Annotated in this window: 91 protein-coding genes, 1 other RNA gene, 1 pseudogene and 1 other annotated feature (1 of these 94 only partly in view); of the genes and pseudogenes, 61 read left to right on the forward strand and 32 right to left on the reverse strand. The window is 45.4% G+C overall.

All coding sequences use genetic code 11. The features are described 5' to 3' along the window. Positions 1 to 68: 68 nt before the first annotated feature. Positions 69 to 1,385 (reverse strand): multifunctional CCA addition/repair protein, encoded by a 1,317-nt coding sequence (locus tag CWO27_RS09585; RefSeq protein WP_107898909.1) that lies wholly within the window; start codon positions 1,383 to 1,385, stop codon positions 69 to 71. Positions 1,386 to 1,421: 36 nt separating this feature from the next. Here CWO27_RS09585 and CWO27_RS09590 point away from each other — a divergent pair, with 36 nt between their 5' ends. Continuing rightward, entirely contained in the window at positions 1,422 to 3,092 is a 1,671-nt protein-coding gene (locus CWO27_RS09590) for an ExeA family protein (RefSeq protein WP_181359710.1), read from the forward strand. After that, positions 3,092 to 4,039 carry a general secretion pathway protein GspB gene (locus CWO27_RS09595; protein WP_107898910.1) on the forward strand — a complete coding sequence of 316 codons (948 nt, stop codon included), beginning with the start codon at positions 3,092 to 3,094 and terminating at the stop codon, positions 4,037 to 4,039. The genes CWO27_RS09590 and CWO27_RS09595 overlap by 1 nt, the downstream gene beginning before the upstream one ends. Before the next feature lie 105 nt (positions 4,040 to 4,144). On the opposite strand, the gene CWO27_RS09600 is transcribed toward CWO27_RS09595, so the two are convergent. The 3 genes from CWO27_RS09600 to CWO27_RS09610 all read right to left on the reverse strand — a co-directional run bounded on the left by CWO27_RS09600 (position 4,145) and on the right by CWO27_RS09610 (position 7,033). Next, on the reverse strand, positions 4,145 to 4,756 hold the full coding sequence (locus CWO27_RS09600; RefSeq protein ID WP_019826861.1) for a TIGR04211 family SH3 domain-containing protein: 612 nt from the start codon (positions 4,754 to 4,756) through the stop codon (positions 4,145 to 4,147). A 205-nt stretch (positions 4,757 to 4,961) separates the two neighbouring features. Next, positions 4,962 to 6,224, reverse strand: a complete 1,263-nt coding sequence (locus CWO27_RS09605; protein ID WP_017061418.1) for an inorganic phosphate transporter — start codon at positions 6,222 to 6,224, stop codon at positions 4,962 to 4,964. Positions 6,225 to 6,352: 128 nt separating this feature from the next. After that, on the reverse strand, positions 6,353 to 7,033 hold the full coding sequence (locus CWO27_RS09610) for a TIGR00153 family protein (protein WP_010434644.1): 681 nt from the start codon (positions 7,031 to 7,033) through the stop codon (positions 6,353 to 6,355). A gap of 207 nt (positions 7,034 to 7,240) precedes the next feature. On the opposite strand from CWO27_RS09610, the gene CWO27_RS09615 reads away from it, so the two are divergent. Then, positions 7,241 to 8,758 carry a CYTH and CHAD domain-containing protein gene (locus CWO27_RS09615; RefSeq protein ID WP_107898911.1) on the forward strand — a complete coding sequence of 506 codons (1,518 nt, stop codon included), beginning with the start codon at positions 7,241 to 7,243 and terminating at the stop codon, positions 8,756 to 8,758. Between the two features lie 51 nt (positions 8,759 to 8,809). Here the strand turns inward: CWO27_RS09615 and CWO27_RS09620 are convergent, their stop codons facing one another. Next, complete coding sequence (locus CWO27_RS09620; RefSeq protein WP_048658010.1) at positions 8,810 to 9,559, reverse strand: potassium channel family protein; 750 nt, start codon at positions 9,557 to 9,559, stop codon at positions 8,810 to 8,812. A gap of 97 nt (positions 9,560 to 9,656) precedes the next feature. On the opposite strand from CWO27_RS09620, the gene CWO27_RS09625 reads away from it, so the two are divergent. From CWO27_RS09625 to hldE, 3 genes are all read left to right on the forward strand, one after another. Then, the gene (locus CWO27_RS09625; protein WP_048658011.1) at positions 9,657 to 10,913 is read left to right on the forward strand and encodes a methyl-accepting chemotaxis protein; all 1,257 of its coding nucleotides are present in this window, start codon (positions 9,657 to 9,659) and stop codon (positions 10,911 to 10,913) included. Positions 10,914 to 11,113: 200 nt separating this feature from the next. Further along, positions 11,114 to 13,963 carry a bifunctional [glutamate--ammonia ligase]-adenylyl-L-tyrosine phosphorylase/[glutamate--ammonia-ligase] adenylyltransferase gene (gene glnE, locus CWO27_RS09630; protein WP_107898912.1) on the forward strand — a complete coding sequence of 950 codons (2,850 nt, stop codon included), beginning with the start codon at positions 11,114 to 11,116 and terminating at the stop codon, positions 13,961 to 13,963. Between the two features lie 120 nt (positions 13,964 to 14,083). Beyond that, positions 14,084 to 15,514 (forward strand): bifunctional D-glycero-beta-D-manno-heptose-7-phosphate kinase/D-glycero-beta-D-manno-heptose 1-phosphate adenylyltransferase HldE, encoded by a 1,431-nt coding sequence (hldE, locus tag CWO27_RS09635; RefSeq protein WP_048658013.1) that lies wholly within the window; start codon positions 14,084 to 14,086, stop codon positions 15,512 to 15,514. A 92-nt stretch (positions 15,515 to 15,606) separates the two neighbouring features. Here hldE and tolC read toward each other — a convergent pair whose 3' ends face one another. Beyond that, positions 15,607 to 16,932, reverse strand: a complete 1,326-nt coding sequence (tolC, locus tag CWO27_RS09640) for an outer membrane channel protein TolC (RefSeq protein ID WP_048658014.1) — start codon at positions 16,930 to 16,932, stop codon at positions 15,607 to 15,609. Positions 16,933 to 17,159: 227 nt separating this feature from the next. Here tolC and nudF point away from each other — a divergent pair, with 227 nt between their 5' ends. The 6 genes from nudF to parC all read left to right on the forward strand — a co-directional run bounded on the left by nudF (position 17,160) and on the right by parC (position 24,121). Further along, on the forward strand, positions 17,160 to 17,789 hold the full coding sequence (gene nudF, locus CWO27_RS09645) for an ADP-ribose diphosphatase (protein WP_048658015.1): 630 nt from the start codon (positions 17,160 to 17,162) through the stop codon (positions 17,787 to 17,789). Positions 17,790 to 17,793: 4 nt separating this feature from the next. Continuing rightward, positions 17,794 to 18,234, forward strand: a complete 441-nt coding sequence (locus CWO27_RS09650; protein ID WP_004736016.1) for a DUF1249 family protein — start codon at positions 17,794 to 17,796, stop codon at positions 18,232 to 18,234. Positions 18,235 to 18,293: 59 nt separating this feature from the next. Then, positions 18,294 to 19,118 (forward strand): 3',5'-cyclic-AMP phosphodiesterase, encoded by an 825-nt coding sequence (gene cpdA, locus CWO27_RS09655; protein WP_102432172.1) that lies wholly within the window; start codon positions 18,294 to 18,296, stop codon positions 19,116 to 19,118. A 15-nt stretch (positions 19,119 to 19,133) separates the two neighbouring features. Next, positions 19,134 to 19,739: an esterase YqiA gene (gene yqiA, locus CWO27_RS09660; protein ID WP_048658017.1), complete on the forward strand. Its 606-nt coding sequence runs from the start codon at positions 19,134 to 19,136 to the stop codon at positions 19,737 to 19,739. 239 nt (positions 19,740 to 19,978) lie between these two features. After that, positions 19,979 to 21,859: a DNA topoisomerase IV subunit B gene (gene parE / locus CWO27_RS09665; RefSeq protein ID WP_107898913.1), complete on the forward strand. Its 1,881-nt coding sequence runs from the start codon at positions 19,979 to 19,981 to the stop codon at positions 21,857 to 21,859. 3 nt (positions 21,860 to 21,862) lie between these two features. Further along, positions 21,863 to 24,121, forward strand: a complete 2,259-nt coding sequence (parC, locus tag CWO27_RS09670; protein ID WP_048658018.1) for a DNA topoisomerase IV subunit A — start codon at positions 21,863 to 21,865, stop codon at positions 24,119 to 24,121. A 116-nt stretch (positions 24,122 to 24,237) separates the two neighbouring features. On the opposite strand, the gene degS is transcribed toward parC, so the two are convergent. The 3 genes from degS to zapG all read right to left on the reverse strand — a co-directional run bounded on the left by degS (position 24,238) and on the right by zapG (position 27,399). Beyond that, on the reverse strand, positions 24,238 to 25,302 hold the full coding sequence (degS, locus tag CWO27_RS09675) for an outer membrane-stress sensor serine endopeptidase DegS (RefSeq protein ID WP_102480615.1): 1,065 nt from the start codon (positions 25,300 to 25,302) through the stop codon (positions 24,238 to 24,240). Between the two features lie 158 nt (positions 25,303 to 25,460). After that, positions 25,461 to 26,816: a Do family serine endopeptidase gene (locus CWO27_RS09680; RefSeq protein ID WP_102480616.1), complete on the reverse strand. Its 1,356-nt coding sequence runs from the start codon at positions 26,814 to 26,816 to the stop codon at positions 25,461 to 25,463. A gap of 127 nt (positions 26,817 to 26,943) precedes the next feature. Continuing rightward, a complete protein-coding gene (gene zapG / locus CWO27_RS09685) occupies positions 26,944 to 27,399 on the reverse strand; it encodes a Z-ring associated protein ZapG (protein ID WP_017629363.1) in 456 nt (151 codons plus the stop codon). A 219-nt stretch (positions 27,400 to 27,618) separates the two neighbouring features. Here zapG and zapE point away from each other — a divergent pair, with 219 nt between their 5' ends. The 8 genes from zapE to sspB all read left to right on the forward strand — a co-directional run bounded on the left by zapE (position 27,619) and on the right by sspB (position 33,958). After that, entirely contained in the window at positions 27,619 to 28,722 is a 1,104-nt protein-coding gene (gene zapE / locus CWO27_RS09690; protein ID WP_048662655.1) for a cell division protein ZapE, read from the forward strand. A gap of 247 nt (positions 28,723 to 28,969) precedes the next feature. Next, positions 28,970 to 29,398: a 50S ribosomal protein L13 gene (gene rplM, locus CWO27_RS09695; protein ID WP_010434689.1), complete on the forward strand. Its 429-nt coding sequence runs from the start codon at positions 28,970 to 28,972 to the stop codon at positions 29,396 to 29,398. A 13-nt stretch (positions 29,399 to 29,411) separates the two neighbouring features. Further along, positions 29,412 to 29,804: a 30S ribosomal protein S9 gene (rpsI, locus tag CWO27_RS09700; RefSeq protein ID WP_004740758.1), complete on the forward strand. Its 393-nt coding sequence runs from the start codon at positions 29,412 to 29,414 to the stop codon at positions 29,802 to 29,804. A 330-nt stretch (positions 29,805 to 30,134) separates the two neighbouring features. Beyond that, positions 30,135 to 30,725 carry a ubiquinol-cytochrome c reductase iron-sulfur subunit gene (gene petA, locus CWO27_RS09705; RefSeq protein ID WP_010434692.1) on the forward strand — a complete coding sequence of 197 codons (591 nt, stop codon included), beginning with the start codon at positions 30,135 to 30,137 and terminating at the stop codon, positions 30,723 to 30,725. Next, positions 30,725 to 31,990, forward strand: a complete 1,266-nt coding sequence (locus tag CWO27_RS09710) for a cytochrome b (RefSeq protein WP_009848941.1) — start codon at positions 30,725 to 30,727, stop codon at positions 31,988 to 31,990. Before petA ends, CWO27_RS09710 begins: the two co-directional genes overlap by 1 nt. Beyond that, positions 31,987 to 32,724 (forward strand): cytochrome c1, encoded by a 738-nt coding sequence (locus CWO27_RS09715; RefSeq protein ID WP_107898914.1) that lies wholly within the window; start codon positions 31,987 to 31,989, stop codon positions 32,722 to 32,724. Before CWO27_RS09710 ends, CWO27_RS09715 begins: the two co-directional genes overlap by 4 nt. 97 nt (positions 32,725 to 32,821) lie before the next feature. Continuing rightward, positions 32,822 to 33,457, forward strand: coding sequence for a stringent starvation protein SspA (gene sspA, locus CWO27_RS09720; protein ID WP_009848943.1), 636 nt, complete (start codon positions 32,822 to 32,824; stop codon positions 33,455 to 33,457). A 6-nt stretch (positions 33,458 to 33,463) separates the two neighbouring features. Continuing rightward, a complete protein-coding gene (sspB, locus tag CWO27_RS09725) occupies positions 33,464 to 33,958 on the forward strand; it encodes a ClpXP protease specificity-enhancing factor (protein WP_017072808.1) in 495 nt (164 codons plus the stop codon). A gap of 91 nt (positions 33,959 to 34,049) precedes the next feature. On the opposite strand, the gene CWO27_RS09730 is transcribed toward sspB, so the two are convergent. From CWO27_RS09730 to CWO27_RS09745, 4 genes are read right to left on the reverse strand one after another with little or no spacing between them, the layout of a single operon-like run. Continuing rightward, on the reverse strand, positions 34,050 to 34,655 hold the full coding sequence (locus CWO27_RS09730; protein WP_048658024.1) for a BON domain-containing protein: 606 nt from the start codon (positions 34,653 to 34,655) through the stop codon (positions 34,050 to 34,052). A 16-nt stretch (positions 34,656 to 34,671) separates the two neighbouring features. Next, positions 34,672 to 35,262, reverse strand: coding sequence for a phosphoheptose isomerase (locus CWO27_RS09735; protein ID WP_004729817.1), 591 nt, complete (start codon positions 35,260 to 35,262; stop codon positions 34,672 to 34,674). A 2-nt stretch (positions 35,263 to 35,264) separates the two neighbouring features. Next, positions 35,265 to 35,663 (reverse strand): YraN family protein, encoded by a 399-nt coding sequence (locus CWO27_RS09740; RefSeq protein ID WP_102432167.1) that lies wholly within the window; start codon positions 35,661 to 35,663, stop codon positions 35,265 to 35,267. Then, positions 35,650 to 37,467, reverse strand: a complete 1,818-nt coding sequence (locus CWO27_RS09745; RefSeq protein WP_107898915.1) for a penicillin-binding protein activator — start codon at positions 37,465 to 37,467, stop codon at positions 35,650 to 35,652. Before CWO27_RS09745 ends, CWO27_RS09740 begins: the two co-directional genes overlap by 14 nt. A 61-nt stretch (positions 37,468 to 37,528) precedes the next feature. Between CWO27_RS09745 and rsmI the strand changes: the two genes are divergently transcribed. From rsmI to CWO27_RS09860, 22 genes are all read left to right on the forward strand, one after another. Beyond that, positions 37,529 to 38,395: a 16S rRNA (cytidine(1402)-2'-O)-methyltransferase gene (rsmI, locus tag CWO27_RS09750; RefSeq protein WP_048609684.1), complete on the forward strand. Its 867-nt coding sequence runs from the start codon at positions 37,529 to 37,531 to the stop codon at positions 38,393 to 38,395. A gap of 177 nt (positions 38,396 to 38,572) precedes the next feature. After that, positions 38,573 to 39,012: RNase P RNA component class A (gene rnpB, locus CWO27_RS09755), an RNA gene on the forward strand. Between the two features lie 228 nt (positions 39,013 to 39,240). Continuing rightward, on the forward strand, positions 39,241 to 40,191 hold the full coding sequence (gene rsmH / locus CWO27_RS09760) for a 16S rRNA (cytosine(1402)-N(4))-methyltransferase RsmH (RefSeq protein WP_057621974.1): 951 nt from the start codon (positions 39,241 to 39,243) through the stop codon (positions 40,189 to 40,191). A gap of 3 nt (positions 40,192 to 40,194) precedes the next feature. Then, positions 40,195 to 40,512: a cell division protein FtsL gene (ftsL, locus tag CWO27_RS09765; RefSeq protein ID WP_057621973.1), complete on the forward strand. Its 318-nt coding sequence runs from the start codon at positions 40,195 to 40,197 to the stop codon at positions 40,510 to 40,512. Then, complete coding sequence (locus CWO27_RS09770) at positions 40,509 to 42,266, forward strand: penicillin-binding transpeptidase domain-containing protein (protein WP_107898916.1); 1,758 nt, start codon at positions 40,509 to 40,511, stop codon at positions 42,264 to 42,266. The genes ftsL and CWO27_RS09770 overlap by 4 nt, the downstream gene beginning before the upstream one ends. 18 nt (positions 42,267 to 42,284) lie before the next feature. Further along, a complete protein-coding gene (gene murE, locus CWO27_RS09775) occupies positions 42,285 to 43,769 on the forward strand; it encodes a UDP-N-acetylmuramoyl-L-alanyl-D-glutamate--2,6-diaminopimelate ligase (RefSeq protein ID WP_057621972.1) in 1,485 nt (494 codons plus the stop codon). Continuing rightward, the gene (locus CWO27_RS09780; protein WP_107898917.1) at positions 43,769 to 45,142 is read left to right on the forward strand and encodes a UDP-N-acetylmuramoyl-tripeptide--D-alanyl-D-alanine ligase; all 1,374 of its coding nucleotides are present in this window, start codon (positions 43,769 to 43,771) and stop codon (positions 45,140 to 45,142) included. The genes murE and CWO27_RS09780 overlap by 1 nt, the downstream gene beginning before the upstream one ends. Next, complete coding sequence (gene mraY / locus CWO27_RS09785; protein WP_048658030.1) at positions 45,139 to 46,221, forward strand: phospho-N-acetylmuramoyl-pentapeptide-transferase; 1,083 nt, start codon at positions 45,139 to 45,141, stop codon at positions 46,219 to 46,221. Before CWO27_RS09780 ends, mraY begins: the two co-directional genes overlap by 4 nt. 58 nt (positions 46,222 to 46,279) lie before the next feature. After that, positions 46,280 to 47,596 (forward strand): UDP-N-acetylmuramoyl-L-alanine--D-glutamate ligase, encoded by a 1,317-nt coding sequence (murD, locus tag CWO27_RS09790; protein ID WP_107898918.1) that lies wholly within the window; start codon positions 46,280 to 46,282, stop codon positions 47,594 to 47,596. Positions 47,597 to 47,618: 22 nt separating this feature from the next. Beyond that, positions 47,619 to 48,815, forward strand: a complete 1,197-nt coding sequence (gene ftsW / locus CWO27_RS09795) for a cell division protein FtsW (RefSeq protein WP_102432161.1) — start codon at positions 47,619 to 47,621, stop codon at positions 48,813 to 48,815. Positions 48,816 to 48,827: 12 nt separating this feature from the next. Next, entirely contained in the window at positions 48,828 to 49,889 is a 1,062-nt protein-coding gene (murG, locus tag CWO27_RS09800) for an undecaprenyldiphospho-muramoylpentapeptide beta-N-acetylglucosaminyltransferase (RefSeq protein WP_048658033.1), read from the forward strand. Between the two features lie 13 nt (positions 49,890 to 49,902). Further along, a complete protein-coding gene (murC, locus tag CWO27_RS09805) occupies positions 49,903 to 51,363 on the forward strand; it encodes a UDP-N-acetylmuramate--L-alanine ligase (protein ID WP_102432159.1) in 1,461 nt (486 codons plus the stop codon). Positions 51,364 to 51,641: 278 nt separating this feature from the next. Next, positions 51,642 to 52,334 carry a cell division protein FtsQ/DivIB gene (locus CWO27_RS09815; protein ID WP_375111984.1) on the forward strand — a complete coding sequence of 231 codons (693 nt, stop codon included), beginning with the start codon at positions 51,642 to 51,644 and terminating at the stop codon, positions 52,332 to 52,334. Beyond that, positions 52,327 to 53,595: a cell division protein FtsA gene (gene ftsA, locus CWO27_RS09820; protein ID WP_010434747.1), complete on the forward strand. Its 1,269-nt coding sequence runs from the start codon at positions 52,327 to 52,329 to the stop codon at positions 53,593 to 53,595. The genes CWO27_RS09815 and ftsA overlap by 8 nt, the downstream gene beginning before the upstream one ends. Positions 53,596 to 53,626: 31 nt before the next feature. Then, positions 53,627 to 54,856 (forward strand): cell division protein FtsZ, encoded by a 1,230-nt coding sequence (ftsZ, locus tag CWO27_RS09825; protein WP_017059291.1) that lies wholly within the window; start codon positions 53,627 to 53,629, stop codon positions 54,854 to 54,856. A gap of 96 nt (positions 54,857 to 54,952) precedes the next feature. Further along, positions 54,953 to 55,870 (forward strand): UDP-3-O-acyl-N-acetylglucosamine deacetylase, encoded by a 918-nt coding sequence (gene lpxC / locus CWO27_RS09830; protein WP_010434751.1) that lies wholly within the window; start codon positions 54,953 to 54,955, stop codon positions 55,868 to 55,870. A 388-nt stretch (positions 55,871 to 56,258) separates the two neighbouring features. After that, on the forward strand, positions 56,259 to 58,985 hold the full coding sequence (gene secA / locus CWO27_RS09835) for a preprotein translocase subunit SecA (protein WP_048658034.1): 2,727 nt from the start codon (positions 56,259 to 56,261) through the stop codon (positions 58,983 to 58,985). A 349-nt stretch (positions 58,986 to 59,334) separates the two neighbouring features. After that, positions 59,335 to 59,733: an 8-oxo-dGTP diphosphatase MutT gene (mutT, locus tag CWO27_RS09840; protein ID WP_017098312.1), complete on the forward strand. Its 399-nt coding sequence runs from the start codon at positions 59,335 to 59,337 to the stop codon at positions 59,731 to 59,733. A gap of 92 nt (positions 59,734 to 59,825) precedes the next feature. Continuing rightward, positions 59,826 to 60,650, forward strand: coding sequence for a 4-hydroxy-tetrahydrodipicolinate reductase (gene dapB, locus CWO27_RS09845; RefSeq protein ID WP_020628676.1), 825 nt, complete (start codon positions 59,826 to 59,828; stop codon positions 60,648 to 60,650). A gap of 503 nt (positions 60,651 to 61,153) precedes the next feature. Then, positions 61,154 to 62,293 carry a glutamine-hydrolyzing carbamoyl-phosphate synthase small subunit gene (gene carA, locus CWO27_RS09850; RefSeq protein WP_048609692.1) on the forward strand — a complete coding sequence of 380 codons (1,140 nt, stop codon included), beginning with the start codon at positions 61,154 to 61,156 and terminating at the stop codon, positions 62,291 to 62,293. A 16-nt stretch (positions 62,294 to 62,309) separates the two neighbouring features. Further along, positions 62,310 to 65,540, forward strand: a complete 3,231-nt coding sequence (gene carB / locus CWO27_RS09855; RefSeq protein WP_019823635.1) for a carbamoyl-phosphate synthase large subunit — start codon at positions 62,310 to 62,312, stop codon at positions 65,538 to 65,540. A 195-nt stretch (positions 65,541 to 65,735) separates the two neighbouring features. Further along, positions 65,736 to 66,515, forward strand: coding sequence for a TSUP family transporter (locus CWO27_RS09860; RefSeq protein ID WP_102478679.1), 780 nt, complete (start codon positions 65,736 to 65,738; stop codon positions 66,513 to 66,515). On the opposite strand, the gene CWO27_RS09865 is transcribed toward CWO27_RS09860, so the two are convergent. The 11 genes from CWO27_RS09865 to gltB (CWO27_RS09915) all read right to left on the reverse strand — a co-directional run bounded on the left by CWO27_RS09865 (position 66,466) and on the right by gltB (CWO27_RS09915) (position 84,566). Next, positions 66,466 to 67,311, reverse strand: a complete 846-nt coding sequence (locus CWO27_RS09865; protein ID WP_048658036.1) for a LysR family transcriptional regulator — start codon at positions 67,309 to 67,311, stop codon at positions 66,466 to 66,468. The two genes, CWO27_RS09860 and CWO27_RS09865, sit on opposite strands and share 50 nt — an antisense overlap. Before the next feature lie 135 nt (positions 67,312 to 67,446). Continuing rightward, positions 67,447 to 68,028, reverse strand: a complete 582-nt coding sequence (locus CWO27_RS09870; protein ID WP_107898919.1) for a flavodoxin family protein — start codon at positions 68,026 to 68,028, stop codon at positions 67,447 to 67,449. A gap of 242 nt (positions 68,029 to 68,270) precedes the next feature. Then, positions 68,271 to 68,888 (reverse strand): TRIC cation channel family protein, encoded by a 618-nt coding sequence (locus tag CWO27_RS09875; protein ID WP_016789753.1) that lies wholly within the window; start codon positions 68,886 to 68,888, stop codon positions 68,271 to 68,273. A 74-nt stretch (positions 68,889 to 68,962) separates the two neighbouring features. After that, positions 68,963 to 69,832, reverse strand: a complete 870-nt coding sequence (gene btuF / locus CWO27_RS09880) for a vitamin B12 ABC transporter substrate-binding protein BtuF (RefSeq protein WP_048662665.1) — start codon at positions 69,830 to 69,832, stop codon at positions 68,963 to 68,965. A 1-nt stretch (position 69,833) separates the two neighbouring features. Then, positions 69,834 to 70,787 carry a cobalamin biosynthesis family protein gene (locus CWO27_RS09885; protein WP_019825236.1) on the reverse strand — a complete coding sequence of 318 codons (954 nt, stop codon included), beginning with the start codon at positions 70,785 to 70,787 and terminating at the stop codon, positions 69,834 to 69,836. A 10-nt stretch (positions 70,788 to 70,797) separates the two neighbouring features. Further along, the gene (gene mtnN / locus CWO27_RS09890; RefSeq protein ID WP_012603226.1) at positions 70,798 to 71,493 is read right to left on the reverse strand and encodes a 5'-methylthioadenosine/S-adenosylhomocysteine nucleosidase; all 696 of its coding nucleotides are present in this window, start codon (positions 71,491 to 71,493) and stop codon (positions 70,798 to 70,800) included. 127 nt (positions 71,494 to 71,620) lie between these two features. Then, positions 71,621 to 72,049 carry a DUF1499 domain-containing protein gene (locus tag CWO27_RS09895; RefSeq protein WP_017070085.1) on the reverse strand — a complete coding sequence of 143 codons (429 nt, stop codon included), beginning with the start codon at positions 72,047 to 72,049 and terminating at the stop codon, positions 71,621 to 71,623. Positions 72,050 to 72,228: 179 nt separating this feature from the next. Continuing rightward, positions 72,229 to 73,641 carry an FAD-dependent oxidoreductase gene (locus CWO27_RS09900; protein ID WP_107898920.1) on the reverse strand — a complete coding sequence of 471 codons (1,413 nt, stop codon included), beginning with the start codon at positions 73,639 to 73,641 and terminating at the stop codon, positions 72,229 to 72,231. A gap of 16 nt (positions 73,642 to 73,657) precedes the next feature. After that, the gene (gene gltB, locus CWO27_RS09905; RefSeq protein WP_107898921.1) at positions 73,658 to 78,121 is read right to left on the reverse strand and encodes a glutamate synthase large subunit; all 4,464 of its coding nucleotides are present in this window, start codon (positions 78,119 to 78,121) and stop codon (positions 73,658 to 73,660) included. 428 nt (positions 78,122 to 78,549) lie between these two features. Further along, positions 78,550 to 80,019, reverse strand: a complete 1,470-nt coding sequence (locus CWO27_RS09910) for a glutamate synthase subunit beta (protein WP_107898922.1) — start codon at positions 80,017 to 80,019, stop codon at positions 78,550 to 78,552. Next, on the reverse strand, positions 80,019 to 84,566 hold the full coding sequence (gene gltB, locus CWO27_RS09915; protein WP_107898923.1) for a glutamate synthase large subunit: 4,548 nt from the start codon (positions 84,564 to 84,566) through the stop codon (positions 80,019 to 80,021). The genes CWO27_RS09910 and gltB (CWO27_RS09915) overlap by 1 nt, the downstream gene beginning before the upstream one ends. 529 nt (positions 84,567 to 85,095) lie before the next feature. Here gltB (CWO27_RS09915) and CWO27_RS09920 point away from each other — a divergent pair. The 4 genes from CWO27_RS09920 to CWO27_RS09935 all read left to right on the forward strand — a co-directional run bounded on the left by CWO27_RS09920 (position 85,096) and on the right by CWO27_RS09935 (position 90,887). Further along, positions 85,096 to 86,049 (forward strand): TIGR01212 family radical SAM protein, encoded by a 954-nt coding sequence (locus CWO27_RS09920; protein WP_102432151.1) that lies wholly within the window; start codon positions 85,096 to 85,098, stop codon positions 86,047 to 86,049. Positions 86,050 to 86,140: 91 nt separating this feature from the next. After that, positions 86,141 to 87,892, forward strand: a complete 1,752-nt coding sequence (locus CWO27_RS09925) for a sensor domain-containing diguanylate cyclase (protein WP_107898924.1) — start codon at positions 86,141 to 86,143, stop codon at positions 87,890 to 87,892. A gap of 174 nt (positions 87,893 to 88,066) precedes the next feature. Beyond that, positions 88,067 to 90,436 carry an aerobic respiration two-component sensor histidine kinase ArcB gene (gene arcB, locus CWO27_RS09930; RefSeq protein WP_102432149.1) on the forward strand — a complete coding sequence of 790 codons (2,370 nt, stop codon included), beginning with the start codon at positions 88,067 to 88,069 and terminating at the stop codon, positions 90,434 to 90,436. 7 nt (positions 90,437 to 90,443) lie between these two features. Then, the gene (locus CWO27_RS09935) at positions 90,444 to 90,887 is read left to right on the forward strand and encodes a hypothetical protein (RefSeq protein WP_048658047.1); all 444 of its coding nucleotides are present in this window, start codon (positions 90,444 to 90,446) and stop codon (positions 90,885 to 90,887) included. Between the two features lie 124 nt (positions 90,888 to 91,011). On the opposite strand, the gene arcA is transcribed toward CWO27_RS09935, so the two are convergent. After that, a complete protein-coding gene (gene arcA / locus CWO27_RS09940) occupies positions 91,012 to 91,728 on the reverse strand; it encodes a two-component system response regulator ArcA (RefSeq protein ID WP_004741534.1) in 717 nt (238 codons plus the stop codon). Positions 91,729 to 92,157: 429 nt separating this feature from the next. Continuing rightward, positions 92,158 to 92,259 (reverse strand): annotated as a pseudogene (locus tag CWO27_RS23765) (ribonuclease activity regulator protein RraA); the annotation flags it as partial. A 47-nt stretch (positions 92,260 to 92,306) separates the two neighbouring features. On the opposite strand from CWO27_RS23765, the gene CWO27_RS09945 reads away from it, so the two are divergent. Beyond that, positions 92,307 to 92,792 (forward strand): putative 4-hydroxy-4-methyl-2-oxoglutarate aldolase, encoded by a 486-nt coding sequence (locus CWO27_RS09945; protein WP_048658048.1) that lies wholly within the window; start codon positions 92,307 to 92,309, stop codon positions 92,790 to 92,792. Between the two features lie 112 nt (positions 92,793 to 92,904). Here the strand turns inward: CWO27_RS09945 and CWO27_RS09950 are convergent, their stop codons facing one another. Next, entirely contained in the window at positions 92,905 to 93,363 is a 459-nt protein-coding gene (locus CWO27_RS09950) for a hypothetical protein (RefSeq protein ID WP_048662672.1), read from the reverse strand. Between the two features lie 317 nt (positions 93,364 to 93,680). Further along, positions 93,681 to 93,799, forward strand: a sequence feature (Thr leader region). 29 nt (positions 93,800 to 93,828) lie between these two features. Between CWO27_RS09950 and thrA the strand changes: the two genes are divergently transcribed. Genes thrA through thrC form a run of 3 tightly spaced genes read left to right on the forward strand, consistent with a single transcriptional unit; the run spans position 93,829 to position 98,542 of the window. Continuing rightward, positions 93,829 to 96,288: a bifunctional aspartate kinase/homoserine dehydrogenase I gene (thrA, locus tag CWO27_RS09955; RefSeq protein ID WP_102432148.1), complete on the forward strand. Its 2,460-nt coding sequence runs from the start codon at positions 93,829 to 93,831 to the stop codon at positions 96,286 to 96,288. 17 nt (positions 96,289 to 96,305) lie between these two features. Then, on the forward strand, positions 96,306 to 97,262 hold the full coding sequence (gene thrB, locus CWO27_RS09960; protein ID WP_107898933.1) for a homoserine kinase: 957 nt from the start codon (positions 96,306 to 96,308) through the stop codon (positions 97,260 to 97,262). Next, positions 97,259 to 98,542 carry a threonine synthase gene (thrC, locus tag CWO27_RS09965; RefSeq protein ID WP_017059314.1) on the forward strand — a complete coding sequence of 428 codons (1,284 nt, stop codon included), beginning with the start codon at positions 97,259 to 97,261 and terminating at the stop codon, positions 98,540 to 98,542. Before thrB ends, thrC begins: the two co-directional genes overlap by 4 nt. Positions 98,543 to 98,619: 77 nt before the next feature. Here thrC and grcA read toward each other — a convergent pair whose 3' ends face one another. Then, positions 98,620 to 98,997 carry an autonomous glycyl radical cofactor GrcA gene (gene grcA, locus CWO27_RS09970; protein WP_017059315.1) on the reverse strand — a complete coding sequence of 126 codons (378 nt, stop codon included), beginning with the start codon at positions 98,995 to 98,997 and terminating at the stop codon, positions 98,620 to 98,622. Positions 98,998 to 99,323: 326 nt separating this feature from the next. Here grcA and nfo point away from each other — a divergent pair, with 326 nt between their 5' ends. The 3 genes from nfo to CWO27_RS09985 all read left to right on the forward strand — a co-directional run bounded on the left by nfo (position 99,324) and on the right by CWO27_RS09985 (position 101,948). Beyond that, positions 99,324 to 100,232, forward strand: coding sequence for a deoxyribonuclease IV (gene nfo / locus CWO27_RS09975; protein WP_048658052.1), 909 nt, complete (start codon positions 99,324 to 99,326; stop codon positions 100,230 to 100,232). 397 nt (positions 100,233 to 100,629) lie between these two features. Beyond that, positions 100,630 to 101,310 (forward strand): uracil-DNA glycosylase, encoded by a 681-nt coding sequence (gene ung / locus CWO27_RS09980; protein WP_057621958.1) that lies wholly within the window; start codon positions 100,630 to 100,632, stop codon positions 101,308 to 101,310. A gap of 86 nt (positions 101,311 to 101,396) precedes the next feature. Continuing rightward, complete coding sequence (locus tag CWO27_RS09985) at positions 101,397 to 101,948, forward strand: hemerythrin domain-containing protein (RefSeq protein WP_048658054.1); 552 nt, start codon at positions 101,397 to 101,399, stop codon at positions 101,946 to 101,948. 185 nt (positions 101,949 to 102,133) lie between these two features. On the opposite strand, the gene CWO27_RS09990 is transcribed toward CWO27_RS09985, so the two are convergent. Beyond that, positions 102,134 to 102,322: a DUF3545 family protein gene (locus CWO27_RS09990; RefSeq protein ID WP_008224353.1), complete on the reverse strand. Its 189-nt coding sequence runs from the start codon at positions 102,320 to 102,322 to the stop codon at positions 102,134 to 102,136. A gap of 711 nt (positions 102,323 to 103,033) precedes the next feature. Between CWO27_RS09990 and CWO27_RS09995 the strand changes: the two genes are divergently transcribed. Continuing rightward, positions 103,034 to 104,461 (forward strand): alanine/glycine:cation symporter family protein, encoded by a 1,428-nt coding sequence (locus tag CWO27_RS09995; RefSeq protein ID WP_032545312.1) that lies wholly within the window; start codon positions 103,034 to 103,036, stop codon positions 104,459 to 104,461. A gap of 227 nt (positions 104,462 to 104,688) precedes the next feature. After that, on the forward strand, positions 104,689 to 105,465 hold the full coding sequence (gene yaaA, locus CWO27_RS10000) for a peroxide stress protein YaaA (protein ID WP_107898925.1): 777 nt from the start codon (positions 104,689 to 104,691) through the stop codon (positions 105,463 to 105,465). A 112-nt stretch (positions 105,466 to 105,577) separates the two neighbouring features. Here yaaA and srmB read toward each other — a convergent pair whose 3' ends face one another. Next, entirely contained in the window at positions 105,578 to 106,843 is a 1,266-nt protein-coding gene (gene srmB, locus CWO27_RS10005) for an ATP-dependent RNA helicase SrmB (RefSeq protein ID WP_048658056.1), read from the reverse strand. A 107-nt stretch (positions 106,844 to 106,950) separates the two neighbouring features. Next, complete coding sequence (locus tag CWO27_RS10010) at positions 106,951 to 107,679, reverse strand: tRNA1(Val) (adenine(37)-N6)-methyltransferase (protein WP_107898934.1); 729 nt, start codon at positions 107,677 to 107,679, stop codon at positions 106,951 to 106,953. A gap of 314 nt (positions 107,680 to 107,993) precedes the next feature. Here CWO27_RS10010 and brnQ point away from each other — a divergent pair, with 314 nt between their 5' ends. Beyond that, positions 107,994 to 109,307: a branched-chain amino acid transport system II carrier protein gene (gene brnQ, locus CWO27_RS10015; protein ID WP_107898926.1), complete on the forward strand. Its 1,314-nt coding sequence runs from the start codon at positions 107,994 to 107,996 to the stop codon at positions 109,305 to 109,307. A gap of 130 nt (positions 109,308 to 109,437) precedes the next feature. Here the strand turns inward: brnQ and fldB are convergent, their stop codons facing one another. After that, positions 109,438 to 109,959 (reverse strand): flavodoxin FldB, encoded by a 522-nt coding sequence (fldB, locus tag CWO27_RS10020; RefSeq protein ID WP_019820572.1) that lies wholly within the window; start codon positions 109,957 to 109,959, stop codon positions 109,438 to 109,440. A 150-nt stretch (positions 109,960 to 110,109) separates the two neighbouring features. On the opposite strand from fldB, the gene xerD reads away from it, so the two are divergent. The 5 genes from xerD to lysS form a co-directional block, all read left to right on the forward strand. Beyond that, the gene (gene xerD, locus CWO27_RS10025) at positions 110,110 to 111,024 is read left to right on the forward strand and encodes a site-specific tyrosine recombinase XerD (protein ID WP_048658059.1); all 915 of its coding nucleotides are present in this window, start codon (positions 110,110 to 110,112) and stop codon (positions 111,022 to 111,024) included. 26 nt (positions 111,025 to 111,050) lie between these two features. Further along, positions 111,051 to 111,830, forward strand: a complete 780-nt coding sequence (locus CWO27_RS10030) for a thioredoxin fold domain-containing protein (protein ID WP_017059328.1) — start codon at positions 111,051 to 111,053, stop codon at positions 111,828 to 111,830. Between the two features lie 79 nt (positions 111,831 to 111,909). Continuing rightward, positions 111,910 to 113,646, forward strand: coding sequence for a single-stranded-DNA-specific exonuclease RecJ (gene recJ, locus CWO27_RS10035; protein WP_107898927.1), 1,737 nt, complete (start codon positions 111,910 to 111,912; stop codon positions 113,644 to 113,646). A gap of 235 nt (positions 113,647 to 113,881) precedes the next feature. Next, positions 113,882 to 114,980 (forward strand): peptide chain release factor 2 gene (gene prfB / locus CWO27_RS10040; protein ID WP_102300662.1). Its coding sequence is split into 2 segments (ribosomal slippage): positions 113,882 to 113,956 and positions 113,958 to 114,980, totalling 1,098 coding nucleotides; the frame shifts between segments, so codons are not numbered across the junction. A gap of 98 nt (positions 114,981 to 115,078) precedes the next feature. Then, on the forward strand, positions 115,079 to 115,343 hold the beginning of the coding sequence (gene lysS, locus CWO27_RS10045) for a lysine--tRNA ligase (protein WP_017059330.1). It continues 1,268 nt past the right edge of the window; only the first 265 of its 1,533 coding nucleotides appear in the window; the start codon lies at positions 115,079 to 115,081; the stop codon falls past the right edge of the window.

A 115,343-nucleotide genomic window follows, 5' to 3' on the forward strand; every position in this document is an offset into this window, starting at 1 on the left:
ACAGATTGAAACGGAAAAACCCGCTTAGTCGCGGGTTTTTTAATGCGTGCTTACTAACGGAATGAAGACTAATCATCAGTGAGTTCTGATAACGCGTTTTCGATGGCCGCTGCTCTGCGCTTCTCTTGTTCTTCTCGAATATCTTTACCTTTAAAACCATCGGCAATGATTGCTTTGACTTCAATTTGAAGTGCCGCTTTATAGGCTGCTTCAAAACGAGCCTTTTGAGGGTAAGGCTGATCTTGTAACCCTTTACGGCCAGCGTGGTCAGCTTGGCAGCAAAGCAAGATGTCGTTAAGTCGATCTGGTTTGCGCCAAACATCGAACTTGTTGAGAACTTTAAGGAAGGTGGTTGGCTTTAACTCACCTGCACGATGGATATTAGAATGCTGCTCGCACACTAACAGCGCAAGATCTCTGAACTCATTAGGTACTCTGACTCGTTCACATAGCTTTTTGATGATCTTAACACCGGTGTGGCAGTGCATTTTGTGGCTTGGCCACTCACTTTCAGGTGTAACGCCTTTACCTAAGTCATGCACTTGAGAGGCAAAGCGTACTGGTAACGATGGGCTTAATAGCGCAGCTTGTTGAGCAACCATCAGTGTGTGAATCCCGGTGTCGATTTCAGGGTGCCATTTTTCAGGTTGAGGGACACCAAATAGAGCGTCAATCTCTGGCAAAACAACCGCTAATGCACCACACTCTTTCAACACTGAAAGGAACACTTCTGGATGTGGCGTACTAAGTGATTTGTGCCACTCTTGCCAAACTCGTTCGGCTGTAAGGTGTGCCAGTTCTCCTGATTCAACGATTGTCGCCATCATGGTCATGGTTTCAGGTGCAATCGTAAAGTTTAGGTGGTGAAGCTTGGCAGCGAAACGGGCAACACGCAGCACACGAAGCGGATCTTCAACAAAGGCATCGGATACGTGTCTAAGAATACGATCGGAGAGATCTTGTTGGCCATGGTAAGGATCGTGAAGGTTGCCTGCATCATCTTGTGCGATGGCGTTAATGGTTAGATCTCGGCGCATCAGATCTTCTTCCAAACCCACGTCTGGAGCGAAGTAACATTCGAAGCCTGTGTAACCAGAGCCTGATTTTCTCTCGGTGCGAGCCAGTGCGTGCTCTTCCTTGGTTTTTGGATGCAGGAATACCGGGAAGTCTTTACCCACCGCAGTGAAGCCAAGGCTTTCCATCTGTTGAGGCGTACTGCCGACCACGACCCAATCTTTATCATAGCTATCAATATTGAGTAGCTTATCGCGCACTGCCCCACCGACTAGATAGCGCTGTAGCCCATTCTCTTCTGGTAGGCTATCGTATATTTGCAACTTATCACCTCGAAATGTTTTATCACTGCTGGACTTTACGGCAAGCAATGGTACTTTCCATTAATCGTAATTATAGGGCAGCACATGTATAAGGAATATTTTGGCTTCGTTGAGATGCCATTTTCGATTGTACCAAATTCTCGCTATTTGTTTTTGAGTCAACGCCATCAAGAAGCGATGCAGAACCTACAAGCCGGTTTAGGCGAAGGTGGGGGCTTTGCAATGCTCACTGGTGAGGTGGGTACAGGGAAAACAACGGTTGCTAAGGCGATGTTGTCTTCTTTGGATCGTCATACTCAGGCTGGCCTTATACTTAACCCTACGTTTTCCAATACGGATTTACTTGAAGCTATCTGCGATGAGTTTGAGGTCGAGTATCCAGAACAAGCATCCTTGAAGCAGCTGAGTCAGGCGATTTACTACTTCTTATTGGATAGCCATGCAGAGGGCATTCAAACCTTATTGGTGATAGACGAAGCTCAACACCTTGCTGCCGATGTGTTGGAGCAGCTTCGCCTTTTAACTAATTTGGAAACCGACAGTCGTAAGCTATTAAAAGTATTGTTGGTTGGTCAACCTGAATTACAACAGCATTTGCAGACTACACAACTGCGTCAATTGGCGCAGCGTATTACAGGGCGTTATCATTTATTGCCTCTCAATATTGAAGAGACCGGTAAGTACATCGCGTTTCGTCTGGAGACGGCAGGTGGCGAGCAGATGTTGTTCTCGAATCGCTCCGTTAAGCTGATCGCCCAATATACTCATGGTATTCCAAGGCTCATTAACTTGGTGTGCGACAAGGCCCTACAGTTAGCTTTTCATGATGGAGAGCAAACACCGAGCAATGAAACGGTCAATAAAGCCTGCCAGCAGGTGATGGCGTTTCAAGCCGAGGTTTACCATGTCGATAAACCTCGCGCAGCGAGCGCGATACCAAAGCTCGTTCAGTACGCTGGTGCAGCTACCTTGAGTGTCGCACTTGCGATGGCAACTTTTAACTTTGCCCCAACGTACATAGATTCATGGTTAACAACCGAGCCTTCAAATGAAGCCCAAACAGTAAGCTCAGCCAAGATGCAGCGGTCGTTAGTGGTGGATATGCCTAAGGCTGTTGCTGAGCCAGAAACAGACAAGTTCGCGCTGCCACCACATATTCAACAACACTTGATGCAAGGGACTAACCGCTCGCTGGCTATCAAGGATTTATACACCCTTTGGGGATACCAGTCTTCATTGCGAGACGGTTTATGTCTAAGCGAGCCGCAAAGTGTTTTCGTATGTGAACAGCAACAATCTAGCTTGGATGATTTACTTGAGTTAGGCGTTCCTGTGGTGTTGAACTTAGACATAGAACAAGAATCTGTGTTTGCGGTGCTTTATGGCGTATCACAAGATTCTGTCGAACTACTGGTTAACGAAAAACTCTTAGTCATGCCGAAGCAATCTCTAGAGCAGATCTGGCAGGGTGATTATGTCGCGATTTGGAAACAGCCGCTGCGAGAGACGCTGAAAGAGGGTTACCAAGGTGAAGCTGTGGCTTTGCTTGATTTGTTGCTTTCTGAGGTGTTGGGAGAGGTTGTGTCTGGTAGTGATGTATTTGATTACGAATTAAAAATGAAGGTTGAAGCGTTTCAAACTTGGCAAAGTATGTCGGTCGACGGCATCGCAGGTCAACGAACATTAGCAAGGTTGCAAAGATTAGCTCAGCTTGATTCTCCGAAGTTGATGTCATTAAGTGGAGGGGCAAGCTAATGTCACGCATTATGCACGAGCTGAATCAGTCTTCGGTTACACAATCATCTATCAATAAACCTAGCTTTAAAGGCTACCAAAATCATCATGTGCCGAACTCGGCAAAGGGCATCAGTAACAAACGTGGTTCGTCGTTAGCCATGGGGTTACTTCTTTTGCTTGTGCCTTCTTTGTTGGTAGGCGGTACCTTGGTTTATCAATCATACAATCAACATCAAACTGCGCCTCAGCTATTATCCGCGACGCTTCCTAATACACAAACACAGCCAGTTATTGAATCTCAAATTTCTGATGTGGATACTGCAGACTTGAATGCTGTGGAAGAGGTTAAAGATGACCCCTTGTTTGTGGTTCGTCCTGCGCCAGTTAGCCAAACTTTGAAAGCTCTGCCACGTCAAGAGATGTATGCACAGGTTGACTCTGAAAGTACAAATGTCGCAGGCGGATCTATTGTGCCTTTGGCTAGCTCAGAGAGCATTGCTCGAACGTCAGAGGAATCAGAACTGTCACTGGCTCAGCCTGAGGTTCAGCCTGGTGTAAGCAATGAAAACACTGCTCTGCAATCGGATAGTGATTTGCTGCAAGGGCTAGATCTCAGTGAGTTACCACCTGATTTAGCATTGAAGCTTGAATCTATCATGGGTGAGCAACAAAGCGCTCCTGAGCCGATGGACTCTAGACCTGCAGGGCAAAGAGGTTCTCAGGTCATTGAATTGGAAACGCACACTAATAGCTTATCAGGAGTGCTACCTAAGTTAGACCTACAAACTCATATGTACTCGAGTAGCGAAACCAAGCGTTGGGTAAAAGTGAACGGCCAAGAAGTGGCTCAAGGAGATTGGATTGGACAAGACATTCAATTACTTGAGATTAAGCCACAATCGGTAATCATAGAGTTCAATCAGCAGAAGATAGAAATCCCAGCTCTGTACGAATGGAAAGGCTAGCGAGTTCTATAAGTATTTAGATAACAGACAAATAAAAAGGAGCACCTAGGTGCTCCTTTTTGATATTCGATACTGAATTTACTGTACCTGATACAAGCGTTAAGTCTACGCCCAACCGTTTGGTGACTTTCTGCGACGAGGCATGATGTGTGGCAGAACAAGGCCAAGAAGTAGACCAATACCCGCAACACCACCACCGTACATGAAGTACTTTAATAGTAGGTCGTCTTTTTGAGTGTCTAGCTTAGCGCGTAGTTCACGGTTCTCTGTTTGAGAGCTCGTCAGCTGCTGGCTAATTTCACTGTAGTTCTGTTCTAGTTCAGCAATCTGCTTGTTACGAGAATCTAGAGAGCTTGCTAGGCCAGCTTTTTCGCTGTCAGCACTCTGACGAGCGTTCGCTAGCTTGCCTTTAACTTCTGTCAGCTCTTTCTCTAGCTTAGGCATGCGCAGTGCCATGCTTTCTTTTGTGCTTACAAACTTGCTTTCAACCCAACCTTTACGGCCACGGTTGTCTTGAATTTGGGTGTAACCTGTACTCTTGTTAGTTTGTAGGTATGTAATCTTTTCACCAGCATCAACACTACCTATGATACGGAAGGTGTTGTTTGGGCCAGAATGCATATAAGTAAATAGTTTGTCAGCAATATAACGGTCTTGTGCAAAGGCAGCTGGAGCCGCAAGCATTGCGAACAAAACTAAGCTAATCAGTTTTTTCACAGTAAATCCCTTAACGATTCAAATTGGGTAGGCGTATGAGTCAGCCTCAATCAGCAAATAATATTTAGTTTCTTTATGCGGTGCAACAAAGAAGGGAGGCAAAGCCTCCCTTTCTGTGCGTTTGAGTCAATAATGACATGGCATTTACATATCGTTACTGAAGCTCACACTATTCTGACGCTAGTATTCACTAACGCAGTCGCGATTACATAGTAAACGCAGCTTGAATTCCGTAGAAGAACACAACAGCAAGTAGAGCACCTGCAGGCAGTGTCACAATCCAAGAAGCCACGATATTACGTACAACGCCTAAGTTTAGTGCTGCGATACCACGAGCAAAACCAACACCTAATACTGCACCAACTAGTGTCTGTGTAGTAGAGATTGGAAGGCCAGTACCTGAAGCTAGTACAACCGTACATGCAGTTGCAAGTTGTGCAGCAAAGCCACGGCTTGGTGTTAATTCTGTAATACCAGTACCAACGGTTGCCATTACTTTATGACCCATTGTTGCAAGACCAACAACGATACCGAAACCACCTAGAGGAAGAATCCACCATGCGATAGTACTCTTACCTGTGATTTCACCCATGTGCTCAACGGTTGATACAACAGCAGACAGTGGACCAATCGCGTTCGCAACGTCGTTTGAACCGTGTGCAAATGCCATCGCACAAGCTGTGATAACCATTAGTACCGAGAAGATGCCTTCAACACCGGCAAAGCCGTGGTCTTCTTCGCGGTTAGCAAATTTCTTCTGGATGTATAGGTAACCGCCGATCATAACAAGCGCAGAAACGCCAGCAGCCCAAACCCATGCTTCAGTGTTGCTTAGGTGAAGACCAACGTGTTTAAGACCTTTCTTGATGGTTACAAGTGCAATCACCATCGTTGTGATGAACATGTATACCGGTACAAAGCGCTTCGCGTTGAATAGCGGGTTCTCTGTATCAAAAATCAGTCGTTGAGCACTTACAAATATCACGTAAGCGAAGAAGCCGGAAATAACGGGTGTGATAATCCAACTGCCCACAATACCTTGAACACTGTTCCAGTCTACAGCTTCAGTACCTACAGAAATACAAGCAAAACCGATGATTGCACCGATGATTGAGTGAGTCGTAGAAACCGGCCAGCCCATGTAAGAAGCTAGAAGTAGCCATGTACCAGCAGCAAGAAGTGCTGACATCATGCCGTACACAAGTACATCTGGTTGATGAGCGAATAGAGACGTTTCGATAACACCTTTACGGATCGTGTCTGTTACTTCGCCGCCCGCAAGGTAAGCACCTGCGAATTCAAAGATCATTGCGATAATGATCGCTTGTTTAACGGTTAGAGCTTTAGAGCCTACTGAGGTGCCCATTGCGTTCGCAACGTCATTTGCACCAATACCAATAGCCATCAAGAAACCGAAAGCTGCTGCAACAATAATCAGGACAGTGCCGTAGTTAGCAAGGATATCCATCGTAATACCTAGTTGTTTGATAACAAGCGGAACAAATTTAGACGCAAAAAACCGCTCAGCGAGAGAAATACTCAGCGCATAAGTGGTTTGTTCAAAAAATGCTCTTCGTTATATGGTTAACGTATGATTTAAGATCGAGAAAGCATTACTTCAAGACGAGCGCCTACACGCTGTGCTTGATCTGCAATACCACCAACCCATTCAAGAATTTTGTATAAGAACATGATATCAACTGGATTCAGATCGCCTTCAATCGCCATTAGTTGTTGGCGTAGTTCGATCTGCATCGCATCCGTGTCATCTTCAATTACATCTAATTGATGAATCATTTCGGCAACGAGTGTTACTTCACGGCCTTTAAAGCCAGTCTCAAGTAATTCGTCTAATTCATTGATTACGTTTTGTGCTTGGTTCGCTGCATCTAGACAACGTTTAACGTAAGCGATGAAGTTTTCTTGCATAGGAGCAGGAATGACAAGTTGACGACCATATACACGGCCAGCAATGTCTTTCGCTAGGTTTGCGAGTTTGTCTTGTTGCGTTAATAGCTCCAACATATCGGTGCGATCAACTGGCATAAACAAACCACGAGGAAGTTTAAGGCGAATTTCACGTTTTAGTACGTCAGCTTCTTTCTCAAGGTGAGAAATTTGAGCTCGAATTTCTGATGCTTTTTCCCAGTCACCTTTTGAAGAAACTTCAAAGAAATTAACTAGGTGAGAACAACATTCGTTCACGCATACTACGTGACGCTGCAAAGGTTTAATTGGGGACTTTGCAAATAACCCCATAATTGTATTTACTGGCATGGTCATCCAACCTAATAAATAATAACCTTAAAACAACATACACCATATTCATGGTGAAATGTTAAGCGATGGCTACAAAGTCGCGCATGTTAACCTAATCAATCTCTCATTAAAACTGTTTTAGATCATCATAAGGGCGATATTTCTGACTTGCCGACTTTTCAAATTGGCAATATCCTGTCCCTATCTTCACAGAAAGGTATAACTATGGAAACCGAGATAGAACTGAAGTTTTTTGTTTCTCCTGAATTTTCAGAGACTTTACGCAATAAAATTGCTGAAACTAAAGTACTTCAGCACAGTTGTCGTGAGCTAGGTAACATCTACTTTGACACCGCTGACAACTGGCTACGTAAGCACGATACCGGCTTACGCATTCGACGCTTTGATGACGTATTTGTACAAACCGTAAAGACAGCAGGTCGTGTGGTTGCTGGCCTGCATCAAAGGCCTGAATACAATGCAGAACACGACAGTAACGAACCTAAGCTAGCTTTGCATCCAGAGGATATCTGGCCAGCAGGTAAAGACATCGAAACGTTGCAAGCTGAATTGACACCTCTGTTCTCGACCAACTTCACGCGTGAGCAGTGGCTGATTGGCATGCCTGATGGCAGTCAAGTCGAGGTCGCGTTCGACCAAGGCTTCGTTGAATCAGGCGACCTGCAAGAACCGATTTGCGAAGTCGAATTAGAACTTAAATCCGGTCAAACGGATGCGCTATTTACATTGTCTCGCCAATTCTGCGAACAAGGTGGCATGCGTTTGGGCAATCTAAGCAAAGCTGCTAAGGGTTACCGCCTTGCTCAAGGTTATCAAGGAGATGAAGTTACTCCTTTGACTTTAGTTGATTCTGATAAAAGTGATACCGTTGAATCGTGTTTCATTCAATCTTTAGAGCACGCTCTCGCTCATTGGCACTATCATGAGCAGATCTTCACCGAACGCCAATCTATTGAAGCGTTACATGAGATCAGCCACTCGCTCAGTTTTATTCGTCAAACCTTCACTATCTACGGTGGTATTGTCCCAAGACGTGCGAGTGCTATTTTACGTCAAGAGTTGAAGTGGCTTGAGCAAGAGCTCGACTGGCTGAAAAGCTATGACCATTTCGAAGACTTGCTGGAAGATAAAGGACACGTACTACGTAAACTCGATGCGCGTAAGTTCTTAGTGGCTGAGCTTAAAGAGATGCAAGAGCAACTGCCAGATCGTGAAGAGCTGCTTACCTTGTTGAGCTCTGCTCGTTACACTGGTTTATTGTTAGATCTGAGCCGCTGGATCTTGTCTCGTGGCTGGCAACCTTTCTTAGATGAGAAAGCGCGTGAACAAATGGGTCGTGGTATCGAATGGTTTTCCGTGCAGCAACTCGATCGCACATGGGCGGACTTGATGGAAGCTTTCCCGCCAGAGCGAGTGATGACCAGCCAAGCGTATATTGAACAGCAATACCGTTTGATGCGTAATCTGTATTCTGGTGTTGGCTTCGCGAGTTTATATGATGACGCTGAACGAAACAGCTTCCGCTTGCCATGGGCCGATATGGTGCAAGGTATTGATGACTTGCTGGCACTTAAAACATTAGAGCCTTTGACTGAGAAGTTGGAAGGTGACGAGAAGGTTCAGCTAGAGCGTTGGTTGGCTCGTCAAGAAGTGTCTATTCTGCATGCGATGGAACAAACACGCCAAATCAGTGTTGAGGTTGAGCCATACTGGCAAGACTAAACTCAACACCTGTATCAATATAAGTATGAATTTGAAAATAGGGCTTCGGCCCTATTTTTTTGCTTGTTGCTCGAGCTTTTCTAGTCGTTCAAGGATTTTCTGTTGTTGCTCAATGATCTTCTCAAGGTGCTTCTCTTTGTTTTCCGCTCGTTGATTCTCATGGTGAGTTGGAGAGGTGATCAAAGAAGTAATCAAGCCTGAAATCATACCAAACACACCCACACCGCAAATGATCACCAGAGAGGCAACTAATTTTCCTGAGCTCGTGACGGGATAATGATCGCCATATCCCACCGTGCTGATGGTCACGAAAGCCCACCATAACGCATCTTGTCCAGTGGTGATGTTGGCGTTGGGATCTTTGTGCTCTAACAGCAGTATTGTTCCAGCTCCTATGGTCAGGAGAATGATCAGCAACAATATAATCGAGGCGAGGGTGGTCTCTTTACGATTGCGAAATAGCTCTCTTAACACTCGTTTACCCGAACGAAGAACAAGAATTACACGTAAGATCTGAAAAATGCGAGCGAAACGAAGTGGTTCGATCATTGGGATGCTTGCTAAGAAATCGATCCAGTGTACTTTTAGATATTCTTTTTTGTTTTGTGATCTGAATAGATCAATTGTGAGCTGAAAAAGAAAAACACTACAGATTATAAAATCGAGGCCGATAAGGACTTGTTTCGATTCTTTGTCGATCGGTACGAACAATAAGCCTGAGATCACAAATAACGCTAAGAAAGAGAGAATCAGTGACAATAAGCTCATCGGCTTGGTGGCGTCTTTGGTATTATTCAACATTCATACGAGGCTCAAAATAAATCGCGAACTTTGACTGACATAGCCACCTCGCGGATATAGAAGCCATCAATATATAAGAATTAATGGAGAACTGACAATGACTAAACTGTCATTCAAGCCGTGGGAAAGGATAATCTCTGACGTTCGTCTCGTTCCAAAAATGGTCATGTTGATGATATTCAGTACAATCTTGATCATTTCGAAGCAGCTATGGGACGCAAGTACGTTTTACGATTCATTGCTTGCTGTAACCAACAATGCGCAAGTCGCACAACAGCATTACGAGACTTACTTAGTTCAAGTGGCTTGGCAAACAGCCTTGATGATTATTGTGTTTGTGGTTCTTCTATTAGCAGCGGCGCGCGTTATGTTGCGCCAGACTCAATACCTTAATGACGCCATTAAAACCATGGCCGACAAGAACTTATCAGTGCCGATTCAAATGGATTGTAAAGATGAATATGGCGATGTGGCACGCGAACTTGAAAAAACTCGCGTTCAACTGAACGACATGATCAAAACTCAGGTGGCCTCTTCTGATGAACTGTTTGCTCTGACGGAAGTGATGACCATCAGCATGTCTGAAACCAAAGAATCAGCTCAAGAAGAGTTCAATGAGATTGATCAGCTGGCAACAGCAATGAGTGAGATGACCTCTACGGTACAAACTGTTGCTGAGCATGCGCAAAGCGCTTCTTCATTGACGGAACAGGCATCAGGCCAAGCTCTTACTGGTCAGAAGTTCGTTCAAGGGTCTGTTTCTAAGATGAGTGAGTTATCTTCAGATATCGCAGCATCTGCAGCAGCGGTAAACCAAGTTGAAGAGCGCGTTGACTCAATTGGCAGTGTGGTTGGTACTATCCAAGGCATTTCAGAACAAACAAACCTATTAGCATTGAACGCTGCGATTGAAGCGGCGCGTGCAGGTGAAGCAGGTCGTGGTTTTGCGGTTGTTGCCGATGAGGTTCGTAACCTTGCACAGCGTACTCAGCAAGCGACTGTCGAGATTCAAGACATGATCAGTCACCTACAAAGCAGTGCTAATTCTGCGGTAGAGCTGATGGAGAAGAGTGTTGTTGAAGCGGCTGAAGGTGTGGACCTTGTGACCAATGCAGGCTCTGAGCTTGATGGTATCGTAAGCCAAGTAAACCAAATTAATGATATGAACTTCCAGATCGCGACCGCTGCAGGTCAACAGAGCAGCGTTGCAGAAGAGATGAGTGTCAACCTGACCAATGTTCGTGAGCTTGTCGAAGCTTCAGTTGTGGTTGTTGGTGAGCTGTTGGAGACCTCTCAGCTTATGGAAAGCAACGCACAAGAACTCGACGGTAAGATTAAGCAATTTAAGGTTTAGTCATGTTCTCTAAATCCTTATTGCTAGAGCCTGTTTTCTAGAGAGAAAGGCCTAACTCGCTAAGTTAACCGATAAAACGCCCACATTGCTAATGTGGGCGTTTTTTATTGGCGTAACTTTGGTATAACTTATCTTTAGTTTTATGAAGACTCGAACCGATAACCCGAACGTTCGTCGCGCAGCTTATACAAGGAAGAAACATGCCATTGCCTTCTCAACTCGTCACTCACTCACAGTCTGCTTTTGAGCAATTATTAGAGCATCAAAGTGAAGCCATCAATACTTGGTCTGAGCAACAGACTGAGGAGCTTAAACGTGTACTCGGTTTAAGCTGTTTTATTGGTGATTGCCTGCAGCGTGATACGGTTTTATGTGGTGATTTACCTGATATGTTGGCATGTGCAGAGCGTGCTGAAGGGTACCGAGAGCGACTGGCTGGATTACTTTCTGGTTGTGCTGATGAAATGAGTGGTCAGCGCGTGCTGCGTCAATTTCGCAATCGAGAAATGACCTATATTGCGTGGCGTGATTTTATGGGCTCATGGGAGTTAGAACAGAGCTTAAGTCACCTATCGATGTTAGCTGAGGCGATGATCTTCGAGACCTATCAATGGCAGTACGATATTTGTTGTAAAGAGTGGGGCACACCATGCAATGAACAGGGTGAAGCGCAGCCGATGCTGATCATTGGCATGGGTAAGCTAGGTGGCGGTGAGCTCAACTTCTCTTCTGATATCGACCTGATTTTCACCTATCCTGAAAATGGCGAAACCCAGGGTGCAAGACGAAGTATCGCCAACGCGCAGTTCTTCACCCGTCTTGGGCAACGTATTATCAAGGCGCTCGATCAGCAAACCTTCGATGGATTCTGTTATCGAGTCGACATGCGTTTACGTCCATTTGGTGAGAGTGGTCCACTTGTGATGAGCTATGCGGCACTGGAAGATTACTACCAAGAGCAAGGTCGCGATTGGGAACGCTACGCGATGGTTAAAGCGCGAGTGATGGGCAGCGAAATGTACCCTGAATACCAAGAGCTCCGCCAGATGCTGCGCCCATTTGTATTCCGTCGTTATATCGATTTCAGTGCGATTCAATCTTTGCGTCGTATGAAGTCGATGATAAGCAGCGAAGTACGTCGTCGTGGATTATCAAACAACATCAAGCTGGGGTCTGGTGGGATTCGCGAAGTGGAATTCATTGCACAAGTATTCCAATTGATTCGTGGTGGCCGTGAACCGAGCCTTCGTGGTCGAGGGTTACTGGAAACCTTAAGCGCGATTGAATCACTTCATCTGTTAGAGGCAGAAGAGGTAGGGCACTTACGTGAGGCTTATCTGTTTTTGCGTCGCCTTGAGAACCTGTTGCAAGCAATGGCCGACAAGCAAACTCAAACCTTACCTGACGGTGAATTCGAACAGTTGCAACTCGCTGTCGCAATGCAATTCACTGATTGGGATAGTTTGATTGAGGCAACTCGTGCTCATATGGCCAATGTACATACCGTGTTCGAAGATCTGATTGGGGTTGATGAAGATGACGCCAACCCGATCGCGAGTCACTTTAGTGAACTGTGGGATATGGCCCATAAGCCAGATGTGATTGAACATGTTCTGGAGCATGATATTGCGATTGCTAACCCACCGGAAGCCGCGAAAACGATTATTCAATTTAAAGCCGATTTGGCTAAGAAGACCCTTGGCCCACGCGGCCGTGAAGTCCTCAATCGATTGATGCCGAAAGTGTTTCAAGCACTGTACACTGCTAAGGATGCCGAGTTTGGTTTGTCTCGAGTACTGCATCTACTGCATAAAATCGTTACCCGTACCACTTACCTTGAACTACTAGATGAGCACCCTGCCGCGTTGACTCAGCTTGTACGCCTATGTACCGCTAGCCCGATGATCTCCGAGCAATTGGGTCGTTACCCAATTCTGTTAGATGAACTTATCGACCCTCAGCAACTCTACAACCCAGTGCCTTTGGAGTCGTATAAAACAGAGCTGCGTGATTACCTAGCCCGTATCCCTGAAGATGATATGGAGCAACAGATGGAAGGCCTGCGCCAGTTTAAGCAGACCTGTATCCTGAGAATTGCAGCCGCGGATATAGCGGGCGCTCTACCTGTCATGAAGGTCAGTGATCACTTGACCTACTTAGCCGAAGCGATTGTTGAGGCGGGGGTCAATCAAGCTTGGTTACAAGTATCGGCCAAGTTTGGTGAGCCTACTCATGTTAAAGATCGCGAAGGTCGCGGTTTTGCGGTTGTTGGTTACGGTAAGGTCGGTGGTTGGGAGCTTGGCTACAACTCAGACTTAGACATTGTGTTTATGCACGACTGCCCGGTACACATCTATACTGATGGTAAGAAAGAGATCGATGGACGCCAATTTTATCTGAGGTTGGCACAGCGTATTATTCATATTTTCTCGACCAGAACCGCTTCTGGCATTCTGTACGAAGTCGACACTCGTCTACGCCCTTCTGGTGCATCTGGTTTGTTGGTTAGTCCAACTGATGCCTTTGATGAGTATCAGCACAATGATGCGTGGACGTGGGAGCATCAAGCTTTGACTCGCGCTCGCATGATTTATGGCGATGACTTATTGGCTGCGGCATTTAACAAAACGCGTCATGAGGTTCTGTGCTTGGCGCGTGATGAGGCGACACTCAAAAAGTCAGTTGTAGATATGCGTGAAAAGATGCGCGGCCATTTAGGCGGCAAAAAAACCGATCGATTCATGCTCAAACAAGATGCGGGTGGTATTACCGATATCGAATTTTTGGCGCAATATTTAGTCCTTCGGTACAGCAATGAGAAGCCAAAGCTTACTCGTTGGTGTGATAATGTACGAATCTTTGAAAGCCTGCTGTCACAAGGGATTATGGACGAGCAACAAGGCATGGCATTAACCCATGCTTATACAACGTTAAGAGATGAAATCCACCACCGCAATCTACTCAATCTTGATGCGGATGTGGCAATTAATAAGTTTGAAATGGAAAGAGAACACGTGGTTCGAGCATGGAAGCAGTGGATGGAAGCGTAGCTTGTCTTTTGCTTAGCTATCACAGTGCCTATCGAGGTAGGCTTTACTCATTTTTCTAAGGTTTAGCCACTGTAATCAGTGTGCTAGACTCTAGCCAGATTCGATTTTTGGAGCTCAACAATGAAACCAATTCTACCTGACTACAGCCAATCAGGTGTTCTTATTGTCGGTGACGTCATGCTTGATCGTTACTGGTATGGTCCAACTGGCCGTATTTCACCAGAAGCACCTGTACCCGTTGTAAAAGTAGAAAATAACGAAGAGCGTCCAGGTGGTGCTGCCAACGTTGCAATGAACATTGCCTCTCTTGGTGGTCATGCTCATGTTGTTGGTTTAACTGGTAAAGATGAACCCGCCGAGGTGTTAAAAAACACTTTGGGCGCACTAAAGGTTAAGTGTGATTTCGTTGAGTTAGAAGACTATCCAACCATCACAAAACTACGAGTGATGAGCCGTGGTCAGCAGTTGATTCGTCTTGATTTTGAAGACAAATTTGAAAACACTAATCCAGAGCTTATTCTGTCTCGCATGGAGCAAGCACTGCCAAATGTCCGTTCGGTTATCTTGTCAGATTATGCGAAGGGTGCATTAGAGCATGTACAGAGCTTCATTCAAAAAGCACGCGCAGCGAATGTTCCAGTATTCATCGATCCAAAAGGCGCGGATTTAGAGCGCTACCGTGGTGCGACTTTGCTTACGCCAAATATGGCGGAGTTCGAGCTAGTTGCAGGTAAAGTTAAATCAGAAGAAGACCTTATCGAGAAGGGCATTGCCTTGATCGAAAAATATGATTTTGAAGCTTTGTTGGTGACTCGCAGCGAGAACGGTATGACTCTGCTGCGTAAAGGTCAGGCACCGTTCCACTTACCGACTCAAGCCAAGGAAGTGTACGATGTCACAGGTGCCGGCGATACGGTTATCTCTGTCCTGGCTGCTTCTGTTGCTGCTGGTAAACCTCTGGATGAAGCGTGTGCATTAGCGAATGCGGCTGCTGGTGTAGTTGTTGGTAAGCTAGGTACATCGACACTGTCTACGATAGAATTAGCGGAAGCGATTCACGGTAGCCAAGATACAGACTACGGCGTTATCTCTGAAGCAGCACTGGTTGAAGCGGTGAAGCGTGCTCGTGCGAAAGGCGAGAAAGTGGTTATGACCAATGGCTGCTTTGATATTCTGCACGCTGGGCATGTTTCTTACATGAATCATGCTGCTGAGTTGGGCGATCGTTTGATCGTTGCGGTTAATACTGATGAATCAGTAAAACGTTTGAAAGGTCCAGGTCGTCCTGTGAATCCAACTGATCGTCGTATGGCGGTATTGGCTGGCTTAGGTGCGGTTGATTGGGTTGTACCATTCTCTGAAGATACTCCTCAACGTTTAATCTCTGAGGTATTGCCAAGCATTCTTGTTAAAGGTGGTGATTACAAACCTGAAGAGATCGCTGGTGGTGCGGAAGTGATTGCTGCTGGTGGTGAAGTGAAAGTACTTAATTTTGAAGATGGTTGCTCTACCACTGAAATCATTAAAGCGATTAAAGGTGGCCGAGGCTAACCTTCGGTCTTTTAGCTTCTATGCTAGCTTTTGAATAGATAATAAAAATGCCGCTCAATGAGCGGCATTTTTGTAACTTAAGTAATTCTGAATTACTTACTTGCTACTTTTAGACCTGCGTTTACATCAACGATGTCTTGTTCGCTTAGCGTACCAACCGCTTGGCGAAGCTGAAGTACACTTAGGATATAGTTGTAACGAGCATCTGAAAGGTTTTTGTTCGCATCGTATAGACGACGAGTTGAATCTAGTACGTCAACGATAGTACGAGTACCCACATCAAAACCTGCTTCTGTCGCTTCTAGAGCTGATTGAGCAGAAACTACAGATTGTTCGTAAGCGCGTAGCGCACCGATCGAAGCACTGATGTTGTTGTTGAACGCACGTACGTCTTTTACAACGCTACGGTAAGTCGCTTCTAGATCTTCACTTGCTGCAACGTAGTTGTATTCAGCCTGTTTAGTCAATGAAGTTGTGTTGCCACCCGTGTATAGAGGTACAACTAAGTTCAAACCAATGTTTAGGTTGTCTTGGTCGTAATCTTGGGTGCTGTTTGATTGATCTGAAAGAGCGTAGCTACCATCTAGTGTTAAGCTTGGTAGGTGACCAGAGCTTGCTAGAGAGATGTTGTCTTTTGCTACGTCTTGAGAGATACGTGCAGCCAATAAGCTAAGGTTCTTTTGTTCTGCTTGTTCAACAAGCGCAACAGCAGACTCAGAAGATTTGCTTGCTGAGAAACGATCAGTATCTAGGATGCTTAGGTTAGAGTGTTCCTGACCTGTAATCTCACGTAGACCTTCGTAGCTATTCGTTAGGTCGTTCTCTGCAAGAACTTCATCAGCCAAAACGCCATCGTACTGAGCTTGCGCATCATGTACATCGGTGATTGCTGAAAGACCTACTTCAAAACGCTGTTTAGTTTGCTCTAGTTGACGAGCAACTGCTGCTTTCTCTGCACGAACAAATTCTAGGTTATCTTGAGCGCGAAGTACTTCGAAATATGCTGTCGCAACACGAAGAATCAAGGCTTGTTGTTCTGCCGCGTAAGCTGAATCAGATTGACGAGCGGTTTTCTCTGCCGTATCTAGTGTGATCCATGAAGAGCGCTGATAAAGCTCTTGGCTGAAGCCGATAGCAGCTCCCCAAGTGTTGTTATCAATGCTTGAATTACCAACACCTGATGTATCTCGATCACCACGATTAATGTCGTAGTTTGCTGTTAGGTTAATTTGTGGTAGCAAATCACTACGGCTTGACGTTACTGCTTCAAAAGCGGCATCGCGCTGCGCTGCTGAACGAAGAAGTTGTGGATCGTTCTGTTTTGCTTGGTCGTAAACTTCAGCTAGCGTATCAGCAAAAGCTGACGAACTCAGGCTGCCAATTGCTGCACTGATAAATAGTGGAAGCAGTTTTTTCATTTTCCTATTCCTGCCTTTTATGGAATTTTCTTTAAAAGAGTTTAACCCAGTTTGGTGGTAATTTACTCGAAACTTTGCACTTTTTTACAGTTAACTGTCCACTTGTGCAATATTTATTTTTTAAAACTTAACTTTAATTATAAATTTTATATAAAAAGTTGAACCTTATCCTTGGTAGTTAACTCGGACAATGAGTAAACTATAAAGATCACTTAGTGAGGTACCAAATGCAACAGTATGACAATCAACGACATGAGTTTACTCCGCAAGATGTGGAAATAGTCTCAAAAGAGACGCTGTTTCGTGGTTTTTTCAAAATGGTTAAGTACACATTTAAACATAGACTGTTTGAGGGCGGCTGGAGCCAACCAATAGAGCGTGAGATGTTTGAGCGTGGACATGCTGCTGCTTTGCTACCTTATGATCCTGTGCGTGACGAAGTTGTGATCGTCGAACAGATCCGTGTCGGTGCTCTAGAGCATGAGACCCCATGGCAATACGAAATTGTTGCTGGGATCATTGATACCGATGAATCACCACAAGATGTCGCTCGTCGTGAAGCGATGGAAGAAGCCGGGGTCGAAGTCGGATCTGTGTTGCCTATTACTTCGTATTACCCTTCATCTGGTGGTTGCTCAGAAAAGCTTGACGTCTTTGTTGGCTGTGTTGATGCAACGACAGCCAAAGGGGTACACGGATTGGACTACGAAGGTGAAGACATTCGCGTACAAGTGATGAGTCGTGAAACTGCTTATCAGTTGGTAAAAGACGGTGTGTTTGAAAATGGAGCCACGATCATTGCGCTACAGTGGCTACAATTGAACTACCAAGAATTACAGTCAGAGTGGATAGATTAACGTCATGCCAAATATAGCAGTCAAGAAACCGTATCATGTTGATCTTGCTGAATTGATGCGAGTTTACGAGACGAACTATGCCAAACTGAACGCTTTGTTACCGGTTGGGCATGAAGTTGGTGACGTTCGCTGTTACCAAGCCGTTAATATGGTGTATCAATTGACAGTGAATGAGGTCACAAAATACACCACATTAATAGATATATGTCAGAGTGACGCGATGCCAGTGTTTCCTTTGCCAAAAATGTCTGTCAGGCTATATCACGACGCTCGAGTTGCAGAAGTGTGCGCTAGCGGGGATTTTTCAAGAGTCAAAGCGAAATATGACTATCCCAACACTAAGCTTCTGCAAAAGGACGAGAAATTTCAATTGAATAAATTTCTTGGGGAATGGTTAACGTTTTGTTTAAAAACGGGTATCAGCCGAACCCCAATTACCTTTTAATTGAGCCTATTTATCAACACTTTTAAAGTCTAAACAGTAACGTATCTGGATTTGTTATTTTGGAATTATCACACACTTCAAAATTTGATGAGAGCACTATTAAGCTTGTGCAGCTAACGGACACGCATTTGTTTGCGCCGAGCAATGGCAGCTTATTAAGCATCAACACTCAAGATAGCTTTCGTGCTGTAGTCGATGGCATTGTTAGTCAGGGTTTTGACTATCAAGCGATTTTAGCAACCGGTGATATCTCTCAAGATCACAGTGCTGAGTCGTACCAGAAATTTGAGTCAGGGATTCAACCTTTGGAAAAGTCATGCTATTGGCTGCCAGGGAACCATGACTTTAAGCCTAATATGGGCAGTGTTTTACCATCACCACAAATACAGTGTGTTGAGCATGTCTTGCTAGGCGATAACTGGCAGATGGTGATGCTAGACTCGCAGGTGGTTGGTGTGCCTCATGGTCGCCTTAGCGATCAACAGCTTGATCTGTTAGAACAAAAGCTGACGGAATTCCCTGAACGTAATACTTTGGTTCTATTGCATCACCATCCATTGCTGGTTGGCAGTGCATGGTTGGATCAGCATAACCTAAAAGACGCCGATCAATTTTGGGATGTGGTTCAACAGCACACCAATGTCAAAGCAGTATTGTGTGGTCACGTTCATCAAGACATGAATCGAGATCATTATGGTGTACAAGTCATGGCAACACCGTCGACTTGTGTGCAATTCAAACCTAACTCAGATGACTTCGCGGTAGATACTTTGTCTCCGGGCTGGAGAGAGATTGAATTACATCAAGACGGAACGGTCAGCACGCAAGTTCGTCGTTTGCCTCATGGGCAGTTCTTGCCTGATTTTGAAGCCGCTGGTTATTAATGAAGGTTGTTATTGATGTTAGGCTCTAATCAGCAAGCGACTAAGCCATCGCTGCTTCTCTATATTCACGGGTTTAACAGTTCATCACGTTCTCATAAAGCGAATGTGATGGCAGATTACTGTGCGGAGCATCGCGCTGATATTAAAGTCGTAACGCCTCAACTGCCGAGTTTCCCTAAGCAAGCGGCACTTCATTTGCAACAGCTGGTGGAGCAATACAAAGAGCAATATCAGATAGCGTTGGTCGGTAGCTCACTAGGTGGCTATCTTTCAACATGGCTGAATAGCCACTATGGTTTTAAAGCGGTGGTTGTAAACCCTGCAGTGAAGCCGTATGAGCTTCTTGCTGACTATTTAGGTGAACAAGTAAACCCATACACAGATGAACGATATGTACTGGAAACAAAACATATTGATGAACTGAAGGCGTTAGAGGTTTCGGCTATCGCTAAGCCGAGCGACTTCTGGTTACTTCAGCAAACGGAAGACGAAGTTCTGGATTACCGACAAGCGGTAGAGAAGTACCAAGGTGCAACACAGACAGTAGAAGAGGGCGGGGATCATAGCTTTGTTGATTTTGAACGCTACCCACAACAAATCATCACCTTTCTAAATCTTTAATCTGTTCCACCAACCAAGTGATTTTCTCTTGTTTGCCTGTTATTTCATCTATCAATGGTGAAATATCATAGTTTGATGTCTTAGTTTTTGAACTAGCTTGACATCATTACTCAGCTTCCAGACTATATTCCCCAATACTTCGCTCGTTCGCTCTACTATGACGGTTCATAGTAATGATTCTGCTTTAGTGAAACTGGAGCCAGCGAACTGACGCAAACTTTTTGAGTAAACTCCGTATTATGACTGAACAATATAATGCAAAAGACCTCGAGGTACTTGAAGGTCTCGATCCTGTGCGACACCGCCCAGGAATGTATACCGAGACAGAAAGACCTAACCACCTTGCCCAAGAAGTCATTGATAACTCGGTCGATGAAGCATTAGCGGGACACGCTAAGAAAATCAAAGTTGTGCTTCATGCAGACCAATCGTTAGAAGTTACCGATGACGGCCGTGGTATGCCTGTCGATATTCACCCAGAAAAAGGGATCTCAGGTGTTGAGCTGATTTTAACAAAGCTCCACTCTGGTGGTAAATTCTCGAACAACAACTACAAGTTCTCTGGTGGTCTGCACGGTGTAGGTATCTCGGTAGTAAACGCGCTGTCAAAACGTGTTGAAGTGACCGTACGCCGAGAAGGTCAGGTTCACGAGATCGCACTTGAAGGCGGTCATGCAGTAACAGAGCTTACTGTAACGGGCACTTGTGGTCATCGTAACAGTGGTACATCAGTACATTTCTGGCCTGATCCTAAGTACTTTGATAGCCCTAAATTCTCGACACTTCGTTTGATTAACAATCTACGTGCAAAAGCAGTGCTTTGCCCAGGTTTAGAAATTACCTTTATCGACAAAGTCGGTGGCGAAGAGCATAAATGGTTCTATGAAGATGGCCTAAAAGATTACCTTTCCGAAGGCGTGAAAGGTTATACCTTGCTGCCTGAAGAACCTTATGTTGGCGAATTCGTTGCTGAAACCGAAATGGCAAACTGGGCGATCATCTGGCAGCCAGAAGGCGGTGATATGATCACCGAGAGTTATGTGAACTTAGTACCGACTAAACAAGGTGGTACACACGTAAACGGTCTTCGCCAAGGTTTGCTTGATGCAATGCGTGAGTTCTGTGAATTCCGGAACTTGTTACCACGCGGCGTTAAGCTAACTGGCGACGATATTTTCGATCGCTGTTCGTACGTACTATCGGTGAAGATGCAAGATCCGCAGTTTGCAGGTCAAACAAAAGAACGCTTGTCTTCGCGTCAAACCGCTGCGTTTGTTTCTGGTGTGGTAAAAGATGCCTTTAGCCTGTGGCTGAACGAAAAGCCACAACTGGCAGAACAGTTGGCAGAAGCTTGTATTGCGAATGCCCACCGCCGTATGCGCGCAAGCAAAAAGGTTGTGCGTAAGAAAATCGCCTCAGGCCCAGCACTGCCGGGTAAGCTAACGGATTGTTCGGTTCAAGATTTAAGCCGTACTGAAATCTTCTTCGTGGAAGGGGACTCGGCGGGTGGTTCTGCTAAACAAGCGCGTGACCGTGAGTTCCAAGCGGTGATGCCACTTCGCGGTAAGATCCTAAATACGTGGGAAGTGTCGGCAGACCAAGTATTGGCTTCGCAAGAAGTGCACGATATCTCGGTAGCTCTGGGTATCGACCCGGACAACGATGACTTATCAGGCCTGCGTTACGGTAAGATCTGTATTCTTGCCGATGCGGACTCGGATGGTCTTCATATCGCGACACTGTTATGTGCATTGTTTACTCGCCATTTCCATGCTTTGGTTGAAGCGGGCCATATCTATGTGGCAATGCCTCCTCTGTATCGTATCGATTGCGGTAAAGAAGTGTTCTACGCACTCGATGACGCAGAGAAAGACGGTGTGCTTGAGCGACTATCGCAGAAGAAAGCCAAGATCAACGTGCAACGATTCAAAGGTCTGGGTGAAATGAACCCACTTCAGTTGCGTGAAACCACCATGGATCCAAACACTCGTCGCCTTGTTCAGTTAACGATTGATGACAGCGAAGCGACTAACGAGATGATGGACATGCTGCTTGGTAAGAAACGTGCAGATGATCGCCGTACATGGCTACAGACTAACGGTGATATGGCCGAGGTATAATGGATGTCTAACGAAATTACATATGATGGTGTTGAACAGCTGCCAATGCGCAAGTTCACCGAAGATGCCTACTTAAATTACTCAATGTACGTGATCATGGATCGTGCATTGCCGTATATCGGTGACGGCTTGAAGCCAGTACAGCGTCGTATTATCTATGCGATGTCTGAGCTGGGGTTATCGGCTGCATCGAAATACAAAAAATCAGCACGTACCGTTGGTGACGTATTAGGTAAGTATCACCCACACGGTGACTCTGCTTGTTACGAAGCGATGGTATTGATGGCGCAGCCGTTCTCTTACCGCTACCCATTGGTAGATGGTCAAGGTAACTGGGGGGCACCTGATGATCCGAAATCGTTCGCTGCAATGCGTTATACCGAAGCAAAACTGTCTAAGTTTGCTGAAGTTCTGCTGGGCGAGTTAGGTCAAGGCACTGTTGACTGGCAACCAAACTTTGATGGCACGATGAAAGAGCCTCAAATGTTGCCTGCTCGTCTTCCACATATCCTGCTTAACGGTATCACGGGTATCGCGGTAGGTATGGCGACCGATATTCCACCACACAACGTGCGTGAAGTCGCTAATGCAGCCATTCACCTAATTGATACGCCTAAGTCTGAGCTTTCAGATGTGATGGGTTTCATTCAAGGTCCAGATTACCCGACAGAAGCTGAGATTATCTCTCCGAAATCGGATATCGAAAAGATCTACCGTACTGGACGTGGTAGCATCAAGATGCGCGCGGTTTGGCACAAGGAAGGTTCTGATATTGTTATCACGGCTTTACCTCATCAAGTGTCAGGTGCAAAGTTACTTGAGCAAATTGCTAACCAGATGCGCGCTAAGAAGCTGCCAATGGTTGACGACTTGCGCGATGAATCTGATCACGAGAACCCAACGCGTATCGTTGTCGTTCCTCGTTCGAATCGTATCGATTGTGATCAATTGATGAGTCACCTGTTTGCGTCGACGGATCTAGAGAAAAACTTCCGCGTTAACTTGAACATGATTGGTTTAGATAACCGTCCTCAGGTTAAAGGCTTAGTTCAAATCCTGAAAGAGTGGATCGAGTTCCGCCGCACAACAGTTCGTCGTCGTTTGCAGTACCGTTTAGATAAAGTACTGGCACGTTTGCACATCTTAGAAGGCTTACTTGCTGCTTATCTTAATATCGATGAAGTGATTGAGATCATTCGTACAGAAGACGAACCATGTCCTGTCCTTATGAGCCGTTTCAACATTTCTGAAGTTCAAGCTAATGCGATTCTTGATATTAAACTTCGTAACTTAGCTAAGTTAGAAGAGTTTAAAATCCGAGCTGAGCAAGAAGAGCTTGAAGCTGAACGTGAAAAGCTTGAAAAGCTACTCGGTTCAGAGCGTCGCTTGAATACGCTGATCAAGAAAGAAATCCAAGCAGATGCGGATAAATACGGCGATGATCGTCGTTCACCTCTGATTGAGCGTGCTGAAGCGAAAGCGCTAACAGAGCGTGACTTAGTACCAAGCGAACCAATCACAGTTGTGTTGTCTGAAAAAGGTTGGATTCGTCATGCCAAAGGGCATGAGGTTGATGCTGAAGGCTTGAACTATAAATCAGGTGATAAATTCCTAGCGAGCGCTAAGGGTAAGAGTAATCAACAAGCGGTGTTCCTTGGCAGTGATGGCCGAAGCTACTCCCTTGAATCACACTCATTACCGTCGGCACGTAGCCAAGGTGAGCCAATTACAGGCCGCTTGAACGTCAGCCCAGGTACTTCTATTCGCCAAGTGGTGATGGGAGAGAATGAGCAATTATGGTTAGTCGGTTCTGATGCAGGTTATGGCTTTGTTTGTAAGGGTAGCGACCTGCTATCTAAGAACAAGAGCGGTAAAGCGTTGGTTAACTTGCCACAAGCTTCTGAAGTGATGATGCCAAGTCCGATTGCTGATTTAGATAGTAACCAGATTCTGGCGATTACTAACCAAGGCCGTATGTTGTTGTTCCCTATTAAAGACCTACCTCAGTTGAGCAAGGGTAAAGGCAACAAGATCATCAACATCCCTTCGGCGAAAGCAAAAGAGCGTGAAGAGTTTGTCTCGCACTTGATGGCTATCCCAGAGAATGCGACGCTGACTATCTACGCCGGTAAACGCAAGCTTGGCTTGAAGCCTGCTGACCTTGAAAACTTCCGTGGTGAACGTGGTCGCCGTGGTGGCCTACTACCAAGAGGTTTACAGCGAGTGACTCGCATCGATATCGAAGAGCCAAGTGAATCGTAGAGATACCTGATACTATCTTTAGATAAAAGAAAACCCAGCCTGTGAGCTGGGTTTTTTGTATTTGTTTATTAGCAGCTTAAATCTAGCAGCTTGAACCACTGCTAACAGCGTTTGTTCTACAGGCGAGTATCTTCAGCAATTGTCACTTTGAGGGTTTTGTTTTCACCTTGGCGTAAGATTCCCACATCAATCTCGGTACCTGGACGCAAATCAGTAACAGTATCCATCACACTCTGACGACCATTTACCTGGTTATTATTGATACTTACAATAATGTCTTGAGCTTCAAAACCGGCATCCGCAGCGGGGCCATTTGGATCGATACCTAACACAACAATACCGCCGATATTCTTAGTACCCAACATGCGTGAGGTGACAGAGTTGATGTCTTGTCCATCGATACCGATATAACCACGAATTACACGGCCATCGGCGATGATCTTCTCCATGATTTTATTAGCAAGCGGATAGGGGATAGCGAATGAGATCCCATAGGTTTCCATGTCGGTAGCTTGTTGGAAAGAGGCGGTATTGATACCGACTAGCTCACCTTGTGAATTCACCAGTGCACCACCTGAGTTACCTTCATTGATTGCTGCATCGGTCTGGATAAAGGCTTGATGACCATCAGCACTGATCGAAGAGCGGCCAGTTGCAGAGATGATACCAAAGGTTGTTGTTTGACCTAGGTTATATGGATTACCTATCGCCAGTACCACATCACCAACATTGGCTTTGTAGCTTGGGTTTAATGGGATTACTGGTAGGTTGTCACCGCTGACTCTCAGTATCGCGATATCGGTGCGTTTGTCTGAGCCGACAAGTTGCGCTGCTGCTACTCGGCCATCTTGAAGGGCCACAACTATTTGGTCTGCTTGAGCCACAACATGGAAGTTGGTAATGATGTAGCCTTTCTCGCTAACAATCACCCCAGACCCCAAACCTTGAGTCAGTAGCTTGTTACGATCATCTTCGGCGTATTTACGGCTATAAATATTAACCACGGCAGGTGCCGCGCGGCGTACTGCTTGATTGAATGAAATCTGAAGAGAGCCAATATTGTCGACTTTAGGGTTAGTGACATCTGCAACAATAGCTGGTCTTAAGCTTGGAAAAGCGAGAAGAATCAGAGCCGCTGAAACGAGTCCAAGGGAAATAGAACGAAATAGAAAGGACAGCATGTTTCCCTCTTCAACAAGTAAGGTGTGAAGCCTCCGTAGATGGATGACTGACTTGATTACTAGTGAAGCATAGCATTTTGATTCATCTAAAGAAAAGGGAGACTGAGTAAGTTTAAAGCAAACTTACCGAGCCTCCCTGTTATTACGTTGACGTATGACTATCTAATAACGAGGTAGATAGTTCTGTCGCCACGTTGGATATTTAGCGCTAGTACGCCCGGCTGTTTCTCAAGAATATCTCTAAATTCAGCAAGGTTCTTAACGGTTTGGCGATTGACGCCAATAATGATGTCGTCTTTGAGAAGTTGATAAGCTTCTGCTGGTGAGCCTTGAGCCACACTTGACACTTTCACGCCCGTTGCTGAGTCGCTGTCTGTTGTGTTGGTGAGCTCTGCACCAGCTAAGCCTTCATGCAGTTTTTCAGCTTGTGTCTTGCTGTTGGTTGATTCACCCAGAGTCACATCAAAGGTTTTGTTCTTGCCGTCGCGAACCACGCCCAGTTCGATTTCTTTACCTGCACCGAGTGTAGCGACTTTAGCTCTTAATTCACTGAAAGTATCAATACGTTTACCATTAATAGAGACAATAATGTCACCCGCTTTCAGGCCTGCATCATCGGCTGCACTGTCCGGCACGACTTGGCTAACGAAGGCGCCTTTACTTGATTCATAACCGAGTGCTTCTGCTAGTTCTGAGGTGATCTCTCCACCTTGAACGCCCAGCATGCCGCGTTTTACTTCACCGAAATCGAGAATTTGTTCTGTCAGGTTTTTCATCATATTGGATGGGATTGCAAAGCCGATACCGACATTACCTCCGTTAGGGCCAAGAATGGCAGTATTGATACCAATCAGTTCACCGTTGAGGTTAACTAGCGCACCACCAGAGTTACCGCTGTTGATTGCCGCATCGGTCTGAATGAAGTTCTCAAAGTTCTCTAGATTCAGGCCGCTACGACCAAGCGCAGAAACAATACCTGATGTCACGGTTTGACCAAGTCCAAATGGGTTACCAATTGCGACACTAAAATCACCAACTCTTAACTTGTCTGAGTCTGCCACTTTTATCTGAGTAAGGTTCTTGGCTTCTTCTAGTTTAAGCAGCGCGATATCCGACATCTGGTCGCCACCGATAAGTTCGGCATCGTATTCTCGACCATCATGAAGTTTTACTTTGATATCGTCAGCACCATTAATCACATGGTAGTTAGTCACGATATGGCCTTTCTTGGCATCAATGATCACACCAGAGCCTAATCCGCGGAATGGGCGCTCTCGTGTTTGTTCTGGACCAAAAAAGAATTGGAATTGTTCAGGGATTTGCTGGCGTTGTACCTGTTTGCCTTCTACGGCAATACTAACCACAGCGGGGGTCACTTGTTCAAGCATAGGCGCGAGGCTTGGTAATTGTTCATTACCCACACTTAATGGTAGTGCGGCCGTTGCTTGAATGGGGGTGATGATTGAACTTAAGCTTAAAGTCAGTACTGATAAAGCAAGCAAAGGTTTTTTCATCATAAACTCCTCTCTAGTTAAGGTCTTACCCCTCTCACTACGTGTAATAAGTATGAGAAGTTTCAAATGACCTGAGTGAAAGTTATGACTCAAAAACCTTTGTAAAGTTCACAGAAGTGTTAAATGTTTATGATGCTTTTGCTGTCACTACATCAGGAGCATCAATGATCTCTTTCTTCTGTTCTGTAAATAAACCGGTTGCGCCATTCGCGTAATCTTTCGGTTGTTCCTCAAGTGTCGCTTCTTTAATTGAAGGCTTATCTTGTGATTTGTCCGAATGAGCGGCGGCTGTTTTTACAAACGGGTTGTCTTGCTCTGGCAGGTTAGGAATCAGCTCTGAGCTTGTTTTTTCCATGTGTTGGTACAGTTTCGTGTAGTCCTTACCTAAGGTGTCCAACATTTCTGCTGATTTCGCAAAGTGGTCAGCCAGCTCTTGTCGCTGCTGTTCTAGGGCAAACTTTGCGCTATCTAATTCTTTCTGTACGTTCTTTTGTTTTTTGTATTCAGGTGTCATAAGACGAGAAATGGCGACCCCTAAAATAACTCCGACTAGTAAACCGGCAACGGCATACATCCAAGGCATAACAGCTCCTTATTATTGTTTTTTAACATGTTTGTTACTGCTTAGTTACACGTGATACGGCTCCATGGTACTATGAGAAAGCCGCAGTATAAAGAGAAATGCGTGTGCGCTAGTTAGCAGTTTGATGCTGCATTATTCACCACGTTACGTTATTTCTCGTACTGTTTGGGCTCATTTTTATTTGCTGTCTGATATCGCTTTCATTGTGGAAATGTCGTCATGAATCCCATTAAAAAATACGAACAAGATATAAAAGAACATGGATTTCAAAGAGATCCAGCACAAGAGCAAGCAGTTAAGTCTTTAGATGAACTCTTTCATCAATTCCAAGATTACATGAATACGCCTATTCCTCAACTAACTCGATTCCAGAAATTATTGGGCAAAAAACCAGAATTGCCACAGCCACCGAAAGGTCTCTATTTCTGGGGAGGCGTAGGGCGCGGTAAAACTTATCTAATGGATACGTTCTACGACGCCTTACCGACCACTAAAAAAATGCGGGTTCACTTTCATCGCTTTATGTATCGAGTTCATGATGAACTAAAGGCGCTAGGTAATGTTAGCGATCCATTGCCTTTAGTGGCAGACAAGTTGAAGGAAGAAGCGGACATTATCTGTTTCGACGAATTCTTTGTTTCAGACATCACTGATGCGATGATCCTAGGAACTTTGTTCCAAGAGTTGTTCGCTCGCAACGTTATCTTGGTCGCGACCTCTAATATTCCCCCTGCGGATCTATATCGTAACGGGTTACAGAGAGCGCGTTTCTTACCTGCCATTAAGCTTATTCAAGACAACTGCCACATTCTTAATGTTGATAGCGGTATTGATTATCGTCTGCGTACTTTAGAGCAAGCAGAGATTTACCATTACCCGCTAGATAGCCAAGCGAATATCAATCTCGAAAAGTATTACGCTCAGCTCGTAGGTGAAGATAAAGAGAAGCTTAAGCAGATTGAGGTTAATCACCGTCAATTAGAAGTAGTCGAAGCGAGTGATGGGGTGTTGCATGGTACTTTTGCTCAGCTTTGTCAGTCGGCTCGTAGCCAGAACGACTATATTGAGTTGTCTCGGGTTTATCACACGGTTCTATTGGCGGATGTATTGCAAATGGGGGCGACTTCAGATGATGCTGCAAGGCGCTTCATTGCATTAGTTGATGAGTTCTATGAGCGCAATGTGAAACTGATTATTTCAGCGCAAGTGGAGCTAGAAAAGCTATACACCCATGGTCAGCTAGAGTTTGAATTTAAACGTTGTCAATCGCGCTTAATTGAAATGCAGAGCCATGAATATTTGGCAAAAGAACACTTAAGTTAGCTTTGATTATCTCGAATAAGAAATAGAATTAAAAAAATCGTGATTTTGTTCAAAAAGAGGTGATTTTTTCTTCGCTCTTCTCTATAATCCTGCGACCTACCGTTACTGCGGGCCTCTAGCGATGAGTAAAATCACGTTATGCCAAGAGTTTTCCAACACTCGAAGGGGTGATGAATGGTAACTCTTAGACAGTGGGAATACGCGAGTATTCCTTAAGTGTAAATTTTTTAAATAGGTAATTATTAGCATGAAAACTTTCGTTGCTAAACCAGAAACTGTAAAACGCGACTGGTATGTTGTAGACGCTGAAGGCAAAACTCTTGGCCGTCTAGCAAGTGAAATCGCTTCTCGCCTACGCGGCAAGCACAAAGCAGAATACACTCCTCACGTAGACACTGGTGATTACATCATCGTTGTTAACGCTGAGAAAGTTGCTGTAACTGGTAACAAAGCTAAGGGTAAGGTTTACTACCGTCACTCTGAGTTCCCAGGTGGTCTTAAAACTATCACTTTTGAAAAGCTAATTGCTAAGAAACCAGAAATGGTTCTAGAACTAGCAGTTAAAGGTATGCTTCCACGTGGTCCTCTAGGCCGCGCGATGTACCGTAAGCTTAAAGTGTACGCTGGTACTGAGCACAACCATGTTGCTCAACAGCCACAAGTACTAGACATCTAAGGGGATTATGAAAATGGCAGAGAATCAATACTACGGCACTGGTCGTCGCAAAAGCTCAGCAGCTCGTGTTTTCATCAAACCAGGCTCTGGTGAGATCGTAATCAACAAGCGTAGCCTTGATGTTTACTTCGGTCGTCCAACTTCTCGTATGGTTGTTAAGCAACCTCTTGAGCTAGTTGAACTAACTGAGAAACTTGACCTTTACATCACTGTTTCTGGTGGTGGTATTTCTGGTCAAGCTGGCGCAATCCGCCACGGTATCACTCGCGCTCTTATGGAGTACGATGAAACTCTACGTCCTGCTCTACGTGCAGCTGGCTACGTTACTCGTGACGCTCGTTGCGTTGAACGTAAGAAAGTTGGTCTACGTAAAGCACGTCGTAAACCTCAATTCTCTAAGCGTTAATTTTTCTTTACGAAAAAGTACACGCTCCCAGTTTTACGACTGGAATTGTGGTTCAAAGCTCGGCTATATGCCGAGCTTTTTGTTTTTATACCCCCTCTAAACGCTTCCTCTCCCTCGTTTTATTCCCAAATTCTTATATTTTGAAAGCTTTTGTAACCCAATGTGCGCTTTGCCTCATGATTGTTACAAAAAGGTAGCTTTATCTTGTCAAAAAGTAGGGTTTTATTTATCATTTGCCGTCAATAAATAGAACTAAATACATATTTTGTTAGCCATGCTCTTTAATCGGAATTATTTCAATCCATAAGGAGCAAATGGGAGAATGTTTGGATGAGCAACGCGCCTTTAAATAACGGTCGCAGGCGTTTCTTAACCGCAACAACAGCCGTTGTTGGTGGTTTAGGAGCAGCTGCTGTAGCCGTGCCTTTTATTAAATCATGGAATCCGAGTGCCAAGGCGAAAGCTGCGGGCGCACCGGTGGAAGTGGAAGTCAGTAAGTTAGAGCCGGGACAAATGGTTCGTGTCGAGTGGCAAGGTAAACCTGTATGGGTTGTACGCCGTGCTGAGTCGGTACTAGAGAACCTAAAAGCGATCGGTGGTCAACTTCGTGACCCTCAATCTGAAGCTGAACAACAACCTGAATACGCGCAGAACGAGTTCCGTTCAATTAAGCCTGAATTCTTCGTTGCTGTTGGTTTCTGTACGCACTTAGGTTGTTCTCCAACTTACCTGCCGGATTCTTTTGCAGAGCAAGTTCAGGGTGTTAAGTCTGGTTTCTTCTGTCCTTGTCATGGTTCAAAGTTTGATATGGCAGGTCGAGTATTCCAAGGCGTACCAGCGCCATTGAATCTTGTTGTACCAAAGCATATGTATTTGAGTGACACTAAGATCATGATCGGTGTGGACGAGGGAGACGCGTAATGCAAGGATTGCTTGATTGGGTAGAGAAACGTCTACCCGCGATGAATGCTTATAAAAAGCATTTATCTGAATACCCAATGCCTAAGAACTTTAACTTTTGGTACCTTTTCGGTTCTTTAGCAATGTTGGTACTGGTTAACCAAATTCTTACGGGTATTTGGCTAACAATGAACTACGTACCGTCAGGTGAGGGTGCATTTGCTTCTGTTGAATACATCATGCGTGATGTGGAATACGGTTGGTTACTGCGTTACATGCACTCAACGGGTGCTTCGGCATTCTTCGTTGTTATCTACCTGCATATGTTCCGTGGCCTAATCTACGGTTCTTACCAAAAACCTCGTGAGCTACTTTGGATCTTCGGTATGTTGATCTTCTTAGTGCTTATGGCTGAGGCTTTCATGGGTTACCTACTACCATGGGGTCAAATGTCTTACTGGGGTGCTCAGGTAATCATTTCTTTGTTTGGTGCGATTCCTGTTATTGGTGATGACCTAACGCTTTGGATCCGTGGTGACTATATCATATCTGGTGCAACGCTGAACCGTTTCTTCGCACTGCACGTTATCGCTCTACCAATCGTACTTCTGCTACTTATCGTACTTCACGTACTAGCACTGCACGAAGTGGGTTCGAACAACCCAGATGGTATCGAGACTAAGCTTCCTAAAGGTACAATGGGCGACGATTACAAAACTCAGTTCCCATTCCATAAGGATTACACTAAGAAATACGACATCATCGACTCTATTCCTTTCCACCCATACGGGACGGTGAAAGACATGGTAGGTGTTGCTGGTTTCCTATTCTTGTTCTGTTACGTGCTGTTCTTTAACCCAGAAATGGGTGGATACTTCCTTGAGCCGCCTAACTTTGAAGCCGCGAATCCGCTGAAAACACCTGAGCATATTGCTCCAGTTTGGTACTTCACGCCGTTCTACGCTGTACTTCGTGCTGTTCCTGATAAGCTGCTAGGTGTAGTAGCAATGGGTGCATCTATTGTTGTGTTATTCCTATTGCCATGGTTCGACCGTTGTAAAGTGCGCTCTTACCGTTACCGTAGCAAACTGCATTTGATTAACATCATCCAATTCACAATAAGCTTTATTGCGCTTGGTGTACTTGGTGCGCTTCCAGCAACGCCAACATACACGCTACTGGCTCAAATCTTTAGCTTAGGTTATTTCATGTTCTTCGTTCTACTGTGGTTCTACAGTAAAAATGAAGCGACGAAACCATTACCAGAAAGGGTGACATTCAAATGAAAAAGTGGATTGTAATTTTATTTGCTATGTTGCCGTCATTGGCGATGGCAGCGGGTGCAAACGTACCATTAGACAAAGCGAACAATGACTTAACAGACAAAGCTTCATTGCAAAATGGCGCTAAGATGTTCATGAACTACTGTTTCGCTTGTCACTCAACGCAGTACCAGCGTTATGAACGTGTTGCGAATGATTTAGAGATCCCTGTTGAGCTAATGAAGGAAAACCTGATTTTCGACCCAGAGGCGAAAATTGGTAGCTTGATGGTTAACGCTATGCCTTCTGAGCAAGCGGCAAGTTGGTTTGGTGCTCCGCCACCTGACCTAACTTTGGTTGCTCGTGTTCGTGGCGCAGATTGGCTGTACACTTACCTTCGTACATTCTATGAAGATCCGTCTCGTCCGTTTGGCGTGAACAACATTGTTTTCCCAAGTGTAGGTATGCCGCACGTTCTTGAAGAGCTACAAGGTATCCCAACACCAATCTACGATACGCATATGGTAGATGGCGAGGAAGTGACGGTTGTTGTTGGTACTGAAACTGACGGTTCTGGTGAACTAAGTGCTGGTGAATACGACGAAGCGGTTCGTGACCTTGTTAACTTTTTGGTTTACTCGGGCGACCCAGTTCAACTTGAGCGTCACGCTATGGGTTGGTGGGTAATGGCCTTCTTAGTAATATTCACTATCATCGTGATTTTGCTGAAGAAAGAGTATTGGCGTGATGTGCACTAATTGTGCTATAATACCGTGCTAATTCCCAAATTATGTTAATGTTCAATGGAGGCTTTAGGCCTCCATTGTTTTTATTTAAAGTGTACTGGAGGGCTCCATGGCTGTAGCTGCCAATAAACGTTCTGTAATGACTCTTTTCTCAAGTGCTTCTGATATGTATAGCCATCAGGTGCGCATCGTTCTTGCTGAAAAAGGCGTAAGTGTTGAAGTTGAGTTGGTTGATGAAAAAAATCTACCAGCAGAGCTTGTTGAACTGAACCCGTACAAATCAGTACCTACTCTTGTTGATCGTGAGCTTGCTCTATATGACTCAAAGATCATCATGGAATACCTAGATGAGCGTTTCCCTCATCCACCATTGATGCCTGTATACCCGGTTGCTCGTGGTAACAGTCGTCTAATGATGTACCGCATTGAGCGTAACTGGTATTCAGTTGCAGAGAAGATCGTTAAAGGCAATGCTGAAGAATCTGAAGCAGCTCGCGTTAAACTGCGCAACGACCTACTGACTCTTGCTCCTATCTTCGCTGAGTATGAATACTTCATGAGCGAAGAGTTTAGCCTAATTGATTGTTACCTAGCTCCGCTACTATGGCGTTTACCTGAGCTTGGTATCGAACTAATTGGTCCTGGTTCTAAAGAGCTTAAGATTTACATGAACCGCGTATTCGAACGTGATTCATTCCTAGCTTCTCTAACTGAAGCTGAGCGTGAGATGCGACTTGTTCGCTAAGCGTTTATGGATATTTCTAATATGACTCCACGCCGACCATATATGCTTCGTGCATTTTATGAATGGCTGGTTGATAACGAATTAACTCCACACCTTGTTGTTGAAGCAACATTGCCGGGTGTGCGAGTTCCAGAAGAGTTTGTTCAAGATGGTCAGATCATTCTGAACATCGCGCCTCGTGCGGTTGGACAACTTGAACTGGGTAACGAAGCTGTGACGTTTAGTGCTCGCTTTAGTGGTCGTCCACACTCTGTGATCGTTCCGCTTTACGCAGTACAAGCGATTTATGCTCGTGAAAATGGTGCTGGTACCATGTTTGAACCTGAAGAGGCTTACATGGAAGCGTTTGAAGAAGGGATTGAAGAAAGTCCTTTTGAAGAACCAGAAAAAGGCCCATCTTTGAGCGTAGCAACGGCAGACGTAGATGCTGAAGAGCCTGACTCAGATCCTGAGCCACCTCGTCCAGCGAAAGGTCGCCCAAGCCTTCGTGTTATCAAATAACGTTAGTTAAATAACGAATCAAATAAAAAAGCAGCGACTCGTCGCTGCTTTTTCTTTTCTGGTAAATAGCATTTAATTGACTGACTTAAGGCTAGTTAACAGCCGTCTCTTCTTCACCATATTCAAATGCTCGAATGACCTGCTTTACGCCAGATATGTTACGCGCAACTTCTGTTGCGATATCAGCATGCTCTCGAGTGACCAGTCCAAGCAGGAATACTTCTGAGTCCTCAGTAATTACTTTTACTTTGATGCCGTTAAGCTCAGCATTAGCAAGCAGAGCTGACTTCACCTTAGTCGTAATCCAGCTGTCTTTGCTAATCGCGCTAACCGATAATGGCTCTTTCACTCGAATCTGGTTATGTATGCTTTCGACACCGGTTACTTCTTTGGCTTGGCTCTCAAAAGCACGACGTTCAGCGTCTGTTTTTGCTTGCCCCATTAACACCACAGAGCCGCGGTAAGAACTTGCAGTGACACGCACGCTACCACGGTAGGGTTGTTTATTAGTGATAGCTGCAACTTCAAATTCGATATTGTTGTCGTTCCAAATTTCTTTGGTGGTTCGCGTGTCAGTGACTAGATTTGCTGTGGTTGCCGCACCAGCAATGAAAATGCCAGCACAGCCAGACAGAGACAGTGTAAGTAGCGAAACACTAATCAGCTTAAACAGCCTCATAGAGGTTAATGATTTCATTGTGATGCTCCGTATATCACTCTTCGTGAGCAGGGAAGAGTACTTGATCGATTAGGTCACATAGGCAGTGTAGCGTCACCATATGTACTTCATGAATGCGCGCTGTACGGTGTGAAGGAATACGAATTTCTACATCGTGTTCACCAAGCAGACCTGCCATCTCGCCACCATCTTTACCGGTAAAGGCAATGATTGTCATGTCGCGCGTTACCGCCGCTTCCATTGCCTTGATGATATTCTTGCTGTTACCGCTAGTCGAGATAGCCAACAGAATATCGCCAGTTTGACCAAACGCACGCACTTGCTTAGAGAAGATCTCTTCATAGTGGTAGTCGTTAGCCACAGCTGTGAGCGTAGTGTTGTCTGCTGTGAGTGCCATCGCTGGAAGGCTAGGGCGCTCTGTTTCAAATCGGTTGAGTAGGCACGATACAAATTGCTGAGCATTCGACGCTGAACCACCATTACCACAACAAAGAATTTTGTTTCCGTTAAGCAAGGTCGCAACCATTGCTTGAGCGGCATGCGTGATTGCGTCAGGCAGAGCTTCTGCAGCCGCAATTTGGATTTGAATACTTTCTGTGAAACTTTCTTTAATGCTGTCTAGCATGTTTATCCTTGGGTAATCGCGTTTTGAATCCAGTCTATATTGTCATTCGGCCCTTCAATGGCAACAATATCAAACCTGAAATCTGTAGAGTGCACCGACAAGCCTTGCTGCATCAGCCAAACATTGGCTGTTTTGAGTAGCTTCTGTGACTTCTTGGCAGTCACCATTTCAGCGGCATGTCCGTAGCGGGTTTGCTTGCGGTATTTTACTTCAGCAAACACAACCGTATTGTTATGGCGCATTATAAGATCAATCTCACCACATTTTGCTATGAAGTTTTGTTCTATTAACGATAAACCGTGGTTAATCAGATAAGATTTTGCCACGGTCTCGTATTTATCACCCACTTGTTTGTGGGTGATTGTTGGTTTGGATAGGAAATTTCGACTAAAAAGCCCCATGCTCCGCCCAGCTGATTTCACGTTGAACCACACAGTTGTTATCGATGGTTAACACGCCGGTTTCACCTGGAATGCTGTAACCCTGTACGGCTTTCATCTGTGGCAGTGCATCCATTAGGTAGTATGCATCCATTCCCAGTGCTTGCAGACGCTTTTGGCCGTTTGAGTGTGCAGGCCATAGGTCGTTGAGCTCTTGATTAAGCTCGTTTTTATTCTCAACCAATAGTGGGATATCGCTGTAGAACACACCGGTTAGGTCTTCATACTGCTTATCACCGCTGTTGCTGCGTGAGTTTGAGAATAGAGCTGGTTGGCTTGCATCTGGGTTGATTGCAACTTCAATGAAGGGCTTGATGAGCGTTAGCTCTGAGTTCTTAGCCACAATGTAGACAGAATCGATATCACGACGGCTGCGTGGCTCAGTTTCAAGGTCTAGGTTAAGTAGTCCATCCATTTGAGCGATACGCTGTTGGCTCTCTTGCAAGCCGAATACCTGATTCACATTGCGTTGTAGTTGGCGTTTGTCAGAGAACAAGCTGATAGCAACATCGTTGCTGCTGTATTTTTTCCACTCTTCTTTAAACGCTTGCTCAACACGCTCACCTAAGCGTCCTCTTGGCGCAAGGATAAGCGGGTACTTGTAACCTTGAGTAAATAGGTGTTTCGCTGCCTGAGCGACTTCTTGCTCTGGCGATAGAGCGAGATAACAAATATTGGTATCAGGTTCTAGTTGCGTTGGAATGTTCAGAGCTAAAGCTGGAATCGAGTTCTCGTGGTTTTTCTGCGCTTGCTGAAGCTTAGTGATGTTGCTCTTAATCAGCGGGCCAACGATGAAATCAACGTTGTTCTCTTCCAGTGTCGCTTTAATCTCAGCCGCACTTTGCAGGTTGGTATCCATTACCGTCAGCGTTGCATCTTCTTCGCGCTCTTTGTCATTCATCATCGCAAAGATGAAACCGTCACGTACAAGTTGTGCTTGCTTGCCGTACTTGCCGGTTAGAGGCAGTAATAGTGCAGTGCTGGTTGGCTTGCTGATCTCTAGCGCTAAGATGTCCGTGATCGCCTGAGGTGTATATGTCGCTGCTGGGTGCTGAGGATTCTCAGCTAGCCAATCAGACAGGGTTTCCTGTAGGTTTGGAAGGTTCGAGTTCAGCGTCTTCATGTAAATCGCCAGCTGTAACCAACCTTCAAGAACGTCTTCCGTAGGCGACGTCTTAAGCTCTAGAATCTCATATTGAGAGTAGCTATTTAGGTTCTGCCAAATACGGTCAGCAGCTTGCTGTTGGAGCTCGTCGTCAGCGTCTAGATATTCTGAATAAAGAACTAACTCGCGGCTCGCCTCAAAATACTCGCTTTGCATTTCAGAAATGTTCGCGCGTAGCTCGTGATAATCTTTCCACTGCTCGTTCGGAAGTTTCCACCAAGGCTGGAAGTTCAGTTGGCTATAAGCTTGCTCCGGCTGCGAGTTGTTCACTAGCAGTTGAGCGCGCGCTAATTGCCATTCCGCTTGTTGCGTTTCGCTCAGCTCTTGTTTTGCTAAGCGTTTGATCAGCAGAGTTGCTTGATCGGTTTTTCCAGCTTGCACAGAAGCCTTAAGCGCCATGATTAACCAGTCGTTTTGTAGACTTCCTTTGCTACTATCCGCCTGCATCATGTAACTTTCAGTTGATTGCACTGGATCTAGTGTAATATCTACGCTCGTTGGTGTTTGAGGACCTGAAGAACAAGCCGCCAATGTAATTGCTAATGCAATTGGAGTTAGTAAGCGTGGTACACTGAGTCTCTTATGGTTCATCGTTGCCATGAGTTCTTTAAATTCCGTATAAATTTGTATCTATATTAATCGTTGAAGTGATGGTAAACAAATGACAGATAACAAAACCTTGCTCACAGAGAGCCCAACTCTCTACATTGTGCCAACCCCAATCGGAAATTTGGGAGATATCACTCAAAGAGCAATTGAAATTTTATCAAGTGTCGATGTTATTGCAGCCGAAGACACACGCCACACGGGTAAGCTGCTTGCTCACTTCAATATATCAACCAGAACGTTCGCTTTACATGATCATAATGAACAAACTAAAGCACAAGTTCTAGTCGAAAGGTTATTAGAAGGTCAGTCTATCGCATTAGTCTCTGATGCGGGTACTCCTTTAATTAGTGACCCAGGTTACCATCTTGTCTCACAATGTCGTCAAGCGGGTGTGAGAGTTGTGCCACTTCCTGGTGCTTGTGCTGTTATTACTGCATTGAGTGCTTCAGGTTTACCGTCTGATCGTTTCAGCTTTGAAGGCTTCTTACCGCCGAAGAGCAAAGGCCGTAAAGACAAGTTCTTAGAGATCGCAAAGGCAGAACGCACCTGTATCTTCTACGAGTCACCGCACCGCATCTCAGATTCTCTACAAGATATGCTTGAGATCTTAGGCCCAGACCGCGAAGTTGTGTTGGCGCGTGAGTTGACTAAGACATTCGAAACTATTCAAGGATTGCCATTGGGTGAGCTGATTGATTGGATTGAAGAAGATTCGAACCGTAAGCGCGGTGAGATGGTGTTATTGATTCATGGTCACCGTGAAGAAGCGAGCACAGAACTGCCAGACGAAGCGACTCGCACGCTGGGTATCCTAACCAAAGAATTACCCCTTAAAAAAGCGGCTGCAATGACAGCAGAAATCTATAACTTGAAAAAGAACGCTTTATACAAATGGGGCCTAGAGCATCTAGACAACTAGATACCTATTTATAGAGTAGATAGCCTTTGTTGAAAAAGCTTGTGAGGAATGATGGTGTTGCCGTCATTCCTCTTTTTTTGTCTTAATTGTGTAAAATTCCCGCAGTTGCTTAGAGGTTTGCACCATATTTGTGATCTCGCTAGACACTGCTCCCTAATCTCTATACAATCCGCCCTCGGAGTTGAACGGGTAATCGCTGCTTTGCTGATGTCCTTCGGGAGACTGACGTTGAGGTCCTTCGGGAAACTGACGTTGAAGTCCTTCGGGAGACTGGTAGAGGGGAGGAACGTCCGGGCTCCATAGAGCAGGGTGCCAGATAACGTCTGGGGGGCGCGAGCCCACGACAAGTGCAGCAGAGAGAAGACCGCCGATGGCCTCATTTCTTCGGAAGGGGCACAGGTAAGGCTGAAAGGGTGCGGTAAGAGCGCACCGTGCGACTGGCAACAGTTCGTAGCAAGGTAAACTCCACCCGGAGCAAGATCAAATAGGCCCTCACATTGCGTTGCTCGCGTATGGGGGCGGGTAGATTGCTTGAGCCTGTGAGCGATTGCAGGCCTAGACGAATGGTTACCGCCGCGCAAGCGGAACAGAACCCGGCGTATGTGTCAACTCCACCTATATAAAGAACCCATCATTACTTAACGGTAGTGATGGGTTTTTTGCTTTATATTGACGTAAATTATTTAGATTTCCTTAGAATCCTTCACCCTGATATGAGCTTGGGTCAAAAATTCCCAAAGCCTATACACAATATGGTGGAGATACGGCGTGAAATCAGTACACTAAAACGTTAATAGAACAAATTATTGCCGCACTAATGGCTCAATCCACTCACTGAGAAGACTATGACAGAAGCATTCAAACATATTTCAGTATTGCTTAACGAATCTATTGACGGACTTGCGATCAAACCTGACGGTACCTACATCGATGGTACTTTTGGCCGTGGTGGTCACAGCCGTACAATCCTGTCTAAACTGGGCGAGAATGGACGACTCTTTAGTATCGACCGCGATCCACAAGCGATTGCAGAAGCGCAAAAGATTGATGACCCTCGCTTTACGATTATTCACGGCCCATTCTCAGGTATGGCTGAATATGCAGAGCGTTATGACTTAGTCGGTCAAGTAGATGGTGTTTTACTGGATTTAGGTGTTTCTTCACCACAGTTAGATGACGCAGAGCGTGGCTTTAGTTTTATGAAAGACGGCCCGCTTGATATGCGTATGGACCCAACAACTGGCATTCCTGTATCTCAGTGGCTACTTGAAGCCGATCTTGATGACATCACATGGGTTATCCGTGAGTTCGGTGAAGACAAACACGCTCGTCGTATCGCGAAAGGCATCATCGCTTATCAAGAGAATGAAGAGAACGAACCACTAACGCGCACTGGTCAACTGGCTAAGCTTATCTCGGATGTGGCTCCAAAAAGCTTCAAAGAGAAAAAGCACCCAGCAACACGTGCTTTCCAAGCCTTCCGTATCTACATCAACAGCGAACTTGAAGAGATCGATACAGCCCTAAAAGGCGCAGCAAGCATTCTTGCTCCACAAGGCCGTTTGTCTGTTATCAGCTTCCATTCACTTGAAGACCGTATGGTGAAGCGTTTTATCCGTAAAGAGAGCCAAGGCCCGCAAGTTCCACATGGTTTGCCACTAACAGAAGAGCAGATCAAAGCGCTAGGCAGTGCTGATCTTAAGCCTGTTGGTAAAGCGATCAAACCATCGAAAGGCGAAGTGGATGAGAATACTCGTTCACGCAGTTCAGTATTACGAATCGCAGAAAAGCTATAGTCAATGAAGACCTCCAAACCTAACTTAGCCAAGGTAATATTTTTTGATTTGATCTCAGTGGGCAAGGTCCCACTGATGCTTCTTATCTGTATCTTTGCGAGTGCGATGGGGGTCGTTCTCACGACACATATGTCACGTCAGGCGATCACGCAAAAAGACATGGCATTGGTGGAGCGAGAACAGCTTGATGATGAGTGGCGAAATTTAATGCTTGAAGAGACGGCTCTGGCTGAACACAGTCGCGTTCAAGCATCGGCAAAAAGAGAGCTAGACATGAAACGTCCAGACTCTGACAAAGAAGTTGTGATCACACTGAAATGACCGGTAAAAAGGAAAAAGCACCCGCAAACCCCGTTAAGAAATCAACGAAAGAGCGTGTGAAGAGCGAAAAGGATTCGGATCCAATTCTGATTAAATGGCGTTTCAACGTCGTGATTGCTTTCGTGTTTCTTGCCTTTGCTGCACTTGTTGGCCGTGTGGCTTACATTCAAATTATTGAACCAGATAACTTAATTCGTCAGGGCGACCTTCGCTCGGTACGTGTTAAGGCAATTCCTTCTGCTCGCGGTATTATCTCAGACCGCAATGGCGAGCCGCTTGCTGTGAGTGTTCCAGTTGAGGCGGTATGGGCCGATCCAAAAACGATTTTCGATAAAAATGGTATGGCTCAAATTGATCGTTGGTACGCGCTAGCCGATGTACTTGGCTTAGAGCGACAGTCGATGATCGACAAGATCTCTAGCAACAAATCCCGTCGATTTATTTACCTGCAAAGACAAGTTAGCCCTGCAATGGCTAAGTATATCCGTGAGCTTAAGCTGGTGGGTGTTGGCCTGAAAGCGGAATCTCGACGTTACTACCCTGCAGGCGAAGTCAGTGCACATCTTATCGGTGTGACAGGAATAGATGGGCACGGTCTAGAAGGCGTTGAGCGCAGCTATGACAAATGGCTTACGGGCGAGGCGGGTAAGCGGACGATTCGTAAAGACCGTTACGGACGTGTTGTTGAAAACATTGCTTTAGAAGAACGTGAAGAAGGCAAACCACTCGAGCTAACGATCGATCAACGATTGCAAGCGATCGCTTACCGAGCGATTAAACAGGCGGTGGCCGATCATAAGGCGACTTCTGGCTCTGCGATTTTGTTGGATGTAAAAACCGGCGCTGTATTGGCGATGGTTAACGCCCCTTCTTATAACCCGAACAATCGTGCTGACTTACAAAGCTTTAAGATGCGTAACCGCGTACTTACCGATGCGATGGAGCCCGGCTCTACCGTGAAACCTTTTGTGGTTTTGGCAGCGCTAGAGAATGGTACTGCTGATCCCGATATCGTTATTGATACCGGCAACGGCATCATGCAGATCGGTGGTAGCCGTGTACGAGACTCTTCTAAAGTGGGTAAGGCTGATTTAGCTTTAATCCTTAAGAAGTCGAGTAACATCGGTGTGGCGAAATTAGCACTTAACATGCCACTTGAAGCCTTGCTTGGAATGTACAGCTCGGTTGGTCTTGGCGAGATGTCTGGGTTAAATCTAATTGGTGAAACCAGTGGCATTTTCCCGAATCGTCGTCGTTGGTCTAAGTTTGAAATTGCAACATTATCATTCGGTTATGGCTTGTCAGTTACGCCGATGCAGTTAGTGCATGCCTATGCGACGCTAGCCAACAAAGGCATGTATGAACCGATTCATATTATTAAGAGTAACGACCAAGACTTTTCTAAGCAGATCATCAAGCGTGAAAACGCGGAGCTGGTGTTGAATATGCTAGAGGGGGTGACTCAAAAAGGCGGTACGGCAACAAGAGCCGCAGTCCCAGGTTACCGAGTTGCAGCCAAAACGGGTACATCTCGTAAGGCTGAAGCGGGCGGATACAGTGATGAATACATTGCAATTACCGCAGGTTTTGCCCCTGTTAGTGACCCAAGAGTCGCGCTGGTTGTTGTGGTTAACGAACCTCAAGGTGACCTTTACTATGGCGGTTCAGTCGCAGCTCCCGTTTTTTCTGAAATCATGAAGGGGGCACTGCAAATTCTCAATGTCCCTGCTGATGAAAACAAATTTCAAGAATAGAGCCAATCAGGATTCAATATGAGTAATAGCCTCACGCTGTCATCTTTACTTTCTCTTTGGGGAGACTTCAGTTCTTCTGAGCTAGATGCGATTGCTGTTGAGCAATTGGAGTTGGATAGCCGTGCGATCAAGGACGGTGATATCTTTGTTGCCATTGTTGGACATGCCGTTGATGGTCGTCGCTTTATCGACAAAGCTATCGCTCAAGGTGCGAAAGCCGTCATTGCACAAGCGGGTGATGATAAAGCTCATGGCTTGGTTGAGTGGTTGAATGCAGTTCCTGTTGTTTATGTGGCAGAGCTAAACTCAATTCTCTCTAAACTGGCTGGTCGAGTTTATTCTTCTCAAGCGACCAAACTAATTGGTGTTACTGGCACCAATGGCAAAACTACCATCACTCAATTGATTGCTCAGTGGCTAGACCTAGTCGGTCAACGCTCAGCAGTAATGGGCACCACAGGTAATGGTTTCTTAGATAATCTAAAAATAGCGGCTAACACCACAGGCAGTGCGATTGAAATACAGCGCACGCTGAGTGAGTTGGCTGAAGAAAAAGCCGTTTATACTGCGATGGAAATCTCTTCTCATGGTTTGGTGCAAGGTCGCGTTAAAGCCTTGGACTTTGAAGTGGGTGTATTCACTAACTTGAGCCGTGATCATCTTGATTACCATGGCACGATGGAAGAGTACGCTTTGGCTAAGAAGAGCCTGTTTACTGAGCATAAATGCAAGCACGCTGTGATCAATGTGGATGACAAAGTCGGCAAAGCGTGGATGTCAGATTTGTCCAATGCGATAGCTGTTTCATTACTTCCTCTGTCTGGTTACCAACAGTCGGTATGGGCATCTGATGTCGCTTATGCAGAAACAGGTATTCAGATGTCTTTCGATGGTAGCTGGGGGCAAGGTCAGCTTTCGGTTCCTTTAATTGGTCAATTCAACGCATCAAATGTATTGGTTGCTTTCGCGACTCTGCTGTCATTGGGCATCGACAAGCAAACCTTGGTCGACACTGCATCTCAACTTCAACCGGTTATTGGTCGCATGGAATTGTTCCAAGTACCAAACAAAGCAAAAGTCGTTGTCGATTACGCGCACACACCAGATGCTCTAGAAAAAGCATTAGCAGCATTGCGAGTTCACTGCTCTGGAAAATTGTGGGCTATCTTTGGCTGCGGTGGTGACCGTGACACTGGTAAGCGCCCAATGATGGCGGTAACGGCTGAGCAGTTCGCCGACAAAATTATTATTTCAGATGACAATCCTCGCAGCGAAGATCCTGCTTTGATTGTTAAAGACATGCTAGCTGGCTTAAGCGAACCTGAATCTGCATTCGTCGAACACGATCGCTATCAAGCGGTTAAGTTTGCCCTAGAACAGGCTGGCAGTAATGACATTATTCTTTTGGCTGGTAAAGGCCATGAGGATTACCAAGTATTGAAAGACAAAACGGTACATTACTCAGACCGAGAGTCTGCGCTTCAACTTTTAGGTATTTCATAATGATTGATGTATCACTCGAACAGATTTGTTCAGCGGTCAGCGGTGAATTGATTGAGGATGCTAACTCAAACAATGCCGTAATTAATGCCGTTTCTACCGACACTCGCACCGTTGAAGAAGGCGCATTGTTTGTCGCTATCGTCGGAGAACGCTTCGATGCGCATGACTTTTGTCATCAAGCGGTTGAGGCAAATGCGAGCGCGTTGTTAGTCGAACGAAAACTTGACCTAAATATTACTCAAGTTGTTGTTGAAGACACTAAACTTGCTTTAGGTCAGCTAAGTGCTTGGATCCACAAACAATGTGACGTGCCAACCATGGCGATAACAGGAAGTTGTGGCAAAACGACCGTCAAAGAGATGGTCGCGAGTATTCTACAACAACGTGGCAAAGTGCTGTTTACAGCGGGTAACTTCAATAATGATATTGGAGTACCACTAACATTGCTGCGCAGTGAACCCAATGACGACTATGCTGTGATAGAACTGGGCGCGAACCACATTGGTGAAATTGCCTATACCACCCAGCTTGTGAAACCACAGGTGGCATTAGTTAATAACGTCGCAGCGGCGCATCTAGAGGGCTTTGGCTCAATTGATGGTGTTAAACAAGCGAAAGGTGAAATCTTTCAGGGGCTTGCTGCTGGTGATACTGCTATTGTTAATCTAGAAAGCAACGGTGGCGACTTTTGGAATGAAGTACTTGCAGATAAAACGGTACTGACATTTTCAGAAAGCGACAACACGGCGGATTACTTTGCTAAGAATATTCGCATTAATGAGCAGGGCGAAGCTTGTTTTGAGATGCAAACACCGCAAGGCGCTATGCCTGTTGAGCTTGGCATTATTGGTCAGCATAACGTAGCGAATGCGTTGGCTGCAGCAGCGTTGAGTATCCAATTTGGTGCCACGCTTGAAGAAGTAAAAAATGGTTTAGCGAATCTTATCTCTGTCAAAGGGCGAGTTGAGGTTCAACAATTAAGTCAGAATATCAAGCTGATAGATGACAGTTATAACGCCAGCGTACCCGCGATGAAGGCGGCAGCCAAACTACTGTCTAGCTTCAAAGGTCAGCGTTGGTTGATTTTAGGCAATATGGCTGAATTAGGCGACGAAAGCCTTGCACTTCACCGTCAAGTCGGTGAATATGCTGCCCCATTCGCTTTTGAGCATGTACTCACTTACGGTGATGATACCAAGGTGATTAGTGAGGTCTGTAATGGTACCCACTTTGCAACGCATCAAGCGATGATCGCGCACATAGAGCAGCACTTAAGCTTGCCAGAAAACGCGCCACATACCTTGTTGGTAAAAGGCGCGAATAGTGCAGGAATGAGTAAAATAGCCGCTGCTTTAAAGGAGAACTTTTCATGATAATTTGGCTTGCAGAGCTACTACAGCCACACTTTTCTTTTTTCCGTTTGTTCGAATACTTATCGTTTCGTGCAATCGCGAGTATTTTGACGGCTTTATGTCTGTCGTTGTGGATGGGACCTCGTTTAATTGAGCGTCTGCAAATGCTACAAATTGGCCAAGTTGTTCGTAACGACGGCCCTGAGTCTCACTTTAGCAAACGTGGTACACCAACCATGGGCGGCGTGATGATCCTAGCTGCGATCATTATTACGGTATTAATGTGGGCTGATCTTTCCAACCCTTATGTTTGGGCAGTATTGGTTGTGCTTGGCGGTTACGGTGCGGTTGGCTTTGTTGATGACTACCGTAAAGTGGTTCGTAAAAACACAGATGGCTTGATTGCTCGTTGGAAATACTTCTGGCAATCAGCTATTGCGCTGGTTGTGGCTTTTGCTCTGTATGCTCACGGCCACGATACTGCGGCAACCCAACTGGTTGTTCCTTTCTTTAAAGATGTGATGCCACAATTAGGTTTATTGTACATCGTACTGACTTATTTTGTTATTGTGGGCACCAGTAACGCGGTGAACCTAACAGATGGCCTAGATGGTTTGGCAATTATGCCAACGGTGATGGTTGCTGCTGGTTTTGCTGTGATTGCTTGGGCGACAGGTAACGTTAACTTCGCAGCATATCTACACATTCCATACATCCCATACACTTCTGAGCTTGTAGTTGTATGTACTGCTATCGTCGGCGCTGGACTTGGTTTCCTATGGTTCAATACTTACCCTGCGCAAGTATTCATGGGCGATGTTGGCTCGCTAGCACTGGGCGGTGCACTGGGTGTGATTGCTGTGTTAGTTCGCCAAGAGTTGGTACTGGTTATCATGGGCGGTGTGTTTGTAATGGAGACTCTGTCAGTGATTCTGCAGGTGGGCTCTTACAAATTGCGTGGTCAGCGTATTTTCCGCATGGCACCGATCCACCACCACTATGAACTTAAAGGCTGGCCAGAGCCGCGTGTAATCGTGCGCTTTTGGATTATCTCTATGGTATTAGTACTGGTTGGTCTAGCGACACTGAAAGTTCGTTAATCCTATGTGAGCCTCTGTTATAGAGGCTCTTTAAAACTATTAAGAGCATCTTGTTTAAATGGAACGTTGGCAAAATATTCAAAATGTAGTGGTTGTGGGGCTCGGTATTACCGGGCTCTCTGTCGTTAAACATCTCGTAAAATATCAACCTCATACGCATGTGAAGGTCATTGATACGCGAGAGCTACCACCAGGAAAAGAATCTTTGCCTGAATCGGTAGAGCTGCATTCTGGAAGTTGGAATCGCCAATGGTTAGCGGAAGCTGACTTGGTGGTTGCTAACCCAGGTATCGCCTTAGCGACCCCTGAAATTCAAGATGTTATCCAAGCGGGTACTCCAGTTGTTGGCGATATTGAACTGTTTGGCTGGGCGGTAGACAAACCCGTTGTTGCAATAACCGGTTCTAATGGTAAGAGCACCGTGACGGATCTGACTGGTGTGCTTGCTAAAGCCGCTGGGCTTAACGTTGGTGTTGGCGGCAATATTGGTATTCCAGCTTTAGATCTTCTTGAGCTTGATGCGGATTTGTATGTCCTTGAACTTTCGAGTTTTCAGTTAGAGACTACATCGAACCTAAACCTTGCAGCAGCAGCCTTTTTAAACCTGTCTGAAGATCATATGGATCGCTATCAAGGTATGGCTGGCTACCGTGAGGCCAAGTTAAGAATCTTTAATAACGCTCAGTGTGCGATTGTAAATCGTGAAGACAGAGAGACTTACCCTGACCAGACAATGCCATTGGTGACTTTTGGACTTGATGACCAAGAGTTTGGTGTTACGACGATTGATGGCACTGAGTGGTTAATCGATAACGGTAAATCTGTACTTGCTACTCAAGATTTAACATTGGTTGGACGTCACAATGTGGCGAATGCGTTAGTCTCTCTTGCACTATTGAAGCAAGTTGGCATTGATTACAGCAAAAGCCTTGTAGCTTTGAAAGCTTATAACGGTTTGACTCATCGTTGCCAAGTGGTGGCTGACAAGCGCGAAATCAAATGGGTTAATGACTCCAAAGCAACTAACGTAGCCAGTACATTAGCGGCTCTGTCCGGTTTAGAATACCAAGGTACCTTGTACCTCTTGGTTGGCGGTGTTGGTAAAGGTGCTGACTTTAGCGAACTTAAACCAGTGTTGGCGCAATTAGAGCGTGTTCAGCTGTGTTGTTTCGGTGAAGACGCCGCGCAATTTATGCCGCTGCATCCATCAGCACAAAAGTTCGAGACCATGCAGCAGATAATCGAATCTATCTCACCACAATTGGTGGCTGGAGATATGGTGATGCTGTCTCCTGCGTGCGCGAGCTTCGATCAATTTAATAATTTCATGGCGAGAGGTGATGCGTTCACTGAACTTGCTCATGAGCATGCCTAACGTGTTGAAGGACTAACATTCAGTGCAAAGAGTGAAAGAGATCAATCAATCTATTTGGCAATGGCTTAACCGTGCCACACCAGAGGCGCTCTACGATCGTCAATTGGTATGGATTGCTCTTGGGTTGATGCTGACGGGCTTAGTGATGGTAACGTCGGCTTCGTTCCCTATCAGTGCTCGTTTAACCGATCAGCCGTTTCACTTTATGTTCCGTCATGCCATCTTCCTTGTGTTGGCGTTAGGTGTGTCCAGCGTCATATTGCAGATTCCGATGCAGCGCTGGTTTCAATACAGTATGTATCTACTGGGCTTGTCCTTCTTCTTGCTGATTGTGGTATTAGCCGTCGGTAAGTCGGTTAATGGCGCATCGCGTTGGATCCCTTTAGGGCTATTTAACTTACAACCTGCTGAAGTCGCCAAGTTATCGCTGTTTATCTTTATGGCGGGCTACTTGGTTCGTAAACAAGACGAAGTGAGAAAAACCTTCTTCGGTGGTTTTGCAAAACCCATCATGGTGTTCGGCGCTTTTGCTGTGTTGCTGCTGGGCCAGCCTGATTTAGGTACCGTAGTCGTAATGTTGGTTACTCTGTTCGGCATGCTATTCATTGCTGGTGCCAAGCTTTCACAGTTTATCGCCTTGATGGTGGCAGGTATTGCTGCGGTCGTCGGTTTGATTGTTATAGAACCTTATCGTGTTCGACGTGTTACCTCATTCTGGGAACCTTGGAACGACCCGTTCGGCAGTGGTTACCAGCTAACTCAGTCATTGATGGCGTTCGGCCGTGGTGATTGGATGGGGCAAGGGCTGGGTAACTCAATTCAGAAACTCGAATACCTACCGGAAGCGCACACCGATTTTGTATTTGCTGTGTTGGCAGAAGAATTGGGTTTTGTTGGCGTAACCTTAGTGTTGATGCTGATCTTTAGCTTGGTTTTTAAAGCCATTCTTATCGGTAAAAAGGCTTTTGAAAACGACCAAGTATTCAGTGGTTATCTGGCATTTGGTATCGGTATTTGGTTTGCATTTCAGACGCTTGTTAATGTGGGGGCTGCTTCAGGTATCGTCCCAACCAAAGGCTTAACCTTACCGCTGATCAGTTATGGTGGTTCAAGTCTTATCGTGATGTCGGTGGCGGTGTCTATGCTACTGCGTATCGATCACGAATGCCGAATGCAGCAGAAAGAACAAGCCGATAATCAAAACGAATTAGTAGAATAAGAATCTAACGTTATGAAACAAAACAAAAAACTTTTAGTGATGGCTGGTGGTACTGGCGGTCACGTTTTTCCAGGGTTAGCGGTAGCCAAAAAGCTTCAGCAACAAGGTTGGGAAATTCGCTGGTTAGGAACAGCAGATAGAATGGAAGCGGATTTAGTGCCAAAGCATGGCATTGAGATCGACTTCATCAAGGTGAAAGGCCTGCGTGGTCAAGGCATTAGCAAGTTAATTAAAGCGCCGTTTCAGATTATTAATGCCATACTTCAAGCAAGACAGCACATTAAAGCTTGGCAGCCTGATGTGGTACTTGGCATGGGTGGTTACGTAAGTGGCCCGGGTGGTATCGCGGCATGGTTGTCCGGCATTCCAGTGGTTCTGCATGAACAAAATGCAGTGGCAGGTTTAACTAACCAGTGGCTGTCTAAGATTGCCAAAAAGGTTTTCCAAGCCTTCCCTGGTGCATTTCCTACTGCAGAAGTAGTGGGTAACCCAGTACGTGAAGATGTGGTTGCCTTAGCTGAACCAGAGCAACGCATAGCAGAGCGTGACGGTGACATCCGTATCTTGGTTATGGGCGGTAGTCAGGGTGCAAAAATCCTCAACGATACCTTGCCAGTGACGATGGCTCAGCTTGGCGAAGGCTTCACAGTGATGCACCAAGCGGGTAAGAACAATCAACAACAAGTGATTGAACAATATAAATCACACTCTGTAGATAATGTTCAAGTGACTGAATTTATTGATGATGTGGCGCAAGCTTATGAGTGGGCAGATCTATTAGTGTGTCGCTCAGGAGCATTAACTGTATCTGAAGTCTCTGCGGCGGGGGTAGGTTCTATCTTCGTTCCGTTTATGCACAAAGACAGACAACAAGCACTGAACGCCGATCACTTGGTTGAGTGTGGCGCAGCGCTAATGATTGAACAGCCTCAACTGACGGCTGATAAGCTAGCGAACACCATCGCCGAGCTTGATAGAAATGAATTAAAAATGATGGCTACAAAAGCGCGTCAAGCTGCCAAGCTTGATGCTGATGTGACCGTCGCTGAAGCGATTAAAGCTTTAGCAAAATAATGAGATTGAATTGATGACGATTGAACATACCCAAGACTTAGCGCAAATCCGTGCAATGGTGCCAGAGATGCGCCGTGTTAAATCTATCCACTTCATTGGTATTGGTGGGGCCGGCATGAGCGGGATCGCTGAAGTCCTGTTGAATGAAGGCTACCAGATCACGGGTTCTGATATTGCTCAAAACCCAGTGACCGATCGTTTAGTTAGCAAGGGTGCGACCGTTTATATCGGTCACCAAGCGAGTAACGTTGCCGACGCAAGTGTGGTGGTGGTTTCAACCGCTATCAACGAAGAAAACCCAGAAATTATTGCAGCTCGTGAAGCGCGCACACCTATCGTTCGCCGTGCCGAAATGCTGGCTGAGCTGATGCGTTTTCGTCACGGCATTGCTGTGGCAGGTACGCACGGTAAGACAACCACGACTGCGCTAGTGACACAGATTTACTCGGAAGCAGGCCTAGATCCAACCTTCGTAAACGGTGGTTTGGTGAAAAGTGCAGGTACTAACGCACGTTTAGGCTCAAGCCGTATTCTTATCGCTGAAGCCGATGAGAGTGATGCGTCATTCTTACATCTGCAACCGATGGTTAGTATCGTGACTAACATTGAAGCGGATCATATGGATACTTATGGCGGTGATTTTGAAACGCTAAAGCAGACGTTTATTGATTTCTTACACAACCTGCCATTCTACGGTCAGGCTGTGATGTGTGTTGATGATCCAGTCGTGCGCGAGCTTATCCCTCAGGTAAGTCGCCAAGTGATTACTTACGGTTTCTCAGAAGATGCGGATATCCGTATTGAGAACTACGTACAAGAAGGTCAACAAGGTAAGTTCACGGTGGTACGTGAAGGCAAAGCGAACTTAGATATTACGTTGAATATTCCAGGTCGCCACAACGCACTGAATGCATCAGCGGCGATTGCGGTTGCAACAGAAGATGACATCTGCGATGAAGCGATTCTAAAAGCGATGGCGGGAACGGAAGGTACTGGTCGTCGTTTCGATCACCTTGGTGAGTACGAAACGGGTAAAGGCGTGGCGATGTTGGTCGATGATTACGGTCATCACCCAACCGAAGTGGATGTGACGATTCAAGCGGCTCGCAGTGGCTGGACTGACAAACGCCTTGTAATGATCTTTCAACCGCACCGTTACAGCCGAACACGCGATCTTTATGATGATTTTGCGAACGTTCTTGAACAGGTTGATGTCCTAATTCTGTTAGATGTTTATTCTGCAGGTGAGAAACCCATTGCAGGGGCTGACGGACGTTCATTAAGTCGAACCATTCGCGGGCGTGGTAAGATAGATCCAATCTTTGTTGCCGATATCAACGCACTGCCATCGGCTTTAGCCAACGTAATTCAAGGCGGTGACCTTGTTTTAACGCAGGGTGCAGGCGATGTTGGTCGAGTGGCGAAGCAGTTGGAATCGTTACAGTTAGACATTAATAAAATGCAGAACGCGTAACAGAATAGCGTCTACATACTGTGGTCGATCGCTCGTTTCTTGCGATTGACCTAAAATTGACCAAAAATCTTATTATCAACGTTTGATAGTTTGATTTTGCTCAGTATAATTCATAGGTTAAAGTAAGTGCTTTTACCTCTATTACGAAGATAGGGAATAGAATTGCGAACCAACGACAGGGAATGCGGGCTTTGGTAGAAAGTACTTTTAGCGAAAACCGCCACCTATTCAGTTTACCGTCGCTCAAGAAACACGCTTTAGGCGGGTCTTTTTTTGTCATGGTATTGCTATTCATTGGGTTTCTTTTCTATACCACACTGACTTGGATGTGGGACGATCAGCGATTGCCTCTCTCCAAAATAGTACTTCAAGGCGACTTAACTTACGTAACCGCTGGTGATGTCCAACATGCCTTTGGCGAGCTAGAGCATATTGGAACATTCATGTCGCAAGACATCGGTGTGTTGCAAGACAGTTTAGAAGCGTTACCTTGGGTTTCAGTGGTCTCCATTCGTAAGCAGTGGCCAGACACAATAAAAGTATTTTTGACTGAGTACCATGCAGCAGCAATCTGGAACGGCAACATGCTGTTGAATGACGATGGTCAGGTGTTTAATGGTGATATCGGCCTGTTGAAGGGCGATAGAGTTAAGCTTTATGGCCCAGAAGGCACCAGCCAAGAAGTGATAGAGAAGTGGCGACAGATAACCCCTTTGATTAACAGTCTAGGGTTAACCGTTACCTCACTCGTTCTCAATGAACGTCGCGCTTGGCAAATAATCCTAGATAACGGTATCCGTTTAGAACTAGGTAAAGATTCTTTAGATGAGCGTGTTGAACGCTTCATTTCGCTTTACAACGAACTTGGTAGTAAAGCGAATCAAGTGAGCTACATCGACCTCAGGTATGATACGGGAGCCGCTGTAGGCTGGTTTCCAGAGCAAGAGTTAGAAGAGAGCACAGATGACTAAGACCGCAGATGACAACATAATCGTTGGTCTTGATATAGGCACTGCGACCATATCAGCTCTGGTTGGTGAAATATTGCCTGATGGTCAAATCAATATCATTGGTTCTGGGCAAAGCCCATCCAGAGGTATGGATAAAGGTGGTGTAAACGACCTAGAGTCGGTAGTTAAGTCGGTTCAGCGAGCTATTGATCAAGCAGAGTTGATGGCGGAATGCCAAATCAGCAATGTATTTATCTCGCTATCGGGTAAACATATCGCAAGCCGAATTGAAAAAGGCATGGGCACTATCTCTGATGAAGAGGTGTCTCAAGACGATATGGATCGAGCGATCCATACCGCGAAATCAATTAAAATTGGTGATGAGCAGAGAATTCTGCACGTGATCCCACAAGAATTTACCATTGATTATCAAGAGGGGATTAAGAACCCACTTGGCTTATCTGGTGTTCGAATGGAAGTCAGTGTTCACCTAATTTCTTGCCATAGCGACATGGCGAGAAACATTATTAAAGCTGTTGAGCGATGTGGTCTCACAGTAGAACAAATCGTGTTTTCAGGACTTGCCTCAAGCAATGCGGTAATTACTGAAGACGAGAGAGAGCTTGGAGTCTGTGTTGTAGATATCGGTGCAGGTACGATGGACATTTCCATTTGGACTGGCGGCGCATTGCGACACACAGAAGTCTTTTCCTACGCAGGAAATGCAGTAACCAGTGATATTGCCTTCGCTTTCGGCACGCCAGTGAGCGATGCTGAAGAGATAAAAGTAAACCATGGTTGCGCTCTGAGTGAACTCGTAAGCAAGGATGACTCTGTTAACGTCCCTAGTGTTGGTGGTCGCCCATCGAGAAGTTTGCAAAGACAAACTTTGTCGGAAGTGATTGAACCACGTTACACTGAACTTATGGGTCTCGTTAACCAAACTATTGATACGGTTCAATTACAGCTACGCGATGAAGGTATTAAACACCACCTTGCAGCTGGCGTCGTTCTCACTGGTGGAGCGGCACAAATTGACGGATTGGTAGAGTGTGCGGAACGTGTTTTCCGCAATCAAGTTCGAGTTGGTAAGCCGTTAGAAGTTAGTGGCTTAACTGACTATGTTAAAGAGCCGTATCATTCTACGGCGGTTGGTTTACTTCATTACGCAAGAGATTGTCAGATCAGTGATGAAGGTGATTACAGCGAACCTAAGCGTTCAGCACCTTCTATGTCTGGTTTATTTGGTAAATTGCGTAATTGGATACAAAAAGAGTTTTAACCTGAGTTGCAGGAAAAAACGGAGATAACACATGTTTGAACCGATGATGGAAATGTCTGACGATGCAGTAATTAAAGTCGTTGGAGTTGGTGGCGGTGGCGGTAACGCTGTTGAGCACATGGTACGTGAATCAATCGAAGGTGTAGAATTCATCAGTGTTAACACTGATGCACAAGCACTTCGTAAAACGAGCGTGAGCAGCGTGATCCAAATTGGTGGTGATATCACTAAAGGTTTGGGCGCTGGTGCAAACCCACAAGTTGGCCGTGATGCAGCTCTCGAAGATCGAGAAAGAATTAAAGAAGTTCTAACTGGCGCCGATATGGTATTTATCGCAGCTGGTATGGGCGGTGGTACTGGTACAGGTGCTGCTCCAGTTATTGCTGAAGTTGCGAAAGAGTTGGGTGTGCTAACGGTTGCTGTTGTAACTAAGCCATTTAGCTTTGAAGGCAAAAAGCGTTTAGCGTTTGCTGAGCAAGGTATTGAAGAGCTTTCTAAGCATGTGGATTCTTTAATTACGATTCCAAATGAGAAGCTACTTAAAGTACTTGGCCGCGGCGTAACTCTGCTAGAAGCTTTCGCAAGTGCAAATGATGTACTTAAAAACGCTGTACAAGGTATCGCTGAGCTAATTACTCGCCCTGGTATGATTAACGTCGATTTCGCGGATGTTCGCACCGTAATGTCTGAGATGGGTCATGCAATGATGGGTAGCGGTATCGCAAAAGGTGAAGACCGTGCTGAAGAAGCTGCTGAAACGGCAATTTCTAGCCCACTACTAGAAGACATCGACCTAGCTGGTGCGCGTGGCGTTCTTGTGAACATCACTGCAGGCCTAGATATGCGTCTAGATGAGTTCGAAACAGTAGGTAATACAGTTAAGGCATTCGCATCTGATAACGCAACAGTTGTGATTGGTACTTCTCTAGACCCTGATATGACGGATGAAATCCGTGTAACTGTTGTTGCAACAGGTATCGGTACAGAGAAAAAACCAGACATTACATTAGTTGCTGGTGGTAAAGCTAAGGTTGCACCAACTCCTCAACCACAGGTAGCGGCTCAAACTGCACCAAAAGTGGAAGAGAAAGTGGCACAGCCATTGCAAGAAAAAACTGAGGTTAAACCTCAAGTTAAGCCGCAGCCAACAACGTCTCCTGTTTCTTCAGGTACAGGCGCTAGCCAAAGTGCAGCACCTAAGGCTGAGAAAGAGAGTGGATACTTAGATATTCCAGCATTCTTACGACGTCAGGCTGATTAACAAATACCCAAAATTTGACTATCGTCGAATTAATGGTAAAATTCGCGGTCGGTAAATACTGACCGTGATTTGTAGCACTGATAACGAGGCAAGCAGATGATCAGACAACGTACTCTGAAAGAAATTGTGAAAACAACTGGTGTGGGTCTCCACTCTGGTCGTAAAGTCACACTTACTCTTCGCCCGGCAGCTGCAAATACAGGCATTGTTTATCGTCGTACAGATGTCAATCCACCTGTAGATTTCCCAGCTGATCCAGCGTCAGTTCGTGACACTATGCTATGTACAGCTCTTGTTAATGACGAAGGCGTACGTATCTCTACAGTGGAACACCTTAACGCAGCTCTAGCGGGTATGGGCATCGACAACATTATTGTTGAAGTAGATGCTCCTGAGATCCCAATTATGGATGGTAGCGCAAGCCCATTCGTATACTTGCTACAGCAAGCGGGTGTAGAAACACTGAATGCAGCGAAGCGTTTTATTCGTATCAAAAAGCCTATCCGTTTTGAAGATGGCGATAAGTGGGCAGAGTTTGTTCCATTTAACGGCTTCCGTATGGACTTTGAGATCGACTTTAACCACCCAGCAATTGAATCTGATGAGCAACGTTTGTTGTTTGATTTCTCTTCACAAGGCTTTGTGAAAGAAATCTCTCGCGCTCGTACTTTCGGCTTCATGCGCGATATTGAGTATCTACAATCTCAAAACCTAGTACTTGGCGGTAGCTTCGATAACGCTATCGTTCTAGACGAATACCGAATTCTTAATGAAGAAGGTCTACGTTTTGACAATGAGTTCGTAACTCACAAAGTACTGGATGCGATTGGTGACCTTTACATGTGTGGACACGCTATTATTGGTGAGTTCCGTGCATACAAATCAGGTCACGGCCTAAACAACCAACTACTACGTGCAGTACTTGCTGACGCAGAAGCTTGGGAATGGGCAACATTCGAAGAAGAAGTAGGCTCTCCTGTTGCATTTGCTGAGCCAGGAATGGTTCTAGCGTAATTGTTGTTTACAACAATATAAGATTTCGAAAACCAGGTCATTGACCTGGTTTTTTTGTATCTATTTTCCAGATACAGTGTCGTCAACATCCGAAAGTTGACTACCAATGGGCTACAGTCTGGCTAATCCGTCAGCAATTAGAAAGAAAAGTTCCAAGCACATCAAACAAATGGGGTTATAAATGGTCGTTGGTGTGAAAATTACTTACACTAAAGGGCATTAATTTTAACTCAAGCCTTGAAAACTCTACTCTCAAGTACAATATCAAAGATACTAGATTTATCTCAGTATCCTTGGTTAGTAACTGAAGACTAGTTCATAGCTAGTAGAGACTGACGGCATTTAAAATAGATCGCGGACGATCTGAGAACGAAGAGATTCCAAGCACATGATTACTAAGCTGCTGACAAAGGTAATTGGCAGTCGCAATGACAGAACACTGCGCCGCCTTAGAAAAATTGTAAAAGAAATTAATAACTACGAACCAACGTTTGAAGCACTTTCAGACGAAGAGCTAAAAGCAAAAACGGTTGAGTTTCGTGAGCGCTTAGATAAAGGTGAATCGCTAGACCAGCTTCTACCGGAAGCATTTGCTACGGTACGTGAAGCGTCTAAGCGTGTTTACGGCATGCGTCACTTTGACGTGCAAATGATTGGCGGCATGGTTCTAAATGCTGGCCAAATTGCAGAAATGCGTACTGGTGAAGGTAAGACTCTTACAGCAACCTTACCAGCTTATCTTAACGCCCTACCTAGCAAAGGTGTTCACGTAGTAACGGTGAACGACTACCTAGCGAAGCGTGATGCGGAAACAAATCGCCCATTATTTGAATTCCTTGGTATGACGGTTGGCGTGAACGTGCCAAACATGGCTCCGCCAGAGAAAAAAGAAGCGTACCAAGCTGACATCCTATACGGAACAAACAACGAGTTTGGTTTCGATTACCTACGTGACAACATGGCTTTCCGTGCTGAAGATCGTGTTCAACGTGAACGCTTCTTCGCTGTTGTCGATGAAGTTGACTCAATCTTAATCGATGAAGCTCGTACTCCACTTATTATCTCTGGCCCAGCTGAAGATAGTTCAGATCTTTACACGCGTATTAACACGTTGATTCCTAACCTTGAGCGCCAAGATAAAGAAGATTCTGAAGAGTACCGTGGTGAAGGCCATTACACCATGGACGAGAAATCGAAGCAGGTTCACCTGACTGAAAACGGTCAAGAATTTGTAGAAGAGCTAATGGTGAAAAACGGTCTGATGGAAGAGGGTGACACGCTTTACTCTCCAACAAATATCAGCCTATTGCACCATGTTAATGCAGCGCTGCGTGCACACGTATTGTTTGAGAAAGACGTCGATTACATCGTTACTGAAGAAGGCGAAGTGGTTATCGTTGATGAACATACTGGTCGTACTATGCCAGGTCGTCGTTGGTCTGAAGGTTTACACCAAGCTGTTGAAGCTAAAGAAGGAGTGAAGATTCAGAATGAAAACCAGACGCTAGCATCGATTACATTCCAGAACTTCTTCCGTCTATACGAAAAACTGTCAGGTATGACAGGTACTGCCGATACTGAAGCTTTCGAATTCCAGTCTATCTACGGCCTAGAAACAGTGGTTATCCCAACCAACAAACCTATGGTGCGTAACGATATGCCAGATGTGGTTTATCGTACTGAAGAAGACAAGTTCAACGCGATCATTGAAGACATCAAAGACCGTGTCGCAGCTGGTCAGCCATCACTGGTTGGTACGGTTTCTATCGAGAAGTCTGAACTACTGTCTAATGCACTGAAAAAAGCAAAAATTAAGCACAGCGTTCTAAATGCTAAGTTCCACGAAATGGAAGCAGAGATCGTTGCACAAGCTGGTATGCCGAGTGCGGTAACTATCGCAACTAACATGGCCGGTCGTGGTACCGATATCGTGTTAGGTGGTAGCTGGCAGGCACAAGTTGAGAAGCTAGAGAATCCAACCAAAGAGCAGATCGAGAAGATCAAAGCTGATTGGAGAGTAATCCACGATAAAGTACTTGAGTCAGGTGGTCTGCACATCATAGGTACTGAACGTCATGAATCTCGCCGTATCGATAACCAGCTACGTGGTCGTTCTGGTCGTCAAGGTGATGCGGGTTCTTCTCGTTTCTACCTATCAATGGAAGATTCTCTGCTACGTATCTTTACATCGGATCGTATGGCTGGTCTTATCCAAAGTGGTATGGACGAAGGCGAAGCGATCGAATCTAAGATGCTTTCTCGCTCAATTGAAAAAGCACAACGTAAAGTTGAAGGTCGTAACTTCGACATCCGTAAGCAGCTTCTTGAGTACGATGATGTAGCCAATGACCAACGTAAAGTGGTTTATGAGCTTCGTGACGAACTGATGAGTTCTGACGACATCAGTGAGATGATCGAACACAACCGTGAAGATGTACTGGCATCAGTCATTGATGAATACATCGCACCTCAGTCTCTTGAAGACATGTGGGATATCGCGGGTCTACAAGATCGTCTGAAGAATGACTTTGATCTAGACTTTGATATTCAAGGTTGGTTAGACGAAGACGACAAGCTTTATGAAGAAGCTTTGCGTGAGCGTATTCTTGGCATGGCGGTTGATTCGTACAAACAGAAAGAAGAAGTGGTTGGTGCTCAAGTACTGCGTAACTTCGAGAAATCTGTGATGCTACAAACGCTAGACGGTCTTTGGAAAGAGCATTTGGCTGCGATGGATCACCTTCGTCAAGGTATCCACCTGCGTGGTTATGCTCAGAAGAACCCGAAACAAGAGTACAAGCGCGAGTCGTTTGAACTGTTTGAAGGCCTACTAGATGTACTAAAAACAGACGTTGTTACCATCCTTTCTAAAGTTCGCGTTCAGCAACAAGAAGAAGTTGAAAAGATGGAAGCTCAACGTCAAGCTCAAGCTGAAGAAGCGGCGCGTCGTGCACAGGCACAACATGCAACGGCTGAAAACCAGCTAGGTGACAATGAAGCTGAAGCGGCATCTCCACAAACGGTAGTACGTGATGAGCGTAAAGTGGGTCGTAACGAGCCATGTCCATGTGGAAGTGGCAAGAAGTACAAGCAGTGTCACGGTAAAATCGCGTAAGTTTAATGAATCGTTGTTGTAGCGCATGATAGCTGCGTTGGTGGTACTCACTTACAGTCGTAAGCTCTGTGCCACCGCCTTGCTCTCAAGCACTACAACTTAGCTTCATAAAACTGATAAATAGAATATAAAGAGTCGCTTAGGCGGCTCTTTTTGTATGTAAATTTCGTGGCTTACTTTGTTACGCAAGGAAGTCGTCATTCCCTATAGCGAGGAACGAGCGTAGTAGGGAATCTCGTTTAGTTAGGCTCACGTTGTTTTATATCCCCAACTCAGTCGTTCCTCCTTCTGGAGGATGACGTATTCAGGGACTATGTGAGTTAAGCGTTTTATTAAGGAACACCAACACATGAAAAGAATCCATATTGTAGCTGGCATTATCTTTAACCAAGATAAGTCACAGGTATTTATCACTAAACGTCCGGACGACAAACACAAGGGCGGTTTTTGGGAGTTCCCTGGTGGCAAGGTTGAAGTGGGCGAAACCATTGAACAAGCTATGACTCGTGAGCTTGATGAAGAGATTGGCATCAAGGTGACAGAACAGTCTCTGTTTGAGCACCTTGAGTTTGATTACACCGATAAGTCGCTTAAGTTCGACTTCATCCTTGTGACTGACTTTGAGGAACAACCTTATGGCAAAGAAGGTCAACAAGGTGAATGGGTAAGCCTAGAATCATTGAATCAATACGCTTTCCCAGAGGCAAATGTGCCAATTTTAGAGCGAGTGATAAAAGAGTTTTCGTAATTGCTAGCCTGAGTTTGAGATTGTTGTTAGTTTAAAGAGATTAATCGATTGAACGTTGCTGCAAGAGATAAGCGGCAACCGTAACCAAAACAATGGAGATATTCGCAGTGGTAAGAATTGCAATTGCAGGAGCAGCGGGCCGCATGGGTCGCAACTTGGTGAAAGCCGCTCATCATAATTCAGAAGCAAGTGTTGGTGCTGGCTCGGAACGTCCAGAGTCATCTTTGGTCGGCGTAGATGTCGGTGAGTTATGCGGTGAAGGTCGTTTTGATGTTGCTCTAGTCGATGACCTGTCTAAAGCCATCGAAGAGTTTGACGTGATCGTCGATTTTACAGCCCCTGTTAGCACATTAGCGAATATTGAACTTTGTAAACGTCACGGTAAAAAACTGATTATCGGTACGACGGGTTTCTCTGAAGAAGAGAAGCAGGTGATTGATGCTGCTTCAAAAGAGATGGCTATCGTAATGGCACCTAACTACAGCGTTGGTGTGAACCTTGTATTTAAGCTGCTAGAGAAGGCCGCTAAAGTGATGGGCGATTACTGTGATGTCGAGATCGTTGAGGCGCACCACCGCCATAAAGTCGATGCACCTTCTGGTACTGCGATTGGTATGGGCGAAGCGATTGCTGGTGCGATGGGCAACGAGCTGAACGATGTAGCTGTATGGTCACGCGAAGGTATTACTGGCGAGCGTACTAAAGATGAGATTGGTTTCGCGACGATTCGTGCCGGTGACATTATTGGTGAACACACCGCTATGTTTGCTGATATCGGTGAGCGAGTGGAAATTACCCATAAAGCCACTGATCGAATGACTTTCGCTAATGGCGCAATCAAGGCTGCAGTCTGGTTAAATGATAAACCAGCCGGCTTTTATACCATGACTGATGTCCTAGGTTTGAATGACCTGTAAATAGATATTTATGCGCTGGCAATTGCCGGCGCTTTCTTTATTTGATACATTTCCCTTCGTAATATCCCTTTTACAAACCTCCCTATAGTTTCTTCTTATCGTCGATTTTCTCTTATTTAACTGTCTTTTTTAATGCTTATAATGTGTTTTTTGTTTTAGGTCTTTAAATTACGATCTTTTCTCTTTGTATTTATCGATTGCGTTTTGTTGCTGATATTTTTATTACTCTATGGTTGGCTAAAATGAGGGGTGAAAATTAGAAAATCGTAATATTCGGCCGAAATGAGCATGAAAGTTGAACTTTTGAAGCTTTGATGGCGTAAATTGAATTAGTCCTTACAAATGTTTAATTTCTTTTGCGTTAAATGTTGACACGTATCACGCACATCACTAAAATACCGCCAATTTGTCTAATTTCCATAAACACGCAGTTTCTGGTGTTGCAGGAAGGTAGATTTGCAAATTAAATCAATTTTAATGCATTTTTATTTCTGGAGGTTGTCTTGAAGAAGTCAGCACTACTCGTCCTAGAAGATGGGACAGTATTTCACGGTGAAGCCATTGGCGCTGTAGGTTCTGCAGTTGGTGAAGTCGTTTTTAATACCTCGATGACGGGGTACCAAGAAATCCTCACTGATCCTTCCTATTCTCAACAAATCGTTACCCTTACTTACCCTCACATTGGCAATACCGGAACCAATTCCGAAGACGAAGAATCCTCTTCAATCCACGCTCAAGGCCTTGTGATTCGCGATCTCCCTCTAATCGCTTCTAACTTCCGTAATGAACAATCCCTTTCTGATTACCTTAAGTCGCAAAACGTTGTTGGTATCGCTGATATCGATACTCGTAAACTGACGCGTATACTTCGTGAAAAAGGCGCTCAGAACGGTTGTATCGTAGCGGGTAACAATTTAGACGAAGCTTTGGCTCTAGCTAAAGCAAAAGAATTTCCTGGCCTGAAAGGTATGGACCTTGCGAAAGAAGTTACAACAAAAGAAGCGTATCAATGGAAACAAGGTTCGTGGACGCTTACGGGTGGACTTCCTGAAGCGAAAGCAGACTCTGAATTGCCATACCACGTTGTTGCTTATGACTTCGGTGCAAAACGAAACATCCTACGAATGCTTGTTGACCGCGGCTGCCGCCTAACGGTTGTTCCTGCTGAAACTTCTGCTGAAGAAGTACTAGCTCTGAACCCAGACGGTGTTTTCCTTTCAAATGGCCCTGGTGACCCAGAACCATGTACTTACGCAATTGAAGCGACAAAAGTGTTCCTAGAAAAAGGCTTACCAATCTTCGGTATTTGTCTAGGTCACCAGATTCTTGCTCTTGCGTCAGGCGCTAAGACAGTGAAGATGAAGTTTGGTCACCACGGTGCAAACCACCCGGTTAAAGATTTAGATCGTGATGTTGTGATGATTACTTCGCAAAACCACGGCTTTGCTGCTGACGAAGAAACCCTTCCAGAGACACTACGTGCAACGCACAAATCACTATTTGATGGTTCTCTACAAGGTATTCACCGTACAGACAAACCAGCATTCAGCTTCCAAGGTCACCCTGAAGCAAGCCCAGGTCCAGAAGACGCAGCGCCGTTATTCGACCACTTTATTGAACTAATCAAACAGCACACAGCGTAATTCGGAGTAGTAGACAATGCCAAAACGTACTGACATTAAAAGTATTCTTATTCTAGGTGCTGGCCCGATCGTTATCGGCCAAGCATGTGAGTTCGATTACTCTGGTGCTCAAGCTTGTAAAGCGCTTCGCGAAGAAGGTTACCGAGTTATTCTTGTAAACTCGAACCCAGCGACAATCATGACTGACCCAGATATGGCCGATGCAACTTACATCGAACCTATCCAATGGGAAGTTGTGCGTAATATCATCGCTAAAGAGAAGCCTGATGCAGTTCTACCTACTATGGGTGGCCAAACTGCATTGAACTGTGCTCTAGACCTAGAAAAGCACGGTGTTCTTGAAGAGTTCGGTGTTGAAATGATTGGTGCAACGGCTGACGCTATCGATAAAGCAGAAGACCGTTCACGCTTCGATAAAGCAATGAAAGCAATTGGCCTTGAGTGTCCAACTGCTGATACAGCGAAAACGATGGAAGAAGCTTACAAAGTTTTAGACATGGTTGGCTTCCCTTGTATCATTCGTCCATCGTTCACGATGGGTGGTACTGGTGGCGGTATCGCTTACAACAAAGAAGAATTTGAAGAAATCTGTCGTCGTGGTTTGGACCTATCTCCAACTAATGAACTTCTTATCGATGAATCACTTATCGGTTGGAAAGAGTACGAGATGGAAGTGGTTCGTGACAAAAACGACAACTGCATCATCGTATGTGCGATTGAAAACTTCGACCCAATGGGTATTCACACAGGTGACTCAATCACTGTGGCTCCAGCTCAAACGCTGACAGATAAAGAATACCAACTAATGCGTAACGCATCTCTAGCAGTATTGCGTGAGATTGGTGTTGAAACAGGTGGTTCAAACGTACAGTTTGGTATCAACCCGAAAGATGGCCGTATGGTTATCATCGAGATGAACCCACGTGTATCTCGCTCTTCAGCACTAGCTTCTAAAGCAACAGGTTTCCCAATCGCTAAGATTGCAGCGAAACTGGCTGTTGGCTTCACGCTAGACGAGCTAATGAATGACATCACTGGCGGCGCAACGCCAGCATCATTCGAACCAACAATCGACTACGTAGTAACTAAGATTCCTCGTTTTAACTTCGAGAAATTTGCAGGTGCTAACGACCGTCTAACGACGCAAATGAAGTCTGTTGGTGAAGTTATGGCTATCGGCCGTAACCAACAAGAATCTCTACAAAAAGCACTTCGCGGCCTAGAAGTTGGCGCGACTGGTTTTGACGAAATGGTAGACCTAGATGCACCAGATGCTCTAACGACTATCCGTCACGAACTGAAAGAAGCTGGCGCAGAGCGTATTTGGTACATCGCTGACGCATTCCGTGCTGGTATGTCGGTAGATGGTGTATTCAACCTAACGCAAATCGACCGTTGGTTCCTAGTTCAAATCGAAGACATCGTTAAGCTAGAGCAAGAACTTAAAGCGAAAGGCTTTGCTGGTCTGAACAAAGACGAGCTAAACAAGCTTAAGCGTAAAGGTTTTGCTGATGCGCGCCTATCTAAGATTCTAGGTGTAGCGGAAAGCGAAATCCGTCGTCTGCGTGACCAGTACGATATCCACCCAGTGTACAAGCGTGTAGATACATGTGCGGCTGAGTTCTCTTCTGATACAGCTTACATGTACTCTTCTTACGATGACGAGTGTGAAGCGAACCCAACAGACAAAGACAAGATCATGATTCTAGGCGGCGGTCCAAACCGTATCGGCCAAGGTATTGAATTTGACTACTGTTGTGTACATGCATCACTAGCACTACGTGAAGATGGTTACGAAACTATCATGGTTAACTGTAACCCTGAGACAGTTTCTACAGACTACGATACATCTGACCGTCTGTACTTCGAACCAGTAACTCTGGAAGACGTACTAGCAATCGCACGTGTAGAGAAGCCAAAAGGCGTTATCGTTCAGTACGGTGGTCAAACACCACTTAAACTGGCTCGTGCTCTTGAAGCTGCTGGTGTACCAATCATCGGTACTAGCCCAGACGCAATCGACCGTGCAGAAGACCGTGAGCGTTTCCAAGTTGCTGTAGACCGCCTAGGCCTACTTCAGCCAGAGAACGCGACAGTAACAACGATGGAGCAAGCGGTTGAGAAATCTCGCGAAATCGGCTTCCCACTGGTTGTACGTCCTTCTTACGTACTTGGTGGTCGTGCGATGGAAATCGTATACGACGAGCAAGATCTACGTCGCTACTTCAACGAAGCAGTTAGCGTATCAAACGAATCTCCAGTACTACTTGATAGCTTCCTAGACGACGCTGTTGAAGTCGACGTTGATGCGATTTGTGACGGTGAACGCGTTGTTATAGGCGGTATCATGGAGCATATCGAGCAAGCGGGTGTTCACTCAGGTGACTCAGCATGTTCTCTTCCTGCATACACGCTAAGCCAAGAAATCCAAGACGTAATGCGCGAGCAAGTTGAAAAGCTAGCGTTTGAGTTGGGTGTTCGTGGTCTGATGAACACGCAGTTTGCTGTTAAGAACAATGAAGTGTACCTAATCGAGGTTAACCCTCGTGCAGCACGTACGGTTCCATTCGTATCTAAAGCAACTGGCGCGCCAATCGCTAAGATTGCAGCTCGTGTAATGGCAGGTCAATCTCTAGAGTCTCAAGGCTTTACGAAAGAAATCATCCCACCTTACTATTCAGTGAAAGAAGTTGTACTTCCATTCAACAAGTTCCCTGGTGTTGACCCACTGTTAGGCCCAGAAATGCGCTCTACTGGTGAAGTTATGGGTGTTGGCGCGACATTCGCAGAAGCATACTCTAAAGCTGAATTGGGTTGTGGTCACATCTACCCTGAAGGCGGTCGTGCATTGCTTTCTGTTCGCGAAGGCGACAAAGAGCGTGTTGTTGACCTAGCATCTAAGCTATCTAAGCTTGGTTACCAGCTAGACGCAACTCACGGTACTGCGGTTATCCTTGGTGAAGCGGGTATCAACCCACGTTTAGTAAACAAGGTACACGAAGGTCGTCCTCACATTCTTGACCGTATCAAGAATAACGAGTACACGTATATCGTGAACACTGCAGCTGGCCGTCAAGCGATTGAAGACTCTAAAGTTCTTCGTCGTGGAGCACTTGCTGAGAAAGTGAACTACACGACTACGCTAAACGCTGCATTCGCGACTTGTATGGCGCACACTGCAGACGCGAAAACTTCAGTAACTTCAGTTCAAGAGCTACACGCTCAGGTTAAAGCTTCTCAAGCTTAATAGCCTAAAGTGTATCGCTGTTAAGCGGATATGAATGCTCAAAGCCCACTCTTCGGAGTGGGCTTTTTTATGTCTGTTAGATAGCATGAGTTAAATGATGAAAATCAGGAATAGGTTACAATCTTGTGTTTCGTTATTGCTCGTCTGCCGTGAGTGGTAACTTGTCGCTACACAGGACTTTAAGGCGTTGGGTATATGGAAATCACTCTAGAAATATTGGCTATCTTGTTTGTTGTCGCAACGGCAGCAGGCTTTATTGATGCAATGGCTGGCGGCGGTGGGTTATTGACTCTACCAGCATTGCTAGCGGCTGGAGTTCCACCAACGCAGGCACTGGCAACCAATAAACTCCAAAGCTCCTTCGGCAGCTTCTCTGCGAGTTGGTATTTCGTGCGCAATGGTATCGTCAGTATTAAAGAGATGCGCCTCGCTATCTTTTGTACCTTTATTGGTTCTGCAATTGGTGCCGAGCTAGTCCAACACATTGATGCGAGCTTACTGACCAGTGTTATCCCGTTGCTGCTCATCGCTATCTCTCTCTATTTCCTGTTAGCCCCCCAAACTAGAGCGTCTGAAGGAAAACAGAAGATCTCTGAGGCGATGTTTGCCCTGTGTGTTGGTGGCGGTGTGGGTTTCTATGATGGCTTTTTTGGCCCAGGAACAGGTTCTATCTTCACCGTCTGCTTTGTTGCGATTGGTCACTTCTCGTTAGTCGATGCAACGGCGCGCACTAAGGTACTTAACTTTACCTCGAATATCGCGGCCTTAATTTTCTTTATTTTGGCTGGTTTGCCAATTTGGGAGTTGGGTTTAGTAATGGCAGTCGGCGGTTTTATGGGCGCTCAGCTTGGCGCTAAAGTGGTGGTGACAAAAGGGCAGAAATGGATTCGCCCTCTTGTGATCGCGATGTCGATGCTAATGGCGTCTAAACTGCTTTGGGAACAGCATCAACAATGGATTCTATCAGTGTTTTAACACGTGGAGACTGATAACTATTTGGTCTGACACAGATATGAATTGGTCGAATTAAGCCTGCTAATTCGTGGAAGCTATACAGATATTTAGGCTCAATATTGAGTGTTTTTACGATTGAGAGTGGGATTAAGGCCGGTCCAGTCCCACCCAATGCAAGTTGTGCTGCTGCGGTGTAGGCATCCATCTCCATCAAGGGTTTAATACCAAACTTTTCTAACACTGAGAGCTGATAAGAGTTGGCAGGGTTGGTCATATCGTTGGTAATCACCAATGGAGGAAGCTCCGTTAACGGCGACTTACTCACTATGTAAAACGGCTCATCAAATAGATGAAAGGTCATCAACCCATGATGCGGTGGCAACAAGCCAGCACACAACCCCAAGGTCGCCTTGCCAGATTGCACTCGCTCTATGATTCTTGGCGTGTGGTTGGTGGTTATGGTGATGTACTTATCTTGCTGGATAAATTGGCCCATCATCTCACCTAAATAACCGGCTATCAGAGACTTAGAGCTGTCTAGGGTGATGAGAGTGGTATCTTCCAACTCTTGCTGTTCATAAATAAGCCCGCGAAGTTCATTGAATGTAGGGCCAATACTCTCGATTAATGCAAGCGCATCTGGCGTGAGTTTTATCTGTCGGCCACTCGGCTCAATGAGCTTTTTACCTAGCTTCTTTTCTAAATTCGCAATCCGTTTACTGACCGCTGATTGGCTGATATAAAGCAAACTGCCTGTGCGGCTCATGGTCTTTGCTTTACTCAATACCAGTAGAGTTTCGATTCCTTCGAGTAGCATTGGGGTATATTCATGAAAGTTGGGAATGATTGAATCAAGTTACCTGAAACGACATTCATTCTCTAGTCTTGAGCTCATAGATATCAAACAAGCTAGGAGTTTTGAAGCTAGTCCGTCAGTTAATTAGTCAGTTACTTAGGTTCTCTTAACTAGGCACGCGATGCGTTGGCCGAAATAGAAAGCAGTCTGAAGATCGTTGCTGTTGATGTGATTACTGGTGCTATCTGCCATCTCATCTTCACTGGCGACCAAACCAATGCTTGATCCTGTGCGATTCAAACCTAAGTTATCAATGTGCTTTGAGATATCAAGCCCTGCCCAAATCATGCCATGCTGACAAGCCAGAGTGAAAAAGCTCAACAAGGTTTGTTGTTGCTCACCGTTAAGGCTGCCGCCAGTGGTAAAGCCTGCTGCGAGTTTATTTCGCCACGCTTTCTTACAGTAGCTATCACTGCTTGCATCCATAAAACTCTTAAACTGCGCGGCTGGTGAACCCATGTAAGTCGGGGATCCAAAGATAATGGCGTCACAGTTATCTAATGACTTGAGCTTATCGTCATTGTCATACCTTCCTTCGACCACTTCAGAAGATAGCACTTCGACAAGGAGTACTGAGTTAGGTTGTTGAGTGTTAATACCTTCAGCGATTGTCTCTGCAACTTGCTTAGTTGCTCCATTCTTAGAGAAGAAAACAATGCCCACTTTACCAATACCCATCTTGAACTCCCGTTTGCCAATGTTAGTAAATAAAATCTTTTATAAAGCTATTTGTTTATTAATATAGCCTGTGGACTAGATAAGTAAATAAAAAACATTACTAAATTGGTGGGCTAATGGACTAACTAAATTGAGTTTTAGGAAAGGAGGGGATCTTTGATGAGTGGAAATAGAGGGTATAGTGATTTGAAACCGGATCAAAAAAGGCTCCTTTACGGAGCCTTTCTCTTTGTAATGATAGCTTATTTGATGGCGAAGGTCGGCAATGATAAATGCCAGCGAATAGCGCCAAGTCTAATCAATAGTGTTGAGAACACGCCGGCCAGAAATGCAGTTTCTGAGTCGTGCCCCATACTGATCGCCATGGTGTGGAAAGCGCCACCAATGATACAAGCGGTCGCGTAGACTTCACTTCTTAGAATCATTGGCACTTCACGGGCAAGTACGTCACGGATAATACCGCCACCGCAGCCGGTGATGACACCCATGATGATAGCAACTAATGCAGAATCTTGATAAATCAGTGCTTTTTCTACACCAATGCCAACAAATACCGCTAAGCCTATCGCATCACATACTGGCAGGATCCACCAAGCCAGGCGTTTGGGGCGTCTTACTATAATCATGGTCAGCAAGCAGGTGGTGATGATGACCCAAAGATAGGTGGTGTCGGTGATCCAAAACACGGGAGTTGCACCCAGAGCCATGTCTCGAATTGTACCGCCACCAATTGCGGTTACACTGCCTAAAACGGCTACGCCAAAGGGGTCCATCTTAAGACGGCCAGCGACAAAAACGCCTGAGACGGCAAAGATGGCAGTGCCAAATAAATCGATAATATAAAGCAGCATGGAGTCCATGATACTGGTGCTCTTATGGTTAAAATTGTAGGGACAGGTCGGTGGCGAATTGTACGAAAAAACGCAGCAAATAGTTAGTGATTTTGCCTAGCTCTATCGAAGAAATCGCACACTTGTTGGATCGCTTGCAAAGTTCTCGTTGTTGGGCGATTAATCCAGTCAGAATTGAGTGACCAAATCTGATTTTGAGCAACTGCTGGGATCTCATTTTGCCAAGTTTGCCACATGGTTCCATTCTCAATCGCGTGCTGAGACGTGAAGATCACTTGCGGTTTCCTTAATACAACTTGTTCAATACCAACTTGCGGATATGGGGAGGCGCTGTCTTCAAAAATATTGTGGCCACCACAAAACTCAAACACCTCACTTGGCCAGTGCCCTTGAGCAACAGTGATGATCGGCTTCTCACTGAGTTGGTAGAAGTAGTTTACTGGCTCGGCATCTTTGTATTTTAGTCTCAACGCGTTGAGCTGCTCTCTGTATTGCTGAGCATTATTTTCGCCAATACTTGGATCGCTAGCGTATTGGCTCAGTTGTTCAATATTGGTTGCGATACTGTCTAGGCTTTTGGTCTTGGAGTAGTAAATATTAAAACCAAATTGCTCTAGTTTCGCGAGCTCTCTGGGCGGGTTTCCGGCTGGCCACGCAAGAATCAAATCAGGCTGAAGAGCGATGATCTTCTCAACCTTGATACCTTGATAGTTTGCCACTTTTTCAAGCTTATCGGCTTGTGGTGGGTAATCACTTCGTTCACTTACGGCAACAAGGCTGTTGCCTAAACCTGCGCTGTACGCGAGCTCAGTGGCATGAGGAGCAAGGCTGACCACGCGTTGAGCTGGCTGTACTTTTTCTTGAGTCCGTGGTGCTTCTTCTGCAAATGATAAAGGCAGCCATAAGCTGGAAGACAAAATAGTAAGGCTTGTAACAAGTGCTGAAGGTTTCACTCTAAATCCCTTGGTGAATAAATAGTAAGGCTAGGCTTTGTAAAAATATCCAGATAGCGATGCGACCAAAGAGTAGTTTCTGAACCTGAGACAGATGCAGAGCTGACGGTGCGATTCTTCCGCCTAATTTCGCGCGAATGGCTTTAGTGTTGTCGTAAATCGCAGGACCACCTAATGATAACTCCAGCTTGTTGCCAACGGCCGTGATCAACCAGGCAGGGCCGGGCAGTGGCCAAGAGCGACTCTGAACTAACATCATCTTAAACGTGTGTGTGGCTTTATCACCACATACGATCATCAAAGCAAAAAAACGCATCGGTATAAATTCGAGAATCGCGACTATCTTGATCGCCGTTGAGCCGAACGGAGAAAACTGCTTGCGACTTGGCGACCAAGCTCGAGCTAATTCGACCACAAGGCGATACATTAACGCGGCGATTCCACCACCAATGGCGTACCAGAACAACACACAAACTACGTTACGAGCGTAGCCCATGATGATGGTTTCTGTGGCGGCTTTGCCTAGGCCAAGTGACGAAAGTGATTCAGTTTGACGATTGATAATCGGAGCCAGTAACTGACGAGCAGCAGCTTTATCTTCTCGGCCTAATGCTTTGATTAACTGATTTGCCAGCTTTTCATTATTGCGCCAATCAATTGCGAGTAATAACAGTGCTAATTCAAATAGTTGAGATTGCCAAACCAATGGTTGCAGTGCCAGAAGAATAACCAGAGTCGGCAGTACCATTAACCCCCAGGCTAATGTGCCTGAGATTAAACTTTGGGAATAGTTGTGGTTGTTATTAACCTTGCTTGCTAAAAGCTCAGCAAACTTATGCCATAAGGTCGTGGGGTGTGCGGCATGGGGGATAGGTAAAATTAAATGAAAAAGCAGTGCTCCCCACATCACAAGGAGCACGCCATTTGCAAATACCTGATCAAACAGTGTTTGCATGTCTAGTCGCTTACTTTAGTAGGGCAACCATCTTGATAACCATTTCAGAAGAGCTTTGCGCTGCTAGTGGCAGGAACTCTTCGAAGCTCATTGGTGATTCTTTGTCTGCAACGTCAGAGATTGCACGAACAACCACGAATGGTACTTGGAATTGGTGACAAGCTTGAGCGATAGCCGATGCTTCCATCTCTACAGCAACGACAGATGGGAAGTGCTTGCGGATGAACTCTTGGCGTTCTGCTGTGCAAACAAATGCGTCGCCAGTACAGATAAGACCGCGAACGGCATGCTTATCTTCCATTTGTGCTAGCGCTTGTTCAGCAACAGCCATCAGTTTGTCGTCAGCTTTGAACGCTGCTGGTTGACCTGCCATTTGGCCAATTTCGTAACCGAAAGCTGTAACGTCTGCATCGTGGTGACGAACTTCAGTCGAGATAACCACATCGCCAAGGTTCAGTGTTGAATCAAAACCGCCAGCAGAGCCTGTGTTTAGAACGACATCTGGTTGGTATTCGCTTAATAGGATTGAAGTACCAACAGCTGCTGCTACTTTACCAATGCCAGATTGAAGCAAAACAACGTCAACACCATTTAGCTGACCAGAGAAAAAGGTACAACCGCCTTTATTAACTTCAGTAATGTCTGAAATTGCTGCTTTTAGGATCGCAACTTCTTGCTCCATTGCGCCAATGATGCCGATTTTCATGTGTAGTCTCTTAATAAATAATATTTAAACAGTAGAGCGAAATTGTAGCATGGATAAGAAGTATCGAGCGACTGCCCATAGGCACTTCTCATCCGAATAGCAGCGATTTATCTGCGTATTCTTTTATCTACTTGATTAGGCCTTCGCTTTTCAAGCTAGCACGAAGTTGTTCAGCTCGTTTCCGGTTTACGCCAAAATCAGAATGGCCAGTACGAGACTCTGAACGCACGATCAGTTTGCCATCGGTGATTTTAAGTTCTAAGTCATCGACAAAGCGCATGATGCGAGAGGTACATTCAACACGCAGATAATCTTCTGTTTTACTCGCGGTTTTCGATCCCGGTAAGGTTAGTGCAACCTGCTCAATCGCATCTAAGTTCGCTGAATCTGACAACTCAAACGCGGCCAATGCATGTTGCTCACGGTCATCTTGAGTTGATACGCAGTTTGGTTTGTCTCCACAAGGTGATGAAGTTCTATCTTTCATGTCCGTGATTCCTTGGCTGCAAGCGGTTAACGTTAAAAGTGATAGCGAGAGGAGAGCGGCTTTTTTCATAGTGTTTCCTATGGCGTTGTTTTAATTTTAATTGTAGTTTTCGGTATTCGTTAATTTGCGATTGTTTTACGTATTCTTTGTTATGCCGTTGGTAAAACGTATCGAACTTAAAAAAGGATCCATATACGGATCCTCTTTTTATAGTAATGGCTTGATTAATAGCGGAAACTTTAGATTAGTCACACTTCTAGGTAATCCAATATTCCTTCTGCGGCTTTGCGGCCTTCATCGATAGCGGTCACCACCAAGTCAGATCCTCGAACCGCATCACCACCTGCAAAGATCTTGCTGTTGGTGGTTTGGTATTGAAACTCTTGTTTGCCGGAGGCTTTGATTCGCCCCCATTGATCGAGTTCCACACCGAAAGGTTCTAACCATTCCATCGCATGAGGTTGGAAACCAAATGCCATGATCACAGCATCGGCTTCAAGAACATGTTCACTGCCTTCGACAGGTTCTGGACGACGACGACCAGCTTCATCTGGCTCACCCAAAGCAGTTTTCACGACTTTGACACCAACCACATGACCAGCGTTGTTAAGCTCTAAGCCAATAGGTTGTAGGTTGAACTTGAACTTCACACCCTCTTCACGTGCATTTTTTACCTCACGGCGAGAGCCCGGCATGTTCGCTTCATCTCGGCGATAAGCACACACAACATTCGCGGCATGCTGACGTACCGAAGTTCGGACACAGTCCATCGCCGTATCACCACCACCAAGCACGACCACTTTTTTGCCCTTCATGTCGATGAATGGCGTTGGGTTATCCAGTTCCATTACCTTATAGGTATTGGAAACAAGGAATGGTAGAGCATCATAAACGCCCGGTGCGTCTTCGTTGTCTAAGCCAGCACGCATGTTTTTGTAGGTACCGACACCTAAGAAGACAGCGTCGTAGTCATCGACAAGTTGCTGAAGTTGAACGTCTTTACCGACTTCGGTATTCATTTTAAATTCGACCCCCATTCCACTAAAGATACGGCGACGGTTTTCCATGATGCCTTTTTCAAGCTTGAACGATGGGATACCAAACGTCAGTAGGCCACCGATCTCGGGGTAGCGGTCAAATACCACGGCCTTCACACCGTTTCGAACTAAGATATCAGCTGCAGCAAGCCCTGCGGGGCCAGCGCCGATGATAGCGACTTTTTTGTCGGTCCATTCAACGTGAGACATGTCTGGCTTCCAGCCCATCTCAAACGCTTTGTCATTGATGTATTTTTCAATGTTGCCGATGGTTACTGCGCCGAAATCATCATTGAGGGTACAAGATCCCTCGCACAGTCGGTCCTGAGGACAAACTCGTCCACACACCTCAGGTAAACTGTTGGTTTGGTGAGACAGTTCAGCGGCTTCGATAATGCGTCCTTCATTGGCAAGCTTAAGCCACTGAGGGATGTAGTTATGGACTGGACATTTCCATTCACAGTAAGGATTACCACAGTCTAGACAGCGGTCAGCTTGCGCCTTGGCTTGCTGTTTAGTGAAAGGTTCGTAGATCTCTACAAACTCAATCTTACGTATCTTGATCGGTTTCTTCGCTGGGTCTACGCGATTCACATCAATAAATTGGTATACATTCTGGCTCATTATTGGCTCCTTCCAATTATTGCGCTTGAACACGAAGTTCAGCTGAGCTGCGGCTTTGGTGGCCGAGCAAGGTGTTGAGATCTGCCGTCTTTGGCTTCACTAGGTAGAATTTCGGAATCCATTCATCAAAGTTCGCCAGAATCGCTTCAGCGTGTACTGAACCTGTCTCTTCTAAGTGCTCTGCAATCAAACCACGCAGATGTTCTTGGTGGATGTATAGGTCAGATAGAGAAAGTGCCTCGACCGACTCATTATTAACTCGGCCTTGGAAGTCTTCGTTCTTATCCATTACATAAGCGAAGCCACCCGTCATACCCGCACCGAAGTTGACGCCAGTTGCGCCAAGGATAGCAACTATACCGCCCGTCATGTATTCACAAGCGTTGTCACCCGCACCCTCAATCACGGCAACCGTGCCTGAGTTACGTACGCCAAATCGTTCGCCAGCCGTACCTGCAGCGAATAACTTGCCTCCGGTTGCACCATACAGACAGGTGTTACCAATGATGGTCGCTTCGTTACAAGTAAACGCTGTGCCTTGGTGGGGTTTGATCACTACTTTGCCGCCCGCCATGCCTTTGCCGACATAGTCATTGGCATCACCCGTCAGATACAGCTCTACGCCGCCAGCGTTCCAAACCGCAAAGGATTGGCCTGCTGTACCATCGAGATACAACTTAATGGGTGAGCCTGCCATGCCTTGGTTACCGTAACGTTTGGCAATTTCGCCAGAGATACGTGCGCCTATCGAACGGTCTGTATTAATCACGTTGTAGTAGAGGCTGGTGGACTGTCGTTTCTCAATCGCATCGAGTGCATCATCAAGAATCTGCTGGTTGAGCTGAGCTTTATCAAATGGTGCGTTTGGCTCGGTCCAAAACAGCGGGTGACCTTCCGGAGATACTGGAGCTTCGAGTATTGAAGATAGATCGAGTTTGCTCTGTTTCGCTGTGAGGCCTTGAACGGCTTCTAGTAAGTCCGTACGTCCAATCAGGTCTGTAAGTTTTTCTACACCAAGCTCCGCAAGGTATTGGCGAACTTCATCGGCTAGGCCAGTAAAGTAGTTCACCACCATGTCTGGCAGGCCTTTGAAGTATTCACGGCGTAGCGTTTCATCTTGAGTCGCAACACCCGTTGCACAGTTGTTTAGGTGACAAATTCGTAAGAACTTACAACCCATCGCGACCATTGGCGCAGTCCCGAAACCAAAGCTTTCAGCACCGAGAATCGCGCCTTTAATCACATCAAGGCCAGTTTTCAGACCACCATCGACTTGTAGACGGATCTTATGACGAAGCCCGTTAGCAACCAATGCTTGCTGGGTTTCCGCGAGTCCTAGCTCCCAAGGACAGCCAGCGTATTTCACCGAAGTCAGTGGGCTTGCCGCGGTACCGCCGTCGTAACCTGAAATGGTGATCAGATCCGCATAGGCTTTTGCCACACCTGTTGCAATCGTGCCGACACCCGGTTCGGATACTAACTTCACTGAAACTAAGGCTTTAGGATTCACTTGTTTAAGGTCGAAAATCAGCTGTGCCAAATCTTCGATGGAATAGATATCGTGATGTGGAGGAGGGGAAATCAGCGTGACCCCTTGAACTGAGTATCTCAGTTTGGCGATTTCTGCCGTGACTTTATGACCTGGCAGCTGACCACCTTCACCGGGTTTCGCACCTTGCGCGACCTTGATTTGCAGAACATCTGCATTGGTTAAGTAATGCGGCGTTACGCCAAATCGACCAGACGCAATCTGTTTGATGCGCGAGTTGCGGTCAGTCCCAAAGCGTCGTGGGTCTTCACCACCTTCACCAGAGTTGGAGTAGCCTCCTAATCGGTTCATCGCCATAGCCAGTGCTTCATGAGCTTCTGGGCTCAAAGCTCCAATCGACATCGCAGCCGAGTCAAAGCGCTTAAACAGATCGCTACTTGGCTCTACTTGCTCAAGTGTTAGTGGTTTATCGGCTTTTTTCAGGCTCATTAAGTCACGTAACATTGCCGCAGGGCGAGCATTTACCTGTTTAGCAAAAGATAGGTAATCCGAAGTTTCGCCAGTTTTAACTGCGGTTTGCAGTGTGCCAACTACATCTGGGTTGTAGGCGTGATATTCACCGCCATGGACGTATTTCAGTAAACCGCCGTGTTCGATCGGTTTGCGCTTAGTCCACGCTTTACGAGATAAGTTATAGATATCTTGTTGGAAATCGCTAAAGCTTGCGCCTTGGATTCGTGTGGTAACTCCGCGGAAACAGAGCTTAACAACATCGGAATGTAGGCCAACGGCTTCGAAAAGTTGCGAACAACGATATGAAGCAATCGTAGAAATACCCATCTTCGACATGATCTTATACAGACCTTTGTTGATGCCGTTTTGGTAGTTCTGCATCGCGGTACGATAGTCTTTATCTAAAGAACCATCATCCAACATTTTACCTAACGCTTCATAAGCAAGGTATGGATAAACCGCGGTCGCACCGAAGCCAAGTAGAACTGCGAACTGATGTGGGTCACGAGCAGTGGCTGTCTCAACCACGATGTTGGCATCACAACGCAGGTTAGTATCAGCAAGCCTTGTTTGAACCGCGCCAACCACCATGGCTGCAGGGATCGGTAGTTTGCCTTTTTCTAAACCTTTGTCCGATAGCACAACTAAAACCGCACCCTCACGGACTTCTTGTTCCGCGCTATCACATACCGCTTTGATCGCTTGTTCGAGATCTTGATGATTCGGGTCGTAGTGCATACTGAGAATGACATGACGGTAATGTTTCTGACTTAACTGCAGAAGCTGTTGCATGTCTGAGTAAAGCAGTACTGGCGAATCAAACGTCACACGATAGGCGTGACCGTCTGTTTCACAGAACACGTTCATCTCTTTACCGATACTGGTCGCCAAAGACATCACGTGTTTTTCACGCAATGGATCAATCGGAGGGTTGGTGACCTGTGCAAACTTCTGACGGAAGTAATCAGTAACCAGACGCTCTTTTGAAGAGAGAACAGCCATCGGCGTATCATCGCCCATTGAGCCTACTGCTTCTTGCCCCATATCACCAAGTACACGCAGTACTTGGTCGGACTCCTCGTTGCTCATCGCAAACTGTTTTTGGTAGGTCTTGAGCGTGTCATCGTCAAAGCTACGCTTACCGACTTGGTCATCTTGCAACGCAGAAAATGGCGTTAATTTGTGAACATTCTTTTCCATCCACTCTTTATATGGGTGGCGGCTTTTGAGGTCATTATCGATTTCATTAGATTGCCACAGTTTGCCGCGGCGAGTATCTATCACCAGTAACTCACCTGGACCAACACGACCTTTTTCTGCAACTTCATCCGGTGCGTAGTTCCAGATACCGACCTCAGATGCCAGTGTGATTAGATTGTCTTTGGTAATCACATAACGCGCTGGTCGCAGGCCATTTCTATCAAGGTTACATGCGGCGTAACGACCATCAGAAAGTACGATGCCAGCAGGGCCATCCCACGGTTCCATGTGCTTGGAGTTGAAGTCGTAAAAGGCACGCAGATCTGGGTCCATGTCTGGGTGATTTTGCCAAGCGGGCGGCACAAGCATGCGCATCGCTCGGAACACATCCATACCACCGGCAAGGAACAGGTCGAGCATGTTATCTAGGCTTGATGAATCTGAGCCTGTCTCATTCACAAAGGGTGCAGCCGTTTGTAAGTCGGGCAGCAACGGTGAAGAGAATTTATAGGCACGAGCCTTGGCCCATTGGCGGTTACCTTCGATGGTATTGATCTCACCATTGTGCGCCAAATAGCGGAATGGTTGAGCCAGTGGCCAGCGTGGTTGTGTGTTAGTTGAGAAACGCTGGTGGAACAGACATATTGCCGATTCCATACGTAAGTCTGCAAGATCGAGGTAAAATCGCGGAAGATCGGCGGGCATACACAGACCTTTGTAGACCATTACTTGTGTTGAAAGGCTACAAATATAGAAATCTTTGTCTTCGGTGATCTGCTTTTCAATTCTGCGACGAGCAATGTATAGGCGGCGTTCGATATCACGCTCACGCCAGCCTGCAGGTGCTGAGATAAACACCTGTTGAATGTTGGGAACCGAGTCTTTCGCGATGGGACCCAAAACGTCGGTGTTAGTCGGCACGACACGCCAACCTGCAACGGTGAGTGTCTCTTGAGCGAGCTCTTTATTGACGATGTCTTGCGCGGATTGCGCCTTGATTGGGTCTTGGCTGAAGAAAATCATGCCGACAGCGTATTGCTTGCCGAGCTTGAAGTTATTCTCTTCTGCGATGATTCTGAGGTAAGAGTCTGGCTTCTGTAGTAATAAGCCACAGCCATCTCCGGTTTTACCATCCGCAGCGATACCACCACGGTGTGTCATGCGATCTAGGGCTGAAATAGCAGTTCTTACCAACTTATGACTAGGTTGGCCTTCCATTTGCGCTATTAAACCAAATCCACAGTTGTCTTTTTCAAGACTAGGATCATATAGAGCCATTGCAATTCTCCCTTTTGCTTCTCTGTCATCCAGACAGTAAATGACTAACTATTCATGTACTTGTTGTTTTTTATAAACTGATAGTTTGCTTTAGCCAGTTAAAACGTTATTGGTTGTGTTAACAAAACCGATTGATTTTATTTTCATCAGCTTTACAACGTATAGCTAATTGTGTTTAAGGTCAAGTTCATGGTTAATTATCATGCATAAACGCGATTAGCCACTTAATAATCTAAAATAGTCGATGGATATCAATGAGATATACAAGGTGGATGTTAACGGGATTTAACATATACAACCGGGGGATTTTGAAAGCGCCAGAAAGCAGATAGAAAAAAGGCTAGCATCGAGTGCTAGCCAAATATAAAAGTTAGGAAGGGTGTTGCTTTTCCTCTAGGCTAACGTCATTGACGTTAGCCCGAGAAATATTATGCGGAAAGCATGAGTGAATCAGCTTTCGCTTCTAAGTTTGAGTTACCCATTAAGAAGTCATCAATAGCAATTGCACATTCACGACCTTCATTAATACAACGTACCACTAGAGACTGACCTGTACGCATATCACCAGCAGCGAAAACGCCTTTCTGGTTAGTTGCGTAACCTTCAGAAGCGACGTTACCGCGCTCGTCCAGTTTAATGTCTAGTTGAGCTAGCACACCTGTTGGCTCTGGGTGTAAGAAACCCATTGCTAGGAATGCCATATCACAAGGGATAACACGTTCTGTGTTCGCCACTTCATCAAAGCTTGGACGCTCACCTGGTTTCGCATCTTGCCAAACGATGTCAGCAATACGTAGACCCGTCACTTGACCTTGGTCGTTACCGATGAACTCTTTAGTCAAGATGTTCCAATGACGTTCACAACCTTCCTCGTGAGAAGTCGTTGTTTTCATGATCATTGGGTATTGAGGCCAAGGCATATTTGCAGGGCGCTTCTCTGGTGGGATCGGCATGATCTCAACCTGAGTAATGCTCGCTGCTTTGTGACGGTTTGATGTACCCACACAGTCAGAGCCAGTATCACCACCACCGATAACCACAACGTGCTTATCTTGAGCGTGAATCTCTTCTGTTTTAAGATCTAGGTTGTTAGCTCGGCGGTTGTTTTGACCAAGGAACTCCATGGCAAAGTGAACGCCTTTTAGCTCACGACCTGGAATTGGTAGGTCACGAGGAACCGTAGAACCACCTGTTAGCAGGACCACATCAAACTCTTGACGTAGCTGTTGAGCATTAACATCAACACCGATGTGTTGGTTCACTTTAAACTCAACGCCAGCTTCAGCCATTAGGTTGATCTTACGATCAATCACGTCCATACCCAGTTTGAAATCTGGGATACCGAAACGCAGTAAACCGCCAACTTTCTCGTCACGTTCAAATACAGTCACTGAGTGACCTGCACTGTTTAGTTGCTCAGCAGCGGCTAGGCCAGCAGGACCTGAACCGATAACAGCCACTGTTTTACCTGTGCGAGAACGAGGTGTTTTAGGTTTTGCGTACCCTTCGCGGTACGCAGTCTCTACAATCGTTTTCTCGATATTACAGATAGTGATTGGGTCTTGGTTGATACCCAGTACACAAGCACTCTCACAAGGAGAAGGGCACACACGACCTGTAAATTCAGGGAAGTTATTGGTCGAGCTTAGGATGTTCCAAGCCTCTTCCCAGCTGTCACGGTAAACCGCGTCATTGAATTCTGGGATGATGTTACCAATCGGACAACCGCTGTGACAGAAAGGTACGCCACAGTCCATACAACGAGACGCTTGAGTATTGATCTTGTCACCAAACTCTTCGTTAAGTACGAACTCTTTGTTGTCTTCGATACGAACTGACGGGTCGAGCTTCTTTGGAAGCTCACGACCGTGTTCTAAAAATCCAGTAGGCTTACCCATTATACTGCCTCCACTTCTTCCGTTTGTGCTTGTTGTGCTTCAGCTTTACGCTTCTCAAGAACTGCTTTGTAGTCGCGTGGCATGACTTTAATTAGTGATGCAACACTTGCTTCAAAGTTGTCTAGGAAAGACTGAGCAACTTCACTTCCTGTGAATTCAACGTGCTTGGTTAGCATATCTAGTAGAAGATCTTTATCTTCTTGTTCAATTGGATCTAGGTCTACAAGTTCAGAGTTAAGCTTGGTTTCGAAGTCGCCCGCTTTATCCCAAACATAAGCGACACCGCCACTCATACCCGCAGCAAAGTTACGACCCGTTGAGCCAAGGATAATAGCAACACCGCCAGTCATGTATTCACAACCGTGGTCACCAACGCCTTCAACAACAACCTTCGCACCTGAGTTACGAACACAGAAACGTTCGCCAGCCATACCGCGAATGAAAGATTCACCTGAAGTCGCACCGTAGAAACATACGTTACCAACCACGATGTTATCTTCAGCAACGATAGATGATTTCGCATCTGGGTACAGTACTAAAGTACCGCCAGACAGACCTTTACCCCAGTAATCGTTCGCGTCGCCTTCTACTTCGAACTTAACGCCTTTCGCAAGGAACGCACCGAAAGATTGGCCAGCACTACCGTGGAACTTAACGTTCATTGGCTGTGGTAAACCTTGGTCTTTGTAAACCTTCGAGATTTCGTTCGACAGCATGGTACCTGCAGAGCGGTCCGTGTTGATGATAGGGAAGCTTGCACTTACAGCTTCGCCTTTCTCAAGTGCAGGAATCGCAGCTTGAATCAACTTACGGTCTAGAACATCTTCTAGGTTGTGGTTTTGTTGTGTCTGGTTGTAGATACCATCTTCTGCACGCGCCTGCTCAATGTGCAGTACCGGCGTTAGATCTAGGTTCTTGTACTTCCAGTGACCGATGTCATCACGAACTTTAAGTTTGTGCGATTGACCCACCATCTCATCAATAGAGCGGAAGCCAAGTTCAGCCATTACTTCACGTAGACCTTCAGCCATGTATTGGAAGAACGTTACTACGTCTTCTACGCGGCCGTCGAAACGCTCACGAAGAGTTTTGTTTTGTGTTGCGATACCAACAGGACATGTATTCTTGTGACACTTACGCATCATGATACAGCCTTCAACAACTAGAGCTGCTGTTGCTACGCCCCATTCTTCAGCGCCAAGTAACGTTGCGACTGCAAGGTCACGTGGTGTTTTCATCTGACCATCAGACTGAACAACGATACGGTTACGTAGGCCGTTTTTCAGTAGTGTTTGGTGCGTTTCTGCTAGACCCAGTTCCCAAGGCAGACCAGTGTGACGGATAGAAGACATCGGAGATGCACCCGTACCACCATCAAAACCTGCGATAAGTACCACGTCAGCTTTCGCTTTCGCTACACCAGATGCAATCGTACCTACGCCAGCTTCTGATACTAGCTTCACGTTTACACGGCCATTACGGTTCGCGTTTTTCAGATCGTAGATCAGCTGAGCCAAATCTTCGATTGAGTAGATATCGTGGTGTGGCGGTGGCGAGATAAGACCTACGCCCGGAGTCGAGTGACGCGTTGCGCCGATCCAGTCATCAACCTTATCACCAGGTAGTTGACCACCTTCGCCCGGTTTCGCACCTTGAGCCATCTTGATTTGTAGCTCATCAGCGTTAGATAGGTAGTAAGACGTTACACCAAAGCGACCAGAAGCCACCTGTTTGATTGCTGAACGTTCCCAGTCGCCGTTTTCTTTACGTTCGAAACGTGCTGGATCTTCACCACCTTCACCTGAGTTTGATTTCGCGCCAATGCGGTTCATCGCAACAGCCAGTGTTGAGTGAGCCTCATGCGAGATTGAACCAAAGCTCATTGCGCCAGTAGCAAAACGCTTAAGGATGTTCTCGATTGGTTCTACTTCTGCTAGAGGAATAGAGCCTGCAGGGTTTTTGATGAAGTCCAGTTGACTACGTAGCGTTGCTGCGTTGTCGCCTTGGTCATCAACTGCTTTTGCGTACTTCTTGAACTGACCGTAATCTTTGTTACGCGTCGACTCTTGAAGTAGAGAAATCGTTTCAGGGTTGAACAGGTGCTTCTCACCACGTTGTTTCCACTGGTAAACACCACCAACATCAAGGATCTGAGCTGGGATTTCACGAGCTGGGTAACCAACACGGTGACGAACCAGTACTTCTCGCGCGATATCGTCGATCGTTAGACCTTGGATACGAGAAACAGTACCTGTGAAGTATTTTTCAACTACTGATTTGCTAACACCAAGTGCTTCAAAGATTTGTGCACCGTGGTAAGACTGCAGCGTAGAGATCCCCATCTTAGAGAAGATCTTAAGTAGACCGCCGTTAACACCTTTACGGTAGTTATCGAATAACTCACGTGGGTGTACGTTTGGATCTAGCTTCTTCGTACGTTGCAGTTCAACAATCGTTTCAATAACTAGGTATGGGTTAACTGCGTTCGCACCGTAACCGATAAGCGTTGCAAAGTGGTGTGTCTCACGAGCGTCGCCCGTTTCAACCACGATGTCACACTTAGCACGTAGACCTTTACGGATTAGGTGGTGATGAACCGCGCCAACAGCCAGCATTGCTGGAATAGCGGCATGGTTAGAGTTAACCGCACGGTCAGTTAGTAGGATGATAGAGTAGCCATCAATCACTGCGTCTTCTGCGTATTGGCAGATACGCTTAAGTGCGCGCTCTAATTTACCTTGGTCGCCATTTGCTTGGAATACGATATCCAGTGTCTTCGCTTGAAGGTGCTCGTTATCGATTGCACGCAGTTTTTCTAACTCAGAGTTAGACAGTACTGGAGACTCAAGCTCTACTTTTTGACAGTGTTCAGGTGTTTCAGCAAGTAAGTTCTGATCTTTACCTAGGTAAGTGTTCAGAGACATAACCATACGCTCACGAATCGGGTCGATCGGTGGGTTGGTTACTTGTGCAAACAACTGTTTGAAGTAGTTTGAAAGGTGCTGAGATTGATGAGAAAGAATCGCTAGCGGCCAGTCAGCACCCATTGCAGAAAGTGGCTCGTAGCCTGTTTTCGCAAGAGGTAGAATGATTTCGTTCACTTCTTCAGAGCTCACACCAAACGATTGTTGTTTGTGGAGAAGTTTCTCTGGAGAAGGTTGACTAAATTCGTTGCTCGCATCTGGTAGCTTTTTCAAGCTCAGAAGGTTCTCTTCAACCCACTTTTCGTAGGGTTGTGCTTTAGCAATGCTGTCTTTCACTTCTTCATCAGAAATGATGCGGCCTTGCTCAAGGTCAGCAACAAAAATACGACCTGGTTGCAGGCGACCACGGTACTCAACGTTTTCAGGTGCAATCTCAACAACACCAGACTCAGACGCCATTACTAGGAAATCGTCTTTTGTTACTGTGTAGCGAGAAGGACGCAGACCGTTACGGTCTAGCGTTGCACCTACTTGAACACCATCGGTGAAACATACAGATGCTGGGCCATCCCATGGTTCCATTACGTTCGCGTGGTACTGGTAGAACGCACGACGAGTTGGGTCCATGTTTTTGTTTTCTTGCCATGCTTCCGGGATCATCATCATCAACGCATGTGGCAGAGTACGACCTGAAAGAACAAGTAGCTCAAGTGCCATATCGAAGTTTGATGAATCCGAACTACCTTCCTGACAGATAGGCAGTAGCATGTCGATTTCAGCTTGTGTAAACAGATCCGATTCTAGGATTGCTTCACGCGCTTTCATCCAGTTCAGGTTGCCGCGAACCGTATTGATTTCGCCATTATGCGCGATGTAACGGAAAGGCTGAGCTAGACGCCAACGTGGGAATGTATTGGTAGAGAAGCGAGAGTGTACCAGTGCTAGAGCTGTCACCATGGTTGGGTTTTGCAGGTCTAGGAAGTACTGAGGAACTTGTTCAGTTGTTAGCTGACCTTTGTACACCAATGTCTTGTAAGACATAGAGTTGATGTAGAAGTCATCACCGATATTTGAAACGCTTTCTAGGCATACACGAACCGTGTAGTTACGTAGAACATACAGTTTACGCTCAAGTTCTTCTGGTGTGATACCAGGGCCGCCAGAAATAAATACATGTTCAAATTGAGGTTCAGTGCTTAGTGGGTCAGCACCAATCATTGAATTGTCAGTTGGAAGTTCACGGTAACCGATCACTTCTAACTCAAGGCGTTGTGCATTGCGTTCTAGAATGTCACGACACTGTGCACGTTTGTGTTCATCTTTAGGGAAAAGTACAACACCAACACCATATTTTTCAAAAGATGGCAGCTTAATTCCAAGCTTTACGGCTTCTTCTAGTAAGAATTCGTGCGGCTTCTGTAGCAGGATACCTGCACCATCACCAGAACACGGATCGCAGCCTTGGCCGCCACGGTGTTCCATACGTGCAAGCATATCGAGTGCTTGAGTTACTACATCATGAGATTTGCGATTCTTTAGATGCGCAACAAAACCGATACCACAAGCGTCATGCTCCAATTCAGGAGTATACAGACCCTGTGAGTTCTGCTCTTGATCTACCATAGATACATCCTTCCAGTTAAATCTAGGCGCAACTTATTTGTATAAAGTCAGCCTTGTCCTTTTATATTTATGGGTCTAAACCTGCCTATGCTGGCGGTTTGAATCCTTTCCGTATCTCGCAGGAAAAGTATTGCGAGAAAAACAATCCTTAGTGATACCTGTTTATTTTTAACCACAAACTAGTGGTTTATATAGGTGGGAGTTAGATATCACCGACTTATTAGCAAGTTTTCGTTGTAAGTAAATACTCAAAAATAGCCAATATGTGTAAGTATCCTACAATTTTGTCTAGGCGAATTGCAATGAAAGTTGACCCATGTAGACCATTTTTTTCGTTTTATTTTGAATTTAATGCCTAACAAATGTGCAACATTAGGCAAATAGAGCCGATTTTTTGCATGTTTATTGATATTTGTTAGGTTGCTCGCAAAAAGCCTTGAGTAAACTAATTGGTCGAATTTTGCAGGGATGTAATTTTTTTTCAAAAAAGACTGATATTCATTCTTATTTACTTGAGTGCTTTGAAAATATGCAATTACACGAGTTGGTCAATACTATCGGCCAAGACCTTCAACGCCGTTATGGCGAGAAAGTCCACAAGCTGACGCTTCACGGTGGTTTCAGCTGCCCAAACCGAGACGGGACCATTGGTCGTGGAGGTTGTACGTTTTGTAACGTGGCTTCCTTTGCCGATGAACAAACTCAAATTCAAAGTATTGCTGACCAGTTAAAAGATCGCGCGGGTGAGATTGCTCGTGCCAAGAAGTATCTGGCTTACTTTCAGGCGTACACCAGCACTTATGCTGAGGTACAAGTGCTTAAGAATATGTATGAAGAGGCGTTAAAAGCACCTGGTGCAGAGATCGTCGGCCTTTGTGTTGGCACAAGACCAGACTGCGTGCCTGATGCGGTGTTGGATCTGTTAGCGGGTTACGTTAAACAAGGCTATGAGATTTGGCTCGAGCTTGGCCTGCAAACCGCCAATGATAAAACCCTCAAGCGAATTAACCGCGGACACGACTTTGCGGTGTATGAAACGATCACCCAGCGTGCACGCGCTTTAGGCATCAAGGTGTGTACCCACCTGATTGTTGGTCTACCAAAAGAGACTAAGCCGGATAACCTTGAAACCTTAGACAAGGTATTAGCGGTTGGCACTGATGGTATTAAGCTGCACGGCCTGCATATAGTAGAGGGCAGTACCATGGCTAAGGCGTGGAAAGCCGGAAAGCTAGAAGCCCCAAGCCTTGAAGAGTACATCGATATCGCGAGTGAGATCATTCAACGCACGCCTGCGGACGTGGTTTATCACCGTGTTTCTTCAGCGGCGAGACGGCCAACGTTACTTTCTCCTTTATGGTGTGAGAACCGCTGGTTAGCGATGACTGAAATAGGCCGTTCGCTCGATAAAACCGGTGCTCAAGGCATCAAAACTGGCTCTGCATTCGAGTACACGTTGCCTGTTTTAAACGCAGCCAATTAATAGAAATGGGTGACTGTAGGTAACAGCAGATAAAACCAACAAATAGTGGTAACATTTCCCTCACAGATTTTATGGTATAGATTGAGAGCAGATGGAACTGGTAATGACTTGGTTGTGGGACAGGGCGTATGGCTACGGTATTTATATCGTTGTTGTATTGCTGATTGCTCTCATCTGCTGGCATATCTATTCTCGTTATCAATCGCATATCGAAACGCTTCTACTTGCTACCCCGTCGCCACTCTACTTTGTTGATGTTCGAAGTGGCGAAATACTCTATGCCAATCGCCAAGCAATGCAGTTGCTTGGTATTCGACAAATTGGTGTTAACTTTCGATTCCCTACCGTTGAAAGCGAGAATAGCTTTCGCCACTACTTAACCAATCACATCAACTCTCGAGCCTTCGAGCAGGTCTCCCTGTGGGCGCTTTCTGAATTTGAGTCGTTTAAGATCAACTTAGTCGGTCGTAAGGTTCATTTTAGAAATAAGCAGGCTTGGATGATTCATGCTTCACCTTATAAGAATACTAACGAAGAAATGTCCCAAGAAGTTCGAGAGTTGAATGTTGCTCGTACCGCTTTGGATTCTTTGTCTGAGTTGATCTACGTGAAAGATCAGAAAGATCAGTTAGTGACGAGTAATCGCTCGTTTAAAAAGTTTTGGCATGGTCGTGCTGAAGAGGGCACCCTGAGTGTTTCTGGTGGAGTATTAAAAGGTCGTGTAAGTGAACGCTCTTGGACTACAGATCAAGATGGAAAAAGCTGCTTGCTTGAAACCTACCAAAGTGTCTTGCTCTCACAAGATGGATCAACCATAGGTACGCTCTCTATTAGCCATGATGTGACCGATTGGCATGACATGCAGCAGCAGCTTCGTGGCGAAATGGAGAAGCGAAAAGATACCGAAGTGGCACTTGCGCAGCGTGACACCATCTTGCAAAACATCTTGGAGGCCAGCCCAGACTCGATTGGCATCTTTAATGAAAACATGGTTTATCAAGCGTGTAATAAGCCATTTGTGGCTGCGCTAGGTATCTCTGAAGTGAGTGACTTGATCGGTAAACGCTTACAAGATGTGGTGCCACATAGTATCTATACGCGAATATCAGAAACCGATCATCAAGTGCTTCATCAAAGTAAATCGCTGCGTTATATCGACAAAGTGGTCTCAAGTGATGGAGCATTTACTTGGTATGATGTAGTCAAATCACCGTTTAGAGATCCAGCATCGAGCACTAATGGTGTGTTGATCATGGCGCGTGATATTACAGAGCGTTATCTAGCAGAACAAAAGCTTGAAGAAGCCAACCTTGAACTTGAACGCCTCAGCTTTATGGATAGCCTGACTAAAGTTTCTAACCGACGTCGTTTCGATGAACAGCTCTCGACACTGTGGCATTATCATGTGCGTGAGAAGTTACCGCTGACGATCATGCTGTGTGACATCGATTTCTTTAAAGGCTACAACGACTATTACGGACACCAGCAAGGTGATGATGCCTTGGTCCAAGTTTCTCAGGCATTTAAGCAGGTGTTGAATCGTTCATCGGACTGTGTAGCTCGTTATGGTGGTGAAGAATTCGGCTTTATTCTGCCGAATACAACGACCGAAGGTGCTCAGCTGGTGGCGCAGCGTATTCATGACGAAGTCCTAAAGTTGGAACTTGCGCATGAGAAGTCGACGGTCTCTGAATTCATCACCGTGAGTATTGGTATTGTCTCTTACATTCCGAAACCTGATGACGAGATGGAGTCGGCCGTTGCTTTGGCTGACAGTGCTCTGTATCAAGCAAAGTCTGACGGTCGAAACCGTTCTATGGTGCACCCATCCTCAATTTGCTAACTCTATAAAATCGGTGATTTTCCCACCTTCGTCTGTTTTGGTTGTTCGGTATTTATATTAATTGGATTAACCTTCGATATTGCCGCTGATCTCTTGCTGCGTGTGATGTAGCTAGCTTACCTCCTATCTTCAAACAGGGTAGAATGTTGCTAGTCTTATCGCATGGAGCGTTAAATGAAACCCATGAAAAATCTTGCCCAGTATTACGTGGATCTACTCGTAAAGCTGGGGATTGTCCGCTTTTCTATCTTACTCGCCCTAGCGCTTGTTGCCCTCGCTGTTGTTGTGCAAGTCGGTATCACCCTCGCACTCAAAGGTAATGTTGATGATATCGATATTGTCCGTTCAGTTTTCTTTGGTTTAGTGATAACGCCTTGGGCGGTTTACTTCCTATCTGTAGTCGTTGATCAGCTGGAAGAGTCTCGTCAAAGGTTAGCGAAACTGGTCTCTAAACTTGGCGACATGCGTGAGCGAGACCAAGAGCTCAACAATAAACTGCAGCTCAATATTGAGAAGCTTAATCAAGAAATTGAAGAGCGTGAAAAAGCGGAAGAAGCGCGTGCAGAAGCGATGCACGACCTTGAGAACGAGGTGTTTCAACGTGAGCGAACTCAGCTTGAACTTGCAGAACGTACGGCACTGCTACGTTCATTTATTGATGCTTCTCCTGACCTTATTTACTATCGTAATGAAGATGGTGTGTTCTCTGGTTGTAACCGTGCTGTAGAAGAGCTCACCGGCAAAACAGAAAAAGAGCTGGTTGGTTTGACTCCTTGGGATGTCTACAGTAAAGAGGTAGCCCAGCAAGTTGTTGAAACCGATAAGAAAGTCTTTTCTGATAACCAAGCGCTGACCTATGACCAATGGCTTGAATACCCTGACGGACGTAAGAGTTACTTCGAACTGCGTAAAGTTCCTTTCTATAGCAAAGATGGCCGTCACTTGGGTTTAGTCGGTTTTGGTCGCGATATTACTGAACGTAAAGAGCATCAAGAGTCGTTAGAAAAAGCTAGCCGCGATAAGACCACCTTTATCTCAACCATTAGCCACGAGTTAAGAACACCGCTCAATGGCATCATCGGCTTGAGCCGCATGTTGTTGGATAGCCAACTAACGACCGAGCAGCGTAAGCAGATGCAAACCATTAAGGTAAGCGCAGTGACATTGGGTAATATCTTTAACGATATTATCGACATGGATAAGTTCGACCGCCGTAAGCTTGAGCTCTTCCCAACCCCTATCAATTTTGAAGATTTCGTTGTCGAGATCGAGAGTATTTCTGCGTTAATGGCAGAGCAGAAAGGACTAAGGTTCGATCTAGAAAGATTGTCTGATCTTCCAGCTGCTGTTGAGGTGGATGGTACTCGTCTTAGACAGGTATTGTGGAACCTTGTCAGCAACGCGATGAAGTTCACCAAAGATGGTGGTGTGGTGATGACAGTCAGCGCCGAAATTGATGGCGACTTTGCCAACATAACGATGGAAGTAGAAGACACCGGGATTGGTATCCCTGAAAGTGAAATCGAGAAGATCTTCGCGATGTACTATCAGGTAAAATCGGGCACGGACAACTTGCACGCTGTCGGCACGGGCATTGGCCTCGCGGTCTCACAGCAGCTGATCAATATGATGGATGGCCACATTGAAGTCACCAGTGAAGAGGGCTTTGGTAGCACCTTTACGGTTTCGATTCGAGTTCCAGTGAATCACGATACTCAGGCACTGATCAAAACGCCAAGAAAGCAGTCGAATCTTAAGATCTTCATGGTTGAAGATATTGAACTCAATATCACAGTGGCTCGCTCTCTACTTGAAAGTCTGGGTCATGAGGTGACCGTAGTAATGACGGGTAAAGAGGCTCAGATTGCTTTCAACCCGGAAGACTATGACTTGGTACTGTTAGATATCCAACTGCCAGACATGACAGGTTTCGATATTGCTCAATACTACCGCGAGAAATACAGCCAACTACCGCCTTTGGTGGCATTAACTGCCAACGTGTTAAGCAACAAGCAAGAGTATTTCCAGAAAGGCATGGACGAAGCGATCAGCAAACCTTTGTCAGTTCGAGCTATTCAAGATGTCATCAGCGAGCTGATCGAAGATGCGCCAGAGGTAATTGAGAAAGTAGCGGGTACGGAGAAGGTTGAAAGCATTGAGAAAGTCGACGCCACTAAGTCTGTTCTTTCAGCTATTGATACCACTTTGCTTGATATTGATATGCTAGAGTCTTATGTTGACATTGTTGGACCAAAACCGGTTTTGGATAGCATCGTGATGTTTGAAGATATGATGCCGGAGTATATGGAAATATTGAACTCCAACATGGTCGCGAAAGATAAAGCCAGTATCGTTTCTGAAGCACATAAAATTAAAGGTGCAGCAGGTTCTATCGGCCTGAAACGCATTCAACAAGTTGCTCAGAAAGCTCAATCTCCTGACCTACCAGCTTGGTGGGAAAACATTTCAGATTGGGTCGATGAGATTAATAACGAATACCAGAATGACATTGAAGTCTTAAAGAGTTGGTTAAATCAAAGGTAGAAGAAGAATGAAAAAATTAGCATTCGCCGCATGTGTAGTGGCATTAGCGGGTTGTTCTACGCCCCAAGTAGAATGGCAGCAAGATAATCAAGTAGAAGTATCTGCAGCAACAGTCACAATGAAAAGCAACCTTTGGCACAACAAGATGCCAACGATTGGAGAGACCCAAGATAAGACTCTGCATGGTGCAATCTACCTAGAGTCAGACTCACAACTGCCAGCAACGCTTGCGGTTGAGAGTGTTACCGTTAAACAGGGTGCAGACACCTTATTGGTAACAGCTGACGATCTTGATTTAAGAACACATAGCGAAACTCAATGGGAAGTCGCTTTTGTGTGGCAACTAGAGATCGACAGCGACAAGCCTGTTGATGTGGCGGTTGAACTGAAAGATGGTGAAACCGTGAAGTGGCTAGTAGAGAAAGACGTTAAGGTTGATACGGTTTACTAAACCTTAGCGAACAATGAACAACAAAAAAGGGAGAATGCGTTGGCATTCTCCCTTTTTAATAACTATTGATTGCGCTTCTACTGTTCAAACACTAAGTGCTAAACGACTCGAAACGCGAATCGAATTAGTCTTCTAGGTCACCACAAAAGCGGTAGCCTTCACCGTGAATCGTTGCGATGATTTCTGGCGTACCAGAAACAGATTCAAAGTGCTTACGAATACGACGGATTGTTACGTCTACAGTACGATCGTGTGGCTTAAGCTCACGACCAGTCATCTTCTTAAGAAGGTCTGCACGTGTTTGGATCTTACCTGGGTTCTCACAGAAGTGAAGTAGAGCACGGAACTCTGAACGAGGTAGCTTGTAGCCTTCGCCATCTGGGCTAACCAGAGAACGACTGTTGATATCTAGTACCCAACCGTTGAACTCATACTTTTCAACGCTACGCTTTTCTTCTTGAACAGAGCTTGTGCTCATTGAACGGTTAAGAAGGTTGCGTGCACGGATAGTCAGTTCACGAGGGTTGAAAGGCTTCGTGATGTAGTCATCAGCGCCGATCTCTAGGCCAAGGATCTTATCAACTTCATTATCACGACCAGTTAAGAACATAAGCGCTACGTTTGCTTGCTCACGTAGTTCACGCGCAAGTAGTAGGCCATTCTTACCTGGAAGGTTGATGTCCATAATTACAAGGTTAACTTGGTTGTCAGATAGCACTTGGTGCATCTCTTCACCGTCGCTAGCCTCAAAAACAGCATATCCCTCTGCTTCAAAAATACTCTTTAGAGTGTTACGAGTTACTTGCTCATCTTCAACGATAAGAATCTGCGGGGTTTGCATTTGGCGGTACCTAAATTTGTGACGAAACTGTGCTAATAGAATAAATTCTAGGCAAAAACATAACATACAGGTAATGTATTTTTGATGATAACTTAAAGTTTTCAAAAAAACACTTACTTCCAGCTATCTGCCTTCCTTGAAGTATTGCCCAATAACGTAGATCCAGTACGCCTTTCAATCATTCTTTTAGTGATTGGAGAGGATTCTATAATGTTAACAGCATGCTAACAACGCGAGAATGTTAATTCCATTCACTTTGTTGATTTACATCAATTGCCGTATCGCAACAAACTTTAATAGTATGGCTACAACTTAACCAATGTTATGGTGATTATTTAGCACCAAAACAAGAATGATTATTCGAGATGTTTCGCACATCTTGCCTGCTAAAGACCGTATTATGAACCAAGGAAGCTGAAAGCTGTCCTAAGAGTCTAGTAGATAAATATGCTCAATCAACTTTTATTGAGTAATAAATTGAGCATAGAACAATGAAAACAAAGGATTAATTTTAATAACATATAAAAGCATAGAGGTTAGCCTGACTAAACAGGTAACGCCTTACTCACGGAGGATATATGCACGATATAACACCCGACTTATGTGATGAGTTTGAAAGCGAAGTCACCCTACTGAACATGCCATTGCAGAACTTCGGTCAACGTGGTGCGTTCTTTGGAAAAATTGTAACAGTTCGTTGTTACCACGATAATTCCAAGGTTCGCGAGATTTTAGAGACCGATGGCTGTGGCAAAGTGCTTGTCGTTGATGGAAATGGCTCATGCCAAAAGGCGCTGCTTGGCGATCAGCTCGCTATTCTCGCGATAGAGAATGGTTGGGAAGGCGTGATTGTGAACGGTGCGGTGCGTGATGTTGGCATGATGTCGCAAATGGACCTTGGTGTTCAGGCGCTGGGTGCATCGCCATTCAAGACCGAGAAACGCGGCGTCGGACAAGTGAATGTTACGCTCTCTATACATAATCAACTGATTCAGCCTGGTGACTATATTTATGCCGATTGGAATGGCGTATTAATTTCATCTGAGTTGTTAATTGAGTCGTAACTAACTCAAATTTAATTCCGTTGTTAGATTAGATTGGGGAATGGTTTGTGATGTGCTGAAAGCTTGGGGCTCAATTCGGACTAATCAGTAAATAAAGAACAAGCGAAAGAGATTAAAAGCGAAACCCTAATCCCACTTCAACACCTTGCTGCCACTCTTCATAGTCAAGGGTGGCATGCAAATCTAGATTATCAGTCAGTTGCACTCGGCTGGAAACCTCTGCGGCTACCGATTTCTCATTGTCTTCGGTTTCATCTTTATAGGTGTGTAAAGAACTGTTGAAAGAGACTCTTTCTGAAAACTGATAACTGACACCACTTAAGAATCCACTTTCCTGTTTCAGTGCCGCACTATTGATACGTGTACCCACGTAAAGATCCACATCTGAAAACAAGCTATAAGAATAGCCACTGTCTATTTTCCAAGTATCGAAGCTTTCACTTGACGCGTTTTGTGTGGAGATAAAAAATTTATGAGAAGAACGATCTATTTGAGAAGGAAGTAGAGGCAAACTATTCGCTGAACAAACAACAGGCATAGCAAAAGCCAAAAGAATAAGTAATCTCTTCATTTCCCACTCCTGATGTCATTATTATTGTTCTTCGAACGTTATCGTTCAATTAAAGCACAGAACTTGTGCGTTCGCTGCACTATCGATATAGCATTTTGTTATGACTATATATGCAATTGATCACTCTTGCTTGTTCAATGAGTAAATCCAGTATCTTAAGTGAAGGTTTATACAGGGTGTTTTATCCCTTAAATGACGGTTTGCTCTGAAAAACGGTGCGAATGTAAAAAAAACGCAACTTTTCATTGACGTCCAGTGGTAAAAATTGATACACGTAGAGTAAAGCACAAGCAGAGAATTTGATATGCAGCACTTAAGCCACCTAGTAATGACCACAACCATTATTATTACCGACATTAACATTGTTGGGGCAGGCTGCTAAGTAACGGATTTTAAAAAAAAGGCCTGTATCCAACAAGATACAGGCCTTTTTTTGTACCATTTTTATGACTTATGGAGAAAGGGATGCGCGTTTTAAAGTTTGGAGGTTCATCATTAGCTGATGCAGATCGTTTTTTACGAGCGGCTGATATCATCGCTAATAATGCCCAGCAAGAAGAGCTAGCTGTTGTACTATCGGCTCCAGGAAAAACAACCAATAAGTTGGTCGCTGTAATTGAAGCTGCACTTAAAAATGGTGAAGCAGATGCACAGATTACAGAGATCGAATCCTCATTCGCTGCACTGTTTGCAGATATTCAAGCCGTTGTTCCTTCTATTGACGGTTCCGCGTTCCAAGAGCAGGTGGATACTTCTCTTGCTCAGCTAAAACAGTTCGTGAACGGCATTAACCTACTGGGTATGTGCCCGAATCATGTTAATGCTCGCATCATCAGTAAAGGTGAGCGAATCTCAATCCAGTTGATGAAAGCGGTACTTGAAGCGAAAGGCCAACCAGCAAGCCTGATTGACCCAGTTCAATACCTATACGCTAAAGGTGATCACCTTGAAGCTATGGTCGATGTGGATGTTTCAACTCAGAACTTCCGTCAATCGCCACTTCCTAAAGGTCACGTAAACATCATGCCGGGCTTCACTGCTGGTAATGATAAAGGTGAGTTAGTAACACTTGGCCGTAATGGCTCTGACTACTCAGCGGCAGTTCTAGCGGCATGTCTACGTGCTGATTGCTGTGAAATCTGGACTGATGTAGACGGCGTTTACAACTGTGACCCACGCTTAGTCGATGATGCACGTCTGCTTAAATCATTAAGCTACCAAGAAGCGATGGAGCTTTCTTACTTCGGTGCTTCGGTTCTGCACCCGAAGACTATCGCGCCTATCGCGCAATTCCATATTCCTTGTCTGATCAAAAACAGCTTTAACCCACAGGGTGCGGGTACTTTGATTGGTCAAGACACTGGCGAAGATAACCTAGCAATTAAAGGTATTACTACGCTAAGTGACCTAACAATGGTTAACGTATCAGGCCCTGGTATGAAAGGCATGGTTGGCATGGCAAGTCGCGTATTCGGCGCGATGTCTTCGGCTGGCGTTTCTATTGTCCTTATTACTCAATCGTCTTCTGAGTACAGCATCAGCTTCTGTATTGAATCGGCTGACAAAGTGAAAGCGAAACAAGTGTTGTCAGACGCGTTTGAACTTGAGCTCAAAGATGGTCTATTAGAGCCAGTTGAGTTCATGGACGACGTAGCGATTGTAACGCTGGTGGGTGACGGTATGCGTACTTCACGCGGTGTTGCTTCTCAGTTCTTCTCTTCTTTAGCTGAAGTGAACGTCAACATTGTTGCGATTGCTCAAGGGTCATCTGAGCGTGCTATCTCAGCGGTTATCCCTGAAGATAAAATCTCTGAAGCAATCAAAGCGTGTCACGAGAACCTATTTAACTCTAAGCACTTCCTTGACGTATTCGTTGTGGGTGTTGGCGGCGTTGGTGGCGAACTTGTTGATCAGATCCAACGTCAGCAAGGTAAATTGGCTGAAAAAGGCATCGTGATTCGCGTATGTGGTTTAGCAAACAGTAAAGGTTTGTTGCTAGACAGCGATGGTCTACCGTTAGAGCAGTGGCGTGACCGTATGTCGAGTGCGACTGAAGAATTCAGCCTAGCTCGCTTAGCCGCTCTTGTTCAACGTAACCACATCATCAACCCAGTATTGGTTGACTGTACGTCTAGCGAAGGTATTGCTGCGCAGTACGCTGATTTCCTAGCGGCTGGTTTCCACGTGGTAACACCAAACAAGAAAGCAAACACAGCAAGCATGGCTTACTACCATCAGCTTCGTGAAGTTGCACGTAACTCACGTCGTAAGCTGATGTACGAAACAACCGTAGGTGCAGGTCTACCAGTAATCGAAAACCTTCAGAACCTTATCTCTGCAGGTGATGAACTTGAGAAGTTCAACGGCATTCTTTCAGGTTCACTGTCTTACATCTTCGGTAAACTTGATGAAGGTATGACACTAAGCCAAGCAACCAATATTGCTAAAGATAACGGCTTTACTGAACCGGATCCTCGTGACGATTTATCTGGTATGGATGTGGCGCGTAAGCTGCTTATTCTTGCTCGTGAAGCAGGCATGGCGCTTGAACTTGAAGATGTTGAAGTTGATCAAGCTCTGCCACCAGGTTTTGATGACTCAGGCACGGTTGAAGAGTTTATGGCTCGTCTGCCAGAAGCGGATGCTTACTTCCAAGAGCAGTCGGCTATCGCAGCAGAAGAAGGCAAAGTACTTCGTTATGTTGGCGAAATCGCTGAAGGTAAGTGTAAGGTTCGTATCGCTGCTGTTGATGGCGATGACCCAATGTTCAAGATTAAAGATGGCGAGAACGCATTAGCATTCTACAGCCGTTACTACCAACCAATCCCTCTAGTACTACGTGGCTACGGCGCGGGTACTGAAGTAACAGCAGCTGGCGTATTCTCTGATGTGATGCGTACTCTTGGTTGGAAATTAGGAGTTTAGGAATGAGTTCAAGTGATATGGATGTTGTCGTTTATGCTCCTGCATCAATCGGTAATGTCAGTGTAGGGTTTGATGTGCTGGGGGCCGCTGTGTCTCCAGTGGATGGCACACTGCTGGGTGACCGAGTAATGGTTAAAGTAGGCGATGAATCATTCTCGCTAAAAACAGCAGGCAGCTTTGTTTCTAAGCTGCCGACTGAAGCCAAAGAAAACATCGTCTACGACTGCTGGGTGGTGTTCTCTAGAGAGCTTGATAAAAAAGGCGTTGCGCTAAAGCCTTTAGAAATGACACTCGAAAAGAACATGCCTATTGGTTCTGGTCTAGGTTCAAGTGCATGTTCAATTGTCGCGGCACTGGATGCGCTAAATCGTTTTCATGGCCAGCCACTGAATGAGACTGAACTGCTTGCTCTAATGGGCGAAATGGAAGGTAAGATTTCAGGCGGTATCCATTATGATAACGTTGCTCCATGTTACCTTGGTGGTGTGCAGTTAATGCTTGAAGAGTTAGGTATCATTAGCCAAGAAGTACCGTGTTTTGATGACTGGTATTGGGTAATGGCGTATCCGGGTATTAAGGTTTCAACGGCTGAAGCTCGCGAAATTCTTCCTTCTCAATATCGTCGTCAGGATGTGATTGCCCATGGCCGTCATCTAGCGGGTTTTATCCACGCGTGCCACTCTGGTCAGCCAGAGCTAGCAACGAAGATGATCAAAGACGTGATTGCTGAACCATATCGTGAGAAACTGCTTCCAGGGTTTGCTGATGCGCGTAAATACGCCACTTCAGCAGGAGCACTGGCTACTGGGATCTCCGGTAGCGGTCCAACTCTATTTAGCATTTGCAAAGAACAAGATGTCGCCGAGCGTGTTGCACGCTGGTTAGAACAAAATTACGTACAAAATGAAGAAGGATTCGTTCACGTTTGTCGCCTAGATAAGCAAGGTTCGATCGTTACAGGAAGTGAGTTATGAAGCTGTACAACATCAAAGAAAATGACGAGCAAGTCTCTTTTGGCCAAGCCGTTCGTCAAGGTTTAGGTCGTAATCAAGGTCTATTTTTTCCATCTGAGCTACCAAAGTTTGATGATATCGATGCGCTGCTAGCAGAGGACTTTGTCCCTCGTAGCTCAAAGATTCTGTCAGCATTGATTGGCGATGAATTACCAAAAGAACAGATCGACCAAATGGTGGATGCAGCGTTCCAATTCCCTGCACCAATCAACCAAGTAAAAGACGGCGTTTACGCGCTTGAGCTTTTCCACGGCCCTACACTGGCGTTTAAAGATTTCGGTGGCCGCTTTATGGCTCAGTCTTTAGCAGCCGTTTCAGATGGTGGTCAAATCACTATCTTAACAGCAACATCAGGTGATACTGGTGCGGCGGTCGCACATGCTTTCTACGGCATGGAAGACATCAATGTTGTGATTCTTTACCCGAAAGGCAAGATCAGCCCATTGCAAGAGAAGCTTTTCTGTACGCTGGGTAAGAACATTCACACTGTCGCTATCGATGGTGACTTTGATGCGTGTCAGGCTCTGGTTAAAGACTCATTTGATGATGCTGAACTGCGTAAAGAGATTGGTCTTAACTCGGCAAACTCTATCAACATCAGCCGTTTAATGGCTCAGATCTGTTACTACTTTGAAGCGGCTTCTCAGCTGACTAAAGAGCAACGTGAAAACCTAGTTATTTCTGTACCAAGTGGTAACTTTGGTAACCTAACGGCGGGTCTATTGGCTAAAGCACTAGGTTTACCTGTTAAGCGTTTCATCGCAGCAACCAATGAAAATGACACGGTTCCTCGCTACCTAGAAACAGGTCAATGGGATCCAAAACCGACCGTTGCGACAACATCGAACGCGATGGACGTAAGCCAACCAAATAACTGGCCTCGTATTGAAGAGCTTTGCCAACTCAAAGGTTGGGGCTTAGATACACTAGGCAAAGGTAAAGTATCTGACGAGCAGAGCGCTGAGTCAGTTCGCGACCTAAAAGCACAAGGTTACCTATGTGAACCACATGGTGCGATTGCTTACCGTCTATTGGAAGAGCAATTGCAAGAGAATGAAACTGGCTTGTTCCTGTGTACAGCACACCCAGCGAAATTCAAAGAAGTGGTTGATGACATCCTAGGTTCTGATATCGAACTGCCAGGCCCGCTAGCAAAACACGCGGCAATGGAGTTGTTGTCTGAAGATCTTGATAACGATTTTGAAGCGCTAAAAGCAGTGCTTCGTCGAGTTCAACCGTAACGTCCATTTGTTTTTCGAACAAATAAAAACGGCGCTCAATGAGCGCCGTTTTTGTATTCTAATTTAAGCTCTAAAAATTATAGAGACTCAGTGAACGTACGTGCGATAACGTCACGTTGCTGTTCAGTTGTTAGAGAGTTGAAACGTACAGCGTAACCCGATACACGGATAGTTAGCTGTGGGTAGTTCTCTGGGTGAGCAACTGCGTCTTCTAGCGTTTCACGCTTAAGAACGTTAACGTTTAGGTGTTGGCCACCTTCGATGCGTGGTGCTGCTTCGATTGCAACTTCACGGCTTTCGTACTCGCCTAGGTCTGCAGCTGAGATAACTTGGTCAGCTTCGAAACCTGCAGTAGCAACAACACAACGAGCTTCATTCTTCTCGCTATCTAGTAGCCAGATTGAGTTTAGTAGGTCATCGTTTGCTGCTTTAGTAATTTGAATACCTTGGATCATAACTATCTCCTAGTCCACTGAATGTGGTTTGATTATGGTGTTAACTTTCGATTTTTATTGAGCTGAGTAATATATACCTAATATTAGTAAGGTTAACATTGATTTAAGTCAAAAAACAACCAAAAACCATATTTTTACAAAGGTGATTATCTTGAGGTAAATCAACAAAACCTTTGAAAACAAAGTAATTACAAAATATTTTAAAGTATAAAAAATATTTAACAGTTGTATTTGTTGTAAATTTACTACATTTGTTGTGTTTTTATTGAACAGCAACCGATACAACCCTTTATTTATTAAGCATTATGAAAGTGTAAAGTGATTTAATGACAAACAATAATTCATCCTCAAAACCGGAAACAAATATGAAGTTTATTGGCGCTCATGTGTCGGCTGCTGGTGGTGTTGATCAGGCGCCTATGCGTGCACGTGAAATAGGTGCCAATGCGTTTGCACTGTTTACCAAGAATCAGAGACAGTGGGCGGCAAAACCGCTAGAAGCGAAAACCATTAGTGCCTTCAAAGCCAATTGCAAAATGTTGGGCTTCGGTGCTGAGCACATTCTTCCTCATGACTCCTACCTTATTAACCTAGGAGCACCAGAGGAAGAGAAGCTAGAGAAATCACGCGCGGCTTTTATTGATGAGATGGAGCGTTGTAATCAACTTGGGTTAACGCTTTTGAATTTTCACCCTGGGAGTCATTTGAAGAAAATCTCAGAAAGCGAATGTTTGGCTAAGATCGCCGAGTCGATCAACCTAGCTCATCAAGCTGTACCTGACGTAATCGCGGTGATCGAGAATACGTCAGGGCAGGGCACTAACCTTGGTTGGAAGTTTGAACATCTAGCTGAGATTATCGAGCAGGTAGAAGATAAGTCACGTGTTGGCGTGTGCTTAGACACCTGCCATACGTTTACTGCTGGCTATGACTTACGTACAAAAGAGGCGTGTGAGCATACTTTTGCTGAGTTCGACCGCATTGTGGGTATGCACTATCTAAGAGCAATGCACATCAATGATTCAAAAGCTGAGTTCGCGAGTCGAGTTGATCGACACCATTCTTTAGGAAAAGGTGAAATTGGCTGGGATTGTTTTGAGTATATTGCTTCTGATTCTCGCTTTAATGGTATCCCTCTTATCTTGGAAACGATTGATTCGACGATTTGGAAAGAGGAAATTCAACAACTTAGAATGTTTCATCGCTCAGCAACGGTAGTCAGCGAAGAAGCGTAATAATAGAAGGGAAAATTTATTTCCGTCTATTTCTAAAAATTGGCACCTTTCTTTCATAACATTAAAGTGAATATGTAGTTCACGATGTCTTAGAGGAGGTGCCTTTATGTATTCAATCACCCAAACTTCAACTGTTGCTGTCGCAAGTCGTTTACCAACACCAAACCGTCACGTGCATAACCATGGCCACCATCGTACACAACAGAAAAGTGGTTAATCGAGATAAACACAACTTGAACTGATTATTATGATTCATCAACAAGTGAACCCTACACATCATGTTTATTGATAGCTGTATGAGGTATAACTAGATCCTTATTTAGGAGAGTTAGCCGATACAGCTATTTTTTTGTCTGGCGAAAGCCGCTAGAAACCTTGATGATTGGGAAGTAAAACGATGAGCGCACCAAAAACTTGGGAATCCATTATTAATGATGAACGTGACAAGGAGTACTTTCAGAGTGTCCTCGCGTTTGTTGAGCAGCAACGTAATAATGGGAAAACCGTCTACCCGCCACAAGATCAGGTGTTCAGTGCCTTTGATATGACGCCTTTCGAATCCGTGCGAGTAGTTATCTTAGGGCAAGATCCTTATCACGGTGCTAACCAAGCTCATGGTTTAGCATTCTCAGTCCTTCCTGGCGTGAAAATCCCCCCTTCTCTACGCAATATGTACAAAGAGCTTGCACAAGATATAGAGGGCTTTGAGATTCCTAGTCACGGTTATCTCGATTCTTGGGCATCGCAAGGGGTGTTGATGTTGAACACCGTTCTTACAGTAGAAGAGGCAAAAGCACACTCACATGCGAAATGTGGTTGGGAAACTTTTACTGATGCCATGATTGCTGAGCTCAATCAGCGTTCTGAACCGATCATCTTTTTGTTGTGGGGCGCACACGCCCAGAAGAAAGGCCAAGCGATTGATGAAGACAAACATCAAGTGTTGGTTGCACCTCACCCATCGCCATTATCGGCACGTCGTGGCTTCTTCGGTTGTCAGCATTTCTCAACAACCAACAAGTTACTTTCTTCTATGGATCAACAACCTATTGACTGGTGTTTACCAACAGAAGTGTAGGTTGGTGGTTTTCTGAGCCGGGTCAAATCATAAATCAGTATCTTCGTATACACTTATAAACAGTGGGTGTAATGGAGTGCAATACTATGATGATTGAAAGGATAAGACGAGAGCATGGCTATATGGCTCGTTTGCTCGCGATACTCAACAATAAGTTAGAGCTTCTAAAACAAGAGCGAGAAATAAACTATAGCTTGATCGCAGAGGTGGTTGATTACCTGATGAACCATTCGGACAAAGTGCATCACCCTAAAGAAGACGTTATTTATCGCTACTATCTTAAACAATATGGCAGTGATCAAGCGATTGAAGACTTGGAGTTAGAGCATCAATTGCTTTCTGAGAAAACGGCGGACTTTTTAGGCGTGGTCGATATGATCCTTCAAGATGCGGTGGTTCCTCAGCAAGTCTTTATTGAGCAGCTTGAAGCGTTTGTTAAGGCTCAGAGAAAGCACATGGAATATGAAGAGAAGCATGTGCTACCAATGATTGTTGAGGCGTTCACGGTTAAGGATTGGCAAGAGGTTGAGTCACAGTGGCTTCAACCAGAAGACGACCCTGTTTTTGGGGACACGATTGCTGACCAATATCGCCAGCTCGCAGCTCGCGTTCGACAAAATGAGCAAGAGTGCGTTTAGTTAATATTAAGAGTGAGTCACACCTATTTCGAAGTGCCTTCTATATTAAGAGGTGACTGTTTGAGACTCCCTCTATATTAGTTGATTAGTTCTTAGTGCGGCGCTTTGAACGGATGCGATAGTCTAAACAATAAAAAAGGCACCTTTATAGGTGCCTTTTGCTATCTGATTTCTTATCGTGCTGATTAAAGCTTTATATCGTCAAGGCTAAAATCGAGACCGAGATTCATCTCTCTTAGCTCTTTCTCAAGCTGCCTGCGATCGTTGATGGCTTCGATTTCACGCCACTTACGCTTAAGTGGTTTCGAGCGTGTTTTTTGAGTTGCACGAGGCATTTCTAGTTCTGATACTTCATCGAATTGAAAGCTATCCATAAGCCATATCTCCTTCCGTGGGACTAGTTCTTACGAACCATTAAATATCATATTTAGGTTCACCATAACCTTGATTTATTTCTCATTTGTTTCAAATCTATGAAGTTTTTGTTCTGTTTTTTTATGCATGCTCACACATTGAGGGACTTTTTATGTATAAAAAACAAGCAAACAAACCTAAGTAAACGATTAAATTAGGGGTTATTGAATGTTAATTCATTGTGCGAATGGAATAGTGTTTTGCCTATAATGCATTGAAGTGCACATAGTGCTATGCGGTATAGGGATCTCATTGGCCTAGAAAAAAACGAAGATCTTCACTATACCTTGTAAAACCTAGGCTGACGTCATTTTTATGGGATGGTGTTCTTGTTGGGGCGGAGCCGTGGCTGTTGTTGATATTATGTCCCGATAATGTGACTTTTATTGGGCTGTATTGTTGAAAGTTGTGTTAACAAAAGGTGTGTTATTAGTGAAATGTCATTTTAATATAAATGCATTTGCATATTGATTTTTAAGTCGTCTCGCTGCATTATCCGCCCGTCAAAAAATACACTGATACGTAAAATGGATGCATGAAGCGACATTTACAATCTAGATCGCAGCAAATAAATATAAAACGAATGCCGACACAACATTGACACTGGCATAGGCGATTTAGAGGAAGGCTAGGAAGCATGATCGGTGCTTAAACTCAATTACGAGGTTCACGTGACAGACTTAATCAATTTGATGAACGATCTCCTTTGGGGATCTATCTTAGTTTACTTACTGGTTGGTGTGGGTATCTACTTCACTGTACGACTAGGCTTCATTCAATTCCGCCATTTCGGCCACATGTTCTCTGTTCTGAGAAACAGCCGTAAAGCAGACAGTGCTGGTATCTCTTCTTTCCAAGCTCTTTGTACTAGTCTCGCTGCTCGTGTAGGTACGGGTAACATGGCAGGTGTTGCTGTAGCTCTAACCGCAGGTGGCCCTGGTGCTATCTTCTGGATGTGGCTAATCGCCATGCTAGGTATGGCAACATCGTTTGCTGAAAGTACACTGGCACAGCTATACAAAACGCGTGATAACGACGGTAACTACCGCGGCGGCCCTGCATACTACATGGAGAAAGGCCTAGGCATGCGTTGGATGGGGGTTCTATTCTCTATCTTCCTAATCATTGCATTCGGTCTTGTATTCAACGCGGTTCAAGCAAACGCGATTGCAAGCGCAATGAACACAGCATTTGACCTTGAGCGTAGCTACGTTGGTGTTGGTATCGTAATTATCTCTGCATTCGTTATCTTCGGTGGTATCCGTAAGATTGCACGTACTGCAGAAATCATCGTTCCAATCATGGCATTGGCTTACCTAGCGATCGCTATGTACGTGATGTTCGCGAACATCGAGAAAGTGCCTGAAGTATTGGCTCTTATCTTCAAGAGTGCATTCGGTCTGCAAGAAGCAGCGGCGGGTGGCCTAGGTTACGCAATCGCACAAGCGATGATTAACGGTATCAAACGTGGTTTGTTCTCGAACGAAGCGGGTATGGGTTCTGCGCCAAACGCAGCAGCTTCTGCTACGCCTTACCCACCACACCCAGCATCACAAGGTTACGTGCAAATGCTAGGCGTGTTCATGGATACCATTGTTATCTGTTCAGCAACAGTAGCAATCATCCTGATGTCTGGTGAGTATGTACCACACGGTGAAGTTACGGGTATCGAACTAACGCAACGTGCACTAACAGCACAAGTTGGCGAATGGGGTGGCATCTTTGTAGCGGTAGCGATTTTCTTCTTCGCTTTCACTTCAATTATTGCAAACTACTCGTACGCTGAAACGAACCTTATCTTCCTAGAGCACAACAACAAGAAAGGCCTAGTGCTGTTCCGTATTGTTGTACTGGGTATGGTTATGTTCGGTTCTCTAGCGACACTACCAACGGTATGGGCCCTGGCTGACGTATCGATGGGCCTAATGGCGATTGTTAACTTGGTGGCGATTATCCTGCTATCAGGCATCGTGATTAAGCTAGCGAAAGACTACAACCGCCAACTAGACGCGGGTAAAGTACCGACATTCGATTCGAATGACTTCCCTGAGCTTAAGTCTCAACTGGAAGACGGTATTTGGGACAACAACAAGAAATAATCTTGTTGGAGCGATAAACCGCTCATCCTAAAATGATTAGAAAGGCTAAGGTTTCGACCTTAGCCTTTTTCTTTGCCTGTCATTTGTCTCATTCTGTCTATCAAAGCTTATTCTCCCTATCGAAGCTCATTCTTCCTATCAAAGTAATAGGAAGAGTCATAAAGACAAGTTGATGTTTTTTCTATACTCTAGCAGCATCCAGTTAGATAACCGATTAGGGTAAAGTTATGTTAGTTGTCGTTTCTCCAGCCAAAACACTTGATTACGAATCACCATTAGCGACTGAACGCTTTAGTCAGCCTGAGTTTGTTGAACACTCTGCTGAACTGATTGAAGAGTGCCGTAAACTGACGCCAGTCGATATTTCTGCACTGATGAAGGTGAGCGATAAAATCGCAGGGTTGAACGTAGCGCGCTTTGAGCAGTGGAGCGAGACCTTTACCCAAGACAACGCACGCCAAGCAATCCTAGCCTTTAAGGGCGATGTATACACTGGCTTAGATGCTGAGACGCTATCGGATGAAGATTTTGACTACGCACAAAATCACCTGCGCATGCTTTCTGGGTTATATGGCTTGCTTAAGCCGTTAGATTTGATGCAGCCTTACCGTCTAGAGATGGGCACACGCTTGGCGAATGCTCGTGGTACTAACTTGTACCAGTTCTGGGGCAACATCATTACAGACAAGCTGAATGAAGCGTTGAATACTCAAGGCGACAATGTGTTGATCAACCTAGCATCTAACGAATACTTTAAAGCTGTGAAGCCGAAGAGCTTGGATGGCCAAGTGATTACCCCTGTATTCAAAGACTGTAAGAACGGTCAATACAAGGTGATCAGTTTCTATGCGAAGAAAGCGCGTGGCATGATGGCTCGCTACATTATCGAGAACAAGATCAACTCGGTCGAGGCGTTGACCCAGTTTGATACGGCGGGTTACTACTTCGTTGAAGAAGAGTCGAACGCGAAAGAGTTAGTCTTCAAGCGTGAAGAGCAAAACTAGACGTTATTGATTAATGGTCGTCACGCTCTATGGCGAGATGCCAACCAGATAGAGAAAAGCCCCATGCAGCGAACTGCATGGGGCTTTTTATTGAATCGTTGAAGCTATTAGATTATTTCTTCTTTGCTGCTTTCTTTTTCTTCGCAATTTTTTTCTTTTTCGCGATTTTTTGTTTCTCTACCGCTTTCTTATCTTCTTTCTTCGGCTTCTTTTTCTTAGTCACGGCCGCTTTCTTATGCGTAGGGCGCATGCCTTCGATGAAGCGTTCTTTGATTGGTTCGTCTGTGTAACGAGCCACACGTTCAATCATCAGTTGATCGTGCGCTTCAATGATAGAAACCGCGTTACCTTTTTTACCAGCACGAGCAGTACGGCCAATACGGTGTAGGTATACATCAGCAGTACGTGGCATGTCGTAGTTGATTACGTGGCTTACGTCTGGAAGGTCGATACCACGAGCCGCAACGTCAGTCGCTAGCAGTACGTTGACAGAACCGTCACGGAAACGAGCGATCGCGTTGTTACGACGATCTTGAGGCATTTCACCTTGGATCCACGCACATGGGATTTGCGCGCTTTCTAGTTGAGCACGAAGATCACCTAGGCGATCACGCGTCTTCAAGAATACGATGCTACGCTCAGCTTGCTCGGTGATGATGTGCTTTAGGATGTTCAGCTTGTGCTCTGCTGTATCTGCACGGTGGTACCACTGAGTGATCTTCTTACGCTCACGAAGTGATGATTTCGCATCGATCTCTGCTGGGTTTTTCAGTAGATCTTCAGTGAAGCCTTCAATGCCTTTACCTTCTAGCGTTGCTGAGAACAGTAAAGTTTGTTTACGCCAGCGACACTCTGCAGATAGACGGTCAACAACAGGACCAAAGCCCATGTCTAGCATACGGTCGGCTTCATCTAGAACTAGCCATTCAATTGCACGACAGTCAAAACGCTCGCCTTCAATGTATTCCATCAAACGACCAGGTGTTGCTACTACGATATCTTGAGTTGTGCTTAAGATATCTGCGTGCTCTTGGTACATAACACCGCCCGTGATCGTGAAGATATTTAGGCTAGTGTATTTAGCAAGCTCACGTGCTTGTTCGGTGATCTGCATTGCTAGCTCACGCGTTGGCGTCAGGATAAGCATACGAGCAGGGCCAGATTTCTTACGTGGGAAATCCAGTAGGTATTGCAGTGCTGGCAATACAAATGATGCTGTTTTACCAGTACCTGTTGGCGCAGAAGCCAAAACGTCTCTTCCATCTAACGCTTGTGGGATTGCTTCAGCTTGTATCTGTGTTGGACGTTCGTAGCCCATTTCGTCAATTGCTTTAAGCAGCTCTTGGTTTAGATCGAGTTCTGCAAAGGTTCTGATCACTGTTGTTTCTCCACAAGCAATAAATGTTTCTGCCTCAAAAAGCAGACGATAAAAAAGAGTAGTCGGACATTATAGAAGCATTAGTGATTAGGATCACATGGTATTTGCTACATCTTGAGATAAAAATCTTTCGTGAGCGCAATAAATGCTTCGCTATAACTACCTTGGTGGTGAATTGTAAGCGATTCGCGCTGCAAATCTTGCTCGCAGGCAGGATCTTTAGATAACTCAAATAGAATTCGGCTAGCCGGTTTCTTACTTGTTGTTCTCACATCAAGGCGTTTTGCTAGATACCAACCACATTGCTCGGCAAGCTTGATAAAACCTTCCCCCTCAGGCGTCGGTAGGATGAAACTGGCCGTCGCGGCTTCGGTTGTGATCTCGAAACATCGCTTAGCAAGTTGCAGGTGATCCAAGCTATCGGTATGTCTGGCGGTGGCTCTTTGGCTTTGCTGCGCCTGTTCTCCAGAGTTGAAGTAGGGCGGGTTACAGATGATCGCATCAAACTTTTGTGGAAAGTCGACCGTTAACACGCTGCCGTGATGAAGCGAGACACGATTTTGCCAAGGCGACTGCTCAATATTGACAGTGGCAGCATCAATGGCGTGTTGATCAATATCTATCGCAGAGATTGAAGCATCCTCAAAACGCTGTGCAGCCATCAAGGCCAGCAGGCCTGTTCCTGTTCCAATATCGAGTACACATGATCTTTGTGGCAGGCTTACCCACGCGCCAAGTAACACGCCATCGGTACTGACTGGCATACCGCTTTGCCCGCCGTAAATTGAGAATTGCTTAAAATTGAAGCTTTTAGTTTGCACTGTTTTGTCTTTTATTAATGTTCTGAGTATCAAGATATTTTAAGTGATTAGCTCTAATGTTAACCGCTTGTATGAATCAATGTTCTGCTTGGGAAACTATTGTTGTGAATTATGGTTAGTTTATAATTGTGGCTATTTTTCCATAGCCAGTGTAATCCACTGCTTTTTGTTCTCATATGCAAATTTATATGGTGTTTTTGTGTGGTGACTTGCAGCTAGCCAAGTGTTTCGTCATTATGCGCGACTATTTTATAGATTGATTGGCAGCTTTTAGCTGTAACATTCATGTAAGCACAACATAAACTCATAAATATAATTAAGGATTATCTGTGAAACAGAGTCTAAAACTAACAGATATAATGGCATTGGGCTTTATGCTTTTTGCGTTTTTCTTGGGTGCGGGTAACATCATCTTCCCACCTCTAGCTGGCCAATTAGCCGGTGATCACTTCCTTCCAGCGATGTCTGGTTTTCTGCTGACTGCCGTTGGTCTGCCGTTAATCACTATCGTCGCGGTCGCTGTGGCTGGTGGCTCTTGGGGTCACTTAACTAAAGATCTTCCAAAGCAAGCTGCAACTATCATGGCTGTTCTGATCTTTATCATTATCGGTCCTGCATTTGCTGCACCACGTACTGGCCTTGTTGCCTATGAGATGGCGGTGAAACCGTTCTTCATCGATGCCTCTCAAGCTCACCTAACTCTCTTTTCGATTGCATTTTTTGTAGTAGCGATGTTCTTCTCATGGTCGCAAGGTAAGCTTATTGACGTTATTGGCAAGGTACTGACACCTGCACTGTTCGTTGGTTTGGTTGTACTGGCGATTGCTGTGTTCGTTAACCCTCAAGGTGATATTCTTGCGGCTCACGGTGAGTACATCACTCAACCACTGACCAAAGGTTTCCTTGAAGGCTACAACACCATGGATACTTTTGCTTCTTTGATGTTTGGTATGCTGATTGTTGATGCAATTCGTAGCAAGGGTATTACTGACCGTGCAGCGACGACTAAGTACCTAATTAGCGCGGGTTGTATTGCCGCAGCGGGTCTAGCGTTTGTTTACATCTCTCTATTCTTCCTAGGCGCAACAAGTGCAACAGTCGCAGCTGGTGCAGACAATGGCGGTGCTATCTTAAGCCTATACGTTCAATCGTTGTTTGGTCCTTCTGGTCAGCTAGTGCTTTCTGTGATCGTACTATTAGCGTGTCTAACAACGGCGATTGGTCTTGTGTCAGCATGTTCGGATTACTTCAGCTCGCTAACGCCTCTGTCTTACAAGACTTGGGTAATCATCAACGGTGTGGCTTGTGCAACCGTTGCAAACGTTGGTCTTTCTCAACTGATTTCTCTGTCTGTTCCAGTACTATTTGCATTGTACCCAGTCGCTATCGCGTTGGTTGCTCTGACATTCTTGCGTAGCCGTTTCCCTAATCCAAAAGTGGCTTACCGCGTAGTAGTATTAGTGTCACTGCTGTTTGCTCTTATTGATGGCGCTAAAGTAGCGGGTGTAGACGTGTCTGCACTTAAGATGCTGCCACTGTTTGAGATCGGTATGGGTTGGTTGCTTCCAACGACTGCTGCAATCATCTGTATGTTCTTCGTTGGTAAATCAACAGAGCAAGATATGGCTGAGGAGACTGTTTAATCTTCCGTTGAGATTAGATTGTTCTTCGAGATGAAATAGAAAAGGCCTCATTACTTCGCAGTAATGAGGCCTTTTTGTATTCTGTGGTCTTTTTATATTCAGCTACTTAGTTAGGTGTACTTCTGTTTGGTTATAGCTTTTCGCTGTACTCAACCAGTACTTGCTCAACCCAGCTTGCGATACGGTCATCGCTAAGCTCGTATTGTGAATCTTCATCAAGCGCCAAACCAACGAATTGAGATTGGTCTTCCGTTAACGCTTTAGACGCTTCGAACTCGTAGCTGTCGTCGTTTGGCCAGAAGCCAACAAACTCTGCTCCAGCGGTTTTCAGTTCATCATGCAACAGACCCATCGCATCAAGGAACCATTCGCCGTAGCCTTCTTGGTCACCTAAACCAAACAGAGCCACAACCTTGCCTTTCATTGGCGTGGTTGCGATGTCTTCCCACAGTTCATTCCAATCTTCTTGGATTTCACCGAAGTCCCAAGTCGAGATGCCCAGCAATAAAAGGTCGTAGTCCGCCATCAATGAAAGAGGGGTTTCTTTCACGTTATGGATATCAACTAGGTCTTCACCAATAATGCCGCGAATTTTCTCTGCTGCCATTTCTGTGTAGCAGGTGGTTGAGCCGTAAAATAATCCAATTTTCATAGCAAACGTTCGATTTTAATTTCAGATGGCGAATTCTAACCATAAATCGACTTCGATTGCAGCGATTATCCGCTCAAGTCGTAATTTTTATGGCATTCATATTTGCTCTGGCATACTCTCAAAACAGTTTCCAATATTGTGAGTAACACTATGCAGTCGCCTCAAGGGCAGAGCGAAGACCACGGTCTCGTTGAGCAGTTTTTAGATGCTATGTGGATGGAGCGAGGATTATCGGAGAATACGCTTGTCTCGTACCGTACCGATTTGTCCAAGTTATTAGCGTGGATGGAAAAGAACAATTACCGCCTCGACTTCATTAGCCTTTCAGGTTTACAGGATTATCAAGGCTGGTTAGCCGACGCTGATTTTAAGCAGACTTCTCGTGCCCGTATGTTGTCGGCGATTCGTCGCTTGTTCCAATACTTACACCGCGAGAAAATTAGAGGTGATGATCCAAGTGCTTTGTTGATCAGCCCGAAGTTGCCGCAACGCTTGCCGAAAGATTTGAGCGAAGAGCAGGTTGATGCTTTGCTTGATGCGCCAGATCCGAACGATCCGATTGAGCTTCGCGATAAGGCGATGCTTGAGTTACTCTATGCAACGGGTTTGCGTGTGACAGAACTGGTTAGCTTGACGATGGAAAACATTAGCCTAAGACAGGGCGTGGTGCGTGTTATTGGTAAGGGTGGTAAAGAGCGCTTAGTACCCATGGGCGAAAATGCGGTCGATTGGATAGAGACTTTTATTGAACAAGGTCGTCCACATCTACTTGGCGAAAACAGTTCTGATGTGGTTTTTCCGAGTAAACGCGCCAAGCAAATGACCCGTCAGACGTTCTGGTATCGTATCAAGCACTACTCGGTCGTCGCCGGTATCGACACAGAATTGTTGTCACCCCACGTATTGAGACACGCTTTTGCGACGCATTTACTGAACTATGGCGCAGATCTCAGGGTCGTACAGATGTTACTTGGGCATAGTGACTTATCGACAACCCAAATTTATACTCACGTGGCGACTGAAAGGCTGAAGCAAATTCACGCGCAGCATCACCCACGTGCTTAAATCCATTTATTTTTAAGGTGAACTTAATGAGCGTATTACGCCGTCTTCCTCTACTAGCGCTTCCTCTTATGATTACTGCATGTAATGCATCAGAAGCGAAAGTAGAAACAACGTCAACAGCCGTAGAAGCTGCTCCTGCTCAAGCTATTGATACTGCAGCGTTAACTAAGCGTTTTGAAAAGATCGGCATTAAGGTCGATAAGATTGTTCCTTCGGATATCGATGGTCTTTTAGAAGTTCAAACCAACAGCGGCATTATCTTTTCTTCTCCTAAGGGCGACCATTTTCTAGCCGGTACACTTTACTCTTTGGATGACAACGGTAAGTTCAGTGATGTTTTGGCTGAGCGTCAAGCTCCGTTGAATGCTGAAAAAGTAGCAGCAATGTCGGATACGGTTATCGAATATAAAGCTGATAACGAAAAGTACGTTGTGACGGTATTTACGGATATTACCTGTGGCTACTGTGTTCGTCTGCACAGCCAAATGCAGGGCTACAACGATCTGGGTATTACCGTTCGTTACATGGCTTACCCGCGTCAAGGCGCGACAGGACAAGTTGCTGATCAAATGGCGGCAATCTGGGCGTCAGATGATCCAAAAACAGCTATGCATGACGCTAAAGTAAATCGTCAAATGCCAGCGTCTGGTAAAGACCTAGCAGAGCAGAAGCAGATCATTGCTAAACAATACCAATTGGGGCGTGAGCTTGGCATCAATGGTACACCGGCTATCGTACTAGCAAGTGGTGAGTTGGTGAGTGGTTACTTGCCGCCAGCACAACTTCTTCAACGTTTAGAGCAATAATCTCGTTTTCTGTATTGCCATTTATCCCCCATGTTTTTGATTTAAGGAGTGGCCTGATTGATATCGGGCCCATTTTTATATGATAGAGATCCAACGCCGTCCTGAGGTCGACACTTCAGTCTTACCTGCTCACTTACCTGACTTGTTAAAGCGCATTTATGTGAGTCGTGGAATCGACAGTGCTGACCAACTAGAGACAGCAGCGAAAGGCTTGCACTCTTATCAAAAACTGGGTGGCATTGATGCTGCAGTTGAACTGTTGTTCAAAGCCATTCAGCAGCAAAAACGCATCATCATTGTTGGTGACTTTGATGCCGATGGCGCAACCAGTTCAGCGTTGTCAGTACTTGCTCTACGTATGTTGGGCAGTTCTAACGTCGATTATCTGGTACCAAACCGTTTTGAAGATGGTTATGGCTTGAGCCCTGAGGTTGTCGAACAGGCAATCGAGCTTGGCGCCGAAGTGATCATGACGGTTGATAACGGTGTCTCTTCTATTGAAGGTGTTCGCTTCGCTAAAGAGAAAGGACTAGAGGTTCTGGTTACCGACCATCACTTGCCGGGCAATGAACTGCCAATGGTCGATGCGATGGTTAACCCAAACCTTGAGAGCTGTGCTTTTCCTTCGAAAGCCCTAGCGGGTGTTGGTGTCGCTTTTTATCTGATGATGGCATTGTGTGTTCACATGCGTAAGTTGGGTTGGTTTGCTCAACACGGCATGACAGAACCTAAGTTGATGGAACTGATTGACCTTGTGGCGCTGGGTACCGTTGCCGACGTGGTTCCACTCGATGAAAACAACCGAATTTTAGTGCATCAAGGTTTGCAACGTATTCGTGCGGGTAAAGCTCGTCCGGGTATTCAAGCCTTGATCGAAATTGCCAAGCGAGACGCTAAGCGATTAGTCGCCTCTGATTTTGGTTTTGCACTGGGCCCTCGTATTAATGCGGCTGGTCGATTGGACGACATGTCTTTTGGTGTTGAACTGCTAATGAGCAACAACATCCACGCGGCGCGTCGTATGGCGAGTGAACTCGATGGCTTGAACCAAACGCGTAAAGAGATCGAAGAGGGCATGAAGCAAGAAGCGATGGCTTTTTGTGAGCGCCTTGAATTTGGTAAAGATGACCTACCGTCTGGCTTAGCCCTATTCCAACGTGATTGGCACCAAGGTGTGATTGGTATCTTGGCTTCACGTATCAAAGATAAATACCACCGCCCAGTGATTGCGTTTGCAGATGGTGGCGAAGGGAGCATTAAGGGCTCTTGTCGCTCGATTCCGGGTTTGCACATGCGCGATGCGCTAGACCGTATCGACACTCAAAACCCAGGCTTGATTCTTAAGTTCGGTGGCCACGCAATGGCTGCTGGCTTAACGATCATGGAAAAGGATTTTGAACGCTTCAGCAAGCTGTTCAATGATGTGGTGAAGAATGAACTTGGAGAAACAGCACTGAAGGGCATTATCTTGTCTGACGGAGAGCTGTTACCAGAAGAGTTCTCGATGCACACTGCTGAAACGCTGCGTTCAGGTGGCCCGTGGGGACAAGCTTTCCCTGAGCCAATCTTCGACGGTGAATTTAAAGTGCTGCACCAAAAGTTGGTGGGTGAAAAGCACCTTAAGCTGATGCTTGAGCCGCTATACAAAGGTCATCCAACCAATGTGATGATTGACGGTATTGCCTTTAACGTCGACCTACGTCGCTGGCCAGATGCCTCGGTGAAAACCGTTCACCTTGCATTTAAGCTCGATATCAACGAATTTCGCGGCAACCAATCGTTGCAGCTGATGATTGATCATATCGAAGCCAAATAGTTATTTTGGGCTCAATAATGCTCATCCTATAGCGCCAGATTCAACAAGCTCTGTTCAAAAACAGGGCTTGTTTTCCTTCCTGCCCTTACAAATTCTACGTGTTTCTTCTGCCTGTCAATTTTATATCCCATTAAGTTGTTGAATCTTGGTTCACCACTCTAAAAAATTCTGTATCTCCGTCACACTTTTGAGTACAATTCTCCGGTTAAATTCTACTCATAAATGATGAGCTAAAATGTTTGAAATCAATCCTATAAAAAACCGTCTGCAGGATGTGTCTGAGCGCACAAATATCCTGAGGGGGTATCTTTGACTATGACGCTAAGCAAGAGCGTCTAGAAGAAGTAAACGCAGAATTAGAACAACCGGATGTATGGAACGAACCTGAGCGTGCACAAGCGCTAGGTAAAGAGCGTTCTGCATTGGAAGCGGTAGTAGAAACGATCGACCAACTTGACCAAGGTGTTGAGGATGTTGATGGCCTGCTAGAGCTTGCGGTTGAAGAAGAAGATCAAGAAACGTTCGATGAAATTGAACCAGAACTAGCCGAACTTGAAGCTAAGCTAGAGAAACTGGAATTCCGTCGTATGTTCTCTGGTGATCACGATGCATCAGATTGCTACATCGATCTGCAGTCAGGTTCGGGCGGTACAGAAGCTCAAGACTGGACTTCAATGATGTTGCGTATGTACTTACGTTGGGCAGACTCGAAAGGCTTCAAGACTGAAGTTATCGAAGTGTCTGATGGTGATGTTGCTGGCCTTAAAGGCGCAACGGTACGTATTTCTGGTGAGTATGCTTACGGTTGGTTACGCACAGAGACTGGTGTTCACCGTCTAGTTCGTAAGTCACCATTTGATTCAAGTGGTCGTCGTCATACTTCATTTGCATCTGCGTTTATCTATCCTGAGATTGATGACAACATTACGATCGACATTAATCCTTCTGACCTACGTATTGACGTATACCGTGCCTCTGGCGCTGGTGGTCAGCACGTAAACACCACGGAATCGGCGGTACGTATTACTCACGTTCCGACCAACACCGTGGTTCAGTGTCAGAATGACCGTTCGCAGCATAAGAACAAAGATCAAGCGATGAAGCAGCTACGTGCTAAGCTTTTTGAACTTGAGATTCAAAAACAAAATGCTGAAAAACAAGCGAGCGAAGAAACGAAATCAGACATCGGTTGGGGCAGTCAGATCCGCTCTTACGTACTGGATGATTCTCGTATCAAAGATTTACGCACCGGCATCGAAAACCGTAATACTCAAGCGGTTCTTGACGGTGACTTAGACAAGTTTATTGAAGCTAGCCTGAAATCAGGTCTGTAAGCTTTATCAACTATTAAGCTTTACCAATAATATTGGTAAAAATGCCTATATTTGCAAAAATATAGCGGTCCAAATTTTAAAAGCAGGGTACATCTCTAATGACTGATGCTGTTCAAAACGAAAACGCACAAGAAGCTTCTTCACCTGAAGAGAACAAACTAATCGCTGAGCGCCGCAGCAAGCTGGATCACATCCGCCAAAACTGCAAAGCTAACGGTCACCCAAATGACTTCCGTCGTGAGCACCTAGCTGGCGATCTTCAAGCGGAATTCGGTGAGAAGACTAAGGAAGAGCTAGAAGAGCTTAACCACATCGTTGCGATCGCTGGTCGTGTTATGGCGAAGCGTGGTCCATTCCTTGCGA

Source organism: Vibrio sp. 10N.286.51.C3, from assembly GCF_003050065.1.
GTDB classification, from domain to species: domain Bacteria; phylum Pseudomonadota; class Gammaproteobacteria; order Enterobacterales; family Vibrionaceae; genus Vibrio; species Vibrio crassostreae.

Coding starts and splice junctions, on each gene's coding strand:
- CWO27_RS09590 (WP_181359710.1), top strand. CDS start 1,422: ATGTATAAGGAATATTTTGGCTTCGTTGAGATGCCATTTTCGATTGTA.
- CWO27_RS09595 (WP_107898910.1), top strand. CDS start 3,092: ATGTCACGCATTATGCACGAGCTGAATCAGTCTTCGGTTACACAATCA.
- CWO27_RS09605 (WP_017061418.1), bottom strand. CDS start 6,224: ATGGATATCCTTGCTAACTACGGCACTGTCCTGATTATTGTTGCAGCA.
- CWO27_RS09610 (WP_010434644.1), bottom strand. CDS start 7,033: ATGCCAGTAAATACAATTATGGGGTTATTTGCAAAGTCCCCAATTAAA.
- CWO27_RS09615 (WP_107898911.1), top strand. CDS start 7,241: ATGGAAACCGAGATAGAACTGAAGTTTTTTGTTTCTCCTGAATTTTCA.
- CWO27_RS09620 (WP_048658010.1), bottom strand. CDS start 9,559: ATGTTGAATAATACCAAAGACGCCACCAAGCCGATGAGCTTATTGTCA.
- CWO27_RS09625 (WP_048658011.1), top strand. CDS start 9,657: ATGACTAAACTGTCATTCAAGCCGTGGGAAAGGATAATCTCTGACGTT.
- glnE (WP_107898912.1), top strand. CDS start 11,114: ATGCCATTGCCTTCTCAACTCGTCACTCACTCACAGTCTGCTTTTGAG.
- hldE (WP_048658013.1), top strand. CDS start 14,084: ATGAAACCAATTCTACCTGACTACAGCCAATCAGGTGTTCTTATTGTC.
- tolC (WP_048658014.1), bottom strand. CDS start 16,932: ATGAAAAAACTGCTTCCACTATTTATCAGTGCAGCAATTGGCAGCCTG.
- nudF (WP_048658015.1), top strand. CDS start 17,160: ATGCAACAGTATGACAATCAACGACATGAGTTTACTCCGCAAGATGTG.
- CWO27_RS09650 (WP_004736016.1), top strand. CDS start 17,794: ATGCCAAATATAGCAGTCAAGAAACCGTATCATGTTGATCTTGCTGAA.
- yqiA (WP_048658017.1), top strand. CDS start 19,134: ATGTTAGGCTCTAATCAGCAAGCGACTAAGCCATCGCTGCTTCTCTAT.
- parE (WP_107898913.1), top strand. CDS start 19,979: ATGACTGAACAATATAATGCAAAAGACCTCGAGGTACTTGAAGGTCTC.
- parC (WP_048658018.1), top strand. CDS start 21,863: ATGTCTAACGAAATTACATATGATGGTGTTGAACAGCTGCCAATGCGC.
- degS (WP_102480615.1), bottom strand. CDS start 25,302: ATGCTGTCCTTTCTATTTCGTTCTATTTCCCTTGGACTCGTTTCAGCG.
- CWO27_RS09680 (WP_102480616.1), bottom strand. CDS start 26,816: ATGAAAAAACCTTTGCTTGCTTTATCAGTACTGACTTTAAGCTTAAGT.
- zapG (WP_017629363.1), bottom strand. CDS start 27,399: ATGCCTTGGATGTATGCCGTTGCCGGTTTACTAGTCGGAGTTATTTTA.
- zapE (WP_048662655.1), top strand. CDS start 27,619: ATGAATCCCATTAAAAAATACGAACAAGATATAAAAGAACATGGATTT.
- rplM (WP_010434689.1), top strand. CDS start 28,970: ATGAAAACTTTCGTTGCTAAACCAGAAACTGTAAAACGCGACTGGTAT.
- rpsI (WP_004740758.1), top strand. CDS start 29,412: ATGGCAGAGAATCAATACTACGGCACTGGTCGTCGCAAAAGCTCAGCA.
- petA (WP_010434692.1), top strand. CDS start 30,135: ATGAGCAACGCGCCTTTAAATAACGGTCGCAGGCGTTTCTTAACCGCA.
- CWO27_RS09710 (WP_009848941.1), top strand. CDS start 30,725: ATGCAAGGATTGCTTGATTGGGTAGAGAAACGTCTACCCGCGATGAAT.
- CWO27_RS09715 (WP_107898914.1), top strand. CDS start 31,987: ATGAAAAAGTGGATTGTAATTTTATTTGCTATGTTGCCGTCATTGGCG.
- sspA (WP_009848943.1), top strand. CDS start 32,822: ATGGCTGTAGCTGCCAATAAACGTTCTGTAATGACTCTTTTCTCAAGT.
- sspB (WP_017072808.1), top strand. CDS start 33,464: ATGGATATTTCTAATATGACTCCACGCCGACCATATATGCTTCGTGCA.
- CWO27_RS09730 (WP_048658024.1), bottom strand. CDS start 34,655: ATGAAATCATTAACCTCTATGAGGCTGTTTAAGCTGATTAGTGTTTCG.
- CWO27_RS09735 (WP_004729817.1), bottom strand. CDS start 35,262: ATGCTAGACAGCATTAAAGAAAGTTTCACAGAAAGTATTCAAATCCAA.
- CWO27_RS09740 (WP_102432167.1), bottom strand. CDS start 35,663: ATGGGGCTTTTTAGTCGAAATTTCCTATCCAAACCAACAATCACCCAC.
- CWO27_RS09745 (WP_107898915.1), bottom strand. CDS start 37,467: ATGGCAACGATGAACCATAAGAGACTCAGTGTACCACGCTTACTAACT.
- rsmI (WP_048609684.1), top strand. CDS start 37,529: ATGACAGATAACAAAACCTTGCTCACAGAGAGCCCAACTCTCTACATT.
- rsmH (WP_057621974.1), top strand. CDS start 39,241: ATGACAGAAGCATTCAAACATATTTCAGTATTGCTTAACGAATCTATT.
- ftsL (WP_057621973.1), top strand. CDS start 40,195: ATGAAGACCTCCAAACCTAACTTAGCCAAGGTAATATTTTTTGATTTG.
- CWO27_RS09770 (WP_107898916.1), top strand. CDS start 40,509: ATGACCGGTAAAAAGGAAAAAGCACCCGCAAACCCCGTTAAGAAATCA.
- murE (WP_057621972.1), top strand. CDS start 42,285: ATGAGTAATAGCCTCACGCTGTCATCTTTACTTTCTCTTTGGGGAGAC.
- CWO27_RS09780 (WP_107898917.1), top strand. CDS start 43,769: ATGATTGATGTATCACTCGAACAGATTTGTTCAGCGGTCAGCGGTGAA.
- mraY (WP_048658030.1), top strand. CDS start 45,139: ATGATAATTTGGCTTGCAGAGCTACTACAGCCACACTTTTCTTTTTTC.
- murD (WP_107898918.1), top strand. CDS start 46,280: ATGGAACGTTGGCAAAATATTCAAAATGTAGTGGTTGTGGGGCTCGGT.
- murG (WP_048658033.1), top strand. CDS start 48,828: ATGAAACAAAACAAAAAACTTTTAGTGATGGCTGGTGGTACTGGCGGT.
- murC (WP_102432159.1), top strand. CDS start 49,903: ATGACGATTGAACATACCCAAGACTTAGCGCAAATCCGTGCAATGGTG.
- CWO27_RS09815 (WP_375111984.1), top strand. CDS start 51,642: ATGGTATTGCTATTCATTGGGTTTCTTTTCTATACCACACTGACTTGG.
- ftsA (WP_010434747.1), top strand. CDS start 52,327: ATGACTAAGACCGCAGATGACAACATAATCGTTGGTCTTGATATAGGC.
- ftsZ (WP_017059291.1), top strand. CDS start 53,627: ATGTTTGAACCGATGATGGAAATGTCTGACGATGCAGTAATTAAAGTC.
- lpxC (WP_010434751.1), top strand. CDS start 54,953: ATGATCAGACAACGTACTCTGAAAGAAATTGTGAAAACAACTGGTGTG.
- secA (WP_048658034.1), top strand. CDS start 56,259: ATGATTACTAAGCTGCTGACAAAGGTAATTGGCAGTCGCAATGACAGA.
- mutT (WP_017098312.1), top strand. CDS start 59,335: ATGAAAAGAATCCATATTGTAGCTGGCATTATCTTTAACCAAGATAAG.
- dapB (WP_020628676.1), top strand. CDS start 59,826: ATGGAGATATTCGCAGTGGTAAGAATTGCAATTGCAGGAGCAGCGGGC.
- carB (WP_019823635.1), top strand. CDS start 62,310: ATGCCAAAACGTACTGACATTAAAAGTATTCTTATTCTAGGTGCTGGC.
- CWO27_RS09860 (WP_102478679.1), top strand. CDS start 65,736: ATGGAAATCACTCTAGAAATATTGGCTATCTTGTTTGTTGTCGCAACG.
- CWO27_RS09865 (WP_048658036.1), bottom strand. CDS start 67,311: ATGCTACTCGAAGGAATCGAAACTCTACTGGTATTGAGTAAAGCAAAG.
- CWO27_RS09870 (WP_107898919.1), bottom strand. CDS start 68,028: ATGGGTATTGGTAAAGTGGGCATTGTTTTCTTCTCTAAGAATGGAGCA.
- CWO27_RS09875 (WP_016789753.1), bottom strand. CDS start 68,888: ATGGACTCCATGCTGCTTTATATTATCGATTTATTTGGCACTGCCATC.
- CWO27_RS09885 (WP_019825236.1), bottom strand. CDS start 70,787: ATGCAAACACTGTTTGATCAGGTATTTGCAAATGGCGTGCTCCTTGTG.
- mtnN (WP_012603226.1), bottom strand. CDS start 71,493: ATGAAAATCGGCATCATTGGCGCAATGGAGCAAGAAGTTGCGATCCTA.
- CWO27_RS09895 (WP_017070085.1), bottom strand. CDS start 72,049: ATGAAAAAAGCCGCTCTCCTCTCGCTATCACTTTTAACGTTAACCGCT.
- CWO27_RS09900 (WP_107898920.1), bottom strand. CDS start 73,641: ATGAGCCAGAATGTATACCAATTTATTGATGTGAATCGCGTAGACCCA.
- gltB (WP_107898921.1), bottom strand. CDS start 78,121: ATGGCTCTATATGATCCTAGTCTTGAAAAAGACAACTGTGGATTTGGT.
- CWO27_RS09910 (WP_107898922.1), bottom strand. CDS start 80,019: ATGGGTAAGCCTACTGGATTTTTAGAACACGGTCGTGAGCTTCCAAAG.
- gltB (WP_107898923.1), bottom strand. CDS start 84,566: ATGGTAGATCAAGAGCAGAACTCACAGGGTCTGTATACTCCTGAATTG.
- CWO27_RS09920 (WP_102432151.1), top strand. CDS start 85,096: ATGCAATTACACGAGTTGGTCAATACTATCGGCCAAGACCTTCAACGC.
- CWO27_RS09925 (WP_107898924.1), top strand. CDS start 86,141: ATGGAACTGGTAATGACTTGGTTGTGGGACAGGGCGTATGGCTACGGT.
- arcB (WP_102432149.1), top strand. CDS start 88,067: ATGAAACCCATGAAAAATCTTGCCCAGTATTACGTGGATCTACTCGTA.
- CWO27_RS09935 (WP_048658047.1), top strand. CDS start 90,444: ATGAAAAAATTAGCATTCGCCGCATGTGTAGTGGCATTAGCGGGTTGT.
- arcA (WP_004741534.1), bottom strand. CDS start 91,728: ATGCAAACCCCGCAGATTCTTATCGTTGAAGATGAGCAAGTAACTCGT.
- CWO27_RS09945 (WP_048658048.1), top strand. CDS start 92,307: ATGCACGATATAACACCCGACTTATGTGATGAGTTTGAAAGCGAAGTC.
- CWO27_RS09950 (WP_048662672.1), bottom strand. CDS start 93,363: ATGAAGAGATTACTTATTCTTTTGGCTTTTGCTATGCCTGTTGTTTGT.
- thrA (WP_102432148.1), top strand. CDS start 93,829: ATGCGCGTTTTAAAGTTTGGAGGTTCATCATTAGCTGATGCAGATCGT.
- thrB (WP_107898933.1), top strand. CDS start 96,306: ATGGATGTTGTCGTTTATGCTCCTGCATCAATCGGTAATGTCAGTGTA.
- thrC (WP_017059314.1), top strand. CDS start 97,259: ATGAAGCTGTACAACATCAAAGAAAATGACGAGCAAGTCTCTTTTGGC.
- grcA (WP_017059315.1), bottom strand. CDS start 98,997: ATGATCCAAGGTATTCAAATTACTAAAGCAGCAAACGATGACCTACTA.
- nfo (WP_048658052.1), top strand. CDS start 99,324: ATGACAAACAATAATTCATCCTCAAAACCGGAAACAAATATGAAGTTT.
- ung (WP_057621958.1), top strand. CDS start 100,630: ATGAGCGCACCAAAAACTTGGGAATCCATTATTAATGATGAACGTGAC.
- CWO27_RS09985 (WP_048658054.1), top strand. CDS start 101,397: ATGATGATTGAAAGGATAAGACGAGAGCATGGCTATATGGCTCGTTTG.
- CWO27_RS09990 (WP_008224353.1), bottom strand. CDS start 102,322: ATGGATAGCTTTCAATTCGATGAAGTATCAGAACTAGAAATGCCTCGT.
- yaaA (WP_107898925.1), top strand. CDS start 104,689: ATGTTAGTTGTCGTTTCTCCAGCCAAAACACTTGATTACGAATCACCA.
- fldB (WP_019820572.1), bottom strand. CDS start 109,959: ATGAAAATTGGATTATTTTACGGCTCAACCACCTGCTACACAGAAATG.
- xerD (WP_048658059.1), top strand. CDS start 110,110: ATGCAGTCGCCTCAAGGGCAGAGCGAAGACCACGGTCTCGTTGAGCAG.
- CWO27_RS10030 (WP_017059328.1), top strand. CDS start 111,051: ATGAGCGTATTACGCCGTCTTCCTCTACTAGCGCTTCCTCTTATGATT.
- recJ (WP_107898927.1), top strand. CDS start 111,910: ATGATAGAGATCCAACGCCGTCCTGAGGTCGACACTTCAGTCTTACCT.